This window comes from Rhodococcus sp. WB9 (assembly GCF_007558985.1).
Taxonomy (GTDB): domain Bacteria; phylum Actinomycetota; class Actinomycetes; order Mycobacteriales; family Mycobacteriaceae; genus Rhodococcus_F; species Rhodococcus_F opacus.
On sequence record NZ_CP041769.1, the window covers coordinates 2949850 to 3062976 of the forward strand.

Annotated in this window: 111 protein-coding genes, 1 pseudogene and 2 riboswitches (2 of these 114 cut by a window edge); of the genes and pseudogenes, 64 read left to right on the forward strand and 48 right to left on the reverse strand. The window is 68.4% G+C overall.

The window, feature by feature from the left end:
* Positions 1-721 carry the 3' portion of a glutamine-hydrolyzing GMP synthase gene (gene guaA, locus FND50_RS13535; protein WP_144286095.1) on the forward strand. Its footprint begins 851 nt before the window's first position, so 721 of the gene's 1572 nt are visible here — the last part of the coding sequence; its start codon lies off the left edge, out of view; its stop codon occupies positions 719-721.
* A gap of 60 nt (positions 722-781) precedes the next feature.
* On the opposite strand, the gene FND50_RS13540 is transcribed toward guaA, so the two are convergent.
* Both FND50_RS13540 and FND50_RS13545 read right to left on the reverse strand, forming a co-directional pair.
* Positions 782-1009 carry a hypothetical protein gene (locus tag FND50_RS13540; RefSeq protein ID WP_054248426.1) on the reverse strand — a complete coding sequence of 76 codons (228 nt, stop codon included), beginning with the start codon at positions 1007-1009 and terminating at the stop codon, positions 782-784.
* Positions 1002-2489: a PspC domain-containing protein gene (locus FND50_RS13545; RefSeq protein WP_144286096.1), complete on the reverse strand. Its 1488-nt coding sequence runs from the start codon at positions 2487-2489 to the stop codon at positions 1002-1004. The genes FND50_RS13540 and FND50_RS13545 overlap by 8 nt, the downstream gene beginning before the upstream one ends.
* A 68-nt stretch (positions 2490-2557) precedes the next feature.
* On the opposite strand from FND50_RS13545, the gene FND50_RS13550 reads away from it, so the two are divergent.
* The 6 genes from FND50_RS13550 to FND50_RS13575 all read left to right on the forward strand — a co-directional run bounded on the left by FND50_RS13550 (position 2558) and on the right by FND50_RS13575 (position 6989).
* A complete protein-coding gene (locus tag FND50_RS13550) occupies positions 2558-3940 on the forward strand; it encodes a PspC domain-containing protein (RefSeq protein WP_397493884.1) in 1383 nt (460 codons plus the stop codon).
* Positions 3941-4097: 157 nt separating this feature from the next.
* Entirely contained in the window at positions 4098-4601 is a 504-nt protein-coding gene (locus FND50_RS13555; RefSeq protein ID WP_144286098.1) for a YbaB/EbfC family nucleoid-associated protein, read from the forward strand.
* Entirely contained in the window at positions 4598-4912 is a 315-nt protein-coding gene (locus FND50_RS13560; RefSeq protein WP_144286099.1) for a WXG100 family type VII secretion target, read from the forward strand. Before FND50_RS13555 ends, FND50_RS13560 begins: the two co-directional genes overlap by 4 nt.
* Positions 4912-5769, forward strand: a complete 858-nt coding sequence (locus tag FND50_RS13565) for a hypothetical protein (RefSeq protein WP_144286100.1) — start codon at positions 4912-4914, stop codon at positions 5767-5769. Before FND50_RS13560 ends, FND50_RS13565 begins: the two co-directional genes overlap by 1 nt.
* A 52-nt stretch (positions 5770-5821) precedes the next feature.
* Complete coding sequence (locus FND50_RS13570) at positions 5822-6289, forward strand: RDD family protein (protein WP_144286101.1); 468 nt, start codon at positions 5822-5824, stop codon at positions 6287-6289.
* A 40-nt stretch (positions 6290-6329) separates the two neighbouring features.
* Positions 6330-6989 carry a response regulator transcription factor gene (locus tag FND50_RS13575; RefSeq protein ID WP_015889975.1) on the forward strand — a complete coding sequence of 220 codons (660 nt, stop codon included), beginning with the start codon at positions 6330-6332 and terminating at the stop codon, positions 6987-6989.
* Between the two features lie 12 nt (positions 6990-7001).
* Here the strand turns inward: FND50_RS13575 and FND50_RS13580 are convergent, their stop codons facing one another.
* A complete protein-coding gene (locus tag FND50_RS13580; protein WP_005257120.1) occupies positions 7002-8213 on the reverse strand; it encodes a serine/threonine-protein kinase in 1212 nt (403 codons plus the stop codon).
* 211 nt (positions 8214-8424) lie between these two features.
* Here FND50_RS13580 and FND50_RS13585 point away from each other — a divergent pair, with 211 nt between their 5' ends.
* The 10 genes from FND50_RS13585 to FND50_RS13630 all read left to right on the forward strand — a co-directional run bounded on the left by FND50_RS13585 (position 8425) and on the right by FND50_RS13630 (position 17620).
* On the forward strand, positions 8425-9264 hold the full coding sequence (locus FND50_RS13585; RefSeq protein WP_186301328.1) for a hypothetical protein: 840 nt from the start codon (positions 8425-8427) through the stop codon (positions 9262-9264).
* On the forward strand, positions 9261-10814 hold the full coding sequence (locus tag FND50_RS13590) for a DNA polymerase Y family protein (RefSeq protein ID WP_144286103.1): 1554 nt from the start codon (positions 9261-9263) through the stop codon (positions 10812-10814). Before FND50_RS13585 ends, FND50_RS13590 begins: the two co-directional genes overlap by 4 nt.
* Complete coding sequence (locus FND50_RS13595) at positions 10807-11409, forward strand: dihydrofolate reductase family protein (protein WP_144286104.1); 603 nt, start codon at positions 10807-10809, stop codon at positions 11407-11409. The genes FND50_RS13590 and FND50_RS13595 overlap by 8 nt, the downstream gene beginning before the upstream one ends.
* 592 nt (positions 11410-12001) lie before the next feature.
* Complete coding sequence (locus FND50_RS13600) at positions 12002-13228, forward strand: RNA-guided endonuclease TnpB family protein (protein WP_260850981.1); 1227 nt, start codon at positions 12002-12004, stop codon at positions 13226-13228.
* A complete protein-coding gene (locus FND50_RS13605) occupies positions 13225-13596 on the forward strand; it encodes a VOC family protein (protein ID WP_043793368.1) in 372 nt (123 codons plus the stop codon). The genes FND50_RS13600 and FND50_RS13605 overlap by 4 nt, the downstream gene beginning before the upstream one ends.
* Positions 13597-13636: 40 nt before the next feature.
* Positions 13637-14422 (forward strand): alpha/beta fold hydrolase, encoded by a 786-nt coding sequence (locus tag FND50_RS13610; protein WP_144286105.1) that lies wholly within the window; start codon positions 13637-13639, stop codon positions 14420-14422.
* Between the two features lie 152 nt (positions 14423-14574).
* Positions 14575-15549 (forward strand): R2-like ligand-binding oxidase, encoded by a 975-nt coding sequence (locus tag FND50_RS13615; RefSeq protein ID WP_144286106.1) that lies wholly within the window; start codon positions 14575-14577, stop codon positions 15547-15549.
* A gap of 60 nt (positions 15550-15609) precedes the next feature.
* Positions 15610-16122, forward strand: a complete 513-nt coding sequence (locus tag FND50_RS13620; protein WP_144286107.1) for a hypothetical protein — start codon at positions 15610-15612, stop codon at positions 16120-16122.
* Positions 16123-16132: 10 nt separating this feature from the next.
* On the forward strand, positions 16133-16711 hold the full coding sequence (locus FND50_RS13625) for a YdeI family protein (RefSeq protein ID WP_144286108.1): 579 nt from the start codon (positions 16133-16135) through the stop codon (positions 16709-16711).
* Between the two features lie 30 nt (positions 16712-16741).
* A complete protein-coding gene (locus tag FND50_RS13630) occupies positions 16742-17620 on the forward strand; it encodes a sucrase ferredoxin (protein ID WP_054248810.1) in 879 nt (292 codons plus the stop codon).
* 5 nt (positions 17621-17625) lie between these two features.
* On the opposite strand, the gene FND50_RS13635 is transcribed toward FND50_RS13630, so the two are convergent.
* Together FND50_RS13635 and FND50_RS13640 are read right to left on the reverse strand one after the other, a co-directional pair.
* Positions 17626-19620, reverse strand: coding sequence for an SDR family oxidoreductase (locus FND50_RS13635; RefSeq protein WP_144286109.1), 1995 nt, complete (start codon positions 19618-19620; stop codon positions 17626-17628).
* A gap of 32 nt (positions 19621-19652) precedes the next feature.
* The gene (locus FND50_RS13640) at positions 19653-21773 is read right to left on the reverse strand and encodes an MMPL family transporter (RefSeq protein WP_005561683.1); all 2121 of its coding nucleotides are present in this window, start codon (positions 21771-21773) and stop codon (positions 19653-19655) included.
* Between the two features lie 100 nt (positions 21774-21873).
* A riboswitch (cobalamin riboswitch) is annotated at positions 21874-22008 on the forward strand.
* A gap of 94 nt (positions 22009-22102) precedes the next feature.
* Here FND50_RS13640 and FND50_RS13645 point away from each other — a divergent pair.
* The 7 genes from FND50_RS13645 (at position 22103) to FND50_RS13675 (ending at position 30324) form a co-directional block, all read left to right on the forward strand.
* Positions 22103-23098: an ABC transporter substrate-binding protein gene (locus FND50_RS13645; protein ID WP_144286110.1), complete on the forward strand. Its 996-nt coding sequence runs from the start codon at positions 22103-22105 to the stop codon at positions 23096-23098.
* Entirely contained in the window at positions 23095-24183 is a 1089-nt protein-coding gene (locus FND50_RS13650) for an iron ABC transporter permease (protein WP_144286111.1), read from the forward strand. The genes FND50_RS13645 and FND50_RS13650 overlap by 4 nt, the downstream gene beginning before the upstream one ends.
* Positions 24180-24956 carry an ABC transporter ATP-binding protein gene (locus FND50_RS13655; protein ID WP_144286112.1) on the forward strand — a complete coding sequence of 259 codons (777 nt, stop codon included), beginning with the start codon at positions 24180-24182 and terminating at the stop codon, positions 24954-24956. The genes FND50_RS13650 and FND50_RS13655 overlap by 4 nt, the downstream gene beginning before the upstream one ends.
* The gene (locus FND50_RS13660) at positions 24949-25692 is read left to right on the forward strand and encodes a (2Fe-2S)-binding protein (RefSeq protein WP_144286113.1); all 744 of its coding nucleotides are present in this window, start codon (positions 24949-24951) and stop codon (positions 25690-25692) included. Before FND50_RS13655 ends, FND50_RS13660 begins: the two co-directional genes overlap by 8 nt.
* Before the next feature lie 155 nt (positions 25693-25847).
* Positions 25848-29102 carry an error-prone DNA polymerase gene (locus tag FND50_RS13665; protein WP_144289049.1) on the forward strand — a complete coding sequence of 1085 codons (3255 nt, stop codon included), beginning with the start codon at positions 25848-25850 and terminating at the stop codon, positions 29100-29102.
* A 23-nt stretch (positions 29103-29125) separates the two neighbouring features.
* Positions 29126-30019, forward strand: coding sequence for a DUF4349 domain-containing protein (locus tag FND50_RS13670; protein ID WP_043786659.1), 894 nt, complete (start codon positions 29126-29128; stop codon positions 30017-30019).
* Positions 30016-30324, forward strand: a complete 309-nt coding sequence (locus FND50_RS13675; RefSeq protein WP_005560188.1) for a rhodanese-like domain-containing protein — start codon at positions 30016-30018, stop codon at positions 30322-30324. The genes FND50_RS13670 and FND50_RS13675 overlap by 4 nt, the downstream gene beginning before the upstream one ends.
* A gap of 21 nt (positions 30325-30345) precedes the next feature.
* On the opposite strand, the gene FND50_RS13680 is transcribed toward FND50_RS13675, so the two are convergent.
* Positions 30346-31395, reverse strand: a complete 1050-nt coding sequence (locus tag FND50_RS13680) for a TDT family transporter (protein ID WP_144286114.1) — start codon at positions 31393-31395, stop codon at positions 30346-30348.
* Between the two features lie 89 nt (positions 31396-31484).
* On the opposite strand from FND50_RS13680, the gene FND50_RS13685 reads away from it, so the two are divergent.
* Complete coding sequence (locus tag FND50_RS13685) at positions 31485-32429, forward strand: LysR family transcriptional regulator (protein WP_005560184.1); 945 nt, start codon at positions 31485-31487, stop codon at positions 32427-32429.
* Here the strand turns inward: FND50_RS13685 and FND50_RS13690 are convergent.
* A complete protein-coding gene (locus FND50_RS13690; RefSeq protein WP_144286115.1) occupies positions 32410-32877 on the reverse strand; it encodes a tRNA (cytidine(34)-2'-O)-methyltransferase in 468 nt (155 codons plus the stop codon). The two genes, FND50_RS13685 and FND50_RS13690, sit on opposite strands and share 20 nt — an antisense overlap.
* 43 nt (positions 32878-32920) lie before the next feature.
* Between FND50_RS13690 and FND50_RS13695 the strand changes: the two genes are divergently transcribed.
* From FND50_RS13695 to FND50_RS13705, 3 genes are read left to right on the forward strand one after another with little or no spacing between them, the layout of a single operon-like run.
* Positions 32921-33526, forward strand: coding sequence for a pentapeptide repeat-containing protein (locus FND50_RS13695; protein ID WP_144286116.1), 606 nt, complete (start codon positions 32921-32923; stop codon positions 33524-33526).
* Positions 33527-33559: 33 nt separating this feature from the next.
* Positions 33560-34420: a bifunctional methylenetetrahydrofolate dehydrogenase/methenyltetrahydrofolate cyclohydrolase gene (locus FND50_RS13700; protein ID WP_005257035.1), complete on the forward strand. Its 861-nt coding sequence runs from the start codon at positions 33560-33562 to the stop codon at positions 34418-34420.
* Between the two features lies 1 nt (position 34421).
* The gene (locus FND50_RS13705; RefSeq protein ID WP_005239865.1) at positions 34422-34706 is read left to right on the forward strand and encodes a DUF3017 domain-containing protein; all 285 of its coding nucleotides are present in this window, start codon (positions 34422-34424) and stop codon (positions 34704-34706) included.
* A gap of 31 nt (positions 34707-34737) precedes the next feature.
* On the opposite strand, the gene FND50_RS13710 is transcribed toward FND50_RS13705, so the two are convergent.
* Both FND50_RS13710 and FND50_RS13715 read right to left on the reverse strand, forming a co-directional pair.
* On the reverse strand, positions 34738-35862 hold the full coding sequence (locus tag FND50_RS13710) for a homoserine O-acetyltransferase (RefSeq protein ID WP_005560178.1): 1125 nt from the start codon (positions 35860-35862) through the stop codon (positions 34738-34740).
* The gene (locus tag FND50_RS13715; protein ID WP_144286117.1) at positions 35859-37142 is read right to left on the reverse strand and encodes a bifunctional o-acetylhomoserine/o-acetylserine sulfhydrylase; all 1284 of its coding nucleotides are present in this window, start codon (positions 37140-37142) and stop codon (positions 35859-35861) included. The genes FND50_RS13710 and FND50_RS13715 overlap by 4 nt, the downstream gene beginning before the upstream one ends.
* Positions 37143-37259: 117 nt before the next feature.
* Positions 37260-37380, reverse strand: a riboswitch (SAM riboswitch).
* Positions 37381-37654: 274 nt separating this feature from the next.
* Between FND50_RS13715 and FND50_RS13720 the strand changes: the two genes are divergently transcribed.
* The 5 genes from FND50_RS13720 to yhjD all read left to right on the forward strand — a co-directional run bounded on the left by FND50_RS13720 (position 37655) and on the right by yhjD (position 43260).
* Positions 37655-38878 carry an NADP-dependent isocitrate dehydrogenase gene (locus FND50_RS13720; RefSeq protein WP_005560536.1) on the forward strand — a complete coding sequence of 408 codons (1224 nt, stop codon included), beginning with the start codon at positions 37655-37657 and terminating at the stop codon, positions 38876-38878.
* 200 nt (positions 38879-39078) lie between these two features.
* Positions 39079-40302 carry an MFS transporter gene (locus tag FND50_RS13725; protein WP_005257001.1) on the forward strand — a complete coding sequence of 408 codons (1224 nt, stop codon included), beginning with the start codon at positions 39079-39081 and terminating at the stop codon, positions 40300-40302.
* 36 nt (positions 40303-40338) lie between these two features.
* Positions 40339-41145, forward strand: a complete 807-nt coding sequence (locus FND50_RS13730; RefSeq protein ID WP_144286118.1) for an exodeoxyribonuclease III — start codon at positions 40339-40341, stop codon at positions 41143-41145.
* A 52-nt stretch (positions 41146-41197) separates the two neighbouring features.
* On the forward strand, positions 41198-42232 hold the full coding sequence (gene trpS, locus FND50_RS13735) for a tryptophan--tRNA ligase (RefSeq protein WP_005256998.1): 1035 nt from the start codon (positions 41198-41200) through the stop codon (positions 42230-42232).
* Positions 42229-43260 carry an inner membrane protein YhjD gene (gene yhjD / locus FND50_RS13740; protein WP_144286119.1) on the forward strand — a complete coding sequence of 344 codons (1032 nt, stop codon included), beginning with the start codon at positions 42229-42231 and terminating at the stop codon, positions 43258-43260. The genes trpS and yhjD overlap by 4 nt, the downstream gene beginning before the upstream one ends.
* 18 nt (positions 43261-43278) lie before the next feature.
* On the opposite strand, the gene FND50_RS13745 is transcribed toward yhjD, so the two are convergent.
* The 6 genes from FND50_RS13745 to sdhC form a co-directional block, all read right to left on the reverse strand.
* Complete coding sequence (locus tag FND50_RS13745; RefSeq protein WP_144289050.1) at positions 43279-44559, reverse strand: D-alanyl-D-alanine carboxypeptidase family protein; 1281 nt, start codon at positions 44557-44559, stop codon at positions 43279-43281.
* Between the two features lie 118 nt (positions 44560-44677).
* The gene (locus FND50_RS13750) at positions 44678-45673 is read right to left on the reverse strand and encodes a malate dehydrogenase (RefSeq protein WP_144286120.1); all 996 of its coding nucleotides are present in this window, start codon (positions 45671-45673) and stop codon (positions 44678-44680) included.
* A 155-nt stretch (positions 45674-45828) separates the two neighbouring features.
* Positions 45829-46608 (reverse strand): succinate dehydrogenase iron-sulfur subunit, encoded by a 780-nt coding sequence (locus FND50_RS13755; RefSeq protein WP_005256985.1) that lies wholly within the window; start codon positions 46606-46608, stop codon positions 45829-45831.
* Entirely contained in the window at positions 46608-48359 is a 1752-nt protein-coding gene (gene sdhA / locus FND50_RS13760; RefSeq protein WP_005256984.1) for a succinate dehydrogenase flavoprotein subunit, read from the reverse strand. Before sdhA ends, FND50_RS13755 begins: the two co-directional genes overlap by 1 nt.
* Before the next feature lie 15 nt (positions 48360-48374).
* Positions 48375-48818, reverse strand: a complete 444-nt coding sequence (locus FND50_RS13765) for a succinate dehydrogenase hydrophobic membrane anchor subunit (RefSeq protein WP_005239887.1) — start codon at positions 48816-48818, stop codon at positions 48375-48377.
* 1 nt (position 48819) lies between these two features.
* Positions 48820-49155 carry a succinate dehydrogenase, cytochrome b556 subunit gene (gene sdhC, locus FND50_RS13770; protein ID WP_025432265.1) on the reverse strand — a complete coding sequence of 112 codons (336 nt, stop codon included), beginning with the start codon at positions 49153-49155 and terminating at the stop codon, positions 48820-48822.
* A 324-nt stretch (positions 49156-49479) separates the two neighbouring features.
* On the opposite strand from sdhC, the gene FND50_RS13775 reads away from it, so the two are divergent.
* The 3 genes from FND50_RS13775 to FND50_RS13785 are packed head-to-tail and all read left to right on the forward strand — an operon-like array spanning position 49480 to position 52267.
* Positions 49480-49884, forward strand: coding sequence for a cytidine deaminase (locus FND50_RS13775; RefSeq protein ID WP_005239890.1), 405 nt, complete (start codon positions 49480-49482; stop codon positions 49882-49884).
* Complete coding sequence (locus tag FND50_RS13780) at positions 49877-51172, forward strand: thymidine phosphorylase (RefSeq protein ID WP_144286121.1); 1296 nt, start codon at positions 49877-49879, stop codon at positions 51170-51172. Before FND50_RS13775 ends, FND50_RS13780 begins: the two co-directional genes overlap by 8 nt.
* A gap of 9 nt (positions 51173-51181) precedes the next feature.
* Complete coding sequence (locus tag FND50_RS13785; RefSeq protein ID WP_005256982.1) at positions 51182-52267, forward strand: adenosine deaminase; 1086 nt, start codon at positions 51182-51184, stop codon at positions 52265-52267.
* Positions 52268-52286: 19 nt separating this feature from the next.
* On the opposite strand, the gene FND50_RS13790 is transcribed toward FND50_RS13785, so the two are convergent.
* A complete protein-coding gene (locus FND50_RS13790; protein WP_007296661.1) occupies positions 52287-53531 on the reverse strand; it encodes a hypothetical protein in 1245 nt (414 codons plus the stop codon).
* 512 nt (positions 53532-54043) lie between these two features.
* Here FND50_RS13790 and FND50_RS36095 point away from each other — a divergent pair.
* Entirely contained in the window at positions 54044-54190 is a 147-nt protein-coding gene (locus FND50_RS36095) for a hypothetical protein (RefSeq protein ID WP_172650429.1), read from the forward strand.
* Between the two features lie 3 nt (positions 54191-54193).
* Here the strand turns inward: FND50_RS36095 and FND50_RS13800 are convergent, their stop codons facing one another.
* Genes FND50_RS13800 through FND50_RS13815 form a run of 4 tightly spaced genes read right to left on the reverse strand, consistent with a single transcriptional unit; the run spans position 54194 to position 56365 of the window.
* Positions 54194-54499 (reverse strand): YbaB/EbfC family nucleoid-associated protein, encoded by a 306-nt coding sequence (locus tag FND50_RS13800; RefSeq protein ID WP_144286122.1) that lies wholly within the window; start codon positions 54497-54499, stop codon positions 54194-54196.
* A complete protein-coding gene (locus FND50_RS13805; protein ID WP_144286123.1) occupies positions 54496-54840 on the reverse strand; it encodes a hypothetical protein in 345 nt (114 codons plus the stop codon). The genes FND50_RS13800 and FND50_RS13805 overlap by 4 nt, the downstream gene beginning before the upstream one ends.
* Before the next feature lie 8 nt (positions 54841-54848).
* The gene (locus tag FND50_RS13810) at positions 54849-56039 is read right to left on the reverse strand and encodes a C40 family peptidase (protein ID WP_144286124.1); all 1191 of its coding nucleotides are present in this window, start codon (positions 56037-56039) and stop codon (positions 54849-54851) included.
* Positions 56040-56041: 2 nt separating this feature from the next.
* The gene (locus FND50_RS13815; protein ID WP_186301282.1) at positions 56042-56365 is read right to left on the reverse strand and encodes a type VII secretion target; all 324 of its coding nucleotides are present in this window, start codon (positions 56363-56365) and stop codon (positions 56042-56044) included.
* 132 nt (positions 56366-56497) lie between these two features.
* Between FND50_RS13815 and upp the strand changes: the two genes are divergently transcribed.
* Entirely contained in the window at positions 56498-57121 is a 624-nt protein-coding gene (upp, locus tag FND50_RS13820) for a uracil phosphoribosyltransferase (RefSeq protein ID WP_005572116.1), read from the forward strand.
* An 8-nt stretch (positions 57122-57129) separates the two neighbouring features.
* Here upp and FND50_RS13825 read toward each other — a convergent pair whose 3' ends face one another.
* Together FND50_RS13825 and FND50_RS13830 are read right to left on the reverse strand one after the other, a co-directional pair.
* The gene (locus FND50_RS13825; protein WP_144286126.1) at positions 57130-58719 is read right to left on the reverse strand and encodes a phospho-sugar mutase; all 1590 of its coding nucleotides are present in this window, start codon (positions 58717-58719) and stop codon (positions 57130-57132) included.
* A complete protein-coding gene (locus FND50_RS13830; RefSeq protein ID WP_144286127.1) occupies positions 58716-59498 on the reverse strand; it encodes a purine-nucleoside phosphorylase in 783 nt (260 codons plus the stop codon). The genes FND50_RS13825 and FND50_RS13830 overlap by 4 nt, the downstream gene beginning before the upstream one ends.
* Positions 59499-59518: 20 nt before the next feature.
* Here FND50_RS13830 and FND50_RS13835 point away from each other — a divergent pair, with 20 nt between their 5' ends.
* Genes FND50_RS13835 through FND50_RS13845 form a run of 3 tightly spaced genes read left to right on the forward strand, consistent with a single transcriptional unit; the run spans position 59519 to position 62538 of the window.
* Positions 59519-60217 (forward strand): enoyl-CoA hydratase/isomerase family protein, encoded by a 699-nt coding sequence (locus FND50_RS13835; protein WP_144286128.1) that lies wholly within the window; start codon positions 59519-59521, stop codon positions 60215-60217.
* 12 nt (positions 60218-60229) lie between these two features.
* Positions 60230-61390, forward strand: a complete 1161-nt coding sequence (locus tag FND50_RS13840) for a M20 family metallopeptidase (protein WP_005239922.1) — start codon at positions 60230-60232, stop codon at positions 61388-61390.
* The gene (locus FND50_RS13845) at positions 61387-62538 is read left to right on the forward strand and encodes a M20 family metallopeptidase (RefSeq protein ID WP_144286129.1); all 1152 of its coding nucleotides are present in this window, start codon (positions 61387-61389) and stop codon (positions 62536-62538) included. Before FND50_RS13840 ends, FND50_RS13845 begins: the two co-directional genes overlap by 4 nt.
* Before the next feature lie 19 nt (positions 62539-62557).
* Here FND50_RS13845 and FND50_RS13850 read toward each other — a convergent pair whose 3' ends face one another.
* Positions 62558-63019 carry a gamma-glutamylcyclotransferase gene (locus tag FND50_RS13850; protein ID WP_005256966.1) on the reverse strand — a complete coding sequence of 154 codons (462 nt, stop codon included), beginning with the start codon at positions 63017-63019 and terminating at the stop codon, positions 62558-62560.
* A 116-nt stretch (positions 63020-63135) separates the two neighbouring features.
* Here FND50_RS13850 and FND50_RS13855 point away from each other — a divergent pair, with 116 nt between their 5' ends.
* The gene (locus FND50_RS13855; protein WP_005256965.1) at positions 63136-64539 is read left to right on the forward strand and encodes an NAD(P)H-quinone dehydrogenase; all 1404 of its coding nucleotides are present in this window, start codon (positions 63136-63138) and stop codon (positions 64537-64539) included.
* 169 nt (positions 64540-64708) lie between these two features.
* Positions 64709-65893, forward strand: a complete 1185-nt coding sequence (locus tag FND50_RS13860; RefSeq protein WP_144286130.1) for a PLP-dependent aminotransferase family protein — start codon at positions 64709-64711, stop codon at positions 65891-65893.
* On the opposite strand, the gene glpK is transcribed toward FND50_RS13860, so the two are convergent.
* Positions 65878-67371 (reverse strand): glycerol kinase GlpK, encoded by a 1494-nt coding sequence (gene glpK / locus FND50_RS13865; RefSeq protein ID WP_065490398.1) that lies wholly within the window; start codon positions 67369-67371, stop codon positions 65878-65880. The two genes, FND50_RS13860 and glpK, sit on opposite strands and share 16 nt — an antisense overlap.
* Before the next feature lie 50 nt (positions 67372-67421).
* Here glpK and glpD point away from each other — a divergent pair, with 50 nt between their 5' ends.
* Positions 67422-69164, forward strand: a complete 1743-nt coding sequence (glpD, locus tag FND50_RS13870; RefSeq protein WP_005239930.1) for a glycerol-3-phosphate dehydrogenase — start codon at positions 67422-67424, stop codon at positions 69162-69164.
* Here glpD and FND50_RS13875 read toward each other — a convergent pair.
* Both FND50_RS13875 and FND50_RS13880 read right to left on the reverse strand, forming a co-directional pair.
* Complete coding sequence (locus FND50_RS13875; RefSeq protein WP_005256959.1) at positions 69142-69678, reverse strand: hypothetical protein; 537 nt, start codon at positions 69676-69678, stop codon at positions 69142-69144. The two genes, glpD and FND50_RS13875, sit on opposite strands and share 23 nt — an antisense overlap.
* 184 nt (positions 69679-69862) lie before the next feature.
* Positions 69863-70822, reverse strand: coding sequence for an oxygenase MpaB family protein (locus tag FND50_RS13880; protein WP_144286131.1), 960 nt, complete (start codon positions 70820-70822; stop codon positions 69863-69865).
* 53 nt (positions 70823-70875) lie between these two features.
* On the opposite strand from FND50_RS13880, the gene FND50_RS13885 reads away from it, so the two are divergent.
* Together FND50_RS13885 and FND50_RS13890 are read left to right on the forward strand one after the other, a co-directional pair.
* Entirely contained in the window at positions 70876-71454 is a 579-nt protein-coding gene (locus FND50_RS13885) for a TetR/AcrR family transcriptional regulator (protein WP_144286132.1), read from the forward strand.
* Between the two features lie 7 nt (positions 71455-71461).
* Positions 71462-72193, forward strand: coding sequence for a DUF1353 domain-containing protein (locus FND50_RS13890; RefSeq protein WP_144286133.1), 732 nt, complete (start codon positions 71462-71464; stop codon positions 72191-72193).
* On the opposite strand, the gene FND50_RS13895 is transcribed toward FND50_RS13890, so the two are convergent.
* Positions 72190-72939, reverse strand: coding sequence for a DNA-formamidopyrimidine glycosylase family protein (locus tag FND50_RS13895; protein ID WP_005256955.1), 750 nt, complete (start codon positions 72937-72939; stop codon positions 72190-72192). The two genes, FND50_RS13890 and FND50_RS13895, sit on opposite strands and share 4 nt — an antisense overlap.
* Before the next feature lies 1 nt (position 72940).
* Positions 72941-77449 (reverse strand): ATP-dependent helicase, encoded by a 4509-nt coding sequence (locus tag FND50_RS13900; protein ID WP_186301283.1) that lies wholly within the window; start codon positions 77447-77449, stop codon positions 72941-72943.
* Between the two features lie 201 nt (positions 77450-77650).
* On the opposite strand from FND50_RS13900, the gene FND50_RS13905 reads away from it, so the two are divergent.
* Positions 77651-78853 (forward strand): 13E12 repeat family protein, encoded by a 1203-nt coding sequence (locus FND50_RS13905; protein WP_260850983.1) that lies wholly within the window; start codon positions 77651-77653, stop codon positions 78851-78853.
* A gap of 73 nt (positions 78854-78926) precedes the next feature.
* On the opposite strand, the gene FND50_RS36100 is transcribed toward FND50_RS13905, so the two are convergent.
* Positions 78927-79067: a hypothetical protein gene (locus FND50_RS36100; RefSeq protein ID WP_186301368.1), complete on the reverse strand. Its 141-nt coding sequence runs from the start codon at positions 79065-79067 to the stop codon at positions 78927-78929.
* Between the two features lie 86 nt (positions 79068-79153).
* On the opposite strand from FND50_RS36100, the gene FND50_RS13910 reads away from it, so the two are divergent.
* Positions 79154-79690 carry a LiaF domain-containing protein gene (locus tag FND50_RS13910; RefSeq protein ID WP_144286135.1) on the forward strand — a complete coding sequence of 179 codons (537 nt, stop codon included), beginning with the start codon at positions 79154-79156 and terminating at the stop codon, positions 79688-79690.
* Here FND50_RS13910 and FND50_RS13915 read toward each other — a convergent pair.
* Genes FND50_RS13915 through FND50_RS13925 form a run of 3 tightly spaced genes read right to left on the reverse strand, consistent with a single transcriptional unit; the run spans position 79687 to position 83390 of the window.
* Positions 79687-80691, reverse strand: a complete 1005-nt coding sequence (locus FND50_RS13915; protein ID WP_144286136.1) for an acyl-CoA dehydrogenase family protein — start codon at positions 80689-80691, stop codon at positions 79687-79689. The genes FND50_RS13910 and FND50_RS13915 overlap by 4 nt on opposite strands.
* Positions 80692-80721: 30 nt before the next feature.
* Positions 80722-82239, reverse strand: a complete 1518-nt coding sequence (locus FND50_RS13920) for an aldehyde dehydrogenase family protein (RefSeq protein ID WP_144286137.1) — start codon at positions 82237-82239, stop codon at positions 80722-80724.
* Complete coding sequence (locus tag FND50_RS13925) at positions 82236-83390, reverse strand: 2-oxoadipate dioxygenase/decarboxylase family protein (protein WP_144286138.1); 1155 nt, start codon at positions 83388-83390, stop codon at positions 82236-82238. Before FND50_RS13925 ends, FND50_RS13920 begins: the two co-directional genes overlap by 4 nt.
* A gap of 30 nt (positions 83391-83420) precedes the next feature.
* On the opposite strand from FND50_RS13925, the gene FND50_RS13930 reads away from it, so the two are divergent.
* From FND50_RS13930 to FND50_RS13940, 3 genes are all read left to right on the forward strand, one after another.
* Positions 83421-83885 (forward strand): Lrp/AsnC family transcriptional regulator, encoded by a 465-nt coding sequence (locus FND50_RS13930; RefSeq protein WP_037208656.1) that lies wholly within the window; start codon positions 83421-83423, stop codon positions 83883-83885.
* Between the two features lie 65 nt (positions 83886-83950).
* Positions 83951-85294: an L-lysine 6-transaminase gene (gene lat, locus FND50_RS13935; RefSeq protein ID WP_144286139.1), complete on the forward strand. Its 1344-nt coding sequence runs from the start codon at positions 83951-83953 to the stop codon at positions 85292-85294.
* Positions 85291-86079, forward strand: a complete 789-nt coding sequence (locus FND50_RS13940; protein WP_144286140.1) for a tyrosine-protein phosphatase — start codon at positions 85291-85293, stop codon at positions 86077-86079. The genes lat and FND50_RS13940 overlap by 4 nt, the downstream gene beginning before the upstream one ends.
* Here FND50_RS13940 and FND50_RS13945 read toward each other — a convergent pair.
* The 7 genes from FND50_RS13945 to FND50_RS13975 form a co-directional block, all read right to left on the reverse strand.
* On the reverse strand, positions 86043-86375 hold the full coding sequence (locus tag FND50_RS13945; protein ID WP_005265520.1) for a VanZ family protein: 333 nt from the start codon (positions 86373-86375) through the stop codon (positions 86043-86045). The two genes, FND50_RS13940 and FND50_RS13945, sit on opposite strands and share 37 nt — an antisense overlap.
* Positions 86376-86377: 2 nt before the next feature.
* Positions 86378-86716 (reverse strand): hypothetical protein, encoded by a 339-nt coding sequence (locus FND50_RS13950; protein WP_005563268.1) that lies wholly within the window; start codon positions 86714-86716, stop codon positions 86378-86380.
* A 1-nt stretch (position 86717) separates the two neighbouring features.
* Positions 86718-87128 carry a DUF1707 domain-containing protein gene (locus FND50_RS13955; protein WP_144286141.1) on the reverse strand — a complete coding sequence of 137 codons (411 nt, stop codon included), beginning with the start codon at positions 87126-87128 and terminating at the stop codon, positions 86718-86720.
* Positions 87129-87197: 69 nt separating this feature from the next.
* Complete coding sequence (locus FND50_RS13960; RefSeq protein WP_144286142.1) at positions 87198-88988, reverse strand: acetyl/propionyl/methylcrotonyl-CoA carboxylase subunit alpha; 1791 nt, start codon at positions 88986-88988, stop codon at positions 87198-87200.
* A 131-nt stretch (positions 88989-89119) separates the two neighbouring features.
* Positions 89120-90496: a condensation domain-containing protein gene (locus FND50_RS13965; RefSeq protein ID WP_144286143.1), complete on the reverse strand. Its 1377-nt coding sequence runs from the start codon at positions 90494-90496 to the stop codon at positions 89120-89122.
* A 21-nt stretch (positions 90497-90517) separates the two neighbouring features.
* A complete protein-coding gene (locus FND50_RS13970; RefSeq protein ID WP_005239978.1) occupies positions 90518-90934 on the reverse strand; it encodes a SufE family protein in 417 nt (138 codons plus the stop codon).
* Positions 90931-91830 (reverse strand): sulfurtransferase, encoded by a 900-nt coding sequence (locus FND50_RS13975; protein ID WP_005239980.1) that lies wholly within the window; start codon positions 91828-91830, stop codon positions 90931-90933. The genes FND50_RS13970 and FND50_RS13975 overlap by 4 nt, the downstream gene beginning before the upstream one ends.
* Before the next feature lie 147 nt (positions 91831-91977).
* Here FND50_RS13975 and FND50_RS13980 point away from each other — a divergent pair, with 147 nt between their 5' ends.
* Entirely contained in the window at positions 91978-92388 is a 411-nt protein-coding gene (locus FND50_RS13980; protein ID WP_054248577.1) for a group III truncated hemoglobin, read from the forward strand.
* On the opposite strand, the gene FND50_RS13985 is transcribed toward FND50_RS13980, so the two are convergent.
* Positions 92355-93797 (reverse strand): condensation domain-containing protein, encoded by a 1443-nt coding sequence (locus tag FND50_RS13985; RefSeq protein ID WP_144286144.1) that lies wholly within the window; start codon positions 93795-93797, stop codon positions 92355-92357. The genes FND50_RS13980 and FND50_RS13985 overlap by 34 nt on opposite strands.
* Complete coding sequence (locus FND50_RS13990; protein WP_144286145.1) at positions 93797-95314, reverse strand: condensation domain-containing protein; 1518 nt, start codon at positions 95312-95314, stop codon at positions 93797-93799. Before FND50_RS13990 ends, FND50_RS13985 begins: the two co-directional genes overlap by 1 nt.
* A gap of 249 nt (positions 95315-95563) precedes the next feature.
* Between FND50_RS13990 and FND50_RS13995 the strand changes: the two genes are divergently transcribed.
* Positions 95564-97282 carry an MFS transporter gene (locus FND50_RS13995; RefSeq protein ID WP_144286146.1) on the forward strand — a complete coding sequence of 573 codons (1719 nt, stop codon included), beginning with the start codon at positions 95564-95566 and terminating at the stop codon, positions 97280-97282.
* On the opposite strand, the gene FND50_RS14000 is transcribed toward FND50_RS13995, so the two are convergent.
* From FND50_RS14000 to FND50_RS14010, 3 genes are read right to left on the reverse strand one after another with little or no spacing between them, the layout of a single operon-like run.
* A complete protein-coding gene (locus FND50_RS14000) occupies positions 97265-97909 on the reverse strand; it encodes a nucleoside triphosphate pyrophosphatase (protein ID WP_005265287.1) in 645 nt (214 codons plus the stop codon). The genes FND50_RS13995 and FND50_RS14000 overlap by 18 nt on opposite strands.
* Before the next feature lie 10 nt (positions 97910-97919).
* Positions 97920-98282, reverse strand: a complete 363-nt coding sequence (locus FND50_RS14005; protein ID WP_054248581.1) for an acyl-CoA carboxylase subunit epsilon — start codon at positions 98280-98282, stop codon at positions 97920-97922.
* Entirely contained in the window at positions 98279-99919 is a 1641-nt protein-coding gene (locus FND50_RS14010) for an acyl-CoA carboxylase subunit beta (RefSeq protein ID WP_144286147.1), read from the reverse strand. Before FND50_RS14010 ends, FND50_RS14005 begins: the two co-directional genes overlap by 4 nt.
* Positions 99920-100035: 116 nt before the next feature.
* Here FND50_RS14010 and FND50_RS14015 point away from each other — a divergent pair, with 116 nt between their 5' ends.
* From FND50_RS14015 to FND50_RS14035, 5 genes are read left to right on the forward strand one after another with little or no spacing between them, the layout of a single operon-like run.
* Entirely contained in the window at positions 100036-100884 is an 849-nt protein-coding gene (locus FND50_RS14015) for a biotin--[acetyl-CoA-carboxylase] ligase (RefSeq protein ID WP_144286148.1), read from the forward strand.
* A gap of 16 nt (positions 100885-100900) precedes the next feature.
* Positions 100901-101458, forward strand: coding sequence for an HdeD family acid-resistance protein (locus FND50_RS14020; protein ID WP_005264683.1), 558 nt, complete (start codon positions 100901-100903; stop codon positions 101456-101458).
* A gap of 15 nt (positions 101459-101473) precedes the next feature.
* Positions 101474-102031 carry a PH domain-containing protein gene (locus tag FND50_RS14025; protein ID WP_005264682.1) on the forward strand — a complete coding sequence of 186 codons (558 nt, stop codon included), beginning with the start codon at positions 101474-101476 and terminating at the stop codon, positions 102029-102031.
* A 39-nt stretch (positions 102032-102070) separates the two neighbouring features.
* A complete protein-coding gene (locus tag FND50_RS14030; RefSeq protein ID WP_025432276.1) occupies positions 102071-102751 on the forward strand; it encodes a response regulator transcription factor in 681 nt (226 codons plus the stop codon).
* 8 nt (positions 102752-102759) lie between these two features.
* Positions 102760-104094 (forward strand): HAMP domain-containing sensor histidine kinase, encoded by a 1335-nt coding sequence (locus tag FND50_RS14035; RefSeq protein ID WP_005264680.1) that lies wholly within the window; start codon positions 102760-102762, stop codon positions 104092-104094.
* A 3-nt stretch (positions 104095-104097) separates the two neighbouring features.
* On the opposite strand, the gene FND50_RS14040 is transcribed toward FND50_RS14035, so the two are convergent.
* Positions 104098-104643 (reverse strand): GtrA family protein, encoded by a 546-nt coding sequence (locus FND50_RS14040; protein WP_144286149.1) that lies wholly within the window; start codon positions 104641-104643, stop codon positions 104098-104100.
* A 130-nt stretch (positions 104644-104773) separates the two neighbouring features.
* Between FND50_RS14040 and FND50_RS14045 the strand changes: the two genes are divergently transcribed.
* The 3 genes from FND50_RS14045 to FND50_RS14055 are packed head-to-tail and all read left to right on the forward strand — an operon-like array spanning position 104774 to position 106938.
* The gene (locus FND50_RS14045; RefSeq protein WP_144286150.1) at positions 104774-106033 is read left to right on the forward strand and encodes a 5-(carboxyamino)imidazole ribonucleotide synthase; all 1260 of its coding nucleotides are present in this window, start codon (positions 104774-104776) and stop codon (positions 106031-106033) included.
* Complete coding sequence (gene purE / locus FND50_RS14050; protein WP_144286151.1) at positions 106017-106544, forward strand: 5-(carboxyamino)imidazole ribonucleotide mutase; 528 nt, start codon at positions 106017-106019, stop codon at positions 106542-106544. Before FND50_RS14045 ends, purE begins: the two co-directional genes overlap by 17 nt.
* 37 nt (positions 106545-106581) lie before the next feature.
* The gene (locus FND50_RS14055; protein WP_186301329.1) at positions 106582-106938 is read left to right on the forward strand and encodes a hypothetical protein; all 357 of its coding nucleotides are present in this window, start codon (positions 106582-106584) and stop codon (positions 106936-106938) included.
* Here the strand turns inward: FND50_RS14055 and FND50_RS14060 are convergent.
* Positions 106923-107642: a TIGR03089 family protein gene (locus FND50_RS14060; protein ID WP_144286153.1), complete on the reverse strand. Its 720-nt coding sequence runs from the start codon at positions 107640-107642 to the stop codon at positions 106923-106925. The two genes, FND50_RS14055 and FND50_RS14060, sit on opposite strands and share 16 nt — an antisense overlap.
* 23 nt (positions 107643-107665) lie before the next feature.
* A complete protein-coding gene (locus FND50_RS14065) occupies positions 107666-109129 on the reverse strand; it encodes an LCP family protein (RefSeq protein ID WP_144289052.1) in 1464 nt (487 codons plus the stop codon).
* 134 nt (positions 109130-109263) lie between these two features.
* On the opposite strand from FND50_RS14065, the gene rfbD reads away from it, so the two are divergent.
* Genes rfbD through FND50_RS14080 form a run of 3 tightly spaced genes read left to right on the forward strand, consistent with a single transcriptional unit; the run spans position 109264 to position 112115 of the window.
* Positions 109264-110112 (forward strand): dTDP-4-dehydrorhamnose reductase, encoded by an 849-nt coding sequence (gene rfbD / locus FND50_RS14070; protein ID WP_080606322.1) that lies wholly within the window; start codon positions 109264-109266, stop codon positions 110110-110112.
* 34 nt (positions 110113-110146) lie between these two features.
* Entirely contained in the window at positions 110147-111046 is a 900-nt protein-coding gene (locus FND50_RS14075) for a glycosyltransferase family 2 protein (RefSeq protein WP_005240022.1), read from the forward strand.
* Positions 111036-112115, forward strand: a complete 1080-nt coding sequence (locus FND50_RS14080) for a sugar phosphate nucleotidyltransferase (RefSeq protein WP_144286154.1) — start codon at positions 111036-111038, stop codon at positions 112113-112115. The genes FND50_RS14075 and FND50_RS14080 overlap by 11 nt, the downstream gene beginning before the upstream one ends.
* A 90-nt stretch (positions 112116-112205) precedes the next feature.
* On the opposite strand, the pseudogene FND50_RS14085 reads toward FND50_RS14080, so the two are convergent.
* Positions 112206-113127: pseudogene (locus FND50_RS14085) on the reverse strand (RNA-guided endonuclease InsQ/TnpB family protein) (it continues 241 nt past the right edge of the window).

The following is a 113127-nucleotide window of genomic DNA, read 5'->3' on the forward strand; positions in this document are numbered from 1 at the left end:
CTTCATCGGTGAGCTGGCCGGGGTGTCCGACCCGGAGACCAAGCGCAAGATCATCGGCCGCGAGTTCATCCGCAGCTTCGAGGGTGCGGTCAGTGACGTGCTGGGCGAGAACGCCGAGCACGGCGACACGGTCGAATTCCTCGTGCAGGGCACGCTGTACCCGGACGTCGTGGAATCCGGCGGCGGTACCGGCACGGCCAACATCAAGAGCCACCACAACGTCGGCGGACTGCCGGAAGACCTGCAGTTCACGCTCGTGGAACCACTCCGCCTGCTGTTCAAGGACGAGGTCCGGGCGGTGGGACGCGAGCTGGGTTTGCCCGAGGAAATCGTGGGACGCCAGCCGTTCCCCGGTCCCGGGCTCGGCATCCGCATCATCGGCGAGGTCACCCAGGAGCGGCTCGATATCCTGCGTCACGCGGATTCCATTGCGCGCGAAGAGCTGACGGCCGCCGGGCTCGACGGTCAGATCTGGCAGTGCCCGGTGGTGCTGCTCGCCGACGTCCGCAGCGTCGGCGTGCAGGGTGACGGACGCACCTACGGTCACCCGATCGTGCTCCGCCCGGTGTCCAGCGAGGACGCGATGACGGCGGACTGGACGCGACTGCCGTACGACGTTCTCGAGCGGATCTCCACCCGGATCACCAACGAGGTGCACGACGTCAACCGTGTCGTGCTGGACATCACGAGCAAGCCGCCGGGCACCATCGAGTGGGAGTGACGCACTGTGCGCGGTGGACGAGTCCGAGGACTCGCTCACCGCGCACATGCGCTCGAGCCCCTATCGCCGCCGGTTCGGGGCGAACACGAGCACCACGCCGACCAGCACCGCCACCACCACGAACAGCCAGCGGAACTCGACGTTCGCGAGCGGTTCCAGCGAGAACGGCCCCGCGAGCGCCCAGCCGCTCACCAGGAGTGCTGCCAATCCTGCGAGGAGCAGGAGCGGCGACGGGCGCTTCCGCGTCCCGGTCTGCTCGCTGTCCTGAGTGTCGTCGATGTCATCCACGGCGCACCTCCACACTTCCGAACTGGACATCTGCATTGAGGTTCAGGACGGGGCCGTCCATGCCGTCGACGCCACCGTCGAGACCGTCCGGGAGGCACTGCGCGTCGCCGAACTGGGCGGTGCAGTGGTTCTCGACGTTCATGCCGGGCGGCAGGAGCACCACGACCTCACCGAACTGCCCGCTGACGTCGACCGTCTTGTCCTCGGTCAGAGTGACGTTCCGGAGGTCGAGCGTGAAGCTGCCGAATCCACCGGAGTAGGCGGGCTCGATGGCGGCCGCTGTCGTCGGGTTCCAGGTCCGGTCGCCCATGTTCTCGCTGTTCAGGTCGAGGGCCCCGACGATCGAGGCGAGGATCACGAAACCGATCAGGGGACCTGCGACGACGAGAAGGCCGTAGCCCTTGCGCAGGAATCCGCCGATCAGCAGCCCCACTCCGATGACGGCCAGCGCGACGGCGCCGATGCGACCGGGGTTCAACCAGTCGGATCCGGTGGCGACCGACAATGCCGTCGCCGCCGCGGCCGCCAGGATGGCCAACCCGATCACCATGGTGGTCAGACGGGAGTGGGTGCGCTCCGGTTGGACTGCGGGAGTGGTGGTCCTGGCCGGCTCGGGCAGGTCCCACGCGAACGGGGCGACACCGAGCGGATCCCACGCCGGCGGTCGCGGTTCGAGCGGCGCGAACGGGGCCGAGGGTGCGTCGACCTGCGGACCGGGGGTCGGGGACTTCTCGAACGACACCGGATCGGATTGGGCGGCAGCGGTTTCGGGATTCAGTGCCTCGGTGGGCGCGTCGGCCGGCTTGTCGTCCGAGGTGGGAGGTGTGCTCGGCGTGTAGGAGTCGGGAAGCTTCGTGTACGGACCGTACGCACCCGGACCGTACGCACCCGGACCGTAGGCACTCGGACCGTACGTGCCCGGGCCGAACGGGTTGGCGCCGAACTGACCTGGCGAGAAACTCGTCCCGGGATAACCGGTTCCGACACCCGGGGCAACTGCTCCGGCGGGCAACGGCGGTGGTATCGGCTGCCGCTGGTACAGCAACCACAGGCCGCCGAGCATCAGCGCCATGCTGATCAGCCCGGAGCCGCCGAGGCCGACACCGAACGGGCCGACGGTGGTCAGTGCGATGGCCAGTGCGACGAGAAGGACGATGGTCTTGGTGCCCGAGTCGGAACTGTGACCGCGTCCCACCAGCGACTCCGCGGGTGAGGCCGGGTCGCCCGACTTCGTGAGGGCGAGCCAGCACGCCAGGTAGAGGAGCACACCGGCGCCACCGAAGATGGTGGACACGACGAAGGCGACTCGTATCAGTACGGGATCGACGCCGTAGCGGTAGCCGATTCCCGCACAGACACCGGCGACGTGACCACGGCCCGGCAACCGCACCGGTCGGGTCCGCCACAGATCCTGTATCTGCTCTTGGAAGCTCCCATTGCTCATATGACCATCGTTCCGGTCGGCGCGGCGGGCGTACATCGGGAACTACCCTGATCTTTCCGGTCGGGGTGGGCGGGAACGCGTGCCGAAGTCAGGGTTGGACCCTGATGCCGCGGCCCGGGGATCGTGCCAGTATCGAAGATGTGCACCCTGTGTCGAACACGTCCGCGGGCGGCGCCCAGTACGCGGGCGCCGTGACCGCGCCTGTCCCGCCCGGCGGCATCCCCATGCCGCGGCTCGAACGCCGGACCGGTGGTCGCATCGTCGGCGGCGTCGCGGGTGGTATCGCCGATCAGCTGGGTGTCGACGTGATGAAGGTGCGGGTGGCGTTCGCCTGTCTCGCCGCGCTCGCCGGTGCGGGCATCGTCGCCTACGGACTGTTGTGGATCTTCACGGCCGCAGGTTCCGACACCGAGAAGCCCAGTGCGTCCGAGCGACGGAGAGCGTACGGACTGATCGCGATCGGTCTGGCCGGTGCGTCCGCGCTGTCGTGGTTGTTCAGTGGCCGCGTCGGTTCGGTGATCGCGCCGATCATCGTGGTGGCGGTCGGCGCGGCCCTGGTGTGGCGCGAATTCGATTCGGAGGGCCCGCGCACCGTCATCGGGCTACCGCAGCGTCCCACCGTCCTCACCTGGGCGCGGGTCCTCGGCGGCGTGACGTTGATCGTATCGGGTCTCGGTGTGGTGATCCTCGCGCAGGTCGATCTCGCTGCGCTGCGTTCGTCGTTGCTGGCGGTGGTGGTCACCCTGGTCGGCGCGGGGTTGCTGACCGTGCCCCTGTGGTTGCGACTGTGGCGCGCGCTGGGCGCGGAGCGTGCCGCCAGGATCCGCAATGACGAGCGTGAGGAGATCGCGTCACACCTGCACGACTCCGTCCTGCAGACCCTGGCGTTGATCCAGAAGCAGGCCGACCATCCGCAGGAGGTCGCGCGGCTGGCCCGGGGGCAGGAACGGGAACTGCGGAAGTGGTTGTTCGGTGGGGGAGACGCCGACCATTCGAGTCTCGCGGAGGCGTTGCGCATCATCGCGGGCGAGGTGGAGGACCACCACGGCGTCACGGTGCGGCCGGTGACGGTCGGCGATGTGGCGCTCGACGTCGACGACACGGGCGAGGGTCTGTCGAAGGAGAGTTTCACGGCGGTGCTGGGTGCGACGCGGGAGGCTCTGGTCAACGCGGCCAAGCATTCCGGGGAGACGGACATCAACCTGTTCGCCGAAGCGGAGCGCGAACAGGTCAGCGTGTTCGTCCGGGACCGCGGCGTCGGATTCGACGTCGACGATGTGTTCCCGGACCGTCAGGGCCTCGCGAAGTCGATCCGTGGACGGATCGAGCGGCGAGGCGGGCACGTCGACGTGCGGTCCGCACCCGGCAAGGGCACCGAGGTGCGAATCCACATGCCGCGGAACGGCCGGACGTGGGCGGCAGCGGGCGCTTCCGAGGACTCGGATGCTGCCGGCGTCGAGGACGTGCCGTTCAGTCAGGGTGCGTGAGCACCACTTTCGCCGTGTCGGCGCACTGGTGCGCGGTGTCTGCTCGCATGCTGTCCCGGTGAGGGGGTAATGTTCGCCGGCGACACGACTGTGGGGGTCGTGTGGTCGCATCCTGCTGTGGCGGGGTGAGACGCGCGAGATGTCAAGGGGGGATTTCATGTTCGACCGTGAGGGTCTGCGCGTGCGCGAGCACGAGTTGCAGAATCAGATCGATTCGATGCTGGCCACGCTCGACCGGCAGACGCAGGATCTGCATGCCGCTCAGCAGCAGGTGGCGCAGCTGCGGGTGAGTGGGGCGTCGGCCGACGGACTGGTGCAGGTGGTGGTGAACTCGGTGGGCGGCGTAGTGGACGTGCACCTCGCCCCCGACGCGTTCCGGCGGTCGACTCCCGAGTCGCTGGGGCATGCGATGACCGAAGCCGCCCGGCGGGCGGGCGAGGCCGCGCACACCGAGTCGATGCGCATCATGGGATCCATCGTGTCCGCGACCGAGACCCTGCCGGATCTGCCGGACCTCGTTCCCGGTGCTCCGAGCCTGCGGGACTTCCTCCCGCGCCTCGAACCCGACGTCGGCGGCGTCCCGGCCGATCGGGAACCGGACCCGGATAATCCCGACGACCCGCGGTGGAATCGGCCGGTCCTGCGGGACGGATGGCAGTGAGCGCGCAACTGTGGGTGGACCCGGCGCATCTGCGCAGCGTCGCGCCCCGATTCGAGGCGCTCTCGCAGCGGATGGCAGAGGTCGCCGCCGCGCTGCATTCGACCCTCGAGGCCGAGGGGGAGTGCTGGGGCGGCGACGAGACCGGGACGACGTTCGCGAGCGGGTATCTGGCGTCGGCGGACGTGGCCGGGCGGTCGCTGGGGTTCGCGGCCGGGGCGCTCGCCGCGCTCGGATCCAGGCTCAGGAACACCGCCGACTCGTTCGACGACACCGACCGCGGCACCGCATCCAGCCTCGCCGGGCTGTTCTGATGGGCATCGAGGTTCCGGGCAGTGTCCGGTGGCTGGCGGAGAAGGTGATCGGGGCGGACTGGCCCGACGCGGACGAAACGGCGATGGAGCGGCTCGGGCAGGGGTGGAAGGACGCCGGAGCCTCGCTCGACGACATCATCGAGGAGGCCGACGCCGCCATGCGGTCGGCGATGTCCGGGGTCAGTGGTGACGTCGACACCGCGATGGCGCAGCAATGGGCGCGGATCGGTGCGGACGGGGCGCTACGCGAGTTGTCGGGGTTGCTCCACGAACTCGGCGACACCCTCGACTGGTCGGCCGACGACGTCCGGGTCGCGAAACTGTCGATCATCGCGGCCCTGGTGGCGCTCGCGGCCGAACTCGTCGCGGTAGCCGCGGCCAGCGCGATGACGTTCGGTGCGGCGAGCCCGGCCGCATTCGCGGCGGAAGCGGCCACACAGGTCACCGTCCGGATGATCATCCGGCAGCTGATCACCTCGATCCTCACCCGCGCCGCCGTGGGCGCTCTGAAGGGCGCGGCAGGGACGGCGGCCATGCAGGCGACGTTGGAAGCCGGCCTGCAGTGGTTCGAGAAGGAACACGGGCGGCGCGACAGCATGGACTGGGGCAACGTCGCCGAAGCGGGCGGCAAGGGAGCGGTTCAGGGAGGCGTGAAGGGGGCGGTCAACGGTGCGTTCGGGCTGAAGCTCACCGACCCTCGTTCTCAGTTCGGGGGCATGCTCGGCTCCTACGTGCAGGAGGAGACCGTCGGCACACCGAGATTCAGCGACGCCGTCGTCGACGAGATGCTGGACCGGACCGGACTCGATGACGACGTCCGGCGTGCCTACGACGAGATCGACGGGCGTCTGCCGTGAACGGGGACAGCCATAGCTTCTGCCGGGAGACCGTCATGACGGTGAGACCGACATGACGGTGGATTCACGCCGGGGCGTACCGAGCAGGCACGGCGTGCACGGTGACCCCCGCTACCCCTCGCCCCGCAGGCTGCGGCGGGCGACCGCCTTCGCGATCGACTGGCTCCTCCATATCGGCGTGGCGATCGGGGTGTCGGCGGTGTGCGAGGCATTTCCGGAACTCACGCCGTGGTCTTTCGCTGCGGCAGTGTCCTCCTGGATTGCAGTGTCGTTCGTGCACCGAACCGTTCTTCAATCGGTGTTCCATACAACGGCGGGGAAAGCACTGTGTGGACTGTGCATCCTGAAGTCCGACGGATCGTGGCCAAGGTTCGGCTTTCTCACGAAATGGTGGGTGATCGGGGCATTCGCGACCGTTCTCGTCGCCTTTTCCGGCGCGGGTGGCGACAGTGACGAGGAGGACGACTGGTTTCCTCCGGTCGTTCGGCTCCGAGACGTCCGGCGCCTGCACGTCACCTAGAGTGGGGTGACACTACCCGCCCACGCGAGGAACAGCCGCAGTGACTTTGCCTGAAACACCCCCGTACCGTGTCTTTCTCGTCGATGATCATGCCGTTTTCCGTTCCGGTGTCCGCGCCGAGCTCGGCCGGGAAGCGGACATGGAGGTGGTGGGCGAGGCGGGCGGTGTTGCGGAGGCGGTGTCCGGCATCAACGCCACGTCACCGCACGTCGTGCTGCTCGACGTCCATATGCCCGACGGCGGCGGTGTCGCGGTGCTGCGGGGCATCGAGTCGGGTCCGGTGTGCCTGGCGCTGAGCGTGTCCGACGCTGCCGAGGACGTGATCGCCGTGATCCGCGCGGGCGCCCGCGGGTACGTCACCAAGACGATCTCGGGCGCGGAACTGGCCGACGGCGTGCGCCGGGTCGCCGGCGGTGACGCCGTGTTCAGCCCGAGGCTCGCGGGATTCGTGCTGGACTCCTTCACCGGACGTTCCAATGCTCCTGAGCCGCAGCTGGATCCGGAGCTGGATTCGCTGACGCCGCGGGAGCTGGAAGTGCTGCGGTTGCTCGCACGCGGTTACACGTATCGGGAGATCGCCGAGGAACTGGTGATCTCGGTGAAGACGGTCGAAACGCACGCGTCGAACGTGCTGCGGAAGACACAGCAGTCCAACCGGAATGCGCTCACGAGGTGGGCGCATCGCCGGCGGATCGACTGACCTCCCGGGGTGTCAGGGCTGGGCGAGGAGGACGATCACGGCCACGAGCACGGCCAGGATCAGGATCGCGACCATGACACCCATGGCGATCGGCGCCCACGCCACCACCTGATCGCGGACAGTGGGGGCCGGCGAACCGGGAGCGGGTTTCGTCGGGCGCGGCGGCCACTGCAACCGGCCGAGCGGACGCGGCACGTTCTTGAGCGGTGTGCTCTGATGCACCGCGGGCAGACCGGCCTGGGTGGAACTCACCAGTTTGCTGCGCCGGCGTGAGTCGGGCAACGGCGTCGAGCGGTGTGCCCACGCTGGGATGGTGCCGTCTGCGGAATAGACGGGCGAGCCGACGAGGTGCGCGACGTTTCCGTCCCCGGCCATGGCCACCCGGGCCAGGGCGTCGCGGGCCTCGGCCATCGTCGGACGACGCGCCGGGTCGGGCTCGAGCAGGTGCAGCAGCGTGTCGGTGAGCGGCCCGGCCTTACTGGGACGGTAGATCTCGGCCTTCGCGACCCGGTGCAGGAGTGCGATGGAATCGGAGTCGATCCCGAACGGCGGCTGGCCCTCGACGACGGTGTACAGCGTGGAACCGAGCGAGAAGACGTCGCTCGCCTCGGTGGGGTCCTGACCGCGGGCGACCTCGGGGGAGAAGTACGCGGGTGTGCCGGTGATGACCCCGTTCGTGGTGTCGGCGGAGTCTCCCTTGGCGCGGGCGATGCCGAAGTCGCTGATCTTGACGGTGCCGAGTTCCCGGCCGCGGTCGGCGACGAGGATGTTGCCCGGCTTGATGTCCCGGTGCACGATCCCGGCGGCATGGGCGGCCGTGAGTGCGTCGGCCACCTGCGCGCCGATCTGGGCGACCTCGAGCGGGGGCAGTGTGTCGGCGATGTTCATCGCCTGGGCGAGGCTGCGGGACGGCAGGTACTCCATGACCAGCCAGGGCTCGCCTGCCTCGAGTGCGACGTCGTACATCGCGATGGAATGGCGGTGGGCGAGTTTGGCGGCGTTGCGACCTTCCCGCATGGTGCGTTCGCGGACACGGCGGGCCTCGTCGGGGTCGAGTCCGGCCGTCGTGGTGACCTGTTTGATGGCGACGTCGCGGTGCAGCAGGGTGTCCCGGGCGAGCCAGACCGCGCCCATTCCACCGCCGCCCAGTTTGGACCGCAGGCGGTATCTTCCGGCCACCAGGTATTCGGGTCCGATGCCCCTTTCGCTCTGCTCCTGCTCCATCACGCGTTCAGGTTAGAGGATTGTGCGGACACGAGATGTGCGACGGTCCTGACCTGGCCATTCGGGGTCCACTTGACGGGCCACCACCGACCGGCTTTACTTGAAATGAGTTCGAAAATACGTTCGAACAAAGCGTCTGTTCGAGCCGCGTCTTCCCCGTGGTTGCCGACCGCTGTTGGTGCCGAGTGTCAGGGGTGTCGAGTTGGCTGAAGTGGCCGGCGAGCCGGGGTTTCCGGTGCCGGGGTCTCCCGAGTTGTCCGGGCTGTCCCGGCAGGAGCGTCTGGACTACCTCCGACGACGGATGGCCGCTGTTCCCGCGCGCGGTGAATCGGTGGCGAGCCGCGCCCCGGTGGAGAGTACGTTCCCCACGACGGGTACTTCCGCAGCACCCGATTCCCATGCTGCCGGGGTACTCCCGGTTCCGGCTGCGCTGGCGGAACTCCTTCCCCGAGGCGGGCTGGTGCGCGGTTCGGTGGTGTCGGTATCGGGTGCCACGTCGCTGCTGCTGGGGTTGGTCGCGTCCGTGACCGCGGGCGGCGGACACGTCGCGGTGATCGGGCATCCCCGGCTCGGGGTGCTGGCAGCGGTCGAGATGGGGGCGCAGCTGGAACGGCTGGCCCTGATCCCCGACCCGGGCGCTGATCCGGTGGAGATCGCCGCGGTGCTGCTGGACGGAATGGATCTGGTGGTGCTCGGACTGGGAGGGGCGTCGGTGGCGCCGTCCCGGGCGCGTGCGGTGGTGGCCCGGGCCCGGAGCAAGGGGTCGACCCTGGTCGTCACGGACGGGCACTGGGACGGCGCGGAGATGCGGCTGGAAGCCCGGGTGCACGGTTACGCCGGACTGGGCAACGGATCTCAGGACCGGGGATGCGGGCGGTTGCGTTCTCTCAGCCTGGCGGTGTGCGCCCGGGGGCGGTCGTTCCAGCCGCGCACCACCCGGCTGGACGTGCGGTCGGCGCAGGGCCGGGTGGAATGGGTGAGCACTCCGGAACCGGTGGCATCCCTCGAGGCCGCCCCCTTCCCGGAGCCGGTGGAGGTGGTGGGTCTGTGAGCCGGGTGCTGGCGTTGTGGTGCCCCGACTGGCCCGCGGTCGCGGCGGCCGCCTCCGCGGACCTCCCGCCGACGCATCCGGTAGCGGTGACGTCGGGCAATCGGGTGATCGCCTGCTCGGCGCCGGCCCGCGCGGACGGGGTGCGCAGAGGGCTGCGCCGCCGCGAGTCCCAGGCCCGGTGCCCCCGGTTGCACGTGGTGGCAGCCGATCCCGACCGCGACGCGCGGCTGTTCGAGCCGGTCGCCTCGGCCGTCGACGCGGTGGCGCCCGGTGTCGAGGTGCTGCGACCCGGGCTCGTGGTGCTGTCCGCTCGGGGCGTCGCCCGGTATTTCGGTTCGGAGGAAGCCGCCGCGGAACGGTTGGTGGACCAGGTGTCGGCGGTGGGGGTGGAGTGCCAGGTCGGTATCGCCGATCAGCTGTCCACGGCCGTGATCGCCGCGCGCAGAGCAACTCTCGTGCCAGCGGGTGAGGGGGCCGCCTTCCTGGCGCCGCTCCCGATGCGGGAACTGGCCGCCGAGCCGAGCCTCGCGGCACCCCACCGCGGTGAGCTGGTCGATCTGCTGCACCGGCTCGGGTTGCGCACGATCGGTAGTTTCGCCGCGCTGTCGGCGGGCGATGTGGCTTCGCGGTTCGGAACCGATGCGGTGCTGGCGCATCGGGCCGCGCGGGGTGAGCCGGAGCGTCCCCCGTCGGGGCGGTCGCTGCCTCCCGACCTGGAGGTCGAGGAACGGTGCGATCCCGTCATCGAACGGGTCGACGCCGCCGCCTTCGCGGGGCGTGCGCTGGCGGAGAAGCTTCATCGCACACTGTCGGACGCCGCGGTGGCCTGCACCCGGCTGGCGATCTCGGCGAGCACCGGCAACGGTGAGCAACTGTCCCGGATCTGGAGATGTGCGGAACCGTTGACGCCGGAGGCGACGGCGGACCGGGTGCGGTGGCAGCTGGACGGGTGGCTGACCGGGCGCAGCGAGAAGCGGCCCACCGCCGGTATCGCCGTCCTGCGACTCGAACCGGTGGAAGTGGTGGCGGCCGGAGCCTTGCAGCTGGGTCTGTGGGGTGGGGTCGGCGACCAGGACGAGCGGGCCCGGCGGGCTCTGGTGCGGGTGCAGGGCCTGCTCGGTGGGGAAGCCGTGCAGGTGGGTGTCCTCAGCGGTGGGCGGGGCCCGGCGGAGCGCATCACGTTGCTGCCGTTGGGCGACGAGTTGATTCCTCGCAACGATCCGTCGGAGCCGTGGCCGGGCACGTTGCCGGAACCGGCGCCTGCCGCAGTGCTGACCGCGTATCCGGAGGTGTGGATGTCGGACGAGCGGGGTATGGCTGTGACGGTCACGGAACGGGGTGTGTTCAGCGCGCCTCCCGCGCGGTTGCGGTGGGGGAGCCGAGAGTGGGCGGTGTGCGGATGGGCCGGACCGTGGCCGGTGGACGAGCGGTGGTGGGACCCTCCGGCCGCCCGGACGGCGGCCCGGGCCCAGGTACTGCTGGAAGAGTCGCGGGCGCTGCTGGTGATCTGCACGGCAGGCCGTTGGTCGGTGGAGGGAATCTATGAGTGACACGGAGCGGGACACGCTGCACCGCAGGGTCGTCGTCCAGGAATTGACGAGCCTCGACGGGTTCGTCGCCGGGCGGTCCGGCGAGCTGGACTTCTTCGATGCGGTGCCGGATTACGGTGAGGTGGACCGGTACAACCTCCGTCTGCTCGCCGACACGGACCTCGCCCTGCTGGGGCGCAAGACGTATCAGATGTTCTCGGACTACTGGCCCACCGAACAGGCTCAGGGCGAGGTCGTGGCCGAGACCGTCAACGCGATCCCGAAACTCGTGTTCTCCTCGACGCTGGACAGTGCCCCGTGGGGGGATCGGGAGCCGGCGCAGCTGTGGTCGGGCGACGCCGTCGAGAGGGTGCAGCAACTCCGGCAGGAGCCGGGGGGCGACCTGATCTTGTGGGGAAGCATCACCCTCGCAAGATCGCTGCTCGCCGCCGAGCTGGTCGACGAAATCCAGTTGCACGTGGTGCCGATCCTGCTGGGACAGGGACGCAGGCTCCTCGACGAGGACACCGGGATGCATGCGCTGACGTTGCTGGAGTCGAAGGGTTACGACTCCGGGATCGTCACGTTGCGCTATCGGGTGGGGCGGGCGGCGTAACCCGCCCAGCCGATCTCCCTTGCGAACCGACCGTTCGAAATGCTTTGCTGTGCAGAGGGTCGCGTGCCGGTGGCGGACAGCGTCAGGCATGGAGGCCGGCCACGGCTGCATCGTCGGGCTCGTGGCATACCTCGAAAGGGTCGACTGTGCCCATTTCTTTCAACTGAGCTATCAGCGGGATCCTGGCCGTTCAGGGCACGGGAGGAAGCTGATCTGTGGTGCGGGGGTGTTTCGGGTGGATGTAGGTGTGGTTGGCGGGTCGGGTCGTTTCTGGTTGGTGATGTATTCGGCGATGAGCGACAGCGACGCTTCGCCTGCGGACGCAGGCGAAGTAGGAGCGACTAGAAGTGGTTGCCCTGCAAGTATTTGCGTATGTGTTCGGGGAATTCCTGCCGCAGGCGGCGGGCGAAGACGCCTTTGAGGCTGTTGACCTGGGTGGATCAGTAGGTGCGCTCGGTGTCGCCGTCGAATTCGGTGAGGTGAGTGTTGCCCCGAACTTGTCGTACCCCTCTGTCATGATCTGTTCACACATCGGGTCGGTGAAGGCTAGTCGACTAGGGGAGGCGGTGGGTGCGTGGTGAGAAGGGTTGTCGTGGTCAAGCTCGTACCCACTGCGGATCAGTTCGCGGCGCTGGAATCGACGTTGGTGTTGTGCAACGAGGTTGCCAACGAGGTGGCCGGGTTGGCGCAGTCGAGGGAACTGCGGTCGCGGCGGGCGTTGCAAGTCGCGCTGTATCCGATGGTGAAGGCACGGGGGCTCTCCGCACAGCCGACCTTGCATGTTCTGCGGAAAGTGGCCGACGCGTACACCACCCGGCAAGCGAACCTGGCCAACGGAAACTACGGTCGGCCGGGGTCGACACGGTATACGGCGGTGGCGGAGACCGCGGTCGCATTCCGGCCGCACGCCGCCCAACCGTTCGACGACAGATGCCTGTCGTGGCAAATGGATTCCTCGACCGTGTCGATCTGGACCACGGCGGGCCGGATGCGGGGTGTGCGGTTCGTGTGCGCGCCGTGGCAACACACACTCCTCGCGGACCGGAAGGGCGAAACCGACCTCGTGTACCGCGACGGGCTTTTCTACCTGCATGCCACCGTCGACGCACCCGCACCGGAACCGGCCCCGCCGCCGGATTCCGCCGAAGGCTGGTTGGGTGTGGATCTGGGGATCGTGAACCTCGCCGTCACCACCGACGACGATCCCGCAGCCCTCGACGTGCGGTGGTCCGCCGGGGCGGTGACGGCGCGCCGGAAGAAGAACGCCGCCCTGCGCGCGAGTGTGCAGCGAGTCGGCACGAAATCAGCGAAACGGAAATTGAAGGCACGGCGACGAAAGGAACAGCGGTTCGCCACCGACGTCAACCATCAACTGTCGAAGATTATTGTTGCCAAGGCACAACGCACCGGTCGTGGGATCGCGATGGAAGACCTGTCGGGTATCCGCGACCGGGTACGGCTAGCCCGACGGCAGCGGACCCAATTGCACTCCTGGGGATACGCTCAGCTACGAGCGCAGATCACCTACAAGGCCGAGATGGCTGGGGTGCCCGTCGCTGTCGTCGACCCCCGGAACACCTCGCGGACCTGCTCGCAATGCGGGTACTGCGACAAAGCGAACCGGGTCTCGCAAGCAACGTTCCGATGCCGACACTGCCAGTGGACCGGTCATGCCGACCACAACGCGGCCCGCAACATCGCTGCACTCGGACATCGCACGTACAGGGCCGCCCAATCAACCGCGCCCATAGCAGCCACCCCTCCCGCAGCCAGTGGGAACGTGAGCAGCAAACCCGGCCCTTCGGGGCCGAGTAGTTGATCCACACGATCGTCGCCGCCAAGAACAAGCAGGAGTCGGCGACATTCTTCACCACGTTGTTCGGACTGCCGGACGCCGTGCCTGCCGGCCATTTCCTGGCGGTCGCCCTCGACAACGGGGTGTCTCTCGACTTCGCGGAACCGCCGATCGAATTCCAGCCGCAGCACTATGCGTTCCTCGTGGGCGAGGACGACTTCGACCGGATCTACGGTCTGATCGTCGAGTGGGGTCTCGATCACTGGGCGGATCCGCGGCAGACGCTGCCGGGCACCATCAACACCAACGACGGCGGGCGAGGCGTCTACTTCCTCGACCCGTCCGGTCATTATCTGGAGATCATCACCCGCCCGTACGGGTCGGGTCGGTAGTTCGCGGCCGGGGTGTCCGTACTCGCTAGTCTGGATTCTCGTGGAGACGAGCAGGACTACCCCGACGCGCGCCGGTATCGAGATCGCCTACCGAGACAGTGGCGAGTCCTCGGTGCCGGGGTCGTCGGACGTCCATCCCGTGCCGGTGGTTCTGGTGCACGGGATGGGCGGTGACGGCGGTACCTGGGACCGATTCGCCCGCGCACTCGTCGCCCGCGGGCGACGCGTCCTCGTCCTGGATCTGCGGGGGCACGGTCGCAGTGCCCGCGCCGGGTCGTATCTGTTCGAGGAGTTCGGTGCCGACGTGGTGGAGGTGTGCGACAACCTCGGGCTGACGAGGGTGGATCTCATCGGGCATTCGCTCGGTGGTCATGCGGCGTCGCTCGCGGCTCAGGCCTCTCCCGGGCTGGTTCGCCGGCTGGTGATCGAGGAGGCGCCGCTCCCGTTGCGTCCCGGTGACCCGGAACAGGTCTTCGCGAATCGGCTGCCGTCGCTGTCGGAACTGTGGCACGCAACGACGAGCCTGATCCGGCATCCGCGGGCGGTGTTCGCCTTCGATCGGTCGATGACGGGTTCGGCGCTCGAGCAGTTCCGCCGCCCGGATCCGTTGTGGTGGGACAGATTGCCGGACATCGAGGCCGACACGCTGATTCTGCGGGGCGGTACGGGCGGAATGGTGGATCCGCGCAGACTCGAGTCCGCGGTGGCGGCGATACCGAATTGCCGGGTGGTGGTGTTCCGCAGCGGGCACAGCATTCATCGCGACCGCTACGACGACTTCGCGGCGGCGGTCCTGCCGTTCCTGATGAAGCCCGAGAAGAGCTGACAAAAAGTCCGAAAATGTAAACCGTGACGGCTTCGGCAGGACTAGCGTGGGAACCGAAGCGGGGGCTCGGAACGAGACGGTAGTCACGACGAGCGACCCGAAGCTGCGGGGCGTCCGACGACGTCTTCCGCACGTCCGGAAGAAGGCCAACGATGTCGACACTCACGCCCGGGCGCCCCTACGCGCCCGGCAGGCAAGGGTTCAGCTCGCTCCGCGCGGGGGGCCTCAACTGGGACGCGTTCCCGCTGCGGCTGTTCACGAAGGGCAACGCCAAGTTCTGGAACCCCACGGACCTCGACTTCGGCGGGGATGCGGAGGACTGGGAGGGGCTGAACTCGGAGCAGCAGCGCAACTCCACGTATCTGGTCGCACAGTTCATCGCCGGTGAGGAAGCGGTCACCGAGGACATCCAGCCGTTCATGAAGGCGATGGCCGCCGAGGGGCGCTTCGGGGACGAGATGTACCTGACGCAGTTCTGTTTCGAGGAGGCCAAGCACACCCAGGTGTTCCGGTTGTGGATGGACGCGGTGGGCCTGACACGCGACCTGCATCCCTTCGTCGCCGAGAATCCGTACTACCGGCAGTTGTTCTACGAGGAGCTGCCGGGATCACTGAAAGTGCTCGAGAGCGATCCCAGCCCGGCCAATCAGGTGCGGGCCAGCGTCACCTACAACCACGTCATCGAGGGCAGTCTCGCACTCACCGGGTACTACGCCTGGCAGAAGGTGTGCACGACGCGCGGGATCCTGCCGGGGATGCAGGAACTCGTCCGCAGGATCGGCGACGACGAACGACGCCACATGGCGTGGGGGACGTTCACCTGTCGCCGGCACGTCGCCGCCGACGACAGCAACTGGGACGTCGTCCAGGAGCGGATGGCGGAGCTGATGCCGTTGGCCCTGGGCATGATCGACTGGGTCAACAAGCAATTCGAGGTCCAGCCGTACGGGCTCGACGACCAGGAGTTCATCGCGTACGCCGCAGACCGGGCGCAGCGCCGGCTGGGGGCGATCGAGTCTGCGCGCGGACGCCCGGTCGAGGAGATCGATCTGGATTACTCACCCGAGGCCCTCGAGGAGAAGTTCGGCGAGGAGGATGCCAAGGCGATGTCCGAGGCCGCAGGCTGAGGCACGCGTCGCGGTGCGCGGGCTGAGGCACAGCGCGGTGGCAGATGGCAGGATCGGCTCATGGCGCTCTCCGCACTCGACCGCAGACTCATCGGCTGGTCTGCAGCATTCGTGATCTCGCAGGCAAACATCGTCCGGCTTCTCGGTCCGGTGGCACCCCGGCTCGCCGACATCCAGACGGCCCGGTCCGCCCGGTCCTACACGGCGATCCTCGACGGAATGACCGCCACCGACACGGCACGCTACCGCAGCCACTACTACCCGGACTTCGTCCATCCCGTGATCTACGCGGTCGCGTTGCGCACGGGCGCACGACGTCTGGCGGAGCTGACATCACTCTCGGCGAGAACGCAGAGGGTGCTGGCGGCGGCCCCGGTGATCTCCGCGGTGGGCGACTACGCCGAGAACGTCGTCGGGCTGTACCTGCTGTCTCATCGCGAGCACATCACCGATGCGACTGTGTGCACCACCAGTGCGGTCAGCGTCACCAAATGGGTGCTGGCGCTCGGGACGCTCGGATATCTCTCCCAGGGATTCGTCCGGGTCTGGGCGGGACAGCTGTTCTCCCGCTAGATTCGGGCACATGTGTGCCGCCGAGCTCAGTGTCGAGTACTTCTCCGGACAGGCCGAGTTCCGGGAATGGCTCGGCGCTCATCACGACTCCTCACCCGGCATCTGGCTGAAGATGGCCAAGAACGGGTCGGCGTATACGTCGATCAACTACGACCAGGCTCTCGAGGTCGCGCTGTGCTACGGCTGGATCGACAGCCAGGTCCGCCGCGTCGACGACGACTTCTTCGTGCAGCGGTTCACCCCGCGCTCGTCACGAAGTCCGTGGTCGAAGCGGAACCGGGAGTTCGCGGAGAAACTCGCCGAGGCCGGTCTCCTCGAGCCTGCGGGCGTGGCGGAGGTGGAGCGGGCCAGGGCCGACGGCCGCTGGGACCGCGCGTACGCGGGGCAGAAGGCGGCGGAGATACCGCGGGACTTCCTGGACGCCCTCGCGCAGAACCCCGAGGCCGAGGCCTTCTACGCGACGCTCGACAGCCGCAACCGGTACGCCGTCTACTACCGCTTGCAGGACGCCACCCGCCCGGAGACGCGTGCCCGCCGTATCGAGAAGTTCGTCCAGCAGTTGTCGGAGCGCCGGAAGTTCCATGACTGACGGATTTGTCGCGACTGACACAATGGCACCGTGCCTGACACGATCACCGCCACCTGCTCCGCCCTGTCCGCGACCGACGAACCCCTCGCAGGCACCGCTGCGCACGTCACGGGCTGGGTGTGCCTCGAGTTCCCCGGCGCGTGGGGGCGGGACGTGCTCGACGGCACCGCGCTCGGACCGGACCTGGCCCGTGAGCTGGACGCCCGCGCCGACGCCGCCGGGGTGCGGGTCATGTTCATCCGCCGGCCGGGCCGCAGCACCGCGGCCCCGGATCGGCGGACGGTGCTGCTGGCGCAGTCGCATCCCGCGCGGTCGTGGTGCGAGCGGCTCGAGATCGCCTTTCCGGAAGACCTGCTCGACCTGGACCTCGGGCTGATCGCGGGAAACGCACCCGGGCTGGGCACGCCGGTGACGGACCCGGTCGTGCTGGTGTGCGCGCACGGGAAGAGGGACCAGTGCTGCGCCGTCCTCGGACGGCCGGTCGCGGCGGGTCTGGCCGCGGAGTTCGGCGACGCGGTGTGGGAGTGCTCGCACACGGGTGGGCATCGGTTCGCGCCCTCGCTGATCCTGCTGCCGACGGGTTACACGTACGGCCGGCTGTCGACGCAGGGGAGTGTCGACGCGGTCCGCGCCGCCGCTCGGGGCGAGGTGTACCCGACCGGGCTGCGCGGCCGCAGTTGCTGGGACGCGCCGGGGCAGGTGGCGGAACTCGCCGTCCGCGATCTCGTGGACGCGGCCGCGGACGAGCTCACGGTGGACGCGAATTCGGTTGTCGCGCATCGTGACGGGCGCTGCTGGGTCGTCGACCTGGAGGAGCGGGAACTGCCGCCCCGGCCGGCGAGTTGCGGGGCGGCGCCGAAGCCGGTGCGACCCGTCGTCGCCACCGGAGTCCGCCCTTTCGCCCCCTGAGGCGGTCACCAGTGGGTGCCGGGCACCAGCCTTCCGACCTTCCGGGCGGCGCGGCCGAGCACCGACGACGTGTGGTGCCGGGGTTCCGGCGGGTGCTGGGGGGCCGGCGCCGCGTCGTCCGTGCTCTGTCCCTTCGCCGCCGGGGAATCGGGGAGCATGCGATACATCTGGTGCATCACGCGATCCTTGACGGCGGGTGCGAAGACGTGGCCGAGTTCCCCGAGCGTGCCGGTCGGGACGTCGATGCGCTTGGGGCGTTCGATCAGCGCCCGGACGACCATCGCGGCCGCCTTCTCCGGCGAGGTGATCGGTCCGACGTTGTACCGGCCGGTGGGCGCGATCATCGGCGTCTCGACCAGTGGCATGTGGATGGTGGTGAACGTGATTCCGTCCGAAAGGGTTTCGGACGCCGCGACGTCGGTGAACCCGTCGAGGGCCGATTTGCTGGCGACATAGGCGGCGAACCGAGGCGTCGCGCCCTGGACCCCGGCGCTGCTGATGTTGACGATGTGCCCGAACCGCCGCTCGCGCATCTGCGGGAGGAAGGCGAGGACGAGCCGGACCGCGCCGAAGTAGTTGACGGCCATGGTCCGCTCGAAATCGTGGAGCCGGTCCGTGGAGTGGTAGAGGCCCCGACGGATCGACCGGCCGGCGTTGTTGACGAGCATGTCGACGTGATCGTGCTCGGCGAGAACGGCTTTGACGGTGTGCTCGACCGACTCGTCGTCGGTGATGTCGCAGGGGTAGCCGTAGGCGTCGCCGCCCGTCGCGCGGATCTCGGCCACCACGGCGTCGAGTTCCTCGGTGCGCCGGGCGAGGAGAATGACCTTCGCGCCCTTGCGGGCCGTCGCGATCGCGGAACTCCGGCCGATCCCGGACGACGCCCCGGTGATCACCACGTGTCTGCCCACGAGCGGTCCGGCCGGATGGGGCCGGCGCGCCCGATCGGGATCGAGGTTCTCGCGCCAGTACGACCACAGCCGGTCGGCGTACGACGCGAACCGCGGGACGTCGATGCCTGTGCCGCGCAGCGCCTCCCGGGTGTCGTCGTTCACGAACACTGTGGGCAGCGTCATGTTCTCGACGAGTACCGGAGGGATGCCGAGCGCGCCGAGCACCGCCTTGCGGCCCGTGTCGAGGGCCGAGTCGGGGGTGGGATTGAGGAAGGGGCGGACGAGTCCGCCGGGCAGTCCGGTTGCGGGATGCGGCGCCCCGGCAGCCTTGGCGAGCGCTGCGTAGATCTCGCGGACCGGCTGCGGACGTGGATTGACGAGATGGAACGTCTGGCCGTCCCTTCCGGGTGCGGACATCAACTCCACGATGGCCGTGGCCACGTAGTCGACGGGTACGACGTTGGTCGATCCGATCCGGGGGACGGCCACGGGGATGGCCGCGGGGAGTTTTGCGAGCGCCGCGATGGCGGGGAAGAGATAGTACGGGCCGTCGATCTTGTCCATCTCGCCGGTGACCGAACTGCCGACCACCGCGGAGGGCCGGTAGATGCGCCATCGCAGGCCCTCGGCTTCCCGCACCAGCTTCTCCGCCTCGAACTTGGTGCGGTGATACGGGGTGGGGAATCCCTGCCCGAGATCGAAATCCGTTTCCCTGAACGGACCTTCGTGATCCCCCGCGACGGCGATGGACGAGACGTGATGCAGAGTCGCATCCAGTTCCCGGGCCAGCGCGATCACCGAGCGGGTGCCGTCGACGTTCGTGGTTGCCTGTTCGTCGCCCGCCGTGAGGTCGTAGATCGCGCCGAGGTGCAGGACGTGATCGGCTGCCGGCGCCGCGGTGAGTCCGAGGCCGGGCTCGGTCAGGTCGCCGATCAGCGGATGCACCCGTTCGCCGCCCGGCATGCCGTCGACGAGCGCCTTCCAGCGCGCGACGGACGCGCGCCGGACGAGGACGTGGATCTCGGCTGATGCATCGCGGTCGAGGATGAGTGGCAGCACGTGCCGACCCAAAAATCCGGTTCCGCCGGTGACGAGGTAGGTGGCCATGACCCGAACTTACTCCAAAGTAAGATAATGCACTAGTGGCCCAGACCCACCTTGGCGTGCACCTTCTTCATCCAGGCCGGGGCCCACCAGTTGGCCTCGCCCATCAGCTTCACGAGGGACGGAACGAGGAGCATGCGGACCACCGTCGCGTCGACGACGAGTGCGACGATCATGCCCACACCGAGGAACCGCATGATCGACAGACCGGAGATGGTGAACGCTCCGGTCACCACCACGAGCAGCAGCGCCGCGGCCGTCACGATGCGGCCCGTGCGCTCGGTGCCGAAGCGCACCGCCTCCTCCGTGGTCGCGCCGGCCTCGTGCGCCTCGACCATGCGTGACATCAGGAACACCTCGTAGTCGGTCGACAGGCCGAAGACCACGGCGAGGATGAGGACCACGAACGTCGCCTCGAGCGGTGCCGGACTGACCCCGAGCAGACTCGCGCCGTGGCCCAGCTCGAAGATCCAGGTGAGTACACCGAACGTGGCGGCGAGGCTCAGCCCCGCCATCGCGACCGCCTTGATCGGCAGCACCACCGAGCCGAACGCCAGGAACAACAGCACGAGCGTCGAACCCACCATGATCGCGATCATCACCGGCATCCAGTGCACGATCGCCGCGTTCCCGTCGTCGACGGTCGCCTGACCGCCGCCGACGAGGAGTTCGGTTCCCTCCGGCGGCGTGATGGCACGGAGTCCGTCCACTGCGGCGCTCTGGTCGTCGGTGGTGACGCCTTCGGAGTAGACGGCCTGGACCGCGACCAGCTCGTTGCCGGACGCGACGACGGTGGCCGCCCCGATGCCCTCCACCCGGCCGGCGGCCTGGGCGACCGCGGCGCCGTCGGCGGCGGTCGGGGCCGTGCCGTCGGTGCCCCGGAGGATGAGGGTGGCGCCGTTTCCGGTGGTGGGAAACTCGGTGGTGAGAGTGTCGGTGGCGATGCGGGCGGGGTCGTTCTCCGGCAGCGCCGTGTACGTGACCTCGCCGAGTGACGCGCTGAGCAGGGGCGAGGCGAGGACCATCAAGCCCGCGACGATGCCGACCGCGATGGCGACCGGCCGCCGCATCACCCACGTGACGACGGAGCCCCAGAACGTGCGGGCGCGAACCTCCCCACGCTGCGCCGCATCCTTGCGCCAGGTCAGTGCGTTGATGCGATGACCCAGGATCGCGAGCAGCGCCGGGACCGCGGTGAGTGACAGCAGCGCCGCGCTCGCGACCGCGGCCATCGCACCGAACCCGAGCGACTTGATCACGTCCTGCGGAAACACGAGCATGCCCGAGAACGCGCACACGAGAAGCAGACCGGAGAACAGCACGGTGCGGCCCGCGGTCAGGACGGTGCGCCGGGTCGCCTCCGCGACGTCGGCGCCGGACTCCAGTTCCTCGCGGAAACGTCCGACGATGAACAGGCCGTAGTCGATCGCGAGCCCCAGTCCGAGCAGGGACGCCACGTTGATCGCGAACGAACTGACGTCGGTGAACAGGGTCAGCAGGCGCAGGGTGGCCAGGGCGCTGAAGATCGAGAGCAACCCGACGAACACCGGAACGGCCGCGGCCACCAGTCCGCCGAAGATGAAGACCAGCAACACGAGAGTGATCGGGAGCGCGATCGCCTCGGCCAGCACCAGGTCCTGTTGCAGCCGGTTGTTGAACGCCACACCCACCACCGAATTTCCCGCGAACTCGGTGTCGATGCCCTCCACCTCGAGCTTCGGCAGCAGGTCGTCGAACGTGGCGGCGGTGATCCCGGCGTCGGGGTCGACGGTGATCGCGGCCGACGCTTTGGTGCCGTCCTCCGACACCATCAGCTGCTTCCTCGCCGCGTCCGCGGTCCAGTACGACGTCACCGAGTACGTGGGCACCTCGGCGGCGAACCGGTCGAGACTCGCGGTGACCTCGGGGCCGATGTCGTCCAGGGTCTTCCCGTCGGGTGCCGTGTAGATGGCGATGATGTCCGGCGTCTGTGGACCCAGGTTGTCCTGGACGATCCGGGCCACTTCGGCGGATTCGCTACCGGGATCGGTGAAGCCGCCCGAGCTGAGTTTCGCGAAGACACCGGTGCCCCACGCGCCGCTCACCAGAACGGCGACGACGGCGAGGCTCAGGACCCACCATTTGCGTGAAACAACGGTCGAGGCCCAACGTGTCATGCGTTATCTCCGGCTTGTCTGGGGCGGGCAGCTGCGACTGCCGACTGTAGTGCGGATCGGGGTGTCACCGACGGGGGTGTGATGCGGCTCCCGGCAAATCGTGCATACTCGGCATCGCACTTGCAGCCACACGCACGGGGGAAGCCGGTCCGAATCCGGCGCTGACCCGCAACGGTAGGCCACCAGATTATTTCGGTGGCGAGCCCGATTACCCGGCGTGGGGTGTGCGACATCCTTTTCGTCGTGGTCTACGAAGCGGAGTCCTGCAGGCGCCGCACAGGGCGTCTGCTGACTTCTCATTCGTGGCTCTGAGCCGCAATGAGGTTTACATGCACGGTCAGTTGTTCAGAAGTACCGGTCTGGTCACGCTCGCTGTGACCGCGCTGGTGGTCGCCGGGTGTTCGCGCGGGGAGTCCGTGGGGCAGACCGCTTCCGCCGAATCCTTCGCCGAGCCGGTGTCCGTCACGAACTGCGATCGAACGGAGACGTTCGACGGCCCGCCCCAGCGCATCGTCAGCATGAACGATCACGTCACCGAGGTGCTGATCGAGATGGGGGCCGGCGACCGCATCGTCGGCACGGGGTACGGCGACGCGACCCCGTTGCCGGAGTTCGCGGACGCCTTCGCGACGATCCCGAAACTCGCGAAGGAATACCCGGCCCGGGAGCAGATCCTCGACCTCGACCCCGACCTGGTGGTCGGTGGAATGCGGAGCGCGTTCGACGAGAAGGAGGGGCGGTCGCGCGAATCCCTCGGCGACCAGGGCATTCCCACCTTCCTGTTCTCCGAGTACTGCGGGCAGGGTTTCCCCGACATCGGTCTGCTGCGCAGCGACTACACGCAGCTCGGCGAGATCCTCGGAGTCCCGGACCAGGCGCGGGCGATCACCGACCGGGTGACGTCCGGATTGCAGGCAGTGCGTGACGAGATCGCAGGCACCGCACCGGTTCCGACGTTCTTCTACGATTCCGGCGAGGACGTCCCGCTGACGATCGGCGGTGTGGGAGTCGGCCAGCTCATCGCGGACCACGCGGGTGCGGCCAACCTCTTCGCCGAGGGGGAGAAGCCGTATTCGAAGTCCACCTGGGAGATCATCGGTGAACGCGCCCCGGAGGCGATCGTCGTCCTCGACTACGGTACGACGAGTGCGCAGGCGAAGATCGACTTCCTGAAATCGCACCCGATCATGTCGACGACACCCGCCGTGAAGGCCGGCCGGTTCGTCGTGGTGCCGCTCGACGACTTCTTCGAGAGCCCGCGCCTGGTGCGGTCGGTGGAGACGATCGCGCGGGCACTGCATCCGGACGCCGTCGGCGCGCGATGACCGTCACCGTCGAACGTGCGGCACCACCGGCGCAGGCGCCGCACCCGGCCCGCGCACGCCTCGGCTTCGTGGGCCTGATGGTGCTGCTCGCACTGACAACCCTGTTCGTCGTCGGCCTCGCGGTGTCGTTCGGTTCGGTGCGCATCCCGGTCGGCGACGTCTGGGCGATCGTCGCGCACCGGGTGGCCCCCGGCGCATTCGAGTCCTGGTGGTCGCAGGCGCGGGAGTCGATTGTCCTCGACTCCCGGCTGCCGCGGGCGCTGACCGCGGCGGCAGTCGGTGCGGCGCTGGCCCTGGCAGGCGCCGTGGCGCAGGCGGTGACCCGCAATCCATTGGCCGATCCCTATCTGCTCGGCGTGTCCTCGGGGGCGGGGTTCGGCGTGGTGGTGGTGACGGTGCTCGGGCTCGGGGTGGGAGCACTCGGCGCGTTCACCGTTCCCGTCGCGGCGTTCCTGGGCGCGATGGTGCCTCTGTTCCTGTCGCTGGCGATCGGCGGACGGTATCCGCAGCCGACGGCCGTCATCCTCGTGGGTGTCGCGTCGGCGCAGGTGTTCTCGGCGCTCATCACGTTCTCGATCCTGGTCGTCGCGGACGAGCATCAACTGAGTTCGGTGATGCACTGGCTGGCTGGCGGGTTCGGCGACTCCCGCTGGTCGACGGCGATCTTCCCGGCCGTGGCACTCGCGACGGTGGGGGCCGCGATGATGCTGAGCGCGAGCCGTATCGACCTGCTGCAGGCGGGAGACGACGGCGCCGCCGCCCTCGGCATGAACGTGCGGCGCTTCCGCGTGGTGCAGTTGCTCGGTGTGTCGATGCTGGCCGGGGCCGCCGTGTCCGTCGCGGGCGGCATCGGCTTCATCGGTCTGCTGGTGCCGCACCTGGCCGGGTACGTCGTCGGTGCGCGGGCGGTGAGGCTGCTGCCTGTCGCCGCATTCCTCGGCGCGATCGCGATGGTCGCTGCGGACACGGCCGCGCGGTCTGTCGCACGGAGCATCGAGATCCCGGTCGGCGTCGTCACCGCGTTGGTGGGAGCGCCGATCTTCATCTGGATGCTCTACCGGCAGTACCGGAGGGCCGAACAGTGACCGCGCTGAGTCTGCAACGGGTCCGCGCCGAACTCGGGTCGCGGGAAGTGCTGCACGGCGTCGACTTCTCCGTGCGTCCCGGTGAGGTGCTGGCGTTGGTCGGGCCGAACGGTTCCGGGAAGACCACCGCGCTGCGCTGCTGCTACCGCGCGCTCACCCCGACCGGGGGCGCCGTCGTCGTCGACGGAGCGGACACAGCCGATCTGGGCCGGCGGGCACTGGCCCGCACCATCGGCGCGAGCACCCAGGAACCGCGGGTGTCCGCGGGACTGACTGTGCGCGAATCCGTTTCGCTCGGACGCGTGCCGCACCGGGGCTGGTTCGAACGGGCGAACGGCGCCGACGGCGAGATCGTCGAGACGTGCGTCCGTCAGGTGGGGCTGGCCGAACTCGCCGGTCGCGACGTCCAGGCACTGTCGGGTGGGGAGCGTCAGCGGGTGTCGATCGCCCGGGCTCTCGCGCAGCAGCCGAGGGTGCTGCTGCTCGACGAACCCACCAACCACCTCGACCTGCGGCATCAGCTGACGGTGATGAACCTGCTGCGTGACCTCGCGTGCGACGGTCTGGCGATCGTCGTGACCATGCACGACCTCCGGCTGGCGGTCGAGTACTGCGACACGCTGGCCGTGATGCACGATGGACGGGTGATCAGCACCGGTCCGCCCGTCGACGTGCTGGACGACGCCGTGCTCGGCGGGGTGTTCGGCATCCGCGCGATCGTGCGGTCGACGCCGCGGTTGTCGATGGAGATCCTGGGGTTGGCCGATGGATGAGCAACTGCGGCGTGTGTACGAGCTGACCGCTTGCCGCGTCCCGATGATCGCCGACCAGATCGAGTACTCCGGCGCCTCCTCGTTCCCGGCCGTGCGCCTGACCGATCCGGGCTGGCTCGCGGACCGGGTCGCGGACACGGCGAGGCGGTGGGGCAGCGACGACCCCCGGGTCAACGGGACCCTGTGGTGGTATTCGGCCAGCTCGACACTGACCGGGATTCCGATCGCGACCGCGCTCGTCACGGGTCTCGCCGCGCGGCCGCGGCTAGGCGACGCCGTGGCATTCCTGCGGGACGACGGGTACCTCGGCGGCCTGACCGCGTCGTCGGCACTGCCGGTCACCGAGGGACTGTCCGAGCTGGCGTCCGAGATGGCCGCCGCGCTGACGCCGATCATCGACGCTCTCGCCGCGGCGTCCGGGGTGCGGCAGGCGGCGATGTGGGCGATCACGACGGATTCGATCGCCAACCGGGCACTCGACGCGGGAACGGCGTGCGGCGACCGCGCACGCGGCAGCATCTTCGCGCGGGGGCTGGTGGACGCACTCCGCCGCGTCGGTGTGGTGATGCCGGCCCCGCGGTTCGTCGACGTCCGGGCCGGGGCATCGTCGCGCCGGTTCACGCAGCGGGCGTCGTGCTGCCTGATCTACGAGACCCCCGGGTCGGGCAAGTGCGTGAGCTGCCCGAGGAGGCCGGTCGAGGACCGTCTGAGAGGCCTGACCGCGCTCGTGACGTGAATCCGGGTGGCCCGCGTTGACCGCTCCGCGCGTGTGATGGCACACTGAAGGAATTCGAACTCCCGTTCGAATGATGCGTCTTCCCCAGCGGCATCTTCCATGGTTTCGGCACGGCACGTGCGCGATATGAAGAGGTGTGCCCGATGGGTTGGGGAATGGTTTGGGGAAACGGTCCGCCGACGTGGTCCGAGATGGAGCGCGTCCTGTCGGGCAGGCCGGGGCGGGTCAGCCCGGAGTCGCTGTATCCGGGCGACGGCGGCGACAGCCCCGCGTGGTCCCGCAAGCGGGGGGAGTACCGGGCGGGCCGTCAGGAGCGCGCCGGCTCCACCGTTCCGTACGCCGAACTCCACGCGCATTCGGCGTTCAGTTTCCTCGACGGCGCCTCCCCGCCGGAAGAGTTGGTGGAGGAGGCCGTCCGGCTCGGTCTCGAGGCCATCGCACTCACCGACCACGACGGGTTCTACGGTGTGGTCCGGTTCGCGGAGGCGGCGAAGGAACTGAACATGCGCACCGTGTTCGGATCAGAACTGACATTGGACGGCGCCCATCTGCTGGTACTGGCGCGAGGTCAGGAGGGGTACCGGCGGCTCTCCCGGGAAATCGCGGCGGCGCATCTCGCGGGCGGGGAGAAGGGCAAGCTGCGCTACGACCTCGACCGTCTCACCGACGCGGCCGGGGGGCACTGGCAGATCCTGACCGGGTGCCGGAAGGGGCATGTGCGTCAGGCCCTGGCCGACGGTGGCCCGGACGCCGCGGCCGCCCGGCTGCGGGAGCTGATCGACCGGTTCGGGGCCGACCGGGTCACGGTGGAACTCACCCATCACGGCATCGCGGAGGATGGTGAGCGCAACGCCGACCTCGCCGAACTCGCACAGCAGCACGGACTTCGGGTGATCGCGTCCACGGCGGCGCACTTCGCGGGACCGCCGCGCCGGAGGCTGGCCATGGCGATGGCCGCCGTCCGGGCGCGGCAGAGCCTCGACGACGCGGCCGGGCACCTGGCGCCCGCCGGGGGAGCGCACCTGCGGTCCGGTGAGGAGATGGCGCACCTCTTCGCCGCGTACCCGGAAGCTGTGCGCGGTGCCGCGGACCTCGGGCTGGAGTGCGCGTTCGACCTGCGGCTCATCGCGCCGCAACTGCCACCGTTCGACGTGCCCGACGGGCACACCGAGGCGAGCTGGCTGCGGCAGCTCACGATGGACGGGGCGCGCCGCCGGTACGGTGCGCCGGTGGACCGGCCGGAGGCCTACCGGCAGATCGAGCACGAACTGGACATCATCACCGCGCTGAACTTCCCGGGCTACTTCCTGGTGGTCCACGACATCGTGTCGTTCTGCAAGAACAACGACATCCTCTGCCAGGGAAGGGGTTCGGCGGCCAACTCCGCCGTCTGCTACGCCATCGGCATCACCAACGTGGATCCCGTCCGCAACAAACTGCTGTTCGAACGGTTCCTCTCACCCGAACGCGACGGCCCCCCGGACATCGACGTCGACATCGAATCCGATCGGCGGGAGGAGGCCATCCAGCACGTCTACGCCAAGTACGGACGCCAGTACGCGGCGCAGGTGGCGAACGTCATCACGTACCGCGGAAAGTCCTCGGTGCGGGACATGGCCCGGGCACTGGGTTTCTCGCAGGGGCAGCAGGACGCGTGGAGCAAACAGGTCAGCCGCTGGGGCGGCATCGGGAAGGAGGTCGGCACCGACATTCCGCCCGCCGTCCTCGAACTGGCCGCTCAGATCGAGGGGTTTCCGCGGCACCTCGGCATCCACTCGGGCGGCATGGTGATCTGCGACCGGCCGATCGCCGACGTGTGCCCGGTGGAGTGGGCGCGCATGGAGAACCGCAGCGTTCTGCAGTGGGACAAGGACGATTGCGCGGCGGTGGGTCTGGTGAAGTTCGACATGCTGGGCCTCGGCATGCTGTCCGCGCTGCACTACATGATCGACCTCGTGGCCGAGCACAAGGGCATCGAGGTGGATCTGGCGCAGCTGGACCTCTCCGAGGAGGCCGTCTACGAGATGCTGCAGCGGGCGGACTCGGTGGGGGTGTTCCAGGTGGAGTCACGGGCCCAGATGGCCACCCTGCCGAGGCTGAAACCACGGAACTTCTACGACCTGGTGGTGGAGGTGGCGCTCATCCGCCCCGGTCCGATCCAGGGCGGATCGGTGCACCCGTACATCCGACGCCGCAACAAGCTCGAACCGGTGACCTACGACCACCCGTCCCTGGAGAAGGCGTTGAAGCGGACGCTGGGTGTGCCGCTGTTCCAGGAGCAGTTGATGCAGATGGCGGTCGACGTCGCGGGTTTCAGCCCGGCCGAGGCCGACCAGCTCCGACGGGCCATGGGTTCCAAACGGTCGCCCGAGAAGATGGAACGGCTGAGGGGGCGGCTCTACCAGGGCATGCGGGAGATGCACGGGATCGGCGACGATGTGGCCGACCGGATCTACGAGAAGCTGTACGCCTTCGCGAATTTCGGTTTCCCCGAAAGTCATTCGCAGAGTTTCGCCGCCCTGGTGTTCTATTCGTCGTGGTTCAAGTTGCATCACCCGGCGGCGTTCTGCGCCGGTCTGCTGCGGGCGCAGCCGATGGGGTTCTACTCGCCGCAGTCGCTGGTGGCCGACGCCCGCAGGCACGGGGTGCAGGTGCACGGCGCAGACATCAATGCGAGTCTCGCCCACGCCACCGTCGAGGCGGGCGGGACGGAGGTGCGTCTCGGGCTCGGGGAGGTGCGGCACATCGGGACCGCGCTGGCCGAGCGGATCGTCGAATCCCGCGGCGACGGAGGGCCGTACACGTCGTTCCTCGACCTCACCGGCCGGGTGGAACTGAGCACGGCGCAAGCCGAATCGCTGGCAACCGCAGGTGCTCTCGACAGTTTCGGGTTGTCCCGCCGGGAGGCGTTGTGGGCGGCGGGCGCCGCGGCGGGGGAGCGCCGCGACCGGCTGCCGGGGATCGGGGCGTCCACCCGCGCGCCGACCCTGCCGGGGATGAGCGATCTCGAACTGGCCGCGGCGGACGTATGGGCCACCGGGGTGTCCCCGGACACGTACCCCACCCAGTTCCTGCGCCCGCAACTCGACGCGCTCGGGGTGATCCCGGCGGCGCACCTGCTCGATGTCCCCGACGGCGACCGGGTTCTGGTGGGTGGGGCGGTGACCCACCGGCAGCGCCCGGCGACGGCCGCGGGGGTCACGTTCATCAACCTCGAGGACGAGACCGGGATGGTCAACGTGGTGTGTTCGGTGGGGTTGTGGGCGAAATACCGCAAGCTCGCCAACACGGCGCCCGCACTGCTGGTCCGCGGCAAGGTGCAGAACGCGGAGGGGGCGGTGACGGTGGTGGCGGATCGGCTGCAGCTGATGGATTTGCGGGTGTCCGCCAAATCCAGGGACTTCAGGTGAGCCGGCACCGCTAGCATTCGGACATGAGGAGATACGTCTTGTCGGCGATCGTCGTGGCTTCGCTGGCGCTTGCGGGGTGTGGTGGTCCCGGCAGTGACTCCTCCCAACCGTCGCCCGCCCCGACACCGGGGGACTCGAGCCAGATGGAAATCGGTGGCGCAGTACAGCAACCCGCGAAGGACCAGGCGCCCACCGACCGCCAGGAGATCATCACCGGTCAGGTCGCGCTCACGGCGGACGACCCGGTGGCCGTCGGCAGGCAGATCGTGGACAAGGTCGACGATCTGGGTGGACGCGTCGACCAGCTCACCGAACAGCCGGGCTCCGATGATCAGGACGCGAGCAGTTCCCTGACCATCCGGGTGCCCGCCGATTCGCTCACCCGGACGTTGGACGATCTGCGGGAACTGGGCACGGTCACCAGCGTCAGCGTCACGAAGAGCGACGTGACGATGCAGTCGCAGGATCTCGACGCCCGGATCGGCGCGTTGACGGCGTCCGTCACCCGGCTGCAGGGGCTCATCACGTCGGCGGCGAACACCGCGGATCTGATCGAAGCCGAGAGGGCGCTGTCGGAGCGTCAGGGCGAACTGGACAGCCTCACCGCCCAGAAGCGGTCGCTGAGCGACCAGGTGGCACTGGCCACGCTCATGATCGACGTCACCTCCACGGATGCCGAGCAGCCCAGTCCCGGTCCGGACAACTTCTGGGAAGGGCTCGTCGCGGGCTGGCACGCCCTGCTGTCGGCGATCAAGGGCGGCGCCGTGGTCGTGGGGGCGCTGATTCCCTGGTTCGGATTCGTGGCCGTCATCGCACTGGTCGTGTACGGCGCGTACCGTCTGCGCCGGATGTACAACAGGCCGCCCGGCCCACCGTCGGGCCCGGCGCCGGAACGAGAAGAGGCGAAGACGCAATGATCGAAGTCGACCTGAATGCCCTGGACGGCGCATTGGCGTCGGGTGCCCCCGTCATCGATGTGCGCGAGGCCGACGAGTACGCCCAGGCGCGGGTGCCGGGTGTGACGCTGATTCCGCTCAGTGAGTTCGTCGCGCGCGTGGACGAGATCCCGGAAGCCGAGGTCGTCTACGTGATCTGCGGGGTGGGCGGCCGGAGCCTGCAGGCGGCGGAGTACCTGAACGCACGGGGGATCAACGCCGTGTCGGTCGCGGGTGGCACGTCCGCGTGGATGCAGTCCGGACGTCCCGTCGACTCGGGCGCCTGACACCCGAATCACGGTTCGCGGTCAGCGGACCGCGCTGAGGGCGTGGGCCGCGGGGTCGTCGCGGACCACGCGCCCACCCCGTTGCCCGGCGGCGTGCCGCAGTGTGCGGACCGCGACGGTGCTCCAGATCAGCACGAGCGCGCACCACAGGGTCACGCCTGCGCCGACGACCACGACCGAGTCCAGCGCGACGCCCAGCGAGTTCGCGCCCAGCGCGCAGGTGCCGATGGGGAACGTGAAACTCCACCAGCTGGGCGTGAACGTCAACCCGCGGCGAAAGGCCCTGGCGGTCACCGTGACCAGGGTCACGAGGGCGAGGATGCCGAGTGCGCCGACCGTGGTCCCGTAGACCACGCCCACCGAGAGCAGCCAGGTGTGGCCGGATGCCCCGCCGAGCAGATTGATCGCCGCCACCGACTGTCCGATCACGCCGAGCGGAATCCAGAGCGTGGGCACGAGCGGTGTGTCGGGAAGCCCGTTGCTCAGCAGATGGCGTCCGACGACGACGGCGACGGTCAGCGCGGCGCCCAGCGCCAGCGCGAACAGGGTGTAGCAGACCGCCAGCATCGCGATCTGCGGCGCGCCGTCCGGGAGGTGCGTGACCAGTGCGGCACCGGTGGCGGCCGACACCATGGGCGGCACGACGGGCATGAGCCAGGACGGCACCGGGGTCACCTGGTGGGGCCGGGTCAGCCGGCGCGCCATCACGACGTAGGTGACGAGTCCGATGACGGTCCCGACCGTCCACAGGGCGGCCGACGCGGGGACGGCGACACCGCCGAGAAATTCGCGACCGGCGGATCCGGTGCCGGCGCCGACCGTCAGCACCGCCATCGACACGGCACCGTAGAACGGGAACATCGTGTGGCTGCGCGCGTCCGCGAGTGCGTCGTCGCGGCGACGGATCCAGTGCCGCACCAGGGCGGTCGTCAGCACGACGAGCAGCGTCACGGCGATCAGCCAGAAGATCTCGGCGGCCGTCCGGGCGACCGGAAGGCCGGCCGGAAATGCCGCGGCGACGACTGCGAGGATGCCGGTGCCCATCACTGCTGCGAACCAATTCGGGGTCATACCTAGAGCTTGCCGACGCATCGTCGTGGCCGGTAGAAGGCTTGTGGTTGAATACCCACAAATCGCGTTTGTGGGACTAGCCTAGGGTTGTGCCGCTGTCCCCCCGAGTACCCGAACTCAGTGCCCTCGACGTCCTGCTGTCCGTCGAGCGGCTCGGAAGCATGGGCGCGGCGGGGCGCGAACACGGGCTCAGTCAGCAGGCCGTCAGCGCCCGGGTGCGTTCGGCCGAGCGGCAGTTCGGTATCAAGGTGTTCAGCCGCGGCGCCAGCGGGGTACGCCCCACATCGGAGGGTGCGCTCATCCTCGAATGGGCGAGTCACATCCTCGCCACGGCCGAGGAACTGGCGTCGGGAGTCGCGGCGCTGCGCGGCGAGCGGCAGGCCGGGCTGACGGTGGCGGCCAGCATGACGATCGCCGAGTACCTGGTCCCCGGGTGGACCGTCGCGATGCGGCGCAAGTACCCGAACGTGGTCACCAACGTGCGGCTGCTCAACTCGTCCGAGGTCACCGCCCGGGTGCTGTCCGGTGAGGCGGATCTCGGGTTCGTCGAGGGCCCGGACATTCCGGCGGGACTGCAGGTGCGGGAGATCGGCCGCGACCATCTGGTGGTCGTGGTGCCGCCGGAGCACGAATGGGTCCGACGGTCGCCGATTCCCGTGTCGGAACTCGCCGCGACGCCGATGATCCAGCGGGAGTCCGGTTCCGGGACGCGCACCACTCTGGAGAACGCGGTGCCGCAGTGCGTCCCGCCGTTGCTCGAGTTGACGTCGTGCACGGCGGTGAAGGCGGCCGTCGTGGCGGGTAACGCTCCGGCAGTGCTGTCGTCGCTGGCGGTGGCCGCCGACCTGACGGACGGCCGCCTCGCCTCCGTTCAGGTGGAGGGGTTGACGCTTCCGCGGCGGCTCTCCGCCGTCTGGGACCCGGTGCGCGGCGTTCAGGGTGCGGCGCGCGATTTCCTCGACATCGCCCTCGGTGCCGGCGCGGCCGCGGGTATCGGGGCCGCAGCCGTCGGGGCTACAGCGCAGCCCCTTTGAATCCGTGCTGCCGCCACGCCTCGTACGTGACGAGGGCGGCGGCGTTCGACAGGTTCAGCGACCGCCGGCCGGGCAGCATGGGGATGCGGAGTCGCTCCGTCACGTGGGGATCCGCCAGCACTTCCTCCGCCAGTCCGGTGGGTTCGGGACCGAACAGCAGAACGTCGCCGGGCCGGTAGGCGATGTCGGCGTACGACACGGTGGCGTGCGCGGTGAAGGCGTACACCCGCGCAGGCTCCACCGCGGCCCAGGCCGCCTCCAGGTTCTCGTGCACGGTCACCGACGCCAGGTCGTGGTAGTCGAGCCCGGCGCGTTTGAGTTTCGGCTCGGACAGGTCGAATCCGAGTGGACCCACGAGGTGCAGTTCGCAGCCGGTGCCCGCCACCATGCGGATGGCGTTGCCGGTATTGGGTGGGATTCGGGGTTCGTGGAACATCACTCGGAACACCCGCACAGCTTAGGGGCACACCGCGAGGCGGCATGATGGACGCATGGATCCGGTAGAAGAGGTGGTGGGTGAGGACTACGGCGACGCACGACTCCCCGCGCAGAACTGGCAGCGGCGGCACTACACGAAATGCAACTTCCGCGACGCCGACCTGAGTGAACTCCGCACCGAGTCGGTGATCTTCACCGACTGCGATTTCACGGGCGCCGACCTCGCCGAGTCGCGTCATGTGGGGACGGCGTTCCGCTCGTGCTCGTTCACCAGAACGACGCTGTGGCACAGCGAGTTCCGCAACTGCAGCTTCCTCGGATCGGAATTCGACAACTGCCGACTGCGCCCGATGGTCTTCGACGAATGTGATTTCACGCTCGCGTCGCTGGGCGGCGCGGACCTGCGCGGACTCGATTTCACGGACTGCCGGTTCCAGGAGGCCAACCTCGTCCGCACGGACCTCCGCCGCGCCGTGCTCCGCTCGGCGGACCTGTTCGGCGCCCGCACCGGCGGTGCGAAATTCGACGGCGCGGACCTGCGCGGCGCCCACGTCGACGCGAACCTGTGGACGGCGGTCTCGCTGGACAAGGCGCAGATCGAACTCACCCAGGCCATCGCGTACGCGACGGCCAACGGGCTCGTGGTGGAACCGACCTGACGCGCGTGTGGCGAACCTGAGAGAATGGGGCACGTGACTGCAACGATCCTCGATGGCAAGGCGACCCGCGACGAGATTTTCGAAGACCTGAAGGTGCGGGTGAGCGCCCTGAAGGACAAGGGCATCACGCCCGGTCTCGGCACCGTTCTGGTGGGCGACGACCCGGGGTCGGCCGCCTACGTGCGCGGGAAGCACAACGACTGCGCGAAGGTCGGGATCACCTCGATCCGCCGCGACCTGCCCGGCGACATCACGCAGGAGAAGCTCGACGCCACCATCGACGAGCTCAACGCCAACCCGGACTGCACCGGCTACATCGTGCAGCTCCCGCTGCCGAAGCAGCTCGACGAGAACACCGCTCTCGAGCGCATCGACCCCGACAAGGACGCCGACGGCCTGCACCCGGTCAACCTGGGCCGGCTGGTGCTGGGCAAGGAAGCGCCGCTGCCGTGCACGCCGCGCGGAATCCTGCACCTGCTGCGCCGGTACGAGGTGCCGATCGAGGGTGCCCACGTCGTCGTCGTCGGTCGCGGTGTCACCGTGGGGCGCCCGATCGGTCTGCTGTTCACCCGGCGCAGCGAGAACGCCACCGTCACCCTCTGCCACACCCGTACGCGGGACCTCGGCGCCGAGGTCCGCCGCGCCGACATAGTCATCGCCGCGGCGGGTGTACCCGGGCTGGTCACGGCCGACATGGTCAAGCCCGGTGCCGCGGTGCTCGACGTGGGTGTGAGCCGCACCGAGGACGGACTGCGCGGCGACGTGGCGGCGGACGTTGCCGAGGTCGCCGGCTTCCTGTCCCCGAACCCCGGTGGCGTCGGGCCGCTCACCCGCGCCTTCCTGCTGACCAACGTCGTGGAGCGGGCCGAGCGTGTCGCAGCGTCTCTCGGCTGACATGGCCGACTGGGGGCAGTTCGCGAAGAAGAATCTGCCGATGCTCGCAGTCCTCGTCGTCATCGTCGTGGCCGTCGTGTTCGTGCTCGCGGATCGGTGGCGACGAGGCGCGTTCGTGTTCGGTGTCGCCACGCTGCTCGCGGCGGTTTTCCGGTTGATGATGCCGTCGGAGCGCGTCGGACTGCTCGCGGTGCGCAGCAAGCCTTTCGACGTGGGCGCGCTCGTGGCCGTCGGGGGCGCGATCGTGTGGCTGGCCGTGTCGATCGACCCGCTCGGAACCGACTAGCGGTCCGAGCGGGCGTCGTCCGGCGCCGGTGTCAGCGTCCGGCGCGTGCCAGTTGCATCGTCTCGGAGAGCAGTTTCGCGACGGCGGCGGCCTCGGTGAGGAACCCGTCGTGGCCGTCCCGCGAGTTGAGCACCCGCAGACCGTCGCAGGTGGGGATGTCGTTGGCCAGATCCTCCTGCAGGCGGATCGGGTACAGGCGGTCGGAGTCGACGCCGCCCACGATGACGGGGGCGGTGATCGTCCCCAGCGCCGCGGCGATGCCACCGCGACCGCGGCCCACGTCGTGCCGGTTCATGGCCTCGGACAGCAGCACATACGTGCTCGGGTCGAACCTGCCGACCAGCTTGTCGGCCTGGTGCTGGAGGTAGCTCTCGACGGAGTACCGTCCGCCGCGCCACGGGTCCTCGCCGTCCTGCGGCGAGTTCGCGAACCGGGAGTCGAGTTCGCTCTCGGTGCGGTACGTCAGGTGCGCGATCCGGCGGGCGATGCGCAGACCCGCCAGGGGGATCCGGCCGGTGCCGTGATAGTCGCCGCCCTGCCAGTCGGGGTCGCTGGTGATGGCCGCGATCTGGGTGGTCTGCGTGCCGATCTGGTCGGCGGTCGCGCGGGCGCCGACCGCGAGAACGAGCGCCGACGCCACCTGGTCCGGGTAGGTGACGGCCCACTCGAGCGCGCGCATCCCGCCCATCGAACCACCGACGACGGACGCCAGCTTGTCGATGCCCAGCAGGTCGGTGAACTTCTTTTCGGCCGCGATCTGGTCGCGGATGGAGATCTCCGGGAAGCGGCTGCCCCACGGGCGCCCGTCCTCGGCGATCGAACCGGGACCGGTGGTGCCGCGGCAGCCACCGAGGACGTTGGTCGCGACGACGCACCACTCGTCGGTGTCGATCGGCGCACCCGGACCGACCATTCCGGTCCACCATCCGGGGGAGGGGTGCTCGTCGGTGACGGGTCCGGTGACGTGGGAGTCACCGGTGAGGGCGTGCTCGACGAGCACGACGTTGTCCCGGTTGGGGGACAGCTCACCCCATCGCTGCACGGCAAGGGACACCGACGGGATCACTGTTCCGCTCTCGAGCTCGAGCGATCCGATGTCGATGGTGCCGAGTCGTCCGTCCGCCACGGGCAGGTTCTGTACAGCGCTCACGGTCAAGATGCCGCCGCCGTAAGTCCGGTCTCGATATCGGCGATGATGTCGTCGATCCCTTCGATGCCGACAGCCAGGCGGACCAGTCCGGGGGTGACGCCGCTGGCGGCCTGCTCCTCGGGGGTCAGCTGGGAGTGTGTGGTGGACGCCGGGTGGATCACCAGCGAGCGGACGTCGCCGATGTTCGCGACGTGGCTGTGCAGGGTGAGCGCGTTGACGAACTTCTTGCCCGCGTCGATGCCGCCGGCGAGTTCGAACGTCACGATGGCACCCGCACCCCTCGGCGCGATCTGTTTCGCCCGGTCGTGCCAGGGCGACGACGGGAGCCCGGCGTATCCGACGGACACGACCTCCGGGCGGGCCTCCAGGTACTGCGCGACGGCGGTCGCGTTGGACACGTGTCGTTCCATGCGAAGGCTCAGCGTCTCGAGGCCCTGCGCGATGAGGAATGCATTGAACGGGGAGATCGCCGAACCGAGGTCGCGAAGCAGCTGCACGCGAGCCTTGAGGGCGAACGCAGGCGGTCCGAGCTCGGAGTAGACGACGCCGTGGTAGCTCGGGTCCGGCGTGGTGAAGTTGCCGTGGCGGCCCTGGGTCCAGTCGAACGTGCCGCCGTCGACGATGACACCGGCGATCGCCGTGCCGTGACCGCCGAGGTACTTGGTGGCCGAGTGCACCACGATGTCCGCGCCGTGCTCGAGGGGGCGGATCAGGTAGGGAGTGGCCACCGTGTTGTCGACGATCAGGGGGAGTCCGTGCTGATGCGCGATCCCGGAGATGCCGGGCAAGTCGAGGACGTCGTTGCGGGGATTGGAGATGGTCTCGCCGTAGAACGCCTTCGTGTTGTCCCGGACCGCGTCCTTCCACTGCTCGAGGTCGTCGGGGTCCTCGACGAACGAGACTTCGATGCCGAGCTTGGGCAGCGTGTAGTGGAAGAGGTTGTACGTGCCCCCGTACAGCCGCGGGCTGGAGACGATGTGGTCGCCTGCCTCGGCGAGATTCAGGATCGCGATCGTCTCCGCGGCCTGTCCGGAGGACAGCAGCAGGGCGGCAACGCCGCCCTCGAGCGTGGCGATGCGCTGCTCGACCGCGTCCTGCGTGGGGTTCATGATGCGGGTGTAGATGTTGCCCGGCTCGGCCAGACCGAACAGCGCGGCAGCGTGATCGGTGCTGTCGAACGTGTACGAGGTGGTCTGGTAGATCGGCAGCGCCCGCGCCTTGGTGGTCGCGTCGGACGTCTGCCCGGCATGGATCTGCTTGGTCTCGAACGACCAGTTCTCGGTCATGTGCTGTCTACTCCAGTGGTCTGACGAGGCGCGGACGGAGTGCTGGTTCGTTCGCGCGCAGGGCTTGTCTGGGGTCTATCTACGACAACAACAACACATCATGAACCTCCGATGTCGGACCCGCGCTTGTCACCCGACTGTTGTATGAATCAGGGAACCAGGTCATCACCCGGGGCACCCCACCGCGGTGGAGGGTTGCCGGCCAGCTAGCCGGGGCTCGTTGCTGGCACTCATGACCTGGAGTGAATCTTAGCGGCTGAGGTGGAACGACCGGAAACGGCACCGATCAGGGCCGCTAGCAGGGAAAAGTTACCCGCGAGTAGGGGTGGGTTGCGCGCCCCACCTGTTGCGAGCCGCTCGCATAGCAGTACGCTTGTCTTGTTTAGGTGCGGTCTCCCCAGGGGCCGCCGTGACCGTCTACGTTTGATAAGCGAACCGTTCGCGGACCCACTCACAAAGTGCGCCCGCAACCGTGTAACCAGGGAAACTTCCTAGGAGGACGCGAAGCACCCATGTCCAAAATCAAGGTTGAGGGCACCGTCGTCGAACTCGACGGCGACGAGATGACACGCATTATCTGGCAGTTCATCAAAGACAAACTGATCCATCCTTACCTGGATGTGAACCTCGAGTACTACGACCTCGGCATCGAGTACCGGGACGAGACCGACGACCAGGTGACCGTCGACGCGGCCAACGCCATCAAGAAGCACGGCGTCGGCGTCAAGTGCGCGACCATCACCCCGGACGAGGCACGCGTCGAGGAGTTCGGTCTCAAGAAGATGTGGCGGTCGCCCAACGGCACCATCCGCAACATCCTCGGTGGGACGATCTTCCGCGCGCCGATCATCATCTCCAACGTTCCGCGACTGGTTCCGGGCTGGACCAAGCCGATCATCATCGGCCGTCACGCCTTCGGTGACCAGTACCGCGCCACCGACTTCAAGGTCCCCGGCCCCGGCAAGGTGATGATCACCTACACGCCCGAGGACGGCAGCGAGCCGATCGAGCACGAGCTGGTGAACTTCCCCGAGGGCGGCGGCGTCGTCCAGGGTCAGTACAACTTCACCAAGTCCATCGAGGACTTCGCGCGCGCCTCGCTCAACTACGGCCTGCAGCAGAACTACCCGGTGTACCTGTCGACCAAGAACACCATCCTCAAGGCGTACGACGGCGCATTCAAGGACATCTTCCAGCACGTCTACGAGACCGAGTTCAAGCCGGAGTTCGACGCGGCCGGACTCACCTACGAGCACCGTCTCATCGACGACATGGTCGCGTCGGCGCTCAAGTGGGAGGGTGGCTACGTCTGGGCCTGCAAGAACTACGACGGCGACGTCCAGTCCGACACCGTCGCGCAGGGCTTCGGATCGCTCGGCCTCATGACATCCGTGCTGCTGACCCCGGACGGAAAGACGTGTGAGGCCGAGGCCGCACACGGCACCGTGACGCGTCACTTCCGTCAGCACCAGCAGGGCAAGCCGACGTCCACCAACCCCATCGCGTCGATCTTCGCGTGGACCCGTGGACTCGAGCACCGCGGCAAGCTCGACAACACCCCCGACGTCATCGGCTTCGCCCAGAAGCTCGAAGACGTGGTCATCAAGACCGTCGAGGGTGGTCAGATGACGAAGGACCTCGCGATGCTGGTCGGCGGCGACCAGGGCTACCTGACCACCGAGGAGTTCCTCGGTGCGCTGGACATCAACCTCCAGAAGGCCATCGCCGAGCAGTAGGCACCGAGCCGCAGCGCTACGAACGGGACGTCCCTCACGGGGGCGTCCCGTTCGCCGTCTCCGGGTCCCGGGTGAGTCATCTCACGGTCGTTCGAGGCGCGAAAGGCGGAATCCGGGGAAGAGAATTTCGATGTGGGTCGTTGCGCAACGAGGCGCCGTGCGCCGCGTAGCCGTATCTCCGCCTAGTCGAAAGTTCTTCTGTGAGCACTTCCACCCCTGTCCGCCCCGAGCACCTCGGTGTCATCGCGCAACATCCGTCCGTCCGCAAGCTCGCCATGGTCGCGCTCGCGCTCGGTGGCTTCGGGATCGGGACCACCGAGTTCGTGGCGATGGGGCTGCTGCCCGAGATGGCGTCGAGTCTCGGGATCACCGAGCCGACGGCCGGGCACGTCATCTCGGCGTACGCGCTGGGTGTGGTCGTGGGCGCGCCTCTCATCGCGGCGCTGACCGCACGGGTGCCCCGGAAGACGCTGTTGATCGCGTTGATGGCGGCGTTCACGATCGGCAACGCCGCCACCGTGTTCGCGCCGAACTACGGCGTGCTGATGGCCGCGCGGTTCGTGGCAGGCCTCCCGCACGGCGCCTACTTCGGTGTGGCGGCCCTCGTGGCGGCGCACCTCGCGGACCGCGGCCAGCGGGCCAGGGCGGTCGCTCTCGTCATGATGGGGCTGTCGGTGGCCAACGTCGTCGGCGTTCCGGTCGCCTCGTGGCTGGGTCAGACGCTCGGCTGGCGCAGCGCCTTCGCGCTCGTGGCGGTGATCGGTGTGGTGACACTGGGCGCGATCTGGTCGTGGGTGCCCGCGCTCGCCGCAATGCGGATGTCGAATCCCCTCACCGAACTCGGTGCCCTGCGCCGCGCGCAGGTGTGGATGACGCTGATCATCGGCATGGTCGGATTCGGTGGCATGTTCGCCGTCTACACGTACATCAGCACGACGCTCACCGACGTCGCCGGGCTGTCGCGGTCGCTGGTGCCGCTGGCCCTGATGATCTACGGACTGGGCATGGTCGCGGGCAATCTGATCGGCGGCCGGCTCGCCGACCGGGCGCTGATTCCCGGCCTGTTCGTATCGATGACGGCACTCGGGGTGTTGCTCGGCATCTTCGTGATCGCCTCCCACAACCCGTACACGGCGCTGCTGCTGGTGTTCTTCGTCGGTGCGGCGGGTGCGTCGATGGTGCCCGGACTGCAGACCCGGCTGATGGACGTCGCCGCCGACGCCCAGACCCTCGCCGCCTCGCTCAACCACGCGGCACTCAACATCGCGAACGCGTTCGGGGCGTGGATCGGTGGTGTCGTCATCGCGGCCGGCTACGGCTACACGGCGCCCGCCGCGGTCGGTGCGCTGCTCGCCGTGGCGGGACTCGTGGTCCTCACCGTGGCGGTCGCGATGGAACGCCGCAGCGCCCGTTCGTCTCGGTAGCCCGCGGTGTCGTACGCGTCCGCTACGGTGCTTGCCGTGCCACACATCATCACCACCGTCAATGTCAACGGCGTGCGCGCCGCCGCCCGCAAGGGGCTCACCGAGTGGATCGAGCGCACGGAGGCCGACGTCGTCTGCCTGCAGGAGACGCGGGCGTCCGACGAGCAACTGGCCGAGACGCTCGCGCCCGCCCTGGAGGGCGGATGGAACCTGGTGTCCGCGGAGCCGTCGTCGAAGGGGCGCAACGGCGTCGCGATCCTGTCCCGGAAACCTGCCGACGCCTTCCGCATCGGCCACGGTGACGACGAGTTCGCGACCGCGGGCCGCTACCTCGAGGCCGACTTCGACGACCTGACCGTGGCGAGCCTGTACCTGCCCTCCGGGGAGGCCCAGACACCCCGGCAGGAGGAGAAGGAGCGGTTCATGGACTCCTTCGCCCGGTACCTCACCGACACCGCAGCGGCTGCCGTCGCGGCGGGCCGGCACGTCGTGGTCTGCGGCGACTGGAACATCGCCCACACCGAACTCGACCTGAAGAACTGGAAGACCAACAAGAAGAACTCCGGTTTTCTCCCGAACGAGCGGGAGTGGCTCGGGGCCCTGTTCGCCGAAGACGCGCACTGGGCCGACGTGGTCCGGCAGCTGAATCCCGACGTCGCCGGACCGTACTCGTGGTGGTCGTACCGCGGGAAGGCGTTCGACAACGACTCCGGCTGGCGCATCGACTACCAGATCGCCACCCGGGAACTGGCGGAGCGGGCCAAGCAGGCCGTCGTCGAGCGCGCCGAAACCTACGACCAGCGGTGGTCCGACCACGCGCCGGTCACCGTCCAGTACCGGTGACGGCCGGTATCTGATTCGTGTCGTCACGGCGCACGTGAAAAGATCAGTACTCATGTCGACCCCTGCAGCTCAGAAGCCCACCGTGAAACCGCGGGTGCTCTCCGGCATCCAGCCCACCGCCGACTCGTTCCACCTCGGCAACTTCCTGGGTGCCCTGCAACAGTGGGTGCCTCTGCAGGACGACTTCGACGCGTTCTACTTCATCCCGGACCTGCACGCGATCACGGTGGCGCAGGACCCGAAGGAACTGCGCCGTCGTACGAAGATCGCGGTGGCGCAGCTGCTGGCGCTCGGAATCGACCCCGACCGTGCCACGCTGTTCGTGCAGAGCCAGGTGCCCGAGCACGCGCAGCTGGCGTGGGTCCTCAACTGCATCACCGGTTTCGGTGAAGCGAGCCGGATGACGCAGTTCAAGGACAAGTCGGCAAAACAGGGCAGTGAGAACGCGAGCGTCGGCCTGTTCACGTATCCGGTGCTGATGGCTGCCGACATCCTGCTCTACCGCCCGCAGCGGGTCCCCGTCGGCGAGGACCAGCGTCAGCATCTCGAACTGGCCCGCGATCTCGCTCAGCGGTTCAACACCCGGTTCGGGAAGGCGTTCGTGATTCCCGAGGCCCAGATCATCAAGGGCACCGCCAAGATCTACGACCTGCAGGATCCGACGTCGAAGATGAGCAAGTCCGGTCCGAGCCCCGCCGGCCTGATCAACCTCCTCGACGACCCCAAGGTGTCGGCGAAGAAGATCAAGTCCGCGGTCACCGACAACGAGCGGGAGATCCGCTACGACCCGCAGGCCAAACCCGGTGTGAGCAATCTGCTCACCATCCAGTCCGCGCTGTCCGGGACTCCGGTCGAGACGTTGGTGGCCGGGTACGAGGGCAAGGGGTACGGCGACCTGAAAACCGATACGGCAGATGTCCTCGCCGAGTTCGTGACACCGTTGAAAGCGAAGGTGGAAGGGTATCTCTCGGACGAGGCAGAACTCGATCGGATCATCGCCGCCGGTGCTCACCGCGCCCGTGAGGTGTCGTCGCAGACTCTGGCGGCCGTGTACGAGAAGGTTGGGTTTCTGACACCGAAGGGATGAGCACTGTGGCTGACGAACCGAGTTTTCTCGACAGGCAGCGGGCAGCGCGCCCCTGGTTCGACCATCTGATGCGGGCCGGACAGCGGTATCAGCAGCAGAAGGGTGACTATTACGCGGCGGGGATCACGTATTTCAGTGTGCTCGCACTGATTCCGATCCTGATGGTCGCGTTCGCCATCGCGGGTTTCGTCCTCGCCGGGCAGCCGGAGTTGCTGCAGGAACTGCAGGACAGCATCACCAAGAACGTTCCCGGAAGTCTGGGTGACACGCTCAACACGGTCATCGATTCGGCGATCGCGTCCCGTGCCAGCGTGGGTGTTCTCGGTCTGCTCGGTGCCGCGTACGCGGGACTCGGGTGGATGGCGAACCTGCGCGACGCGCTGACGGCGATGTGGGAGAGCCAGCGCGAGTCGAAGGGATTCGTCCGGACCAAGCTGGGCGACGCGGCCGTGCTGCTCGGGCTGGGTCTGGCGATGGTGGTCTCTCTCGGATCCTCCGCGCTGAGTAGCGGTCCCGTGGCGCGCACCGTCGTCGAGGTGCTCAACCTCGAAGACGTGACCGGGATCGACGCCGGGTTACGCGCACTGTCGACGGTGGTATCGCTGGTCGCGACGTGGGCGGTGTTCGCCTGGGTGATCGCCCGACTGCCGCGAGAGCCCGTCACGTTCCGCAGTGCGCTCAAGGCGGCCCTGCTCGCGGCCGTGGTGTTCGAGATCTTCAAGCAGGTCGGTGCCATCTACCTGTCGGCGGTGACCGCGGGTCCCGCCGGTGTGGCGTTCGGCCCGATCATCGGTCTGCTCGTATTCATCTACCTGACGTGCCGGATGCTGCTCTTCTCGACGGCGTGGGCCGCGACCACCCGCGCCAGCCTCGCGCTCGCGTATGTGCCGCCGCCGGATCCGGCCGTCATCAACCCCCGGATCGAGGTGCACGAGGGGCCGGGCGTGCGTGGGGGACTCGCCCTGGTCGGTGTGGGCGCCGTCGCGGCGCTCGGGTTGTCCGGACTGTTCACCCGCAACAAGCGCTGAGGCGGGTGCCGCTGCCCGTCAGCGTCTGCGGGACAGCCGGCGTGCGCAGAGCACCAGCACCAGGACGACGGCCGCCCCGACGATCCCCACACCCGCCCGCAGGGCCAGCGTGTTGTCGGGGTGGTCGGAACCCGACGCGACGACGGAACTCGTCGCAGCGGCCGAATCCTGTTGCGGCGGTGCGGCAAGCACCGCCGCAGACCCTTCGTCGGCCGGATACAGGTCCTCGAGTGACCCCACCCGGGCGTCGCGGTCGAGGGCGAAACCGTAATCCAGCAGTCGTGCCGCCTGCTCCCACGGCCGGATCGGCTGGGCCTCGGCGCCCATCAACGTCACCATCAGGCGGCGACCGTCGTGATCGGCGCCGCCGACATAGGTGTGGCGGGCGTCGTCGGTGAATCCGGTCTTGCCGCCCAGTGCGCCGTCGTAGTTGTAGAGCAGCTGATTGTCGTTGGCCAGTGCGAACGGGGGCCGGTCCTGATCGTCCGGGATCGCCGGGTCCTTCGGGAAACCCGGGAACTGCACCGTCTCGGTGGAGATCAGCTCCGCGAACGTCGGGTTCTTCATCGCGGTGTGGAAGATGAGCGCGAGGTCGAATGGCGAGCTGCTCATGCCGGGGCCGTCGAGCCCCGACGGCGTCGCGGTCCGCGTGTCGTGCGCGCCGAGGGTGTCGGCGAGGTGGTTCATCTTGTCGACCGTGGCGGCGTCGCCGCCGAGTTGCCGGGCGAGGAGGTGGGCCGCGTCGTTCCCCGACGCCATCACCAGGCCCTGCATCAACTGCCGGTTCGTGTACTGACCGTTCTTACCGATCCCGACCGCGCTGCCCTCCGCCGCGGCGTCCTCGGCGGTGGCCGTCACGGTCTTGTCGAGATCCAGTTCGTCGAGCGCCACGAGAGCCAGCAGCATCTTGATGGTGCTCGCCGGCCGGTAGCGGCCGTGCGGGTCCTTCGCCGCGAGCACGTCGCCGGTGTCGATGTCCGCGACCACCCAGCCGGACGCCGCGATGTCGGCGGGCAGCGCGGGCGCGTCGTCGGGAAGGATCACCCCGCACCCGGCCAGCTTCGGTCCGCCCACCGGCTCGTCGGGCACCGACACGGCGCTCGGTGTCGGATCACCCGGCTGGGGTACCTCGGACAGGTCGATCGCAGGCGCGGGGGCCGACCGGTTGGGGCAGTTGTCGGTGTTCGGGGTGGTGAACGGTGCGGAGGTGGGGGAGGAGGGCACTGTGGGCGGAATCGCCCCGGCAGCACTCACCGAGAGTCCGGCCAGCAGGGTCCCGGACACGACCGCGGTACACACTCGACGCCACATCATCGAAGAGGCAGCGTATGCGACGACAGGTCGACTTCCGAAAACGGACGCGTGTCGACACGATTTCGTGACGTCGTCGCGACCGTTCCGGAAGACGGACGCCGGATCAGATGAAACCCATGCCCCGGACGGCGTCGCGTTCGGATTCGAGTTCCGCAACAGACGCGTCGATCCGCTTCCGCGAGAAGTCGTCGATCTCCAGCCCGTCCACGATCTGCCACGCCCCGCCGACCGAGCGAACCGGGAACGAGCTCACCAGACCCTCCGGCACGCCGTAGGCGCCGGGGGAGGGCAGCGCCACGGACGTCCAGTCGTCCTCGGGGGTGCCGAGCACCCAGTCGTGCACGTGGTCGATCGCGGCGTTTGCGGCGGAGGCCGCGGAGGATGCGCCGCGAGCCTCGATGATCGCGCTGCCACGGTTCGCGACCGTGGGAATGAAGTCGCCGGTGAGCCATTCGCGGTCGGCGGCGAACTCGGCACCGGACCGGTCACCGACCCTCGCATGGAAGATGTCGGGGTACTGGGTGCTCGAGTGGTTGCCCCAGATCGCGACGCGGCTGATGTCCTTCACCGCGGCCCCGGAGTGCCGTGCCAGCTGGGCGATCGCGCGGTTGTGGTCGAGCCGGGTCAGCGCCGTGAACCGGTCCGCAGGGACGTCCGGGGCGTTGTTCGCGGCGACCAGCGCGTTCGTGTTGGCGGGGTTGCCCACGACCAGCACCCGGACTCCGTCCGCGGCAACCTGGTTGATGGCCCGACCCTGCACGGTGAAGATCTGCCCGTTCGCGGCCAGGAGGTCGCCACGCTCCATACCCTTGGACCGAGGACGTGATCCGATGAGGAGAGCCACGTCGGTGCCGTCGAAGCCCCGCTTCGGGTCGTCGTGGACCTCGATGTCGCGGAGCAGGGGGAAGGCGCTGTCGTCGAGTTCCATCGCGGTACCTTCGGCAGCGGACACGGCGGACGGAATCTCCAAGAGCCGCAGCCGAATCGGGGTGTCGGGTCCGAGCATCTCGCCTGCGGCGATCCGGAACAGCGCCGCGTAGCCGATGCTGCCTGCCGCTCCGGTGACCGTGACCACTGCGGGACTGGGCGACTGCGCCATGGGTGAACCTCGCTGTCCGTCGGGAGCATCTGCTTTCGACACTAGCGCGGAGATTTCACCGTGGGACCGCGCGGGCAGTGAGGTTGGACACGACGCAGGGCGCCCCCGACCGGTGTGGTCGGGGGCGCCCGGGAACGTGCTCGGCAGACCTGGGGTCAGCGTGCGAAGAGCAGCGCGCGCTTGACTTCCTGGATCGCCTTCGTCACCTGGATGCCACGGGGGCACGCGTCGGTGCAGTTGAACGTGGTCCGGCAACGCCAGACACCGTCCTTGTCGTTGAGGATGTCGAGACGCTCCGACGCACCCTCGTCACGGCTGTCGAAGATGAAGCGGTGAGCGTTGACGATGGCGGCGGGACCGAAGTAGCTGCCGTCGCTCCAGTACACCGGGCACGATGTGGTGCAGCAGGCACACAGGATGCACTTGGTGGTGTCGTCGAAGCGTGCCCGGTCGTGCTGCGACTGGATGCGCTCACGGGTGGGCTCGTTGCCGGTGGTGATGAGGAACGGCTTCACGGCGCGGAACGCGTCGAAGAAGGGCTCCATGTCGACCACGAGGTCCTTCTCCACCGGCAGGCCCTTGATGGGCTCGACGGTGATCGTGACCGGCTTGCCGTCCTTGGGCAGCATGTCCTTCATGAGGAGCTTGCAGGCCAGGCGGTTGACGCCGTTGATCCGCATCGCGTCCGAACCGCACACGCCGTGGGCGCAGCTGCGGCGGAACGTCAGGGTGCCGTCGAGGTAGCCCTTCACGTACAGGAGCAGGTTCAGCATGCGGTCCGTCGGCAGAGCCGGAACCTGGAAGCTGTCCCAGTGCTGGCCCTCGCCGGACTCCGGGTTCATTCGCGCGATCTTGAGGGTGACCATGACGGCGCCCTCGGGCACGGGAGGGAGATCCGACTTGTTCTCGCTCTTGTCGACTGCAGGTGCGCTCATCAGTACTTCCGCTCCATCGGCTCGTAGCGGGTCTGGACTACCGGCTTGTAGTCGAGACGGATGTCGGAGAGCAGGCCGTCGCCCTCCTTGTATGCCATCGTGTGCTTCATGTACTCGGCGTCGTTGCGGTCCGGGTAGTCCTCGCGGGCGTGGCCGCCGCGCGATTCCTTGCGGTTCAGCGCGCCCACGACGGTGACCTCCGCCATTTCGAGGAGGAAACCGAGCTCGACGGCCTCGAGCAGGTCGCTGTTGTAGCGCTTGCCCTTGTCCTGCACCGTGATGTGGTTGTAGCGCTCCTTGAGGGCGCGCACGTCCTTGAGGGCCTGGGTGAGGCGCTCTTCGGTACGGAACACCGAGGCGTTGTTGTCCATGGACTGCTGCAGCTCGCTGCGGATGTCCGCGACACGCTCGTGACCGTGGTCCGACAGGATGGTGGCCATCCAGTCGTCGACCATCTTCTCGGGCGCCTCGGGCATGTCGACGAACTCGCTGTTGTTGGCGTGCTCGGCGGCGGCGATGCCGGCGCGTCGTCCGAAGACGTTGATGTCGAGCAACGAGTTGGTGCCGAGACGGTTCGCGCCGTGGACGGAGACGCAGGCGCACTCGCCGGCGGCGTACAGGCCCTGGACGATCTCGTCGTTGTTGCGCAGAACCTCACCGTTGATCCGGGTGGGGATGCCGCCCATGACGTAGTGGCAGGTGGGGTACACCGGCACCGGTTCCTTGACCGGGTCCACACCGAGGTAGGTGCGGGAGAACTCCATGATGTCGGGGAGCTTCTCGTCGAGAACTTCCTCGGGGATGTGGGTCACGTCGATGTAGACGTAATCCTTGTTCGGTCCCGCGCCGCGTCCCTCGAGGACCTCGAGAACCATCGACCGCGCGACGATGTCACGGGGGGCGAGGTCCTTGATGGTGGGGGCGTAGCGCTCCATGAACCGTTCGCCGTCGGCGTTGCGGAGGATGCCGCCCTCACCGCGCACGGCCTCGGAGATGAGGATGCCGAGCCCGGCCAGGCCTGTCGGATGGAACTGGTGGAATTCCATGTCCTCCAGCGGAAGGCCCTTGCGGAAGATGATGCCCATGCCGTCACCGGTGAGGGTGTGCGCATTGGACGTCGTCTTGTACATGCGTCCCGAGCCGCCGGTGGCGAACACGATGGACTTCGCGTGGAAGACGTGGATCTCGCCGGTTGCCAGCTCGTAGGCGATGACGCCGGTGGCGACCGGGCCGTTCTCCGTCTCGGTGATCGCGATGTCGAGGGCGTAGAACTCGTTGAAGAACTCGACGTCGTGCTTGACGCAGTTCTGGTAGAGCGTCTGCAGGATCATGTGACCGGTGCGGTCCGCGGCATAACATGCGCGGCGCACGGGGGCCTTACCGTGATCGCGGGTGTGACCACCGAAACGACGCTGGTCGATCTTGCCCTCGGGCGTGCGGTTGAACGGCAGACCCATCTTCTCGAGGTCGAGCACCGCGTCGATGGCCTCCTTGGCCATGATCTCGACGGCGTCCTGGTCGGCGAGGTAGTCGCCGCCCTTGACCGTGTCGAAGGTGTGCCACTCCCAGTTGTCTTCCTCCACATTCGCCAGCGCGGCGCACATGCCGCCCTGGGCCGCGCCGGTGTGGCTGCGGGTGGGGTAGAGCTTGGTCAGTACCGCGGTGCGGGCGCGGGGACCGGCCTCGATCGCTGCGCGCATGCCGGCGCCGCCGGCGCCGACGATGACCACGTCATAACGGTGTTCCTGCATGAAGTCTGTGCTCCCCTAGCTCGCCGAGATATTGGGGTCGAAGGTGAAGATGACGTACGTGCCGAGGCCCATGATCAGGATCATCGAGAGAACGAGGATCGTGGTCAGCCAGAAGCGCGTGGAGTCCTTGCGGGAGTAGTCCGCGATGACCGTGCGGAGTCCGTTTCCGCCGTGCAGCTGGGCAAGCCACAGCATGGTGAGGTCCCAGAACTGCCAGAACGGGCTGGACCAGCGGCCTGCGACGAACGCGAAGTTGATGCGGTGCACACCGTCGTCGAGCATCAGCATGATGAAGAGGTGGCCGAGCACGAGGAAGATCAGTGCGAGTCCGGAGAACCGCATGAACAGCCAGGCGTACAGCTCGAAGTTGTTCTTCGACGTCCGGCGTGGAGAGCGCGGGTTGTCCAGGCTGGCGGGACGGTCGTAGGTCTTGCCGAGACTCTTGGCTTCTGTCGTCATGTCAGTGCCCCGCAAACATGTTGTAGAAGATGCGGCCGGCGCCCGGGATCATCACCAGGAACCAGATCGCGAGGATTACCCAGAGCATCAGGCGCTGGTACTGCGGTCCCTTGGACCAGAAATCCACCAGCATCACCCGGACACCGTTCAGTGCGTGGTACAGCACCGCGGCGACGAGCGCGAGCTCCATGAGCCCGACGATCGGGTTCTTGTAGGTCTCGATGACACTGTCGTACGTGTCGGGATTCACGCGCACCAGCGCGGTATCCAGCACGTGCACGAATAGGAAGAAGAACGTCATTACGCCTGTGATCCGGTGCAAAACCCAGGACCACATTCCGGGGTCGCCCCGGTAAAGCGACCGTGTGCGCTCCTTGGCCGGAGCGGCTTCAGTCGTAGTACTCATCGAGTGCTGTGCCTCCAACGTCATTGGTGGACGTGTCGAGTCTGCGCAGCGTTGCGGATATACCACAACTAGGGACCCGACGTGATCCTGAACCGACTTCTCTGAACTCTAAACCCAACGGAAACGGGGGAACTAATTCGAGTCGGGGTTCGTACGCCCCCCGCAAATGAAGTTAGGTTTGCCTCTCCAATACAAATTGGGCCGTCCCGGGCGAATCTCTGCATCCATTCAGCCCACGTGATTGGATGGGAAACTATGGTCGAGATCGATTGGAAACTGTTGCGCGCCAACGCGCATGAGGTGATGGGCAGGGCCTACGCGCCCTACTCGGGCTTCGCGGTGGGAGCGGCGGCGCTGGTGGACGATGGGCGAATCGTCGTCGGATGCAATGTGGAAAATGTCTCATACGGGTTGGGGCTCTGCGCCGAGTGCGTACTGGTCGGTAACTTATTTGCCGGCGGTGGCGGGCGATTAATCGCCTTCACCTGCTGTGACGCGAGTGGCGACATACTCATGCCGTGCGGACGCTGCCGGCAGATTCTCTTCGAGCACGGCGGCCCCGCACTGCTCGTCGACCACCGGGCCGGCGTGCGCCCATTGGAACAGCTGCTGCCGGACGCTTTCGGTCCGGAGGAGAAGGGGAGAATCAGCCATGCATGACGCCTCGTCGATCATCGCCGCCAAGCGCGACGGCAGGGAACTGTCCGGTGCAGAGATCGACTGGGTGGTCGAGGCATTCACCCGGGGGGTCGTGGCCGACGAGCAGATGTCGGCGCTGGCCATGGCGATCTACTTCCGCGGGATGACGCGCGAGGAGGTGAGCCGCTGGACCACGGCGATGATCTCGTCCGGTCGCCGCCTCGACTTCACCCACCTCGGCCGCCCCACCGTGGACAAGCACTCGACGGGTGGTGTCGGCGACAAGATTACGCTTCCGCTCGCGCCGCTGGTCGCCGCGTGCGGCGCCGCGGTTCCGCAACTGTCGGGACGCGGGCTGGGTCACACCGGCGGAACCCTCGACAAGCTCGAGTCGATCCCCGGCTGGTGCGCCGACCTCGACACCTCCGAGATGGCCGAAATCCTGTCCGATCCCGCCGTCGGAGCCGTCGTGTGCGCCGCGGGCTCGGATCTGGCACCGGCGGACCGGCGGTTGTACGCGCTCCGCGACGTCACCGGGACGGTCGAGTCGATTCCCCTGATCGCCAGCTCGATCATGAGCAAGAAGATCGCCGAGGGCACCGGCGCGCTCGTGCTCGACGTCAAGGTCGGGTCGGGCGCGTTCATGAAGAAGCTCGACGACGCGCGCGAACTCGCCCAGACGATGGTCGACCTCGGAAACGACGCCGGAGTGCGGACGATGGCGTTGCTCACGGCGATGGACGCGCCACTCGGCCACACGGCGGGCAATGCGCTGGAGGTGCGGGAATCGCTGGAGGTGCTCGCCGGGGGCGGCCCGTCCGACGTCGTGGAACTCACTCTCGAGCTCGCGCGAGAAATGTTGAAGGCAGCCGGAATCGACGGTGTCGACCCGGCCGACAAACTGCGGGACGGGTCCGCCATGGACCGCTGGCGGAGGATGATCGCCGCCCAGGGCGGCGACCCCGACGCGCCGCTACCGACGGCCCGGCACACCGAGGTGCTGCTGTCCGAGTCGGACGGGGTGGTGTGCGATCTCGACGCCATGGCGGTCGGGCTCGCCGCATGGCGGCTCGGCGCGGGTCGGGCGCGACAGGGCGAGCCGGTGCAGGCCGGGGCGGGCGTAGAGTTGCACGCGAAGCCGGGGGAGACGGTGTCGGTGGGCACCCCGCTCGTCACGCTGCACACCGACACGCCCGAACGGTTCGCCGCGGCGAAAGCCGCACTTTCCGAAGCCTGGACCGTCGTGGCCGACGCGCCGTCGGTGGCCACGCCGCTCGTCATCGAGCGGATAGAGGATCCCTCACGCTAACGTCGACGCATGACCGCACTGGATCTGTCGGCCCTGCGCCGAGCGCCGAAGGTGTTGCTGCACGACCATCTCGACGGAGGTCTCCGGCCCGAGACGGTCCTCGAACTCGCCCGCGACTGCGGCTACGACGCGCTGCCCGCCGACACCGCGCCCGCGCTCGCCACGTGGTTCCGGGAGGCCGCCGACAGCGGTTCGCTCGAGAGATACCTCGAGACGTTCGCCCACACGGTCGCGGTCATGCAGACACCCGCCGGGCTCGAACGCGTCGCCCGCGAATGCGCCGAGGACCTCGCCGGCGACGGGGTGGTCTACGCCGAGGTCAGGTTCGCCCCGGAGCAGCACCTCGAGGACGGGTTGACCCTGGACGAGGTGGTGGAGCAGGTCCTGCTGGGATTCGAGGCCGGGGAGTCGGCGGCAGAGGTGCGCGGTCAGAACATCCGGATCGGCGTCCTGCTCACCGCGATGCGGCACGCAGCGCGGTCCCGGGAGATCGCGGAACTGGCGATCCGGTTCAGGGACCGCGGTGTCGTCGGTTTCGACATCGCCGGCGCCGAGGCCGGGAATCCGCCCAGCCGCCACCTCGACGCCTTCGAGTACATGCGGGGCAGCAATGCACACTTCACCATTCACGCGGGTGAGGCGTTCGGTCTGCCGTCCATTCACGAGGCCATCGCGTTCTGCGGGACGGACCGGCTCGGACACGGGGTCCGGATCACCGACGACATCACGATCGGCGACGACGGCGTCCCGGTGCTGGGAAGGCTCGCGAACTATGTGCGGGACAAAAGGATTCCCTTGGAACTGTGTCCCAGTTCCAACGTCCAGACCGGGGCCGTGGACGCACTCGAGAATCATCCGTTCGACCTGCTCGCCCGGCTGCGGTTCCGGGTGACCGTCAATACCGACAACCGGCTGATGAGCGATACCAGCATGAGTCAGGAGATGCTCCGCCTCGTCGAGACGTTCGGTTACGGCTGGACAGATCTCGAGCGCTACACCATCAACGCCATGAAATCGGCCTTCATCCCGTTCGATCAGCGGCTGCAGTTGATCGACGAGGTGATCAAGCCGGGATTCGCCGTGCTGGTGGGCTGAGCGCCCCGAGGGCGGACGCTCACACCGTCCGCAAGCGGGCCTCGAACTCCCGCTCGAGCGTCCGCCACGCCTCGGCCTCGGCGTCGAACGGTGCGCTGGGCGCCATCCGCGTCGGATCCGGGTTGAGGACGAACGAGACGTACCAGCCCAGCGGCTCGGACGTCGCGAGTGCGGTTTCCACCGAATCGTCGTCGGCGAAATCGGCTGCATCGGTGAACAATTCGACGGCGAGGTCGAGCTGATCGGCATCGACGGATTCCGGGCCCGCGGCCAGGTCGTCGGCGAGACCGGGCAGGACGTACACATTCTCGTCGGTGACCTCGACCTCGAGCGATCCGTCGACCGCCGCCACCTGGATCTCCTCGTACGTGCTCACCTGCGCGAGGGCGTGCTCGTGGTTGTCGGCGAGATACCGAGCCAGCGCGCGTTCGGACGTGAAGACGAAGATCGCGCCGTCACGCCCGAGGAAGATCGCGTCGTCGTCGAGGTAGCAGCGGAGCGTGAAGTAGGTCTCCCCGGACGTGATGATCTTGACGGGGTCGACACCCACCGCCCCCCAGAACGAATCGTCCTCCTCCTCGTCCTCGGTATCGAGGTCGAGCGCGACGAACTCTTCGTCTTCCTCCGCCTCTTCGGCCACGTCGTCCACGTCGACGGTGTTCTCGTCGGCGGCCACCAGTTCGGCCTCGGCGACGGCTACCGCCTCGGCGTCCACCTCGGGGGTGGCGACGATGTTGTCGACGGCGTCGAGGACGTCATCCCAGCCCTTCGCGATGGCGGTGCCGATCTGGGCCCACAGCTCCTCGCCCTCGCGGCCCTCGAATGCGCTGGCGCCTGCGGGCAGCGCGCCGAGGATGGGGTTCGCGTTGAAGAACTTGGTGACCGCGTCCAGCTCGCAGACCTCACCGATGTTGCGCACCATGTTGAGCGTGTCTTCGAGTTCGCTCACGACGAGGGCCTCGGGGTCGCTCGCCGCCAGCTCCGGAACACCGATCAGATCGAAGCAGAAGTTCTCGTCGGGCTCGAGTTCGGCGGCGGACAGTCCGGACACCACACTCCAGGCGGGGTGCTCGACGAGATCGTTGTCGGTGTTCGTGCGGATGAAGGCAGCGAGTTCTGCCACTGATTCGAACCCGTAGAGGTCTTCCTCGTGACCAAGGAATGCTTCCCACTCGTCGTCGCCCTCACGCCACCGTGGTGCCCACAGTGTCACGAGGTCGCCGTCGGTGAGACCGAGTTCGATCGGGACGATGTCTCCAGCCATGGCGCGAAGCCTATCGACCCCGCGGCCAAAGTTATACCCGGGCTGTGTGCGGACCGTTTCCGACGCCCGCCGCCGCCGTGTCGCAGCAGCCGCGACCGAGTCGGCCCAACGGGGCGAGCGGTGCGTATCGGAGCCCTACCATGACTTTCACAATGCGTCGAGTAGTTCGAGCAGGGAGCATGTTCCGGACCGGCGAGGTAACTCGACGACCCCGACGGCGACGGTCGTTCGTCTCCTCGATCGCAGTGCCGGGGATGTGCGCGGCGACCATCGCGTGCGGCACGTCGGAGGCCTCCGGGTCGGATTCGCCGGAGTGGGGGACCGAGTGGTCCAGCGCCGAACGGCCGTCGTCGACCGCTCAGCTCGACGGTCCCTCCCCGTCGCGCTGTCCATCCCGTGCGCCCGTCCCCCGTCGCTGCGACGGACGGTCGCCACCATCTGACGGCCGGGGTCCACGTGACGAACACCGCGGCCGATTCCCGGCCTCGCGGGCATGGTCGACGAATCCGGCGTTGGCCGAGAGCGTGCCGTTCGAGTTCGACGCGTTCGACCTGGCAGGGCACACGACGCTCGAGGACGTCACGTATCTGCCCACTCCGGAACCCCGTACCGACGAGATGCCGCTCAGCCAGACGGTCGTCGACTTCGCCGGGGAGTGACGGTCACACCTTTCCGAACCCGTCCTGCAGCGTCGTCATGACCCGGGCGCGCTGTTCGGTGGCGAGCCGAGCGGCCTCCTGGGTGGTGCTCGTGATCATCGTCGCGAGTGTGCGGGCGTCGAGCGTCGAGATGGAGTCGTCCATCCAGAGACCGGTCAGTGTGCCGTTCCCGTCGACCTCGGCCGTGACCTGATCGGACTCGCTCGACGCGCGCGCCTTGATCGCCTGAAGCCCGGCGAGGGCCTCCTCGAGCAGATTCACCTGTTCGGTGGCCCGCCCGACGATCGCATTCATGTCGTGTTCGCTCACAGTGGTCGCATCCAGCTCGTCGGGGTGGGTTCTTCCTCGTCCTCGATCGCCTGCGCGGCGGCGACGTCGGCGCGGGTGGGCAGACCGAGCTTGTCGAGGATCTCGGCGGGCATGCCGTCACGGGCGAGTTCGTCGCGTCGCCGCGCCCCGGCCTCCATGGCCGAGCGCCTGCAGAGCGTCAGGATCTCGTCCGCGAGCCGCTGACCGCCGTACCGGAGTTCGCGCGGATCGATGCGGAGTTCGAGCGGCAGGCCCTGCTCGGTGGCCCGGACCGAGACGGTGCCGGAGCGGTTGCTCACTGCGGCCGTGGTCCCGGCCGGGGGTGGGGTGGGGGGAAACATGATTCCTGTCATTCCGTGGGTCGGTAGAAGCCGTAGAAGCCCATGCCGCTGTTGCTGGTTCGAATCGGACCGACCTGCACGGGATCGCCGGCCTCGACGAGCTGGCCGTTGCCGATCACCATCGCCACGTGGCCGTCCCAGACGGCGAGGTCGCCGGGCATGAGGTCGCCCGGGTCGACCGCGGTGCCGACGTTCTGCTCCTGCGCCAGACGCGGAAGACCCACGCCCGCTTCGCCGTACGCCCACTGTGTCAGCCCGCTGCAGTCGAGGCCCTCGCCCGGCGACGTCCCGCCCCAGACATACGGGACACCCTGCTGCGACAGGGCGTTGCGGACGGCGTCCGCCGCCTCCTTGTTGGGGGCGACGGCGGTGCTGCCGTCGGGCAGGACCACCTCAACGCCCTCGCCGCCGTGTGCGGAGTCCGAGGTGGACGGCCCGTGGCCGGTATCTCCGGACCTGCCGGTGAGGGAATCCGCGCGGGATCCGCCCGAGCCGCGTCCGCCCGACGAGCGCGCGGCCGGGGCGGCGATGCTGGTCAGGCCCGACATCGGCGACGCGCCCGAGGAACTCGCGAACCCGGAGGCCGCGCGGCTGACCGCCTCGGAGCCCGCGGGTGCGACGGGGGCCGCGGACGCGGGGACCGTGCTCGCCGCGGACGTGCTCGCGGGGGCGGTGGCGGCGGGCGCGGCCGGGATGTCTTCGGCCGGTGTGAGGGCGACCATCCGGCCGGTCTGTTCGCCGAGTTCGGCCCGCACCTTCGCGACGACCGCGGTGGCCCTGCCGAGGTGGTCGAGTGCCGCCGCGATGATCATCGCCTGACCGGGCGGGGTCGCCAGGGCGGGTCCGGCCGCGACCGCGAGGGAGATGAACGACTGCAGGATCTCCTCCAGTTGGAGCATTCCGGCCCGGACGATCTCGGAGGCCTCGGCGACGACGGCAGCCATGTCGTTGCCGCGATCGGAGACCGCGACCGTCGCCCGCTGCGCCTCTTCGGTCTTCACGAGCGCACCCGTGCCACCCCTGCCCTGCCAGTCGCCGTAGACGGAGCTGATGCCGGTGCGTCCGGTGTCGTGGACGGCGTCGATGGCGACCGAGGACGCGCGCAGGGCGTCGGCCGGTCCGCCGGCGGGGAGGACGCCGCTGCCGAACGCCCCGAGCAGATCGATGATCGGGCGGGTGAGGAGATCGATGGGGATCACGGTCAGGCCTCCAGCCCGACCGCATCCGCGGCGAGAGCGGCCGTGGTGGCGGCCTCGGTGCCCTCGTAGGTGGCGGCGTTCGCGAGGGCGGTCGCGCTGATCCCGCCGAGCATGCCGGACAGTTTCTCGATGGAAGCCAGGTGCGCGGCGTGCGCCGTGGCGAACGCGGCGACGAAGTCTCCGCCGATCACCCCGAAGACCGGTCCGAGCAGGAGCGGCCCCGCGGCGGCTGCCCCGAGACCCGCGGCCTGCATCTCCGCTGACATGGTCGCGGCCGTGGCCGCGAACTCGGCGACACTCGCGGTATCCGCCCTCAAGTCGTTCATCGTCATCCCCCCAGTCGGATTTGATACCGGTCACCATATTGGACGCAGGTGAGACCGAATCGGTTCCACCCCCGATACGCCGAGAATCGCTCTCCTGCGAAATCTCGCCCCGCGCCCCCTTATTCTTCGAACATGAACACGCACGTCGTCGACCATCCGCTCGCAGCGGTCCTCCTGACAACGATGCGCGATGCGCGCAGCGACAATGCCACATTTCGCGCCGCCTTGCGAAGGCTGACACACATGTTGGTGTACGAGGCGATGCGCGAGGCTCCGGTCGAGACGTTCGACGTGGTCACGCCCATCGCCACGACCGATGGGGTGCGGCTCACCCATCCGCCGTTGCTCGTTCCCGTCTTGCGCGCCGGACTGGGCATGGTCGAGCAGGCCAGCAGCCTGATCCCGCAGGCCCGAGTCGGTTTCGTCGGCATGGCCCGGGACGAGGAGACGCATCTGCCGGTGCCGTACCTCGAGTCGCTCCCCGCGGACCTGTCCGGCATCCCGGTGTACGTTCTCGACCCGATGCTCGCGACCGGCGGTTCGATGGTGTACACGATCGAGTTGCTCGTCGCTCGCGGCGCCACGCACGTCACCGCCGTGTGTGTCGTCGCCGCGCCCGAAGGTGTTGCCGCCCTCTCGGCGTCGGGTCATCCCGTGCGACTCGTCACCGCCGCGGTCGACGAGGGGCTCAACGAGGACGCGTTCATCGTCCCCGGCCTCGGCGACGCCGGGGACCGTCAGTTCGGGCCGCGCTGACTCCTCGGCTACAGGGCTTCGGCGAACTCGCGCAACAGGTTCAACCGGGTCGCGGCCCTCTCGCGGGCTGCGGGTAGCGCCGATCGATCGGGCACCGGGACGACCGCCTCCAGGTAGCACTTGAGCTTGGGTTCGGTTCCCGAGGGCCGCACGACCATCCGGACGGTGGACCCCGCGAGAACGACCGCGTCGGTGCGGGACTGCCCCCGCAGTTCCGCCAGATCCGTGGCCTCGACGGGTTCGCCGGCCAGTTCGGCAGGCAGATCCGACCGCAGGCGTCGCATCATCGCGGTGATGTCCGCGAGGTCGGTGACACGTCGCGACACCTGGTCTCCGGCGTGCAACCCGAATTCGAGCGCGTAGTCGTCCAGCCTGTCGAGGAGTGTCGACCCCTCCGCCCGCAGCGTCGCGGCGAGGTCGGCGGCCACCACCGCGGCGGAGATACCGTCCTTGTCGCGCACCGACTCCGGGTCGACGCAGTGACCGATCGCTTCCTCGTACGCGTACACGAGACCCTCGCCGGCCCGCACGAGCCACTTGAAACCGGTGAGGGTGCGGGCGAAGCGGGCGCCGCGGGCCTCGGCGAGCTTTCCGAGGAGGGCGGACGAGACGATCGTCGTCGCGACGAGCGAATCGGCCGGGGCGGCCGCGAGGACGTGCTCGCCGAGCAGGACCCCCGTCTCGTCGCCGCGGAGCATCCGCCAGCCGTCCGGCCCGCGCACGCCGACCGCGCACCGGTCGGCGTCCGGGTCGAGGGCCAGCGCAATGTCGGCGCTGACCTCCGCGGCGAGAGCGAGGACGGCGTCCGCGGCCCCCGGCTCCTCGGGATTGGGGAACTGGACGGTCGGGAAGTCCGGGTCCGGGTCGAACTGTGCGGCGACGGTGTGGACGTCGGTGAATCCGGCGGATTTCAGTGCGGTGACCGCGGTCTCGCCGCCGACACCGTGCATGGCGGTGAGCGCGATGCGCAGTGTCCGCGACCGTCCCGTCGGCAGGGACGCGACCCGGTCGACGTAGTGGTCGAGGAGTTCCTCGGACGCTGGTGTCACCGGGGTGCGCGGCACGAGGTTCGCCGGCCCGACCCGGGTGATCGATGCTTCGATCTCCCGGTCGGACGGCGAGATCAACTGGGCGCCGCCGTCGAGGTAGACCTTGTACCCGTTGTCGGCGGCGGGGTTGTGGGAGGCGGTGATCTGCACGCCGGCCGCGGCGCGGAGGCGGCGGACCGCGAACGCGACGATCGGCGTGGGGAGCGGGCGGGGGAGGAGGACGACCGAGAAACCCGCGGCCGCCAGTACTTCCGCCGCGGCGACCGCGAACTTCTCGGATCCGTGCCGCGCGTCGCGCCCGACGACGACGGTGGAGCCGCCCAGACATCGGTCTTTCAGCCAGGCGCTCAGCCCGGCCGTCGTGCGGATCACCACGGCGAGGTTCATGCCGTTCGGCCCTGCCCGCACCGGCCCGCGCAGACCCGCGGTCCCGAAACTCAGCGGAGCGGCGAAACGGTCGGCGAGCTCGTCTGCGGAGAGATTCGCGAGTTCCGCCCGGGTTTCGGGGTCGGGATCGGCGTCGATCCAGTCCGCGATCGCATCGTTCACAAGCGTTCCACCAGTTCTCGCAGGAGACCGCCCATGCGGTCGGCGGACGCCCGGCCCGCGGCGAGGACCTCCTCGTGGTTCAGGTGCTCGCCGGTGATGCCGGCCGCGAGATTCGTCACCATCGAGATCCCGAGGACACGGGCGCCGAGCGCCCGCGCCGCGATCGTCTCGTGGACGGTGGACATGCCGACGAGGTCCGCGCCGATCGTCCGCAGCATGCGGATCTCGGCGGGGGTCTCGTAGTGCGGACCCGGCAGCCCGGCGTAGACGCCTTCGGTCAGCGACCCGTCGATGTCGCGGGCGAGGGCCCGCAGTTCGGGGTCGTACGCGTCGACGAGGTCCACGAACTCCGCGCCCACGAGAGGTGACCGGGCCGTGAGGTTGAGGTGATCGCTGATCAGCACGGGTTGTCCGACGGTGAAGTCCTCGCGGATTCCGCCGGCCGCGTTCGTCAGGATGACGGTCGTCGCTCCGGCGGCAATGGCCGTCCGCACCGGGTGGACGACGGACGACAGGGGATGGCCCTCGTAGGCGTGGGTGCGGCCGAGCAGGACGAGGATCCGCTTGCCGCCCACCTCGACGGAGCGGATCGTTCCGGCGTGCCCCGCGGCGGACGGCGGTGTGAACCCCGGTAGATCGGCCATCGGGACGGTGCAGAGTGATTCGCCGAACCGGTCGGCGGCGGCATTCCACCCCGATCCGAGGACGACGGCGATCGAGTGTTCGGCGCAGTTCGTGTGCGCGGCGAGCGCGGCGGCCGCGGCGTCTGGCGTTCCCATGAGGCGATAGTCTTCCACCCATGCCTTATCTCGATCGCGACGGCGACGTATTCATCCTGTACCTCGGCAACGAGGGCGAGACGGACGACGAGAACCGCTTCCATCCGGACTGGATCGACGCCACCCACGCCGCGCTGGACGAGGTGGAAGCCCACGAGGGTCCCGCCGCGCTGGTCACGACCGCGACGGGCAAGTTCTTCACGAACGGTCTGGACACCACGTGGATCTTCGCCAACACGGACAAGCTCCCGGAATACCTCGATCGTGTGCACACGATCTACAGCCGCCTCCTCGCGTTCCCGATGGCCACCGTCGCCGCCGTACAGGGGCACAGTTTCGGTGCCGGCGCGATGCTCGCCACGTCGCACGACTTCCGGGTCATGCGCGCCGACCGCGGGTTCTACTGCCTCCCCGAGGTGTCGCTGAACATGCCCTTCACCGTGGGGATGTCGGCGCTCCTGAACACCCGTCTGCCCAAGCAGACCGCGGTGGAGGCGATGACGACGGGCCGCCGCTACGGCGGTTCCGACGCGCTCGCCGCGGGCATCGTCGACGAGATCGCGGACGGGGACGGCGTCCTCGCGGCCGCCGTGTCACGGGCCGCCGCACTGACCGCCACCCGCGGCGCCAACCTCGCCGGGATCAAGCGCGGAATCCATCACGACGCCCTCGCCGCGCTCGCCACGGTGACGGACAAGAGCAACTTCAGCTTCGGGTGAGAGAATGAGCACGTGAATGCGGATGTCGAGGCGGCGGTCAGGTCAATCGAGACCGATCTGATCGCGCTGTCCCATTCGATCCACAGCGAACCCGAACTGGCGTTCGAGGAGTTCCGGAGCGTCGCGAAGATCACCGAACTGCTCAAACGCAGCGGGTTCGACGTGCAGTCGGGCATCGCGGACCTGCCCACGGCGTTCGACGCCACCTTCGGCAGCGGCGACCTCGTCATCGGAATCTGCGCCGAGTACGACGCGCTGCCGGAGATCGGTCACGCGTGCGGGCACAACATCATCGCGGCGTCCGCGGTCGGTGCCGGCGTCGCGCTCGCCACGGTCGCCGACCGGCTCGGGATCACGGTGCGGGTCATCGGGACGCCCGCCGAGGAGAGCGGCGGCGGAAAGATCGCCATGCTCGAGAAAGGCGTCTTCGACGATGTCGCGGCCGCCCTGATGGTGCATCCGGGTCCGATCGACATCACTGGAGCGACGTCCCTCGCGCTGGCCGACATCGCGGTCACGTTCACCGGCCGCGAAGCGCACGCGTCGGCCGCACCGGAGTTCGGGCGCAACGCCGCCGACGCCGCGACCGTCGCCCAGGTCGGGATCGGCCTGCTGCGCCAACACCTCTCGCCGGGGCAGCAGATCCACGGGATCGTCTCCGACGGCGGCACCGCGCCCAACATCGTTCCCGCACGCTCCGAAATGCTCTACTACCTGCGCGCCGAGACGGCGTGGGCGCTGTCCGAGCTGACGACACGCGCGGAGGCGTGTTTCGCGGCCGGCGCACTCGCCACCGGGTGCACGCACGAGATCCGGACGGTGTCGCCCACGTACACGGAACTGACGCCGGACCCGTGGCTGGTCGCGACGTACCGGGAGCAGATCATCGACATGGGACGGACACCGTTGCCGCTCGAGTGGGAGGGCGTCCGTCCGCTGGGCAGCACCGACATGGGCAACGTCACCAACGTCCTGCCCGGAATTCATCCCGTCATCGGCCTCGATTCGGGCGGCGCGGTGACGCATCAGCCTCGGTTCGCGGCGGCGTGCATCACCGAGTCCGCCGACCGCGCTGTGATCGACGGAGCGATTGCGCTGGCTCGCACGGCAGTTCGCGCGGCAACGGACGACACACAGCGGGTGCGGTTGTTGGAAGGAGTTGATCGCCGGTGAACGCGGCAGTCGACAAATGGATTCTCGCTCACACCGACGAACTCTCCCAGTGGCGTCGACACATCCACGCCAATCCCGAACTCGCGCGACACGAATACGCGACGACGGAATTCGCGGCGACCCGGCTGGCCGCGGCCGGTCTGTCGCCCGAACTGCTGCCCGGCGGGACGGGCCTCACGTGTGATTTCGGACCGTTGGACGGTCCCCGCATCGCGTTGCGCGCCGACATCGACGCCCTTCCGCTCCAGGAACTCACCGGCGCCACGTACTCGTCGACGGTGCCGGGCGTGTCGCACGCGTGCGGACACGACGCCCACACCACGATCCTGCTGGGAACGGGTCTGGCGCTCAGCGAGATCCCCGACCTCCCGGTGGGTGTCCGACTGATCTTCCAGCCCGCCGAGGAGGTCATGCCCGGCGGTGCGCTCGAGGTCGTCGCTGCCGGACGGCTCGAGGGGGTGTCGCGAATCTTCGCCCTCCACTGCGATCCGCGGCTCGCGGCCGGACGGGTCGGGGTGCGGCTCGGCGCGATCACGTCCGCGGCCGACACCATCGAGGTCGTGCTCGACTCACCGGGCGGCCACACCTCGCGTCCGCACCTGACCACCGACCTCGTGTTCGCGCTGGGCACCGTCGTGACCGGGTTGCCGGGCATGCTCAGCCGGCGGATCGACCCCCGCACCGGCACCGTGATGGTATGGGGTGCCGTGAGCGCCGGCCGGGCGCCCAACGCCATTCCGCAGACCGGCATGATGACCGGCACCGTGCGGACCGGCGATCACGAGACGTGGGAGATGCTCGAGCCGCTGGTCCGGGAGATCGTCCACGGTCTGCTCGCGCCCACCGGGGTGCGGTACCAGCTCAACTACCGCCGCGGCGTCCCGCCCGTCGTCAACGACGAGGTGTCGACGCGCATGTTCGAGGACGCCATCCGCACGGTCGGCCCGGACGCCCTCGCCGACACGCCGCAGTCCGGCGGCGGGGAGGACTTCTCCTGGTATCTCGAAGAGGTTCCCGGCGCGATGGCCCGACTCGGCGTCTGGTCGGGCGTCGGCGAGCAACTCGACATCCACCAGCCCACGTTCGATCTGGACGAGCGAGCGCTGGGCGTGGGGGTCCGGGTGCTGTCGAGCCTCGTGCTGGGCTGAGGCGCGGCGTCAGGCGGTTCTATTCGGTGCCCGGTCCGACGTTGCGGCTGTTGCGGGTGCGCAGGTCGCGCACATAGTCGGAGGGGGCCCCGGCGATCTCTGCGGCGTCGGCCATCACCCCGAGGTAGCGAGCGGACGGCAGGCCGCCCTCGTACGCGTCGAGCACGTACAACCAGGCGAGAACGGGTTCGCCATCGGTGTCCACGCGGACGCGGATCTTGCGGTGGATGCCGAGTTCGGAGCCCTCCCATCGGTCGAGGCTGACCTCGTCCTCCTCGGGGACGTCGTAGAGCACGACGAACACCTTGGAATCGGGGTCCTCGACCACGGTGGCGAGTGCGCCCTCCCAGCCGATGTCCCCGCCACTGAACGTCAGTCGCCAGCCGTGCAGCCAGCCCGTCCCAGCCATCGGCGAGTGTGGGCAGCGCTGCAACATCTGCTCGGGATGCATGTTGGACCCGTAGGCGGCATAGATCGACACGGCGGCAAGCCTAAACGGTGGCTAGTAATCTGTTGCATGCAGTGCACGACACGCCGCGCTGCGATCGCAGGAAGAGCCGGCCGGAGACCCCGGTCGACAGTTGAATTGGAGGACAGATGACCCGAATCGTGATCATTGGTGGCGGGCCTGCCGGATACGAGGCAGCGCTGGTGGCCGCACAGCACGGCGCCTCCGTCTCCTTGATCGATTCGGACGGGGTGGGCGGCGCCTGCGTTCTGTTCGACTGTGTGCCGTCGAAGACCTTCATCGCCTCCACCGGCGTGCGCACCGACATGCGGCGCGCCACCGACCTGGGCATTGCGCTCGATCCCGAGCAGGCCACGGTCGCGCTGCCGCAGATCCACGCCCGCGTGAAGAGCCTCGCGCAGGCGCAGTCCTCCGACATCCGCACCCGCCTCCAGACGGTGGGTGTCGAACTGCTGTCGGGCACCGCCGAGATCGCCGACCCGCGACTGGGCATGGCGTCCCACCAGGTGTGTGCCACCCTCGAGAACGGCGAGAAGAAGACACTCGACGCGGACGTCGTCCTGATCGCCACGGGCGCGAGCCCCCGGGTGATCCCCGGGGCGGAGCCGGACGGCGAGCGCATCCTGACGTGGCGCGACCTCTACGACCTCGAGGAGCTGCCCACGCACCTCGTCGTCGTCGGTTCCGGTGTGACCGGTGCCGAGTTCGTGTCCGCCTACACCGAGATGGGCGTCAAGGTCACGCTGGTGTCCAGCCGCGACCGCGTCCTGCCCGGTGAGGACGCCGACGCTGCCCTCGTGCTCGAGGACGTCCTCGCCGAGCGTGGCGTCACCCTGGTCAAGCACGCCAGGGCCGATGCCGTGAAGCGCACCGAGGACGGCATCGTCGTCGTGCTCGCCGACGGCCGGACGGTCGAGGGCAGCCACGCCCTGATGACCGTCGGTTCGGTTCCCAACACCCAGGGTCTCGGACTGGAGAAGGTCGGCATCGAGCTCGACAAGGGCGGATACCTGCGCGTGGACCGGGTGTCGCGGACGCCGGTGTCCGGGATCTACGCGGCGGGTGACTGCACCGGCCTGCTGCCGCTGGCGTCCGTCGCCGCCATGCAGGGCCGCATCGCGATGTACCACGCGCTCGGTGAGGGCGTGAGCCCCATCAAGCTGAAGACCGTGGCCTCGGCCGTGTTCACCCGCCCCGAGATCGCCACCGTGGGCGTCAGCCAGGCCGCGATCGACGACGGCGAGGTGCCGGCGCGCACCGTCATGCTCCCGCTCAACACCAACCCGCGCGCCAAGATGTCCGGACTGCGCCGGGGCTTCGTGAAGATCTTCTGCCGTCCGGCCACCGGTGTGGTCATCGGCGGCGTCGTGGTGGCCCCCAACGGCTCGGAACTGATCCTGCCGATCGCGATCGCCGTGCAGAACAACCTCACCGTCAACGATCTTGCCGCGACGTTCTCGGTGTACCCGTCGTTGACGGGTTCGATCACCGAGGCGGCACGCCAGCTGATGCGGCACGACGACCTGGACTGATCCCGAATTGTGGGATATGCATTTCACATAGTGGCTCCTCCGGTGAGATAGTCGGGGCACGGTTCGAAATCATCGACCCGTGCCTCGGCGCTCTCCCGCCCCGCAGACCCAGGACGGACAGGGTGTTCCTCACCTGACCCCTGCTTTGACGTGCCTCCTGGGAGTCGACATGCCGCAATCACTTGCCCGCCGCATGGATGGTTTGCACAGCTCCGCCATCCGTGATCTTCTCACCCTCGCCGCCCGGCCCGACGTGGTCAGCCTCGCAGGCGGGCTACCCGACCCCGAATTCATTCCGCGCGAACGGATCCGGAAGGAAGCCGAACTCGCGCTCGCGGACCCGGCCTCCGTCCAGTACGGCGAGACCACCGGGTTGCGCCGGCTCCGCGACGTGCTCGCCGCCCGGGAGGGCGCGAAGATCGGCCGGCCGCTCGGCGCCGCCGACGTCGTCGTCACCCACGGCTCGCAGCAGGCGCTGAGCCTTCTCGCGCAGGTGCTGCTCGATCCCGGCGACGTCGTGATCGTCGAGGAACCCGCCTACACCGGAGCGCTACAGGTGTTCCGGGCCGCGGAGGCCGACGTCCGGTCCGTCGCACTCGCCGCCGACGGGATGGACACCGCCGCCCTGCAGGGCATGCTCGAGGACGGACTGCGGCCCACCGTGGTCCACACGGTGAGCAACTTCCACAACCCTCGCGGCGTCGTCCTGGCGCCCGGCCGCCGGGAACACCTGGCCGCACTGGCGGACCGTTACGGCTTCTGGGTGATCGAGGACGACCCGTACGGTGAACTCTTCTTCGACGGGCCACCGCCCGCACCCGTCGCCGCGTTGTCGGACCGGGTGATCCGGCTGTCCAGTGCGTCGAAGATCCTGGCGCCTGCACTGCGGGTCGGGTGGCTGCACGGCGACCGGCGGGTGTGCGAGGCCGTCGAGCTGCTGAAGCAGGGCGCGGACCTCTGCGGTTCGTCGCTGACGCACCAGATCGCCGCCGGACTGCTGTCGGACGAGCCGTGGCTGGGCCTGCATCTGGAGATGCTGCGCGCCCGCTACGGGTCCCGGGCCCGGGCGCTCGCGGACGGCGTCACCTCGACGTTCGGCGACCGCGCCCGCGTGTCGTCGGCGGCGGGCGGGATGTTCTGCTGGACCGAGCTCACGGACGCGGACATCGACACGGCGGCACTGCTGCAGACCGCCGTGGACCACGGTGTCGCCTTCGTCCCCGGATCGGCTTTCGGCGTCGCCGCGGAGCACCGGAGCGCTCTGCGGCTGTGCTTCGCGACCTGTTCGGAGGACGTGCTGACGGGTGCTGCGGCGAGACTCGGCGACGCGTACGCCGATCACGCCCAGTCGTAGGTCCGTTCGACCGCCTTGTTCCACTCCGCGTAGAGCCGGGTGGACTCGGCCTCGTCCATCGCGGGTTCCCACGTCTTGTCGACGGCCCAGTTCGCGCGGATGTCGTCCTCACTCTCCCAGAAGCCGACGGCCAGCCCGGCGGCGTACGCGGCGCCCAGAGCCGTCGTCTCGTTGACGACGGGACGGATGACGGGCACGGCGAGAATGTCCGACTGGAACTGCATGAGGGTCTCGTTGACGACCATGCCGCCGTCCACCTTGAGGGAGGCGAGTTCGACGCCCGAATCGGCGCGCATCGCCTCGATCACCTCGCGGGTCTGATATGCGGTGGCCTCCAGGGCGGCCCTGGCGAGATGGCCCTTGTTCACGAACCGGGTGAGGCCGACGATGGCCCCGCGGGCGTCGGGCCGCCAGCGCGGTGCGAACAGTCCGGAGAACGCGGGCACGAAGTAGGCGCCGCCGTTGTCGTCGACCGACTTGGCCAGATCCTCGATGTCCTTGGCGGACTCGATGATTCCCAGATTGTCGCGCAGCCACTGCACCAGTGATCCGGTGACGGCCACCGACCCCTCGAGGGCGTAGACGGCCGGCGCGTCACCGATCTTGTAGCAGACAGTGGTGAGGAGTCCGTGCTTGCTGTGCACGGGTGTGGTCCCCGTGTTGAGCAGCAGGAAGTTCCCCGTTCCGTACGTGTTCTTCGCTTCGCCCTCCGACAGGCAGGCCTGCCCGAACGTGGCGGCCTGCTGGTCGCCGAGGATTCCGGCCACCGGCACGCCGGGCAGCGTCCCGTGCGGGCGTCCGACGCCGTAGACCTCCGACGAACTGCGGATCTCGGGCAGCATCGACATCGGGATGCCGAAATCGGCACATATCTCCGGATCCCAGTCGAGGGTCTCGAGATTCATCAACAAGGTGCGGGAGGCGTTGGTGACATCCGTCACGTGGGTGCCCTCGGTGATGTGCCACAGAATCCAGCTGTCGATGGTGCCGAAGCAGAGCTCGCCCGCGTCCGCCTTCTCCCGTGCGCCGTCGACGTTGTCGAGAATCCACCGGACCTTCGGCCCCGAGAAATACGTGGACAGCGGCAGGCCGGTGCGCTTCCGGTACCGGCCCGGGCCCTCGTCGCCGCCGAGTTGCGTGCACAGTTCGTCGGTGCGCGTGTCCTGCCAGACGATGGCGTTGTACACGGGTTCTCCGGTGTTCCGGTCCCACACGACCGTCGTCTCCCGCTGATTGGTGATGCCGATCGCGGCGATGTCGCGTTTGGTGAGATCGGCCTTCGCGAGCGCGGACGCCACCACTTCACGGGTGTTGATCCACAGCTGGGTCGGATCGTGCTCCACCCAGCCTGCGCGCGGAAAGAACTGCTCGTGTTCCTTCTGGGCGACGCTGACCACGGCGCCGTCGTGATCGAAGATCATGCAGCGGCTGGAGGTGGTGCCCTGGTCTATCGCGGCGATGTACTGAATCACACGCATGAAGCTACTAGCCTGGCAGAGAATCCGTCGTCATCTCACAGGAGCCCGAGTTGAGTAGTCAGCCAGGTGTGCAGTTCCTCGGTCCCCGGCAGCGTGATGCCGCATGGGACAAGCTGCAGACCGAACAGTTCGACGTCGTCGTGATCGGCGGTGGTGTGGTGGGAGCCGGTGCGGCCCTCGATGCGGCCACCCGCGGGCTGAAGGTGGCGCTGGTCGAGGCACGCGATTACGCGTCCGGGACGTCGAGTCGCTCGTCGAAGATGTTCCACGGCGGTCTGCGCTATCTCGAGCAACTCGAGTTCGGACTGGTCCGGGAGGCACTCCGGGAGCGTGAGCTGTCGCTGACCACCCTCGCGCCGCACCTGGTGAAGCCGCTCAAGTTCCTGTTCCCGATCACCCACCGCGTGTGGGAGCGGCCGTACATGGCGGCGGGCATCTTCCTCTACGACCGGATGGGCGGCGCCAAATCGGTTCCGGCGCAGAAACATCTGACGCGCGCGGGTGCGCTGCGGATGGCGCCGGGGCTCAAGCGGAACTCGCTGACCGGCGGCATCCAGTACTACGACACCGTCGTCGACGACGCCCGTCACACCATGACCGTCGCCCGCACCGCCGCTCACTACGGGGCGGTCGTGCGCACGTCCACGCAGGTGGTCGGATTCCTCCGGGAGGCGGACCGGGTCTCCGGAGTGCGCGTCCGGGACTGCGAGGACGGCCGCACCGCGGACGTGAAGGCGCACGTCGTCATCAACGCCACGGGGGTGTGGACCGACGAGATCCAGGCGCTGTCGCGGCAACGCGGCCGGTTCCGCGTCCGCGCGTCCAAGGGCGTCCACATCGTGGTGCCGCGCGATCGGATCGTCAGCGACGCCGCGATCATCCTCCGCACCGAGAAGTCGGTGCTGTTCGTGATCCCGTGGGGCAGCCACTGGATCATCGGCACCACCGACACGGACTGGAATCTCGACCTCGCACACCCGGCGGCCACCAAGGCCGACATCGACTACATCCTCGGTCACGTCAACAAGGTGCTGGTGACGTCGCTGACCCACGACGACATCGACGGCGTCTACGCGGGCCTGCGTCCGCTGCTCGCGGGAGAGAGCGACGAGACGTCGAAACTCTCGCGGGAACACGCCGTCGCGCGGGTGGCGCCGGGCCTGGTCGCCATCGCGGGCGGCAAGTACACCACCTACCGGGTGATGGCAGAGGACGCCGTGGATCTCGCCGCCGACGACATTCCCGCGCGGATGGCGCCGTCCATCACGGAGAAGGTGCCGCTCGTCGGCGCGGACGGTTATTTCGCGCTGGTCAATCAGACCGTTCACCTCGGCCAGATGTACGGCCTTCACCCGTACCGCGTGAAGCATCTGCTGGACCGGTACGGTTCGCTGATCGACGAGGTGCTCGATCAGGCGAGCGGGAAACCGGAACTACTCCAGCCGATCACGGACGCACCGGCCTACCTGCAGGTCGAGGTCGTGTATGCGGCGGCGGCCGAGGGCGCCCTCCATCTCGATGACATCCTCGCCCGGCGCACGCGCATCGCCATCGAGTACTCGCATCGGGGTGTGAACTGCGCCGAGCAGGTGGCGCAACTGGTGGCCCCCGTCCTCGGCTGGGACGCCGACGCCGTCGACCGTGAGGTGAAGACGTATCAGGCGCGGGTGGAGGCGGAGGTGCAGTCGCAGGCCCAGCCGGACGACCTGTCGGCCGACGCGTTGCGGGCGGCGGCGCCCGAGTCGCGGGTCGAACTGCTCGAACCACCGGTCAGTGTGTCAGAAATACCTTGATGACCACGATGATCGTCGCGATCACGGCGAGGCCGAACGCGGCGAGGTGCGTGCCGTTCGTGACCCTTTCGCGGCGGAGGCGGCTGATCACGTAACTGATCGACCCGATACGGGCGATCATCACGATCTCGGCGGTCAATTGCGCGGTTCGCGGTTCCAGCCAGCCCAGCAGGGCCGTGCCGAGGATCACGGCAGGCACCACCGCGGACGTCAGGACGGGGACACTGTCCCGTAGTTCCCGTAGGCGTTCGGTGCTGGACAGTGATCTGCCCAGCCGGAGCGTCTGGCCTACCGACTCGGCGAACACGTGGGCGAGAAACGTGGACAGCGCGGCACCGACGACGATGGCGATGCCCAGGGTCTCCTGGGATTTGGTGACCGGGATGAGCGCGGCGAGCACCAGGATGTTGCCGTAGATGTAGGCGCTGATGCGGCTCGCCGCATGGTCGGGCGACAGCGGCTCGTCGCTGATCAGCGGCGGGCGGTTCAAGAGCCTCGGAAGGTCCCAGTCCATCCTTCGAGCATTCCACGATCTCGTCGGTCAGCGGGTGTGGACGAGCGATTTCGGGGCGTGGGCGGTGACGATTCCCGACAGAGCCATGACGACGAGGGCTGCGACAGCGATGTATTGCATGTGACCGAGCATCGTCCCGGAACCCGTGAGCGGTGTGGGCGTTGTCTGTGAGCTCCCTGGGAACTCAAACCTTCGGGCTGTAGTGCTGGGGGTCGTCGCGCCGGCCGAGCGGTGGAAGATTGCGTCGGGGTGTGTGGACGAGCGGAGCGTGCGCGGGGGCGCGTCCGGTCTCGCGGTCCCAGCCTGCGCGGGCGCGCGGGTGGTAGCGGTAGCGCCAGGGCACGAGCCGGAAGACGGCGCCCACGGCGCGGCCGGCGAGGGTGTGCAGGCGCTCGTCGCGTGTGGTCCAGCGGTAGCCGAGGAGGTCGCGGACCGGTTGGTCGTACATGCCGACCGTCAGCCACACGAAGCCCTTCGTCACCGGGATACGGAGGATCGCCCAGATCGGGTCGGGTAGCCACGACAGGAACGGGGGAATGCCGAGACCGGACAGGTCGAGGACGTCGCGGGTGGCCTTGTTGTCCTCGAGGACGTTGCGGCACATGTGATCCCAGTACTCCTGGAACGCCTCCCAGGTTTCCGGGACGGGGCGCATGCTCATTCCATACAGGCGGTACCACTGGATGTGCTCGGTGAACAGCCGGCTCTTCTGGTCTTCGGTGAGGCCACCCATGAAGTGGTCGCCCGTGAGGATGGTGCCCATGAAGAACGTGGCGTGCGCCCAGTAGAACGTGTCGGGGTCGAGGGCGTGGTACCTGCGGCCGTGTTTGTCGATTCCCTTGATGTTGTCGTGATACCCCCGCACCTGCTCGGCGGTCTGCTGAGCACGGTCGCCGTCGAAGACGACGCCGCCGATCGGGTACAGCGACCGGTAGAGCCGCTCCCATCGCTCGTCGAAGAAGCGGGAATGTTCCTCGACGCCCGCGCCGAGTCCGGGATGCATGTTCTGCATCGACCCGGCCCAGACGCCCTGCAGCATTCCGCGCCAGTCGCCGAAATACTTCCAGGTCAACGAGTCGGGGCCGAGGGGGACGGGAGCGGAGGCCGGGACGGGCGTACCGTCCGGGTTCAAGTGACTACGCACGTTGTCAGACTAGGATCTGACAACACACGTAGTCAAGGATCGGAGCGAGAAAAGTGACGCTGGAGGACCGGCGGGAAGCACGGCGGAATTCGCTACTCCGCGCGGGCGTCGCGCTGCTCGGAGCCCCGGACGGGCCCGCGGTGAACGTGCGCGCGGTCTGCCGCGCCGCGTCGCTGACCGAACGGTACTTCTACGAGTCGTTCCAGGACCGGGACGAATTCGTGCGCTCGGTCTACACCGCAGTGGGTGACGAGGCGCAGGCCGCTCTCGCGGAGGCGGTCGCGTCCACCGAGACCGCGCGGGAGCGCGCCGAGGCAGCCGTGGACGCGTTCGTGAAACTCATGGTCGACGATCCCGCCATGGGCCGCGTGCTGCTGCTCGCACCGCTGTCGGAACCCGCGCTGAGCAGGCGGGGCATCGACCTGATGCCCGGCTTCGTCGCACTCGTGCACGACCAGCTGTCCGCCGTCGACGACGAGGTGGAGAAACAGCTCGTCGCGGTCGGTGTCGTGGGCGCGCTCACGACGCTGTTCATCGGATATCTCGACGGAACTGTTGCCGCGTCGCGCGAGCAATTCGTCGCTCATTGCGTCACTCTGGTGGTGGAGGCAAACAAGGCCGGCCACGAGTGAGGTGCGCATGCCGTTCCAGGTATCCGTGGACGATCCGACTCGCCCGCAACCCGAGCTTCGGGTACTCGATCGTAAGTTCTTCCAACTCGTCGGCGAGTTCGTCTACGTCCACGGCGACACGGTGGTGACGGTGCCCGGTTGCGCCCCGATGCCGTGCCTTCTCCGCACGGATCTGGCATCGATCCCCGCGCCGCTGCAAGGCCTGCTCACCCCGTACGGCCGGCAGCTGCTTCCGGCGATCATGCACGACGACCTCTGCAAACGTGCGAGCGCGCAGGGACCCGCGGGAAACACGCTGCGACGGCACGCGGACGAACTGTTCCGGCTCGCCCTGCTCGACGAGGGCGTCGGACCGTTCCGCAGCCGCATCTTCTGGGTCGGCGTCGAGGTCGGCCGGTTCTGGACGTTCACCGAAGTCGCCCGGTTCCTGCTCATCGCGCACCAGGTGCTCGGGATGCTGTGCTGGGTAGTGGGCGTGCCGGGGGCGTTGGCGACCGCGCACTTCGGCCTGGCCGCGCTCTTTCTCGTGCTTCCGGTCGTGCTGTCGCTGTTGTGGCGCAGAGACTTTCCCGTCGCCCTGCTCGGGTGCCTTCTCCTGCCCGTCATCGCGCCGACGTATTTGCTGACGATCGCCACGGCCGCGGTGCTGTGGGTGCCGGACGGTGCCGCGTGGTTGTTCGGCCGCAGACGGACTCGCAGACCGCCGCCGCTCGGACCGCCGACCACCGTCCTTCGCTAATCCACCATCGGCGGCTGACAGTACGTGCAGAAGAAGATCTGCTGCTGACCGAGGTCGTGGCCTTCGATCACCGTCCCGCAACGGCGGCAACGCTTTCCGGCACGCCCGTACACCCACGGCCGATGGCGGACGGAGTTGTTCTTGTCGATGTGAATCATGCGATGCGCGAGCGTGACCAGCGCGGGCAGGTCGGCCACGCCGCTCGACGGAGTGTAGGGATGGACGCCGCGGAGGAAGCAGACCTCGTTGCGGTACACGTTGCCGAGACCGGCCAGGTTGCGCTGGTCGACCAGGGCGAGACCGATGGGCTGGTCACCGGCCGCCCGCAGGTTGCGGATCGCCGTGTCGGCGTCCCAGTCCGGTCCCAGCAGATCCGGGCCGAGGTGGCCGACCGCGGACTCCTCGTCGTCACGCCCCAGGATCTCGGTGATGCCGAGCGAGAATCCGACCGCCACCCTGTCATCGGTGGCGAGCACGATCCGGGCCTGGTGCGTGGGACGGCGCCACTTCGTGTCGGGCGCGTAGACGTGCCACGCGCCTTCCATCTTCAGATGCGTGTGGATCGAGTAGTCGCCGACCCGGATGAGAAGGTGCTTCCCGCGGCTGACCACCTCGTCGACGAGCCGGCCGGACAGGTCGACGGTGGCGTACCGGGGGACCCGCACGTCGCATCGGGTCAGCACCTTGCCCGCGAGGGCGTCGCGAAGCGAGTTGGCGGTGCGCCAGACGGTGTCGCCTTCGGGCATCTCAGGCTCGCAACCGGAATCCGCGGGGGGTGGGCGAGAAACCGGCCTCGGTCAGGATCGGCGCGAAGTCGCTGCCGTGGATGGTGTCGCCGTCGACCTTCTCGACGACGATCTTGTCGATCCCGCCGCGCTTGACCACACCGGCGAGCGTGACCGCCGCGGTGCGGAGCACGCCGGGGTCGTCGGTGAAGGTGAGGATCGTGCGCCCGCCGCGTTCGACGAACAGGATCAGTTCACCCTCCACGAGCACCACCAGACCGCCGGCCTTGCGTCCCGGCCGGTGCGCGGGCGCGTCGTCGCCGCGCTTCGGCCAGGGGAGGGCCGCACCGTATGGGTTGGCGGGATCGCTGGCGGCGAGAGTCACAGCGGGCAGAGTGGTGTGCCTGCCCTCGAGCGAGTCGGCGTAGCTCCGGAGTCGGTCCACCACGGGCGGGGTGGAGAACTGTGCACCGCCGAGCGACTCGACGAAATGTCCTCGCCGGCAGCGGCCGTTGTCCTCGAACGTGCCCAGCACCTTGTACATCAGCGCGAATCCGCCGGGAACGTTCTCGGTCATCACGGACCCGCGCGTCACCACCCCGTACCGCTCCAGGAGCAGTTCGGCCGTGGCGCTGGCACGCAGCGTGGCATCGGATTCGGCGGCGGGGAGGATCGACCACCTTCCCCCGACCGTGGGCGGTGCGGTGCGCACCGGGACCGTCAGGCTGCGGTACGCGCGGGCGCGTGGGGGTCGTCGCGGCGACCGGTGGCTCGTGGTGGTCCTGGACGTGTCCGACAGCAGGGCACGCACCGGGGCGAGCGTGTCGTTGCCGATGTGGCCCAGCCACACCAGATCCCACAATGCGGTGGCCAGCGCGGTGTCGTCGGACATCTCGAGGGTGTCCGCGAGTTGCCGGAAGAAGTACGCGCCGCCGCCGGACAGCGTGTCGAGCACCCGGCGCTGGACATCGGACAGATCCGATTCCGCGGGTGTGGTCAGCGTGAGCGGTGCGGTGTCGGCGGGGTGGAGGCACACCCACCCGTCCTTGCCGGAGATGCTGCCCGCGCCCGACCACAGGACCTCGCCGGTGGAAGTGAGTTCGTCGAGCATGGCGGGGGAGTAGTCGGCCACCCGGGACGGCAGGATCAGTGACTCGAGTGCCGAGGCGGGCACCGGGACGCCGGCAAGCTGTTCCACCACGGTCGCGACGCCGTCGATGCCGCGCAGCGTGCCCCCCACGTGCTGCCAGCCCGGGAGGAAGCGGCCGAGCGTCGCGGTGCTGACCGGTTCCACCTCCTGCCGCGCCGCGGCCAGCGAGCGCCTGCGGAGTCGGCGGAGAACCTCGGCGTCGCACCATTCGCTTCCCGTCGCGCCGGGGCGGAACTCGCCCTCGACCACCCGCTTGCCCTGCGCGAGTCGCTGCAGCACGTCACGGGCCACCGCGGAACCGAGCCCGAAACGGGCGGCGGCGTCGGTGATCGTGAATGGACCGTGGGTGCGGGCGTACCGGCTGATCAGGTCGGCCAGCGGATCGTCGACGGGTTCGATGAACGCGGCGGGAACACCGATGGGTAGCGGCACCCCGAGCCCGTCGCGCAGGCGGGCAGCATCCTCGATGGCCGTCCACCATTCGTGACCGGCGAAGGAGACGGCGAGCGCCCGCTTCGCGCGGACGAGTTCGTCGAGCCAGGGGGTGGGATCGCTGGTCGACCGTGCGGCGACCTCGTCGGAGGTGAGCGGACCCAGGAGGCGCAGCAGGTCGGCGACGCCTTCGAGATCTTTCGCCTTGCGGTCGGGAAGCAGGCGCTGGAGTTCGAGTTCGGCGTGGGCGATGACGTCGGCGTCGAGCAGTTCGCGCAGTTCCACCCTGCCGAGCAGTTCCGCGAGCAGCGTCGAGTCCAGGGACAGCGCCGCCGCCCGGCGTTCGGCGAGCGGGCTGTCGCCCTCGTACATGAACTCGCCGACGTAGTTGAACAGCAGGGCGCCGGCGAACGGCGACGGCGACTGCGTCTCCACCTCGACGATGCGGATCTGGCGACGCGCGAGCCTGCGGAGCAGGTCCTTCAGCGCCGGTAGGTCGTACACGTCCTGCAGGCACTCGCGGACGGTCTCGAGCAGGATCGGGAACGTCGGATACCGGCGAGCCACGTCGAGCAGCTGGGCGGACCGCTGCCGCTGCTGCCAGAGCGGTGCGCGCTTTCCGGGGTTGCGGCGCGGCAGCAGCAGCGCCCGGGCCGCGCACTCACGGAACCGGGACGCGAACAGTGCCGAACCGCCGACCTGTTCGGTGACGATGTCCTCGATCTCGTCGGTGTCGAAGACGAACAGGTCGGCGCCGGGCGGGGTGTCCTCGGTGTCGGGAAGACGCACGATGATGCCGTCGTCGGAGGCCGCCGCGTTCGAGTCGAGGCCGTACCGCTCGCTCAGCCGCGCACTCACGGCCAGCGCCCACGGAGCGTGAACACGCTGGCCGTACGGCGAATGCAGGATCAGTCGCCAGTCGCCGAGCTCGTCACGGAATCGTTCGACCACCAGGGTGCGGTCGGTGGGGACCTGCCCGGTGGCGGTCTTCTGCTCGGCGACGAGCTGAACGAGATTGTTCGTGGCGTTCTCGTCGAGCCCGCCGGTGCGGCAGCGTTCCTGCACCTCGATCTCGTGCCCGAGAGAGATCTCCCGAAGGAACTGCCCCAGCGCCTCGCCCAGTTCCGCCGGCCGGCCCAGGCCGTCACCGTGCCAGAACGGCAGCCGCCCCGGCTGCCCGTAGGCGGGGCTGACCAGCACCCGGTCGAACGTGATCTCCTCGATCCGCCAGCTGGTGGCCCCGAGCGCGAAGACGTCGCCGACCCGCGATTCGTACACCATCTCCTCGTCGAGTTCGCCGACGCGGGACGCCTTCTCACCGACCATGTAGACCGTGAACAGACCGCGGTCGGGGATGGCGCCGCCCGAGGTGACCGCCAGCCGCTGCGCGCCGGGGCGTCCGGTGAGCGTATGGGCCTCGCGGTCCCAGACGAGGCGGGGCCTGAGCTCGGCGAACTCGTCGGACGGGTAGAGGCCGGCGAGAAGGTCGAGGGTGGACTCGTACGCCGAGCGGGGCAGCGTCGCGAAGGAACCGCTACGCCGGACCGTCTCGAACCAGTCGTCCACGTCGAGCGGCTCGAGCGCGGTGGCCGCCACCGTGTGCTGGGCGAGGATGTCGAGCGGGTTGGCGGGGACGGCGAGCGCCTCGATCTTCCCGGTGACCATGCGCTCGACGGTGACCGCGCAGTGCACGAGATCGGTGCGGTGCTTCGGGAACACGACACCCCGCGAGATCTCCCCGACCTGGTGTCCGGCGCGGCCGACTCGCTGCAGACCGTTCGCCACCGACGGTGGTGCCTCGACCTGGATCACCAGATCGACCGCGCCCATGTCGATTCCGAGTTCGAGGCTGCTCGTCGCGACCACGCACCGCAGCCGCCCCGACTTCAGATCGTCCTCGATCAGGGCCCGCTGGTCCTTGCTGACCGACCCGTGGTGGGCGCGGGCGAGGAGGGGGTCCGCGCCGAAATTGACCTCGGACGGCGTGCCGATCTGCGAGGCCGGTTTCGGGTTCTTGTCGACGGCGGTCCCGGCGCGTTCGGCGTAGATCTCGTTGAGCCGAGCCGTCAGGCGCTCGGCGAGGCGCCGCGAGTTGGCGAACACGATGGACGACCGGTGCGCCAGGACGAGGTCGACGATCTGTTCCTCGACGTGCGGCCAGATCGACCCCGCCTGCGGGGTCGCCGACGCCGAACCCTCGGCGGGTTCGGCGAGGCCGAGTTCGGTCATGTCCTCGACCGGCACCTGCACGGTGAGGTCGAACGTCTTCGGCGACGGCGGCGCGACGATCCGGATGGGCGCCGAACCGGACAGGAACCGGCCCACCTCCTCGTGCGGGCGCACCGTCGCCGACAGCCCGATGCGCTGCGCCGGGGTGGCGAGAAGCTGGTCGAGACGTTCGAGCGACAGGGCCAGGTGGGCGCCGCGCTTGGTGCCTGCCACTGCGTGCACCTCGTCGACGATGACGGTGTCGACCTGGGTCAGCGTCTCACGCGCGGCGGACGTGAGCATGAGGAACAGCGACTCGGGGGTGGTGATGAGGATGTCGGGCGGATTCTTGATCAGGGCGCGCCGGTCACCTGCCGGTGTGTCGCCGGAGCGGACCCCCACCGAGATCTCCGGCGGGGAGAGCCCGAGCCGCTTGGCTGTCTGCGTGATCCCGACGAGCGGGGCGCGCAGGTTGCGTTCGACGTCGACACCCAGGGCCTTGAGCGGGGAAATGTAGAGGACCCTGGTCTTGCGGTCCGTTCCGTCCGTGGCGGCGAGTTGGTCGAGGGACCACAGGAACGCGGACAGCGTCTTGCCCGAACCGGTCGGGGCCACGACGAGCGTGTGCGCGCGGCTGGCGATCGACTCCCACGCACCGAGCTGCGCGGCCGTCGGCGCCGGGAAGGCGCCGTCGAACCACTCGCGGGTGGCAGCGGAAAACCGGCCCAGGACGTCGCTCACCGTTCCATAGTGCACCGGGGGTGTGACAGGCAGCGGGAACATACCGTGCGGTCTCTGGAATCCAGTTCGGCGAACGTGTCGGTGGGGCGCAGTATTACTCGCACATGAGTTCGATCAGGGGTTGGCGGCAGATCAGGTGAGGGAACACCTGGTGCGTTGGACGATGCCGTATCAGACCTGCTCGACGCAGACCTCAGTGCTGTGTCGGATTCTGATGTGGTGCTGATCATGCAGCAGCTCGAGAAGTCCCTCCGCCGCGCCGGTGAAGTCTCGCTGCGGCTGATCGTCGAGAGTGTCGAACGCTCGTTACCCGCGGCGCTCGGTTGCAACTCGCCGAACAAGCTCCTGGTCGAGGTGCTGCGCGTGTCGGCAGCAGACGCGTCGGCACGGGTGGCGGCCGCCCGCGACCTCGGTCTGTTTCATACAGCTTCGGGCGAGCAGATGGAGGCAGCGCTGCCGGAAACCGCCTCCGCGCAACGGGATGGCGACATCGGTGCCGACCATGCACGCGTAATCCGGAAGATCATGCGAAAGATCCCGCATGCGGTCACCAACGCCGACGTCGCATTGGCGGAGTCGATTCTGGCGCAGTGTGCGAGAGAAGGTACACCCGAAGATGTCGAGAGTGCCGGCCACCGCCTCCTCGCTCATCTCGATCCCGACGGAAACCTGGGTGACGATCGTGATCGCTCCCGGCGGCGTGGTGTTTCGCTGGGCCGTCAAGATTCCGAACTGATGTCGAAGATCTGCGGTGAGCTCGACCCCACAGCGCGCGCTCTGCTCGACCCGATCCTCGCGAAATGGGCTCGCCTCGGCATGAACAACCCGGACGACCCGGAGTCACCGTCTGGCGACGCCGACAATCCGTCGATCGACCGTGAAGAAGTGGTGGCGGCGGCAGCGCGTGACACTCGCACTGCTGCGCAGAGAAACCACGACGCCCTCAGCGCGATATTCCGGGTCATGCTGGAATCCGGGATCCTTGGCCGGCATCGGGGTCTGCCCGTCACGGTGATCATCACCATGACCCTCGACCGACTCGAGAATGCGGCAGGCGGCGTGACCACCACGGCCACCGGCGGACTCCTTCCCCTCGGCGAAGCGCTGAAGCTCGCCGAACGCGCCCACCCGGTGCTCGTCGTGTTCGACCACGACGGCCGGCCCCTGCATCTGGGACGGCGCCGACGAGTGGCGAGCGCGGACCAACGCCTCGCACTCATCGCCGCCGAAGGCGGAGGCACACGACCTGGTTGCGCGGCCCCGGCCAGCATGTGCGCGGTGCACCCCCTGCAGGAGTGGGGCAACGGCGGATACACCGACAGCGCACCGAATGGATTCCACCACCGCACATCGACCCGGACAGAAACCCGCGAATCAATCACTGACATCACGCCGGTGAGCTGATCGCCCGCGCTCGCCGGAAAGCCCGCGACCGGGCATGTGCCGAGGACGGTGTGCCCTAGCTGTGCGCCGCCCCTCACACTGTCGTGAGTTTCGCCGTCGCCGGAGCGAACGACGGCGACGGCAACTCGACGGTTGCGGGCTCGTGCTCGGAGATCACCACGTAGGCGCCCACAGCGAGTAGCGCCAGAGCAACTGCGCGGATCAACTTGAACACGTTGTCTCGCTTCGGTCGAAGGGGCGGTGCGCCACGGGGGTAGCCGTCAGACAGTAGACGAGGGCACCGACAGCTACGGTGGAGTAATGACTGCTGCAGGGGACAGCCGCGAACTCGACCGACTCCGGGAGGCCGCACAAGCCCGCCTCGAGAAGGGGGTGGGGGACGGAAAGCTGACATTGGAGGAGTATTCGGAGCAAGCCGCGATCGTCTGGTCCCGCGACGTCGGCGTCGAAGGTCTTCGGCGGCTGGTCCCCGTCGAAGCTCCGGCGGCGCCGGTGTTGCGACCTCAGTCCACCATCGTCGGAATCTTCGGCGGCACCAAGCGTTCCGGCCGCTGGTCGCTCGCCGTCAAGACACTGGCCCTGCTCGTGTTCGGGGACGTGAAGCTCGACCTCCGGTCGGCCGTGATCGGCGCCCGCACGTCGACGATCACGCTCGTCACACTGTTCGGCGACAGCACGATCACCGTTCCGGAGGGCGTGCACGTCGAGGTGGGTGGTTTCGACCTCTTCGGCGACCGCGAACTCGAGGCCGGTGCACAGGATCCCGGGCCCGCAGCCCCGACGATCCGCATCGTGTCGTACTCGCTGTTCGGTGACCTGAGGGTCCGCACCCGCTAGTCGCGGCTGAGGCGCTCCAGCAACGCCGACTTGATCGCCGGACGTCCCGCTGCGACGAGCGTGAAGGTGGCTTCACGCATGAGGCGTTCGGCGGTGTTCCCGGCGAGCAGCGACGAGCTGCCCTTCGCCGTGACGAGGGCGGTGGCGGTGCGGATGGCGAGTTCCGAAGCGCGGGCCCGTGCTTCGGCGATCTCGGCGCGGCCTTCGAGCGCCGCGTTCAGGTCGAGTCGTGCGCGTGCGGCCTGCTCTTCGAACGGGTCCGCGTCGACGCCGAGAGCCTCCAGTTCGCTGATCGCCCGGCGGGTGATTCCCATCGCCATGCACCCGTTGATCCACGACCCGAACAGCTGGCTCTTCGCGAAGTCGTCGGGGGAGACGACGGCACTTACCAGATCGCGTGGCACGGCGAGCCCGTCGAATGTCAACCGGACCGTGTTGGACCCGCGGGCCGCGATCAGCGGGAGTTCCTCGGCGGTGAGTCCCCGAAGCGGTTGCGCGGGAATGATGACGTGCACGATGGAGTCGTCGAATTCGTCGCGCGCCGACACCTGGAGCAGATCGACGATGCCCCAGCCTGTGACGAACGGCGACACCCCGTCGAGCACGTAGCCGTCGTCGACGCTGCGTGCCCACAGGGTGGGCGGGACGGGAATCGCTCCGGCCAGGGCGACACCGGCCCGGACGGTGCCGTCGATGAGCCCGTCGAGGTAGCGACCCTGCAGGGACGTGTTCGGCGAATCGGCGAGACCGGCGACGACGCCGTGATGCTGCATCCACGTGAACGCCGTCGCGAGGCAGCCACCGCACAACGTCTCGATCACGTCGACCAGCACCGACGGCGTCACACCTTCTTCGCCCGGTGCCGCGAGTCCGTAGAAGCCGTCGGCGGCGAGAGTCTCGAAGTGACTGTCGGGAACCTCGCCGTCGGCATCGACGCTGTCGGCCACCGGGAACAACACGTTCTCGGCAATCTCACGCGCCATCTCGGTCCAGTTGCTCACGCCCCGAGAGTAGCCGGTCGACGCCGCCGATCAGGTGAACTCCACCCCCTGCGCGAGCGGGAGTCGATCGGAGTAGTTGACGGTGTTCGTCGCGCGGCGCATGTAGGCCTTCCATGCGTCGGATCCGGACTCGCGTCCGCCGCCCGTCTCTTTCTCGCCGCCGAACGCCCCGCCGATCTCCGCACCCGAGGTGCCGATGTTGACGTTCGCGATGCCGCAGTCGGAACCGTCTGCCGCGAGGAACCTCTCGGCCTCACGCTGATCGGTGGTGAAGATCGACGACGAAAGCCCTTGGGGCACTTCGTTGTGCAACGCGATCGCCTGGTCGAAGTCGTCGTAGGTGAGGACGTAGAGGATCGGTGCGAACGTCTCCTCCTGCACCACCGACGTCTGCGCGGGCATCCGGACGAGGGCGGGCGAGACGTAGTAGGCGGAGTCGCTGCCACCGCTGCGTTCGCCGCCGCAGACAACGGTCCCGCCGTCGGCGCGGGCCTTGTCCAACGCGGTCTGCATGGCCTCGAACGCGGAGCGGTTCACCAACGGACCGACGAGGACACCGTCGTCGAACGGGTTCCCGACCTTCAACTGGCCGTACGCCGAAGAGATGCGCTGCACCAGCTCGTCGGCGACGGAGGAGTGCACGATCAGCCGCCGCAGGGACGTGCAGCGCTGGCCCGCGGTGCCCGCGGCGGAGAAGACGATTCCCCGCACGGCCAGATCGAGATCGGCGGACGGGGCCACCACCGCTGCGTTGTTGCCGCCCAGCTCGAGTAGGCATTTGCCGAAGCGCGCGGCGACGCGCGGACCCACGGCGCGACCCATCCGCACCGACCCGGTGGCGCTGACCAGGGCCACGCGTGCGTCGTCGACGAGACGCTCGCCGACGTCCCCCGCGCCCTGGACCAGGGCGTGGATCCCGGCGGGTGCACCGACGTCGCGGGCAGCGCGCGCCAGCAGCGCATCACAGGCGATCGCGGTGAGCGGAGTCCGATCCGACGGCTTCCACACCACCGTGTCGCCGCAGACCAGCGCGACGGCGGTATTCCACGACCACACCGCCACGGGGAAATTGAACGCCGAGATCACCCCGACGACTCCCAGTGGGTGCCACGTCTCCATCAGCCGGTGTCCCGGACGTTCCGAGGCCATCGTCCTGCCGTACAACTGGCGTGACAGACCGACCGCGAATTCGCAGATGTCGATCATCTCTTGCACTTCGCCCTGCGCCTCGGACGGAATCTTGCCCGCCTCGAGGGTGACCAGTTCCGCCAGGTCCGTCTTGTGTTCCGTCAGAAGCTGACCCAGGCGGCGCACCACCGCGCCGCGTTGGGGGGCGGGAACGGTACGCCACTCGAGGAAGGCGTCGTGCGCTGAGGTGATCGCCCGGTCCACGTCTTCCGTGCTGCTCGCGGTCACCGTGCGCAGTTCGGTCCCGGTGATCGGGGTTCGCGCGACGAGCGGTCCACCGGCGTCGGTGATTTCGGCGCCGCACCGGATCAGTGCTTCCTCGGCGCGTCGGCACAACTCCTCGGGGGCGGGAAGGTTCACGATGCTGTCCTCTCTCGGGTTCGATCCTGCTGCTGTCGGTAGAGCGTGAACGGGTCGTGCACGGGCCGGCTGAGGGTCTCGGCGAGCCACGGTAGGTGGTCGGGGCCGGAGTCCACCGCCACCGGGAGGTAGTCCTCGTAGAGAATGGGCTCCGCGACGTCTTCCTCGCCGGAGAGTCGGTGGCTGAAGTACGCCAGCCCGCTCGCCTCGAATTCGGCTTCAGTCCGCGGAAACTCGCGTTCCCAGCGGGCGGAGTCGGCGTCCGCCAGACGGTCGCACAGTTCCCGTCCCTCGGGTGTCAGTGCGATGCCGCGCGACTCCGCAACGACGACTCCGCGTGGTTCGCCGGCGGCGCGGAACGACGCCTGCCGCTGAAGTACGTCCGGGCCGCCCCATGCGGGCGGTCCCTGGATGCGGCCGATCATCGTGAGGCCGCGGCGCGCCGCACGCAGGCACAGGTCGTCGAGGTCGAAGACCCGTGGCGCCAGATGGACGACGCGGACGCTCGTGCGCCCACCGATGTCGGCGGCGACGGGGGAGATACGTTCGAACTCGGCGTGCCAGGACCGGTCGGCCGCGGTGTCCGGCGATGCGAAGGCCGTGGCCGCCAGCGCGACGAACCGCTCCGCCGTCGGCGCCGTCAGCCCGCCTTCCTCGGTCGCGAGCGCGGCCAGGTGCAGCACCTCCGTGGGAAACACCGTGCGCGCGGCGAGAACGTTCTCGAGGCGGCGCTGCCGGTCGCAGTCGAAGAACCGGCGATCGGCGGTGGTGAGCATCGACGTGAACATCCCGAACGGGTTGCGGGCCAGTTCGATCGGATCGACGGGACGAAACGCCGTCGAGACGACGGGCGCGGGTGCGGGCGCGTCGCGCAGGTCGTAGCAGCCGACGGGGTGCATTCCGAAGCCCGCGAACAGGATGGCCGCCTGGCGCAGCTCCGTGGGTCCACCGAGCCTGATCGCGCCGCGGCGTTCGGATGTGATCCGGGCCAGGCCGCCACGGCGTTCGGCGTCGGCAGGGTGTCGCGCCGCGAAGTCCGCGTTGACCGCACCGGCCACCTCGGCCAGTGTGTCGTATGCGGGCACCTCCCGGCCGTACGTCGCGGCCAGTGCCCGGGCAAAGCGGGCGCGGAGCTCCCACGTTTCAACCATGATGCACCTCCGCTGGGCTAGCCTGCGCTGGTGGTGGAATCTTTTCGTAGCGACGCACCCCATACTCCTCTCGACGACATCGATCGGGTACTGATGCAGGAGTTGGTGGCCGACGGCCGGGCGACTCTGGCGACACTCGCCGAGAAGGCGGGGCTGTCGATCTCTGCCGTGCAGTCCAGGGTGCGCAGGCTCGAGGCCCGCAAAGTGATCCGCGGGTACACCGCGAAGATCGATCCGGATGCGCTCGGGCACGGTCTGTCCGCATTCGTCGCGATCACTCCTCTCGATCCGTCGCAGCCCGACGATGCACCCGCCCGGTTGCGGAACCTCCCCGCAATCGAAGCGTGCCACTCGGTCGCGGGGGAGGAGAGCTACGTGCTGCTGGTGCGCGTCGCTTCCCCACGGGAGCTGGAACACCTGCTGCAGGAGATCCGTGCCACCGCCAACGTACACACGCGCAGCACCATCATCTTGCAAACATTTTACGACAGATGAGCTCTGTTCCGTATATGTTGCCGAATCGTCGCCGGTTCACAGGAATTTTGACGTAATCTCTCGGTATGAGCACAGCGATTCGATTTACCGGAGATGGGGGCGAGCTGCCGGCGAGCCAGGTGCACGACGTGCTGCGCGAGCGCATTCTGGTCGACGGTTTCGACCTGGTGCTCGACCTGGAACGCTCACGCGGTACGCATCTCGTCGACCAGCGCGATGGCACCAGCTACCTGGACATGTTCGGATTCTTCGCCTCGTCCGCGCTGGGGATGAACCACCCGGAACTGGCGGACGACGACGCCTTTCGCCGGGAACTGGCGGCGGCGGCGATCAACAAGCCGAGCAATTCCGACATCTACACCGTCCCGATGGCACGGTTCGTCGAGACGTTCGCCCGGGTGCTGGGCGATCCCGCACTGCCGCATCTCTTCTTCATCGACGGGGGCGCACTCGCCGTCGAGAACGCTCTGAAGGTGGCGTTCGACTGGAAGAGCAGGCTCAACGAGAGCCGCGGCCTCGACCCGGCGCTCGGCACGAAGGTGCTCCATCTGACCGAGGCGTTCCACGGGCGCAGTGGATACACGATGTCGCTCACCAATACCGAGCCCGGCAAGGTGGCGAGGTACCCCAAGTTCGACTGGCCGCGCATCGACTCCCCGTACCTCGCGGACGGGCGGGACGTCGTCGAGGCCGAGCGTCACGCACTGGACCAGGCGCGGCGCGCGTTCGCCGAGAACCCCTCGGATGTGGCGTGTTTCATCGCCGAGCCGATCCAGGGAGAGGGGGGAGACCACCACTTCCGCCCGGAATTCTTCCGGGGGATGGAGGCGCTCTGCCGTGAGAACGACGCGCTCTTCATTCTCGACGAGGTGCAGACCGGGTGCGGTCTCACCGGCACTGCCTGGGCGTACCAGCAATTGGGAGTGCATCCGGACGTCGTCGCGTTCGGCAAGAAGACTCAGGTCTGCGGCATCATGGCCGGCGGCCGGGTGGACGACATCCCCGACAACGTGTTCGCCGTCAGCTCGCGGATCAACTCCACCTGGGGTGGCAACCTCACCGACATGGTGCGGTCCCGCCGGATCCTCGAGATCATCGAGGAGGACCGGCTCGTCGACCGGGCCCGGATGACCGGGGCGCATCTCCTCGAACGACTGCGGGAACTCGCACGCGCGAATCCCGACGTGACCGAGCCGCGGGGACGCGGCCTCATGTGCGCGATCACCCTCCCCACTCCGCAGCGGCGGGACCGCGTCGTCGCCGACCTCAGGGACCGGGAGCGGGTGCTGATCCTGCCGACCGGCAAGCGCGGGATCAGGTTCCGTCCACCCCTGACGGTGACGACCGCGGAACTCGACGCCGCCGTGGATGCACTGGCCCGAGTGCTGGGCGGTACCGTCGACGCATGACGCCGATACCGATCACGTCCGTGCCCAATCTGCGAGACGTCGGTGGCTACCGAACCCGGGACGGCGCGAAAGTGCGCACCGGCGTGTACTTCCGTTCGACCGATCTCAGCCGTATCGCGGACACGGACATGCCGCTGCTCGACGGCCTCGGGATCCGGACGGTGTACGACCTGCGCACGGCGGACGAGCGCGACGCGGCGCCCGACAAACTGCCGGACGGCGCTCGCGCGGTGGTGTTGGACGTGCTCGCCGACAAGGGGATCCGGTCTATCCCCGCGCAGATGCTCCAGGTGATCGCCGATCCGATGATCGCCGAACGGGAACTCGGCGGCGGACGCGCGATCGAGTACTTCGAGGGCAGCTACCGCGACTTCGTCGTGATGCCGAGCGCGGTGTCGTCCTACCGGGAGTTGTTCGGCGACCTGGCCTCGAACGGCAACACGCCTGTCCTCGTGCACTGCACCACCGGCAAGGACCGGACGGGATGGGCCACGGCCGCGCTGCTGCTTCTCCTCGGAGTCGGTGAGGACGACGTGTTCCACGACTACCTGCTGACCAACGAACTCCTGCTTCCGTCGTTCGCGGGCGTGTTCGAGAAGTTCGTCGACGCGGGTGGAGATCCGGCGCTGCTCGAGCCCGTGCTCGGAGTCCGTCAGCAGTACCTGGAGGTGTCCCTGGCCACCATGCGCGAGCAGTACGGGACCGTCGAACGGTACTTCTCCGACGGACTCGGCCTCGACGCCGGCGTTCAGACTCTGCTGCGGGAGCGCATGATCGCGGACTGAGCGGACAACCCGATCGCCACACCCACCATGTCGGCGCAGAGATCCCAGACCGATCCGTGCCGGCCGATCGGCAGCACGCCCTGCAGTATTTCGGTGATCACCGCGAACGCCGCGAGCCAGAGCACGGTGATCCGTGGTGTCAGGAGCGCGTACCGGGAGGCGGCGGCCAGCGCAGCGAACAGCAGTGCGTGCACCACCTTGTCGGCATGTTCGGGACCCGACGGCGTCGCGGACGCAGGGGACAGGAGCATGACCAGTGCCAGCACGGTGAGGGCCGCCACCGGAACGGATCGCATAGTCACCGCCGGACCGTGAACCCCAGTGCGCCCTCGGCAAACCGTTGCACCGCATCCGATCCGCTCGCCAGCGCGTCCTCGTGGCCGGTCCGCGCCCAGCCGGTGAGGGTCGCGGACTCCCCGGACGGGGTGAGGCCCACCTCGGCGAGCAGTTCGCCGGTGTTGGGCTGGCAGATCGCCCACGAATAGTGCTCGTCGCTCAGCCACTGCGCCGTACGGCGGGCGACGTACTCGGGTTCGGCGATTCCACCGTCCGCGAGCGCCGGGCGATCGTCGACCCGTTCGTCGGCGCGCAGCGCGCGCAGGTACCAGCCACCCGCATTGACCTCGACAGGTTCCATGTCAACGGTCCCGGTCGCGGCGGCGATCGCGACCGTGGCGGTCGTCGCGGGTGCCGAACAGGATGGCGCCGGCGGCAGGGATCATCAGGAAGAACAACCAGCTGTTGTCGACCGGGACGACGAAGAACAGCACGAGGGCGACGAGCGGGATCACCGACATCACGATGCGACGCCAGTTCTGGTCGTTGTCGGTGGCGGCCGATTCGGCCTTGGCGGGCGCGCCGACCGTGGTCGCGGGGAGGTCGGTGAACACTCGGTCGAGCTCGCCGCGAGTGGTGGCATTCGTGACCGCGAGACTGCGCTCGTCGAACTCGGGGACCGTCAAACGGCCCGCCGCGAAATGTTCGCTCAGCAAGTTCAGGGCCTGCTCACGTTCGGCAGTGCCGATACGGATCTCGGGAACGTCAGACATGCGTACAGACTACTGTGAGTCCTTCTCGACCCCGGGGGCCGAGAAGGACTCACGAGTGGGTGCAGGTGCCTATTTCAGTTCGGCGAGGACGGTGCCCTGGGTGATGGCGGCGCCGGGTTCGACGGCGAGGCCGGTGACGGTGCCGGCCTTGTGGGCGTTGACGGGGTTTTCCATCTTCATGGCCTCGAGGACGGCGATGAGGTCGCCCTCGGCGACTTGTTGGCCTTCTTCGACGGCGACCTTGACGACGGTGCCCTGCATGGGGGCGGTGACGGCGTCACCGGAGGCGGCGCCGCCGTGGGCGCCGCCGCGGGTGCGGGGCTTGGGCTTCTTGCGGACCGCCCCGGCCGGGGCACCGGCGCCGGTGCCGAGGGTGAACTGTCCGGGCAGGGACACCTCGACGCGGCGGCCGCCGACCTCGACGACGACGTTCTGCCGGGGCAGGTGCTCGTCCTCGTCGATCGGCGGGTTACCGGTGAACGGTTCGATCTGGTTGTCCCATTCGGTTTCGATCCACTTGGTGTAGACGTCGAAGGTGGTGCCGTCGCCGATGAAGGCGGGGTCGGAGACGATGGCCCGGTGGAACGGGATGACCGTGGCCAGTCCTTCGACCTGGAATTCGGCGAGGGCGCGGCGGGCGCGGGCCAGGGCCTCGTCGCGGGTGGCGCCGGTGACGATGAGCTTGGCGAGCATGGAGTCGAACTGGCCGCCGATCACGCTGCCGGTTTCGACGCCGGAGTCCATCCGCACGCCGGGGCCGGTGGGCGGGACGAACTTGGTGACCGGGCCGGGGGCGGGCAGGAAGCCGCGGCCGGCGTCCTCGCCGTTGATGCGGAATTCGAAGGAGTGCCCGCGGGGGGTGGGGTCCTCGGTGAGGTCGAGGTGTTCGCCGTTGGCGATCTTGAACTGTTGCAGGACCAGGTCGAGGCCGGCGGTTTCCTCGGTGACGGGGTGTTCGACCTGCAGGCGGGTGTTGACCTCGAGGAAGGAGACGGTGTCGCCCTGGACGAGGTATTCGACGGTGCCGGCGCCGTAGTAGCCGGCCTCTTTGCAGATGGCCTTGGCGGAGGTGTGGATGCGGTGGCGTTGGTCGTCGGTGAGGAACGGGGCGGGGGCCTCCTCGACGAGTTTCTGGAAGCGGCGTTGCAGGGAGCAGTCGCGGGTGCCGGCGACGATGACGTTGCCGTGCTGGTCGGCGATGACCTGGGCTTCGACGTGGCGGGCCTTGTCCAGATACTGTTCGACGAAGCATTCGCCGCGGCCGAACGCGGCGACGGCCTCGCGGGTGGCGGAGTCGAACAGTTCGGGGATTTCCTCGATGGTGTGGGCGACCTTCATGCCGCGGCCGCCGCCGCCGAACGCGGCCTTGATGGCGACGGGGACACCGTATTCCTTGGCGAAGGCGACGACCTCGTCGGCGTTTTTGACCGGGTCCTTGGTGCCGGCGGCCATCGGGGCCTTGGCTTTTTCGGCGATGTGGCGGGCGGTGACCTTGTCGCCGAGGTCGCGGATCGATTGCGGGGAGGGGCCGATCCAGATCAGGCCGGCGTCGATCACGGCCTGGGCGAAGTCGGCGTTTTCGGAGAGGAAGCCGTAGCCGGGGTGGATGGCGTCGGCGCCGGACTTTTTGGCGGCGTCGAGGATTTTGTCGAACACCAGGTAGGACTCGGCGGAGGTCTGCCCGCCGAGGGCGAATGCTTCGTCGGCCAGGCGCACGAACGGGGCGTCGGCGTCGGGTTCGGCGTAGACGGCGACGCTGGCCAGGCCGGCATCGGCTGCGGCCCGGATCACCCGCACTGCAATCTCACCGCGGTTCGCGACGAGCACCTTCGTGATGTGCGCGCTGGCATGACTGGGCACTGAGCCTCCTGTGGTTCGCATGGTCTGTCTCCGCGGTGGCTCCCGTGGGTGTCACCAGCGGTCGTTTACGGCATCACTTCGGAGTCTAAGCACCGAACCGATCCGTGTTGTCACCGGACCGAAATTTCCCGTCAGGGCTGTCCGACGCTCCGCAACCCTACCGAGGGGTAGCTGGTTGAAACCTGTTCCAGTTGCCGGCGGAGGCTCCCGACCCACGTGTGGACGCTCGCGGCAGCGATGTCGTTGCCCGGATAGCGGACCGCCAGATTGACACCTCGGGGGGTGCGATTGATCCAGGCGTACACGTCGTGGGTGTACTGCCGGCTCCTCAACGCCCGGGCGTTGCGCTCGTGCCAGCGGCCCGCATCGGGCACGAACCGGACGTCCATGTAGGAGACGACGAAGCGAGGCCGGATGGGGATGTCGAGTTCCTTCTCGATGCGGTCGAACGGGACCACCGAGAGCGGTTTCGTCCGGGCCACGCTCTCGGCGGCGTCGCGGGCGACGGCGGCGAACTCGTCCGACGTCACCTCGAAGTCGATCGGGCTGAGACCCACGAACCATCCGAGCGCGGACGCCCACTGCGGGGAGTGCCGGGTATGGACCGGAGTGACCGTCCGAAAGCGTTGATGCCCGGCCACTTCCGCCCCGGCCATACCCAGGCACGCGAGCAGGCCGGGGAAGAACCCCACATCCGCCTCGCGGCACACCGAGTTGAACGCCGCAGCCTGGTCGGCATCGAGAATCCAGGCAGACAGGTTCTGCTGGGCGTACGACGTGCGCGGACCGACCTCGAGCGGGAACTCGGGGAGTCCCGGTCCCTCGAGCGCCGAGCGCCACACGTCGAGCGCCTCACGTTTCACCTCGGCGGCGGTGGAGGTCTCACGCTCCTCACGGCCGAAGTCGATGTAGCTGCCGACGGGAAACAGGTTGGCCGTGCGTCCGGACAGTGCTTCCTCGTACAGGGCGGTCAACTCGTGGGCGACGAGCACGATGGAGAACCCGTCGATGATCGAGTGATCGGCCGCGAAGAACACCGTGAATCGGTCGCGTTGGACTGTTTCGAGCGTCGCGAAGACGTACGACGGCCAACTGTGCGGCGACGCGTACTCGTCGAACAGTTGCTGCAGGTGCGCGAAGTTGTCGCCGCCGGCGGCGTCGTACCCGTGGCTGACGACCCCCACGTGCAGCCCGCCCTGCGGCACGGTGCGCCGGTGCACGCGCTCGGTCTCCGCGTCGAACGTCGTGTGCGAGCGCAGCACCTCGTGACGATCGGTCCACTTCTCCAGTGCCGACCGGAAAGCGGTGACGTTCAGCGTGCCGTGGATCTCGAACGCGGTGCCCAGCCAGGATTCGCGACCACCGGAGTCGGAGCACCGGCGCAGGTGCGCCTCGTGGATGTACGAGGCGGGGCGGGGATCGTCCACCCATTCCGAGCGGGCGCACGGTAACCATTCGGTGAGCGCGCCCACCGGAACGGGATAGTCGGCAAGTTCGGTGAATTCCATCAGTAAGTGTTCAGACCCTGCCTAGCCGCGAAGATGCCGCTTGATTCGCGCGAGCATCGCGGACATGCCGCGCAGCCGCAGGGGACTGACGGCGTCGGCGAGCCCGAGCGCGGAATAGAAATCGTCCGGAATGCCGAGGATGGTGGCAGCACTGTGCCCGTCCAGGCCCTGGTGCAGGATCGACGCGAAACCCCGCGTCGTCGGCGCTTCCGCGGGCGCGCTGAAATGCAGCCGCACGTGGTCGGGATCGGAGTCGTCGACCGACAGGAACAACGGAGACTGGCACTCGGGCACCGGTTCCATGGCGTCCTGCTCGAGTTCGGCGGGCAGAGGCGCCAGTTCGCGGCTGAACTCCAGCAGCAACTGCAGCTTGTCCGAGCCGTCGACGGCAGCGAAGTCGTCGACGATCTCGGCAAGCGAATCGGGTAGTTCGGTCATGACGATGCGCCGGGAACGTCTCCCGGCTCTTCACCCCTGACGATCGGAACGCGAACCATGTTGCCCCACTCCGTCCACGAACCGTCGTAGTTGCGGACGGTGGGGTAACCGAGCAGGTGGGTGAGGACGAACCAGGTGTGGCTGGAACGCTCCCCGATGCGGCAGTACGCCACGATGTCGTCGTCGGCGGACACACCGCCGTAGATCTCGTTCAGTTCACCGCGTGAGCGGAACCGGCTGTCGGGGGCTGCGGCCTTGGCCCACGGAATGCTCAGCGCGCTCGGGATGTGGCCGCCGCGCAGCGCCCCCTCTTCGGGGTAGTCGGGCATGTGGGTGCGTTCGCCGGTGTACTCCTGGGGCGAACGCACGTCGATCAGCGGCCCCTTGCCGAGGTGATCGAGCACGTCGTCCTTGAACGCGCGGATCGGGGCGTCGTTGCGCTCGACCACCGGGTAGTCGGTGGGGGAGGTCTCGGGGACGTCGAACGCGGTGTCCCGGTTCTCGGCGATCCACGCGTCGCGGCCGCCGTCGAGGAGACGGACGTCCTCGTGTCCGAACAGCGTGAACACCCAGAGGGCGTACGCCGCCCACCAGTTGCTCTTGTCGCCGTAGATCACGACGGTGTCGTCGCGGCTGATGCCCTTGCGGCTCATCAGGTCGGCGAACTGCTCGCCGTTGATGTAGTCACGGGTCACCGGATCGTTGAGATCGAGGTGCCAGTCGACCTTGACGGCTCCGGGGATGTGGCCGACGTCGTAGAGGAGCACGTCCTCGTCCGACTCCACCACCTTGAGGCCGGGTGTGCCCAGATTCGCGGACAGCCACTCCGTCGACACGAGCCGACCGGGGTTGGCGTACTCGGCGAAGGACTGGGTGGGATCTGGCGCTACGGGCACGGGTGGGCTCCTGGGGCAGATGCGACGGGGACGGCGTCAATTCTAGGCGGACGCCGGAAGTTCTTCCGACCGGCGTTCACACTTACCGGCCGTGGATGCTGAGGGAGCCCGCCCAGGCGCGTAGATTCGCACCCGAACGGAGGCCTCATGCCCGACATCTCGACGCGCGCCGACCTGGAACTGCTGCTCCGGCACTTCTACGGCCGGGCATTCGCCGATCCGGTCCTCGAACCGGCCTTCGAGACGCTCGCGGTGATCGGCCTGGACGACCACCTGCCCGTCATGTGCGACTTCTGGGAGACGGTCCTGCTGCGCACAGGCGTCTACCGAGGCAGCGCGTTCGCCGTGCACCGGGCGCTGCACGGCCGGCACGGATTCACCGACCGGCACTTCGACCGCTGGGTCGAACTGTGGACGTCCAGCGTCGACGAGTTGTTCGCCGGCGACGTCGCGGGGCGGGCCAAGGTCGAGGCAGTCAAGTTCGCCGACGCTATACGGCGACGACTGTTCGAGCCCTCCGGCGGTCAGACGACCGGAGTGCCTTCCAGGTTCAGCTGACTGGTCAGCTCCGCGATGGGAGTGACGCCGTTCTCGCAGATGTCGTGCATGATTTCGCGCAGCCGCACCAGGAACTCGGTGACCGCGCGGCGTGCCGTCGGCGTCTCGGGGAACCGCGACCGCAGCGCGAGACCGCGCTGGGTGCGGGAGATCCAGAATTGCGCGTCGTCCGCGACCGTCACGTTGCTGATGTGGTGGGCGTTCAGCTCGTCGTGATCGTCGGTGCCGGGCAGTTTGCGGTAGTCGATGTACGAGACCATGAACACATCCGTGCGGGTGCGGCGGTATCCGTCACCGAGCGCGTCCCGCACCTGGGCCATCGTCACGCCCTTGAGCGTGAGAGCCGTGCGGAACGAGGCGTGGGTGTGCGCCAGGGAGGACTGGAAGTCGCAGTCGGGTGTCAGTTCGACCGTCAGCGGCGCACTCGTCGTGAGCCACCCGATCGCATTGGCCCACTGCGGGTCCTGGCGAATGTGCAGCGGAAACTGCAACGGCATCCGGGAAATGCCGTTGATCGAGTGCACTGCCATCCCCATCGCGGTGAGCGCCCCGGAGAACAGGCTTCCCCCCGAGTCCAGGCAGATTTCCTCGAACCGCTCGGTGTCGGCGGCGCCGAGAAGGGGGCGGACGTCCGCTCCCTGTGGTGCGGGCCTGCCCGCCTCGACACCCAGATCGAGCGGGAAACTGGGCGCGGTGCCGCCGCAGCGTTCGTAGAAGCGTGCCCATTCGCGCACCCGGGGGTCGCCGATCCCGGTGACGGGCGTCTCGGCCTCGAGTTCGCAGTACCGCAGGAAGCTCCCGGGATCGCCGAGTTCTTTCGTCAGGTCCGCTTCGGTGAGCGCGGCCGAGCCGCCGAGTCCGATGAGTCGCTGATAGATCTGCCGGAGTTCGCCCAACGCGATGACGAGCGAGTATCCGTCGACGAGAGTGTGATCGAACGCACTGACCACGGTGTAGTGCGAGTCGCGCTCGATGGTGGCGAACAGGTACGCGGGGAACGTCAGCGGGTCGCACGCCTCGGTGAACCGGTACCGCAGGTGGTCGCGGAGTTCGTGCGGTGACGTCGTCGCCGAGGACTCGGACGCGACGACGGTGATGTCTTCGGGGTCGAGATCCACGCGCGCCATCGCATCCGGGCTCACGTCGAAGCCGGTTTGCAGCGTGTCGTGACGCCGGATGAAGTGCACCAGCGCCTGCGTGAGAGCATCCCGGTCGAGTCGCCCGGGAAGGTCGAAAGCTGCTGCCATCCAGACGCTTCGGCCGACGCCGTGGGTGCGGGCGGTGTCGAGATGGAATTGCTGGTTGTACGAAGGCGGCACCGCGGACGGGGAGACCTTGCCCGGCGCGACGGACCATTCCGTCACCAGGCCGGGTTCGAGCATGTACCGGTCGATCGACGTGACGTGCACTACTCCACCCCTGCGGCAGTCGCGGAGTCCGCTGTCGGCGCGAACGATGTCAGCGTGTAATCGCCTTCGCGGGCAACGGTTTTCATGATGTTCGACAACCGTTCCGCATATGCGGTCACAGACCGGTGGGCCTCGTCGGTGTCGGGGTGCGAGACGGCCATCCACGTGCCCTCGAGCATGCGGTTGACCCAGATCGACGCGATCTGAGTGGCCTTGCCACCCACGATGCCGGTCGCCCGGGTCGACACGAAGCTCTCGGTCTGCGGCAACCGCCGGCCGTCGATGTACGACACGATCGGAGGCGGTGCGAGCGTGGTGGCGTGTTGCGACATCACCTCGGGGCCGGCCTGAGCGAGCACGGTGTCGATCACTTGCTGCACGGACACCTCGCCGAGCGCCTTGCCGGACCGGTAGGCGTCCTGCGCGCGCTGGGCCAGTCCCGTGAACGTCGTGGCGTCCTCGAGGGCGAACCCGACCGGAATGAGATTGATGAACCACCCTTGGGACCAGTAGAACTGCGGGTCGTTGCGGGTGGTGAGGGGGGACAGCGCCATGTAGCGGTCGCGCCCGACCAGTTCGTGTTCGGTGATCGCGAGAGCCGCGAACACGCCGCCGATGAAGTTGGAACCGTGGGCCTTGCACACGGCGCCGAACTGCTCGCACTCGTCGGCGTCGGCGAGGTCGAATCGGCTGCCGATGGCCGGCTTCGGTTCGTCGGACGCCCCGAGGTCGAGGGGGAAGCTCGGGAAGGTACCGCCGTTGCGGGTGAGGTGACCGATCCAGCCGTGCACCTCGGGTGAGGCGAGGGTCAGTGTCGCCGCTTTCTCCCGCTCCCGGCGGCTGTACTCCACGTAGCTCCCCGGATCGGGTAGTTCGGGCTCTACGCCGTCGAGTTCGGCCTGATAGATGATCCGCGTCTCGGCGAACGTGAGAATCATCGACTGCATGTCGGTGTGCGCGTGATCGACGGCGTGGAACAGGGTGAAGCTGTCCTCGGGCCCGGGAGCGCCGGCGTCGTGATGTTCCACGACGCCGAACACGAAAGCAGGCCAGGCCAGCGCGCTCGTGTCGTTCGCGAAGCGCGCGGCGACGTGGTCGCGGACCTGTTCAGGGGTGGTGAGGGTCTCGCCCTCGTGTGCGATCAGGGCGATGGAGTCGGCGGGCACGACGTGCCGCTGTACCGCGTTCGCGGTGTCCGTGGGGTCGGCATCCGCGTTCTCGAACGAGAACCAGCTGTGCAGGGTGTCATGCCGCAGGATGTAGCGCTCGAGAGTGCGGGTCATCGCGGCGCGGTCGAGCCTGCCCGGGAAGTCGAAGGCGATGCCGATCCAGGGGGACTGCGTCTCGCCGTTGTTCGCCGCCAGCCGGGCCCGCCGCAGGTGCCGCTCCTGCATGGTGGTCGGCAGTACCGGATCCACCGGCGCTTCGACAGCCGCACGTGCACTCGCGTCCGTGACTTTCCACTCGACGACCCGCCCAGGCTCTGGCTTCCAGTGGGTGATCAAGTTCAAGTCCATCGAGCGGCTCCTGGGGTGTCGAATCGGTTGCGAGTTCGGTCGGGTGTGGCACGGACTTCTCGCAACAGGATGCGGCACCGAGTGCCTTACCGCGAGAGGTAAAGAAGTATGAGACTGATTACAGGTCGGTCCCGGTCTAGTCAAGTGTCGGGCAAAAGGGTTCTACGCTGCAAGTTCCTCGCGTAGCATGCAGCAACCGCTGAACGACCTCACAGCGTTCTGTGAGCTTCGAGCCGCTAGCCTGTCCGGATGCCTGTGACGCAGCGTGACGCGCTCTATCGAGGCGAACTCGGTCGGTGGGTCCCGTGGCTGGGACTGGCCACCAGCCTCGCCGCCGTGTTCATGCAACTCCTGGACGCGACCATCGTCAACGTCGCGCTCCCGAGCATCGCGGTCGATCTGGGTGCTTCGGTGTCGGCGCAGCTGCTGATGGTGAGCGTCTACACGCTGTCCTTCGCATGTTCGCTGATCACAGCGGCACGACTGGGGGATCTCCTCGGCCGACGACGGGTCTTCCTCACCGCGTTGGCCGTCTTCATCGTTGCCTCACTGCTCTGCGGACTGGCCCAGTCGCCGACCGCTCTCGTGGTGTCGCGGGCGTTGCAGGGTCTCGCGGCGGGGTCGATGTCGGCTCAGACGTTCGCGATCATCTCGGGACTCTTTCCGAAACGCTCGCATCCGCGGGTGTTCGGCATCTACGGCGCGACCATCGGGCTCGCCACCATCTGCGGTCCGCTCGTCGGCGGACTTCTCATCCAGTGGGATCTCTTCGACTGGGGTTGGCGGCTGATCTTCTTCGTCAACCTCCCGATCGGGCTCGCGGCCCTGGTCCTCGGCTACTTCTATCTCGTCGACGCGAAGCCCGACGGCATCCGCCGACTCGACGTGGGCGGCGCTGTGCTGTCGGCGGCCGGGCTGTTCCTCCTGATCTTTCCGCTCGCGGAGGGCCGGGAACGCGGCTGGCCGACCTCGCTCGTGGTGATGCTGCTGTGTTCGGTGCCGGTCCTGATCGCGTTCGTCGTCTACGAGTGGCGGCTGGGGCGCCGCGGCGGCGACCCGGTGCTGCGCCTCGAGTTGTTCACCGACCGCGCGTTCTCGCTCGGCGCGGCCATCGCGTTCGTGTTCTTCGGGACGCTCACGTCGCTGATCTTCACCATCTCCCTTACCCTGCAGTTCGGGTTCGGGTTCTCCCCGCTCAGGGCCGGGGTGATGACGCTGCCGTGGGCATTGGGGACCGGTCTCGCCGCGCTGGCCTCCGCTGCCGTGTACCGGCGCATTGGCAACCTCGTCCTGCCTCTCGGGATGCTGCTCTTCGCCGGCTCCCTCGTCGTGCTGGCGGCGCAACTGCAGCACGAGGGCACCGATCCGCGGTGGTCGGCGCTGGCCGGGCCACTGTTCATCGGGGGAGCCGGACTCGGACTGTTCGTGGCGCCGCTCCAGACGGCGATCCTCGCGACCGTGCAACCGCAGAACGCGGGGTCGGTGTCGGGGCTGCTCCCGACCGTGCAGCAGGTGGGTAGTTCGATCGGGCTCGCGGTGATCGGTGTCGTGTTCTTCAACCTCGTCGCGACGCAATCGGCGGACGCGGTTCAGGCCGAGCGGCCTGCGCTGACCGCGCAGCTCGCCGAGGCCGGGGTGCCGTCGGCGCTGATCCCGCGTGCCGAGGAGACGTTCGTACGGTGCGCGACGGAGCAACTCGGGTCCACGTCCCCGATGAAGGTGCCCGACGAATGCCGTTCGCCGGCGTCCGGCGGTGCGGCGCTCGGCGCCGCTCAGCAGCAGATCGCCGACTCCGCGGTGGTGGCCGCACGGGAATCGACCCGTAATGCAGCGGGCGAGGCGTTTCTCCAGGCAGAACGCCGCATCCTCTGGATCATTGCGGCAGTGGCGGCGGCTATCGGTGTGGCGTCGCTGACGCTCCCGCGCCGGAACCAGCAGGTCGACGAACGGTCAGCCGACGCGGCCTGACGACGCCCACAACTCGGCGACGCCGACCCCGACCTCCGCGAGCAACCTCCGGACGAGCGGCAGGCCGATCCCGATCACGCTGGACGGATCGCCCTCGATGCGGTCCACGAACCAACCCCCGAGGCTGTCCAGGGTGAACGCGCCCGCGACCTGCAGTGGCTCCCCGGTCGCGAGGTAGGCCTCCAGATCGGCGTCCGGCGGGCTCCCGAAATGGACGACGGTGGCGCTGTGATCGTGTGCGTCACTCACCACCGCACCCTCCGCGATCCGCAGGACGCTGTGCCCGGTGAGCAGGGTCGCGCTACGGCCGGCCATCGCCGACCACCGCGCGCGGGCGACGTCGACGGTTCCGGGTTTGCCCTGCAGGGACCCGTCGATCAGCAGCATGGAGTCGCATCCGACGACGACGGCGTCCGAGATCCCGTCCCGTGCGAGAACGGGGAGGACGTCGTTGGCCTTGGCTCGGGCCAGTTCGGTGACGACGTGCTCGGGGGCGGCGTCGGCACCGAGTGCTGCGATGACGGCGTCCTCGTCGACTCCGGAGACTCGCACGACCGGCTCCACCCCGGCGCTGCGCAGGACAGCCAGCCGCGCCGGGGAAGCCGAGGCGAGAACGAAGGACGTCACCGGATCCTGATCAACGCCGGTACTCCGACACGTTCGGGAACGCGTACGGCGAGAACGGGGCGACGCTCCGGTGCATCCGCGTGGGCGCACCCCAGGACTCGGGTGGGAGGTGCGCATCCGGATCACCGCTGCCTGCGGCGGCGACCGCGGACAGCACCGCGACGAGCGCCGCGATCTCCTCGTCGGACGGTGATCCCTTGACCACCTTCAGGAAAGGCTCACGGGCCGCATCGGCGGCTGCGCCGTCCGTGTCACCCGGCAGGTCGGTGGCCGCACCCTCGGCGAGCGTGGTGTCCGCTGCGGAACCGTTGACTGACGACGTCGCGTCGGAACCGGTCTCGGTGCGCACGTCGTCCTCGGTGATAGCGGTCATAGGGGGATGTTCCCATGCTTCTTGGGCGGGAGGGTGACCATTTTGCGTTCGAGTAGGCGCAGGGCGGCCACGATCTGTCCGCGGGTGTGGGACGGGGGGATGACGGCGTCGACGTAGCCGCGTTCGGCGGCGACGTACGGGTTGACGAGGGTGTCCTCGTATTCCTGTTGCAGTTGCAGGCGCAGCGCGTCGACGTCGTCGCCGTTGCGGGCGGCCTCGAGGAGGCGTTTGCGGTAGACGAACCCGACGGCGCCGGAGGCGCCCATGACGGCGATCTGGGCGGTGGGCCAGGCGAGGTTGACGTCGGCGCCCATGTGCTTGGAGCCCATCACGTCGTAGGCGCCGCCGTAGGCCTTGCGGGTGATGACGGTGATCTTCCCGACGGTGGCCTCCCCGTAGGCGTACAGGAGTTTCGCGCCGCGGCGGATGATGCCGTTGTATTCCTGGTCGGTGCCGGGCAGGAAGCCCGGGACGTCGACGAGGGTGATGATGGGGACGTTGAACGCGTCGCAGGTGCGCACGAAGCGGGCGGCTTTTTCGGAGGCGTCGATGTCGAGGCACCCGGCGAACACGGTGGGCTGGTTCGCGACGATCCCGACGGAGCGGCCGTCGACGCGGCCGAAGCCGACGACGATGTTGCCGGCGCGTTCGGCCTGGACTTCGAGGAATTCGTCGTCGTCGAGGATGCGGCGGATGACCTCGTGCATGTCGTAGGGCTGGTTCGCCGAGTCCGGGATGAGGGTGTCGAGTTCGAGGTCCTCGGCGGTGAGGGAGTCGTCGATCGATCCGGTGATCGGGTCGGTGGGCAGCATCCGGGGGGCCGCGGCCTGATTGTTGCTGGGCAGGTAGGACAGCAGGTCCTTGACGTAGTCGAGGGCGTCTTGTTCGCCGGAGGCGACGTAGTGGGCGACGCCGGATTTGACCATGTGGGTGTGCGCGCCGCCCAAATCTTCCATGGTGACGTCTTCGCCGGTGACGGTTTTGATGACGTCGGGGCCGGTGACGAACATCTGGGAGGTCTGGTCGACCATGACGACGAAGTCGGTCAGGGCGGGGGAGTAGACGTGGCCGCCGGCGGCGGGGCCCATGATCAGGGAGATCTGCGGGATGACGCCGGAGGCCTGGACGTTGCGGTGGAAGATTTCGCCGTAGAGGCCGAGGGAGACGACGCCTTCCTGGATGCGGGCGCCGGCGCCTTCGTTGATGCCGATCAGGGGGCGCCCGGTTTTGAGGGCGAGGTCCATGACCTTGACGATTTTTTCGCCATAGATTTCGCCGAGGGAGCCGCCGAAGACGGTGGCGTCCTGGGAGAACACGCAGACGTCGCGGCCGTCGACGGTGCCGTAGCCGGTGACGACGCCGTCGCCGACGGGGCGGTTGTCGGCGAGGCCGAAGTTCACCGAGCGGTGCCGGGCGAGGGCGTCGAGTTCGACGAAGCTGCCGTCGTCGAGCAGGGCGGTGATGCGTTCGCGGGCGGTGAGCTTGCCCTTGGCGTGGACCTTCAGGGCCGCGGCTTCACCGCTCGGGTGCTGCGCCTCGGTCTGACGATTACGCAGGTCGGCGAGCTTTCCCGCCGTCGTGTGAATATCGGGCGTACTCGCCGACTCCGCCGCGCTCGGCTCCTGAACAGTGGTCATGACAGGTCAGCTTAACGAGAGCCGGCGAGCTTCTGCCAAGGGAGGTGGTCAGGCGGCGGGTTGCCCGGACCCGGCTACTGACCAGTACCTTTTCCTGCTCGTCCTAGGCTGTGGTGATGTGGACCGACCTGAACCGACCTCCTCTCAACGCCGACAATCTGCGGGCGGCGCTCGTCCGCGGTGACGACGACAGCGACACCCGCAGGTTCTGGGCGCGGCTCGACGTGGTGCAGGAGACCGGGTCCACCAACGCCGATCTTCTCGCGCGGGCCGCGGCGTCGACCTGCGACCGGCACGTGCTGCTCGCCGAATTCCAGGGCAGCGGCCGGGGCCGCCACTCCCGCGCCTGGGTGAGTCCGCCGCAGGCGCAGATCGCGGTCTCCGTGTTGCTGACGATGCCGGGGATGAGCGTCCAGGACATGGGGTGGCTGCCGCTGCTGACCGGTGTGGCCGTCGTCGACGCGCTCCGCGCCGCCGCCAAGGTTCCCGCGGAACTCAAGTGGCCCAACGATGTGCTCATCGACGGCCGCAAGGTCGCCGGCATCCTCGCCGAGGTGTCCACCACGGCACCGGATCCGGCGGTGGTCGTCGGGATCGGTCTCAACGTGAGCCTCACGAGAGACGAGCTGCCCGTCGAGCATGCGACGTCGCTCGTCCTCGAGGGCGCCGAGGTCAGCGACCGCGACACCCTGGTGCGGGCGGTGCTGCGCGCCATCGCCGATCGCTGGCAGCAATGGCACGACTCCGACTGGGACGTCACGGAACTCGCCGAGGCCTACCGTGCCCGCTGCGGCACGCTCGGCCAGCGAGTGCGCGCCGAACTACCCGGCGGGCGTGAACTGATCGGCATCGCGACAGACGTCGACGCGGAGGGCCGGGTCGTGATCGCCCCCGACGGCCAGCCCGGCACGATCGCCGTCGCCGCAGGTGACATCACACATTTACGCCCGGTGCGCACCGAGTAGTGCCACACTGTGGTACATGAGTACCTCGATTCCGGAGTCCTCCGTCACCGCAGCCCGGCGCACGTTGACCGGTCTCACGGTGGTGCTCGGTCTGCTCACGCTGGGTCTCGGCATCGCGGTGCTCGTCTGGCCGCACGTGACGCTCACGGTTCTGGCCGTCCTGATCGCCATCCAGTTCTTCGGCTTCGGGATCGTCCAGATCATCCGGGCGTTCGCCGACGTCGAGGCCGGGGGAGCCGCACGGACCCTCGTGGGCGTATCCGGCGCCCTGGCAATACTTCTGGCGTTCCTCGTGCTGAGGAGCCCCCTCCAGACCGTCGTGATCATCGCGCTGGTCGTCGGTGCGTGGTGGGTGTTCCGGGGTGTCCTCGAAATCGTGGAAGGCGCCTCGGGTTCGGTCGCGGATCGCGGGCTGACCATCGTGCTCGGCGTGATCAGCGTCGTCGCCGGGGGCTTCGTGCTCCTGCAGCCCGAACTGTCGCTCGAGGTGTTCGTGATCGTGGTCGGAGTGTGGATGGTGCTGTACGGCATCATCATCGTCATCACCCCGATAGTGCTCAGCCGCATGCGGTAGAGGCACACTCTTCGCATGGGATATCCGGAGGACGCCCTCGCCGAGGACGAGGAACTGCTGCTTCACCGTCATCCACACTGGAAGATGCTGCTGCTCCCCGCCGTCACCTTTCTGCTGGCAACGGCCGTGGCGGGTTTCGCGGCGGGTTTCGCCGAGAACAAACTGGACGGCTCCGCGCTGAACATCGTGCTCGTCGTCGTCCTCGCGGTGTGGCTGGGCCTCGTCGTATGGCGCTGTGTCGCGCCGTTTCTCAGCTGGAAGTTCACCCACTTCATCGTCACCGATCGTCGAGTCCTCATCCGCCAGGGTGTGATGACGCACACCGGGATCGACATTCCGATGGGGCGCATCAGCAACGTCCAGTTCCGGCACGGCCTCCTGGACCGGATGCTCCGCACCGGAACGCTGGTCATCGTGTCGTCCTCCGACGATCCACTGGAATTCGACGACATCCCCGACGTCCAGCGCGTCCACTCGCTGCTCTATCACCAGGTGTTCGACGCGATGGATCTCCACCGCGAACGGGAGCGAGACGACCCGCGCGGCGACGCCGACACCGGCAAAGGCTGGTAACCGGTCACAGCCGTCTGCGCACCTCCGTACGCTGTGGAGGTGACTGCTGTATTGCTTGCCGAAGATGACGAAGCCATCGCCGCCCCGCTGTCGCGGGCATTGGGCCGGGAGGGATACGACGTCACCATCGAGCAGACCGGCCCGGCAGCGCTGGAGCAGGCGCTCGACGGAGCGTACGACCTGTTGATCCTGGACCTCGGGCTCCCCGGGATGGACGGACTCGAGGTCTGCAGGCAAGTGCGCGCCCACAGTTCGGAACTGGCGGTGCTCATGCTCACCGCGCGCACCGACGAGGTCGACTTCGTCGTCGGGCTCGACGCGGGCGCCGACGACTACGTGGGCAAGCCGTTCCGGTTGGCGGAACTGATGGCGCGGGTGCGCGCCCTGCTGCGCCGTCGCGGCGGCGGCGAGGATTCCGTCGTCGAGGTCGGTGGCATCCGGCTCGAACCGGCGGCCCGGCGGGTGCTCGTGAACGGAACCGAGATCGCCCTCGCCAACAAGGAGTACGAGCTTCTCCGGGTGCTGCTCGAACACGCGGGGCAGGTGGTGTCCCGCGACACCATCCTCGCGGAGGTGTGGGGCGACGTGGAACTGCGCGGCTCGAAGACACTCGACATGCACATGTCGTGGCTTCGCCGGAAGATCGGTGACGAGGGCCCCGCCGCCGAGCGTCGCATCGCGACGGTTCGCGGCGTCGGTTTCCGCATCAACACCGACTAGGCGGGGTAGTGCGCCGCAGAATTCTCCAGTCGATCCTCGCAGTCGTGATCCTGACGGCGCTGCTGCTCGGTGTGCCGCTCATCTACACGGCGTGGTTGTGGGTCGAAGATTTCAATCGGAGTGATCTTCAGGTCCGGCTCGATCGGATGGCGACGGAGATCATTACCCAGGAGGGCATCAACGGCGTCGTCGAGGGCGATCTCGACACGAACTCGCTGCGTCTGCTGACGCCCGCCGGGGGCCGCCTGGTGGTGGTCTATCCGACCACCGACGACGGCGCCGCGCGGGTGGACATCGGCGAATCGTCCGTGCCGTCGCCTCTCGTGGAATCTCTCGCCATGGGCACGTCCGGTTCGCTCCGCCTCGAGGTGCCGTCCGACGAGATGCGCACCCAGCAACGACAGGCGGTCGGTGCCGTCGCACTGCTGGTGCTCGTGTCCATCGCCGCAGGCACCGTGGTCGCCTACGTCACGGCGAAGCGGCTCGCCGATCCGCTGCGGGACGTCGCCAACCGGGCGGCCCGGCTCGCGGAGGGTGACTTCCGGCCCGACGTGCGACGTCACGGCATCCCCGAACTCGACCGTGTCTCCGACGTCCTGGACTCCGCGACCGTCGAGATCGCGGGCCGGCTGCAGCGCGAACACGCGCTCGTCGCGGACGTCTCCCATCAGCTCCGCAGCCGCCTCACAGCTGTCCGTCTCCGGCTCGACGAGCTGTCCGTGCACTCGGATCCCGCGGTCGTGGTCGAGGCCGACGAGGCGATGGCGCAGGTGGACCGTCTGACCGTCGCGATCGACGAACTGGTCCGCTCGTCACGCAGCAACGGCACCGAGACCCACGTGTCGGTGATCCGGGAACTCAGCGTGGTCATCGCGGACTGGAAACGGCCGTTCGAAGACGCGGACCGCGAGCTGGTGCTGCGGGGAGACACGAACGTGATGGCGTCGACCACCGGTTCCCGGCTCCGCGAGGCCGTCGCGGTGCTCGTCGACAACGCGCTCATGCACGGGGCGGGGACGTGCACCGTCGCGGTGCGTCTGATCCAGGGTCAGAATCTCAGGACGCCCGGCGAGGAGACGTCGCCCCGCGAGACGATGGTGTGCGTCGAGGTGTCGGACGAGGGGGTCGGGGTCAGCAACGACCTCGCGCCACACATCTTCGACCGCGGGTTCTCGGGGGCCGGTTCGACCGGTGTGGGCCTGGCGCTGGCCCGTGCACTCATCGAGGCGGACGGCGGCCGGCTGGAACTGCAGCGTCGCCGCCCGGCCCTGTTCGCGATCTTCGTTCCCCTCGCGCGCGAACACGTGCCGACGCGGGTCACCGGGATCCGGGAACCGCGCTGACGATCAGGAGTGGCCGAACTCTTCCTCGACGGCCTCGTCGACGAGATCCGGATCGATGATGTGCACGTTCTCGTCGGGGAAGGCGAACCGGCGGAGTGCCCAGAAGCGGAACACCATCTGCAGCAGGTTTCCGATGATGTAGTTGAGCACGAAGTCGACGACCACCAGCGTGGTCAGGTTCTCCTGGTTGGCACGGATGTCGAACACATTGTTGGCGATCCAGAGGGGCGCGGCGGCGAGGAGCACGCCGATCCCGCTGATCGTGAAGAACAGCAGGGCCTCGTGGTGTCGTTCACGCCCACCACGGTTCTTGAACGACCATTCGCGGTTGAGAATGTAGCTCAGGACGGTCGCGAGAATTCCGGACAGAACTTTTGCGACTACGGGCTTCTCTTCGAGGATCGTCAGGCTCAGTGAATAGAAGATCGCGAGGTCGAAGATCATGGTGGTGCCGCCCACAATCGCGAACTTGATCAGTTCGTGATGCCGCAACGCGAGAGCCCGAAAAGGCTGGGGAACGCGTGCTAGGACGCCGTCGACAAATGACACAACGGATGAGTTTACGAAAGTCCGACCGAATACCACCAATTGGCGGCGAGATCATCAGGAGAATCACAGAAACTGCGGTCCGGCACCTCGGCGGCGGAACCTCGCGCCGGACGTGACAAACTAGTGACCCGTGACCGGCAACTCTGACTCCACACCGCGTCCCACGACACCCCGCGATCTGACCGCCGGGCAACCCGTCGTGACGATGATCGGTGGCGGCCAACTCGCGCGGATGACCCACCAGGCCGCGATTGCGCTCGGCCAGACCCTGCGGGTGCTCTCCGGCACCGCCGACGAACCCGCGGCGCAGGTGAGCCCCGATGTCGTCCTCGGCAGCCACACCGACCTCGACGCGCTCCGCAGGGCCGCGGTCGGGTCGCACGCGCTGACCTTCGACCACGAGCACGTGCCGACCGAGCATCTCGACATGCTGGTCGCCGAGGGTGTCAACGTGCAACCGCCGCCGACCGCGCTCATCTACGCGCAGGACAAGCTGGCGATGCGCCGCAAGCTCGCGGAACTCGGCGCACCCGTTCCGGCGTACGCCGAGGTGACCTGGGCCGAGGACGTCGTCAAGTTCGGCGCCGAACACGGATGGCCGGTCGTGATCAAGGCCGTCCGCGGCGGATACGACGGTCGCGGCGTGTGGATCACCGACGATTCCGACGAAGCCGAGCGCATCGTCACCCAGCAACTCGACAAGGGTGTCTCCCTCATCGTCGAGGAGAAGGTCGAGATGCGGCGTGAGCTGTCCGCGATGGTGGCGCGGTCGCCGTTCGGCCAGGGCGCCACGTGGCCCGTCGTGGAGACGGTGCAACGCCACGGGCAGTGCGCCGTCGTCCTCGCCCCCGCCCCCGCACTGCCCGACTCGGTCGCCGAGGCTGCCGAGGAACTGGCGCTCCGCATCGCTTCCGAACTCGGTGTGGTCGGCGCGATGGCCGTCGAACTGTTCGAAACCACCGACGGCGCGCTCGTCGTCAACGAACTCGCGATGCGCCCGCACAACTCCGGCCACTGGACCATGGACGGTGCCCGCACCTCCCAGTTCGAGCAGCACCTGCGCGCCGTCCTCGACTACCCGCTCGGCGACACCGCACCGCTCGCGCCGATCACGGTGATGGCGAACGTGCTCGGTGCGCCGACCGCCCCCGAGATGAGCATGGACGAACGCGTCCACCACCTCTTCGCCCGGATGCCCGACGCGAAGATTCACCTGTACGGCAAGGGTGAACGCGAGGACCGGAAGATCGGCCACGTGAACATCGTCGGCGGACCCGGCTCGATCGACGACCCCGAATACGTGGCGCGGGTGCGCGAGCGCGCCGAGCGCGCCGCGCACTGGCTCTCGCACGCTGAATGGACCGACGGATGGGATGTACACGGTGAGTGACACGGCAGCACGGCAGGGCGCACAGGTCGGGCTCATCATGGGCAGCGACTCCGACTGGCCCACCATGGAGGCCGCCGCGGAGGCGCTCGCCGAGTTCGGTGTGCGCTTCGAGGTCGGTGTCGTCTCCGCGCACCGCACACCGCAGCGCATGCTGGACTACGCGAAGGACGCGGCCGGCCGTGGCATCCAGGTGATCATCGCCGGCGCCGGGGGCGCCGCCCACCTGCCGGGCATGGTCGCGTCGGCCACCCCACTGCCCGTCATCGGTGTGCCCGTCCCGCTGAAATACCTCGACGGCATGGACTCGCTGCTCTCGATCGTGCAGATGCCCGCAGGCGTCCCCGTCGCGACCGTGTCCATCGGCGGCGCCCGCAACGCCGGTCTGCTCGCCGTCCGCATCCTCGGCGCCTCCGACCCCGCCCTGCAGCAGCAGATGGTCGCGTTCCAGGACGGGCTCGAGAGGATGGTCCTGGACAAGGACAAGGCACTGCGCGACAAGCTGCTGGGCTGAGTATCCTGCGCCCGTGAAACGCAGCCGCGGTGTGCCGATGATCCGCGCGTCGCGGGGGAACCCCCAGTCCGCGGCGATCACACGGCTCGCGTTGGCGTATGCCCGGCTGTGGGGCGCCCGCATCACGTTCGACGCCGAGTTCGGCATCTTCGTGTGCAGCCGGATGCGGGGTGGGTACGCGCGCAGCGGGACGACGATCGGCGGCGCATTTCTCACCGGCCGGGAGCCGGCGAGAGCGCTCGTGCGACACGAAGCGGTCCACGCCGACCAGTGGGCTGCGTACGGGTGGACCTTCGCGCTGCGGTACCTGTTCGAGGAGTTGCGGCACCGCGGTTCCCGGAACAGGTTCGAGATCGCCGCGGGCCTCGCGGACGGCGGCTACCGGGAGAGCTGACGGGTGATCTTCTCGGTGTCCCTGCGCCTCGACCGGGCTGCGTCGTCGGCGTTGGTGACCTGCACGAGTGACGCTCCGGCCGCGAAGACGGCCACCAGACCGTCGATCAGGGCGTCGGGGGAGTCCCACGCCTCTTCGGACAGCACCCGGTCGGTACCGGTGATCCCCTGCGATTCGGCGGAGGCGAGCGCTGCGGCGAGAACGTCGTCGACGCTCTTGCCCGCCAGTGCGGGTCCGGCGACCGTCGGCCGGAACTGGTCGCCGTGGACGCGCACGGACGTGGCGTAGTCGGTGATGCCGACGGGGAGGTCGGGGACGGGCCTGCCGAACGCGTCCAGCGACAGCGCCGCTACCTCGGGTACGTCCTCGACGTCGCCCAGGTGCTGGGCCGAGACGAGTGCGATTTCGGCGTCCGCATCGGCTTCGAGGACGACTTCGGCGCCTGCCCACCATGCGCCGAGCAGAACCGCGGCGGTCTGCCAGTGCGCGGGAAGGAGCACCGCGACGCGGGCGCCGGGCTCGACGCCGAATTCGTCACGCAGCAGGTTGGCGGTCTTGGCCGCCCAGTTGGCGAGCGTGAGGGCCGAGAGTTCGACCCGTTCGCCGGTGGCGTCGTCGTAGAACGTGACGCGGGGTCCGGCCGGGTCGTTCTTCAGGATGGGGTCGAGCAGGGCGTCGGTCAGCGTGGGGGACGCATGGTTCATGGACACGATCCGTCTCTCGTTTTCTAGTTCACACAACGCGGGCCCGACGAGCCGGCATCGATGGGCGGGCCGGGCGGTGCCGGGGTGGGGGTCGTTCCGGCCGTGGACGCGGGCTCGAGGCCTGTCTCCGACGACTCGGATGACGTGGTGGTGCTGGTTGTCTCGGCGGACGTCGGGCCCTGGTAGTCACTCGACAACACCACCCGCACCGAGCCTTCGGGCAGTGTCGCGTCGGTGTCGGTGGGGAGTCCGCCGAGTGCTGCGGCGACCGCCTTGGCGCTGTCGTCGTCCGCGGAGTGCGCGAAGACGGTGGTCTCGCTCACCGACGCGCCCGTGTAGTTGCCGACCTCACCCTGGCCGTAGCCGAGCGACGTCAGGGCGTCGGCGACGCCGTTCGCGAGGCCCCCGACGTCGCTGGCATTCGCGACGTCGACGGTGACGGTCGAGGCGTCGATCTTCGGGGTCTCGGACGTGGTGGTGTCTTCCGAGTCGGTGGGTTCCTCGCCGACGAGACCGGCCACGTACTTCTTCACGTCCTTCGGCTTGACCTCGACGATGGACTCGCCGTAGTCGGTCATGCCGTTGAGATCCGCGACCGGAATCGTCTCGAACTGCACCTTGCCGCCGGCGAGGTCCTGCAGTTGGGTGGCGAATTCGATGATGTCCCAGTCGTCGTCGAGCACGACCGAGCGTTGCACGGCGCCGCTGAGTTCGTTCAGTTTGCCCGGGTCGCTGAGAGTCTTCGCGGACAGCACCTTGCCGACGAGCGAGGCCATGAACACCTGCTGACGCACGATGCGGTCGAGGTCGCCGCGCGGGAGGTCGTGGCGCTGACGCACGAAGCTCAGTGCGTCCGCACCCTTCAACGTCTGCTCACCGGCGGGGAAGTGCGCGCCGGACATGTCCTCGTCCACCGGTTCGTTGAGGCAGACGTCGACGCCGCCGACGGCGTTGGTGAGGAGGACGAACCCGAGCAGCCCGACCTCGGCGTAGTGGTCGACGGTGATCCCGGTGAGATCGGCCACCGATTGGATGAGCGCCTCACGGCCGGCCTTCGTCGACTCCTCCTCGGCTTCCTCGTCGGTGGCTCCGTCCTCGACGAGTTGGAGCCGCTCGGTCTCCTTGGTGGCGCCGTACGCGGCGTTGATCTTCGACATGCCGATGCCCGGCACGTCGACGTAGGAGTCGCGGGGGATGGAGATGGCGGTGGCGGAGCTTCCGTCGTTGGGAACGCGGATGAGGACGATGGTGTCGGTGTTGGACGCCACTTCTTCGCCGGCCCGCAGCGAGTCGAGTTCGTCCTGGGACAGGGGGTTGCCGTGGGCGTCGGTGCGGCTGTCGGTTCCGACCATGAGGATGTCGACGGCGCCGTCGGCGCTTCCGCCGAGTCCTAGACCGCCCGCGGTTGCCAGATTGTTGCGCAGCGAGTCGATGCTCCGCCAGGCGAATCCCGTCACGACGAGGGCGAGCACCGACAGCACCGCCACAGCGATGTGAATCGGCCGCCGAGCCGTGCTCGGGGGTGCGTCTGGTGCGGGTTGCTCGTGTGACACGGAAACCAGGCTACTGGTCGACGCGCCGGGAGCAGGGAGGCGTCGATCGGCGTGCCAGACTGACCCCCGTGACGAACATCCTTGTGACCGGCGCCCGGGGACAGCTGGGCGGGCACCTTCTCCGGCGAGCCGAGGCGACCGGAATCCCGGCCCGGGGTGTGGGGTCGGACGAGCTCGACATCACCGACGCCGACGCGGTGAATGCGCAGGTCGAAGGTGGATCGGTGGTGATCAACTGTGCCGCGTACACGGCGGTCGACGCTGCGGAGTCGGATGAGGACACCGCCTTGGCGGTGAACGAGCTGGGGCCTGCCAACCTGGCGGCGGCGTGCGCCCGGGTGGGTGCCCGGCTGATCCACGTCTCCACCGACTACGTCTTTGCCGGGCAGGGGGACACGCCGTACGAGGTGGACGCCCCGACCGGTCCGGCGACTGCCTACGGACGCACCAAGCTCGCCGGCGAACGCGCCGTCCACGCAGCGCTTCCGTCCGCCCATGTCGTGCGCACCGCATGGGTCTACACCGGGGTCGGCTCCGACTTCGTCTCCACCATGCTCCGGCTCGAGCGCGAACGTGACACGGTCGACGTCGTGGACGATCAGGTGGGCTCGCCCACATTCGCCGGCGACCTGGCCGGCGCGCTGCTCGAACTCGCCGGTCGCAGCGACGTCGACGCGCCGGTGCTGCACGCCACCAATTCGGGCCGGGCGAGTTGGTTCCACCTCGCGCGCGCCGTGTTCGAGGAAGCAGGCGCGGACCCGCAGCGAGTGCGGCCGTGCACGAGTGCCCAGTTCGTGCGGCCCGCCCCTCGACCGGCGTTCTCGGTGCTGTCCGGTCGCGCCTGGGCCGACGCCGGGCTGACCCCGTTGCGGCCGTGGCGAGACGCGTTGCATGCCGCCCTGCATGCAGCGGTGTGAGGCGGACCCGCTCTAAACGGCTACGCTTGCCCGCGTGAGTTCGAAGCTGGCCGTGGTGACGGTGACCTTTTCGCCAGGTGAGCATCTGGAGCAATTCCTGGGCACTCTCGCCGAGGCGACGAAAGAAGATCCGCAGGTCGTGATGGCCGACAACGGATCGACGGACGGCGCCCCCGAGGCCGCGGACGCGGCGCACGACCACGTGCGCCTGCTGCGCACCGGCGGGAACATCGGCTACGGCGGTGCCATCAACAGGGCTGTGGCGGAGATCGACGACGAGATCGAATTCGTCGTCATCGCCAATCCGGATGTTCGCTGGGCGCCCGGATCGATCGACGTACTCCTCGCGGCCGCCGAGCGCTGGCCGCGAGCGGGGGCGCTCGGACCTCTCGTTCTGGAACCCGACGGGAGCATCTACCCGTCGGCGCGCCAGGTGCCCGACCTCGTGTCGGGGGCAGGGCACGCGATTCTGGGCACGGTGTGGCCGTCCAACCCGTGGACTGCCGGCTACCGCCAGGAGAACGAGACGGTCAGTGAGCGGTCGGTCGGCTGGTTGTCCGGTTCGTGCCTGCTGATGCGGCGGGCGGCCTTCGACTCGATCAACGGCTTCGATTCCCGCTACTTCATGTACATGGAGGACGTCGACCTCGGCGACCGTCTGGGCAAGGCCGGGTGGCTCAACGTGTACGTGCCCTCCGCCGAGGTCACCCACGCGAAGGGGCACGCCGCGGGCAAGCATCCGGAACTGATGCTGCCCGCTCACCACCAGAGCGCGTACCGGTTCCAGGCCGATCGTCATCCCCACTGGTGGCAGGCGCCGCTGCGGTGGGCACTTCGGGGAGGATTGGCAGTGCGGTCGAAGATCGCCGTGGCTGCCGCAGTCCGGGAACGACGCACGAACCAGAACGAGGGGGGAACGACTCATGGCAATTGAGAAGGCGACCGATGCAGTGGTGCTGGTCGGCGGTAAGGGAACGAGGCTTCGCCCGCTGACGTTGTCGGCGCCCAAGCCCATGCTGCCCACGGCGGGTCTGCCGTTCCTCCAGCATCTGCTCGCACGGATCGGCGCGGCCGGGATCAAGCACGTGGTCCTCGGCACATCCTTCAAGGCGGAGGTCTTCGAGGAGTACTTCGGCGACGGCTCGAAGCTGGGACTCGAGATCGACTACGTCACCGAGACCGAGCCGCTCGGTACCGGTGGCGGCATCCGCAACGTTCTGCCGAAGCTGCGTGGTGACCACGCCATGGTCTTCAACGGCGACGTCCTGGGCGGCACCGACCTGGGCGCGATCCTCGACACCCACCGGCACCGGGACGCCGACGTCACCCTGCACCTCGTGCGGGTGGGGGATCCGCGGGCGTTCGGCTGCGTGCCGACCGACGCGGACGGCCGGGTGACCGCGTTCCTCGAGAAGACGCAGGACCCGCCGACCGACCAGATCAACGCCGGCTGCTACGTCTTCAAGCGCGAGATCATCGAACGGATCCCCGAGGGACGCGCGGTGTCGGTGGAGCGCGAGGTGTTCCCGTCGCTGCTGGCCGAGGACGCCCGCGTCTACGGACACGTCGACTCCTCGTACTGGCGCGATATGGGCACCCCCGAGGACTTCGTGCGCGGTTCCGCGGACCTGGTGCGCGGCATCGCACCGTCACCTGCGCTCGACGGGCCCCGCGGCGAATCGCTCGTCCACCCGGGTGCGGGTGTCGCCCCGGGTGCGCTACTGATCGGCGGAACCGTCGTCGGTCGCGGCGCCGAGGTGGGTGCGGGCGCACGACTCGACGGCGCGGTGCTGTTCGACGGCGCCGTGGTCGAGGCGGGAGCGACCGTCGAACGGTCCATCATCGGTTTCGGCGCACGCATCGGGCCGCGGGCTCTGGTGCGTGACGCGGTGATCGGTGACGGGGCCGACATCGGCGCCCGATGCGAACTCCTGCGCGGCGCCCGGGTGTGGCCGGGAGTGACGTTGCCCGACGGCGGGGTCCGGTTCAGCACGGACGTGTGAGAGATCAACGTACCCCAGCCCTGAAGGGCCGGGTTTGCCAGTCGCGTCCCCGACTGGCTGTCAGGTGCGCGCCGACTGTAGGCCGGTTGATTAGGCGGCCCAATAGCCGTGCGTCGTGGTCATGTACGTCACGTACCCCAGGTAGGCAATGTTCAACGCGGCATTGTGATCTGCCTGACCGACATGTCCACACACCCGGCACACAAACCGATCCTGTGTGATCCGGTTCGCCTTGTCGACGTGCCCGCACGGGTAGCACGTCCGCGAGGTGTTCCGCGGGTTAATGACCTCCACAGGGACACCCACCGACGCGGCTTTGTAGGTGACGAAGTCCCGCAACTGTGCATACGCCCACGAGTGCAGTTGTTGCCGCTGTGCCTTGGCCAGCCGTACCCGCTCGCGGATCCCAGAAAGGTCTTCCAGGACGATTCCGCGACCGGTGCGTTGCGCCTGAGCAACAATGGTCTTCGAAATCTGATGGTTGATATCGGTGGCGTACCGATGCTCCTTCTCGCGACGCCGTCGCAGCTTCCGCTTCGCCGACTTCGACCCGACCTTCTGCAAGGTCCGCCGTGTCCGCGTGTACTTGCCGCGGCGTGCGGGTGACCGCCCCACCGGACCAGTCCGCCGACGCAGCGGTGTCATCGGAGGTGACCGCTCAGGTTCACGATCCCCAGGTCCACGCCGAGGAACTCCTCGACCACTACCGGTTCGGGTGCCGGGACGTCGACAGTCGCGTGGAGGAACCACATGTTGTCGCGGAACACGAGATCTGTCTCACCACAACGGTGTTCCAGGAGTGCACGCTGCCACGGCGCGCACACGTACCGCACCGCTTTGAGTCGGCCTTCGCTTGTCCAGATACTGATCGTCGAGCCCTGCTGTTGCCAGGACAGGCACCGATCGTCGAACGGTTGCGCCGCCAACGCCCGGAACCCGATTGCCGTGGCGGCGATATCCATGGCGCGTTTGCCGCCACGCGGGCCGTAATTACCGGCCTCGAGGTTCGCGC

Bases quoted from the DNA above. Each gene is read 5' to 3' on its own strand.
- FND50_RS13545 (WP_144286096.1), bottom strand. From the start codon at position 2,489: ATGTACGCCCGCCGCGCCGACCGGAACGATGGTCATATGAGCAATGGG.
- FND50_RS13550 (WP_397493884.1), top strand. From the start codon at position 2,558: ATGCCGCGGCCCGGGGATCGTGCCAGTATCGAAGATGTGCACCCTGTG.
- FND50_RS13555 (WP_144286098.1), top strand. From the start codon at position 4,098: ATGTTCGACCGTGAGGGTCTGCGCGTGCGCGAGCACGAGTTGCAGAAT.
- FND50_RS13565 (WP_144286100.1), top strand. From the start codon at position 4,912: ATGGGCATCGAGGTTCCGGGCAGTGTCCGGTGGCTGGCGGAGAAGGTG.
- FND50_RS13570 (WP_144286101.1), top strand. From the start codon at position 5,822: ATGACGGTGGATTCACGCCGGGGCGTACCGAGCAGGCACGGCGTGCAC.
- FND50_RS13580 (WP_005257120.1), bottom strand. From the start codon at position 8,213: ATGGAGCAGGAGCAGAGCGAAAGGGGCATCGGACCCGAATACCTGGTG.
- FND50_RS13595 (WP_144286104.1), top strand. From the start codon at position 10,807: ATGAGTGACACGGAGCGGGACACGCTGCACCGCAGGGTCGTCGTCCAG.
- FND50_RS13615 (WP_144286106.1), top strand. From the start codon at position 14,575: ATGTCGACACTCACGCCCGGGCGCCCCTACGCGCCCGGCAGGCAAGGG.
- FND50_RS13620 (WP_144286107.1), top strand. From the start codon at position 15,610: ATGGCGCTCTCCGCACTCGACCGCAGACTCATCGGCTGGTCTGCAGCA.
- FND50_RS13625 (WP_144286108.1), top strand. From the start codon at position 16,133: ATGTGTGCCGCCGAGCTCAGTGTCGAGTACTTCTCCGGACAGGCCGAG.
- FND50_RS13635 (WP_144286109.1), bottom strand. From the start codon at position 19,620: ATGGCCACCTACCTCGTCACCGGCGGAACCGGATTTTTGGGTCGGCAC.
- FND50_RS13640 (WP_005561683.1), bottom strand. From the start codon at position 21,773: ATGACACGTTGGGCCTCGACCGTTGTTTCACGCAAATGGTGGGTCCTG.
- FND50_RS13645 (WP_144286110.1), top strand. From the start codon at position 22,103: ATGCACGGTCAGTTGTTCAGAAGTACCGGTCTGGTCACGCTCGCTGTG.
- FND50_RS13650 (WP_144286111.1), top strand. From the start codon at position 23,095: ATGACCGTCACCGTCGAACGTGCGGCACCACCGGCGCAGGCGCCGCAC.
- FND50_RS13660 (WP_144286113.1), top strand. From the start codon at position 24,949: ATGGATGAGCAACTGCGGCGTGTGTACGAGCTGACCGCTTGCCGCGTC.
- FND50_RS13665 (WP_144289049.1), top strand. From the start codon at position 25,848: ATGGTTTGGGGAAACGGTCCGCCGACGTGGTCCGAGATGGAGCGCGTC.
- FND50_RS13670 (WP_043786659.1), top strand. From the start codon at position 29,126: ATGAGGAGATACGTCTTGTCGGCGATCGTCGTGGCTTCGCTGGCGCTT.
- FND50_RS13675 (WP_005560188.1), top strand. From the start codon at position 30,016: ATGATCGAAGTCGACCTGAATGCCCTGGACGGCGCATTGGCGTCGGGT.
- FND50_RS13680 (WP_144286114.1), bottom strand. From the start codon at position 31,395: ATGACCCCGAATTGGTTCGCAGCAGTGATGGGCACCGGCATCCTCGCA.
- FND50_RS13695 (WP_144286116.1), top strand. From the start codon at position 32,921: ATGGATCCGGTAGAAGAGGTGGTGGGTGAGGACTACGGCGACGCACGA.
- FND50_RS13705 (WP_005239865.1), top strand. From the start codon at position 34,422: ATGGCCGACTGGGGGCAGTTCGCGAAGAAGAATCTGCCGATGCTCGCA.
- FND50_RS13715 (WP_144286117.1), bottom strand. From the start codon at position 37,142: ATGACCGAGAACTGGTCGTTCGAGACCAAGCAGATCCATGCCGGGCAG.
- FND50_RS13720 (WP_005560536.1), top strand. From the start codon at position 37,655: ATGTCCAAAATCAAGGTTGAGGGCACCGTCGTCGAACTCGACGGCGAC.
- trpS (WP_005256998.1), top strand. From the start codon at position 41,198: ATGTCGACCCCTGCAGCTCAGAAGCCCACCGTGAAACCGCGGGTGCTC.
- yhjD (WP_144286119.1), top strand. From the start codon at position 42,229: ATGAGCACTGTGGCTGACGAACCGAGTTTTCTCGACAGGCAGCGGGCA.
- FND50_RS13750 (WP_144286120.1), bottom strand. From the start codon at position 45,673: ATGGCGCAGTCGCCCAGTCCCGCAGTGGTCACGGTCACCGGAGCGGCA.
- FND50_RS13755 (WP_005256985.1), bottom strand. From the start codon at position 46,608: ATGAGCGCACCTGCAGTCGACAAGAGCGAGAACAAGTCGGATCTCCCT.
- sdhA (WP_005256984.1), bottom strand. From the start codon at position 48,359: ATGCAGGAACACCGTTATGACGTGGTCATCGTCGGCGCCGGCGGCGCC.
- FND50_RS13765 (WP_005239887.1), bottom strand. From the start codon at position 48,818: ATGACGACAGAAGCCAAGAGTCTCGGCAAGACCTACGACCGTCCCGCC.
- sdhC (WP_025432265.1), bottom strand. From the start codon at position 49,155: ATGTGGTCCTGGGTTTTGCACCGGATCACAGGCGTAATGACGTTCTTC.
- FND50_RS13775 (WP_005239890.1), top strand. From the start codon at position 49,480: ATGGTCGAGATCGATTGGAAACTGTTGCGCGCCAACGCGCATGAGGTG.
- FND50_RS13780 (WP_144286121.1), top strand. From the start codon at position 49,877: ATGCATGACGCCTCGTCGATCATCGCCGCCAAGCGCGACGGCAGGGAA.
- FND50_RS13785 (WP_005256982.1), top strand. From the start codon at position 51,182: ATGACCGCACTGGATCTGTCGGCCCTGCGCCGAGCGCCGAAGGTGTTG.
- FND50_RS13790 (WP_007296661.1), bottom strand. From the start codon at position 53,531: ATGGCTGGAGACATCGTCCCGATCGAACTCGGTCTCACCGACGGCGAC.
- FND50_RS13805 (WP_144286123.1), bottom strand. From the start codon at position 54,840: ATGTTTCCCCCCACCCCACCCCCGGCCGGGACCACGGCCGCAGTGAGC.
- FND50_RS13815 (WP_186301282.1), bottom strand. From the start codon at position 56,365: ATGAACGACTTGAGGGCGGATACCGCGAGTGTCGCCGAGTTCGCGGCC.
- upp (WP_005572116.1), top strand. From the start codon at position 56,498: ATGAACACGCACGTCGTCGACCATCCGCTCGCAGCGGTCCTCCTGACA.
- FND50_RS13830 (WP_144286127.1), bottom strand. From the start codon at position 59,498: ATGGGAACGCCAGACGCCGCGGCCGCCGCGCTCGCCGCGCACACGAAC.
- FND50_RS13835 (WP_144286128.1), top strand. From the start codon at position 59,519: ATGCCTTATCTCGATCGCGACGGCGACGTATTCATCCTGTACCTCGGC.
- FND50_RS13855 (WP_005256965.1), top strand. From the start codon at position 63,136: ATGACCCGAATCGTGATCATTGGTGGCGGGCCTGCCGGATACGAGGCA.
- FND50_RS13860 (WP_144286130.1), top strand. From the start codon at position 64,709: ATGCCGCAATCACTTGCCCGCCGCATGGATGGTTTGCACAGCTCCGCC.
- glpK (WP_065490398.1), bottom strand. From the start codon at position 67,371: ATGCGTGTGATTCAGTACATCGCCGCGATAGACCAGGGCACCACCTCC.
- FND50_RS13875 (WP_005256959.1), bottom strand. From the start codon at position 69,678: ATGGACTGGGACCTTCCGAGGCTCTTGAACCGCCCGCCGCTGATCAGC.
- FND50_RS13890 (WP_144286133.1), top strand. From the start codon at position 71,462: ATGCCGTTCCAGGTATCCGTGGACGATCCGACTCGCCCGCAACCCGAG.
- FND50_RS13895 (WP_005256955.1), bottom strand. From the start codon at position 72,939: ATGCCCGAAGGCGACACCGTCTGGCGCACCGCCAACTCGCTTCGCGAC.
- FND50_RS13910 (WP_144286135.1), top strand. From the start codon at position 79,154: ATGACTGCTGCAGGGGACAGCCGCGAACTCGACCGACTCCGGGAGGCC.
- FND50_RS13925 (WP_144286138.1), bottom strand. From the start codon at position 83,390: ATGGTTGAAACGTGGGAGCTCCGCGCCCGCTTTGCCCGGGCACTGGCC.
- lat (WP_144286139.1), top strand. From the start codon at position 83,951: ATGAGCACAGCGATTCGATTTACCGGAGATGGGGGCGAGCTGCCGGCG.
- FND50_RS13940 (WP_144286140.1), top strand. From the start codon at position 85,291: ATGACGCCGATACCGATCACGTCCGTGCCCAATCTGCGAGACGTCGGT.
- FND50_RS13945 (WP_005265520.1), bottom strand. From the start codon at position 86,375: ATGCGATCCGTTCCGGTGGCGGCCCTCACCGTGCTGGCACTGGTCATG.
- FND50_RS13950 (WP_005563268.1), bottom strand. From the start codon at position 86,716: ATGGAACCTGTCGAGGTCAATGCGGGTGGCTGGTACCTGCGCGCGCTG.
- FND50_RS13955 (WP_144286141.1), bottom strand. From the start codon at position 87,128: ATGTCTGACGTTCCCGAGATCCGTATCGGCACTGCCGAACGTGAGCAG.
- FND50_RS13965 (WP_144286143.1), bottom strand. From the start codon at position 90,496: ATGGAATTCACCGAACTTGCCGACTATCCCGTTCCGGTGGGCGCGCTC.
- FND50_RS13970 (WP_005239978.1), bottom strand. From the start codon at position 90,934: ATGACCGAACTACCCGATTCGCTTGCCGAGATCGTCGACGACTTCGCT.
- FND50_RS13980 (WP_054248577.1), top strand. From the start codon at position 91,978: ATGCCCGACATCTCGACGCGCGCCGACCTGGAACTGCTGCTCCGGCAC.
- FND50_RS13990 (WP_144286145.1), bottom strand. From the start codon at position 95,314: ATGGACTTGAACTTGATCACCCACTGGAAGCCAGAGCCTGGGCGGGTC.
- FND50_RS13995 (WP_144286146.1), top strand. From the start codon at position 95,564: ATGCCTGTGACGCAGCGTGACGCGCTCTATCGAGGCGAACTCGGTCGG.
- FND50_RS14005 (WP_054248581.1), bottom strand. From the start codon at position 98,282: ATGACCGCTATCACCGAGGACGACGTGCGCACCGAGACCGGTTCCGAC.
- FND50_RS14010 (WP_144286147.1), bottom strand. From the start codon at position 99,919: ATGACCACTGTTCAGGAGCCGAGCGCGGCGGAGTCGGCGAGTACGCCC.
- FND50_RS14015 (WP_144286148.1), top strand. From the start codon at position 100,036: ATGTGGACCGACCTGAACCGACCTCCTCTCAACGCCGACAATCTGCGG.
- FND50_RS14020 (WP_005264683.1), top strand. From the start codon at position 100,901: ATGAGTACCTCGATTCCGGAGTCCTCCGTCACCGCAGCCCGGCGCACG.
- FND50_RS14025 (WP_005264682.1), top strand. From the start codon at position 101,474: ATGGGATATCCGGAGGACGCCCTCGCCGAGGACGAGGAACTGCTGCTT.
- purE (WP_144286151.1), top strand. From the start codon at position 106,017: ATGTACACGGTGAGTGACACGGCAGCACGGCAGGGCGCACAGGTCGGG.
- FND50_RS14055 (WP_186301329.1), top strand. From the start codon at position 106,582: ATGATCCGCGCGTCGCGGGGGAACCCCCAGTCCGCGGCGATCACACGG.
- FND50_RS14060 (WP_144286153.1), bottom strand. From the start codon at position 107,642: ATGAACCATGCGTCCCCCACGCTGACCGACGCCCTGCTCGACCCCATC.
- FND50_RS14080 (WP_144286154.1), top strand. From the start codon at position 111,036: ATGGCAATTGAGAAGGCGACCGATGCAGTGGTGCTGGTCGGCGGTAAG.